The organism is Cutibacterium modestum, from assembly GCF_008326345.1.
Classification (GTDB): Bacteria; Actinomycetota; Actinomycetes; order Propionibacteriales; family Propionibacteriaceae; genus Cutibacterium; species Cutibacterium modestum.
The window spans coordinates 57,672-173,014 of the sequence record NZ_BJEN01000003.1 but is presented as its reverse complement, the minus strand read 5'-3'; the positions used below and the strand labels follow the sequence as shown (position 1 = coordinate 173,014).

The 115,343-nt window shown below is 59.8% G+C and carries 95 protein-coding genes, 6 tRNA genes, 18 pseudogenes and 2 riboswitches (2 of these 121 cut by a window edge); of the genes and pseudogenes, 68 read left to right on the top strand and 51 right to left on the bottom strand.

Annotated features, from left to right (window positions below):
• Together F1563_RS09020 and F1563_RS09015 are read left to right on the top strand one after the other, a co-directional pair.
• Window positions 1-431, top strand: the end of a protein-coding gene (locus F1563_RS09020) for a sensor histidine kinase (RefSeq protein WP_002528123.1). The gene continues 946 nt to the left of window position 1, outside the view; the window shows 431 of its 1,377 coding nt (coding positions 947-1,377); the start codon falls outside the window, past its left edge; the stop codon is at window positions 429-431.
• Window positions 432-581: 150 nt separating this feature from the next.
• On the top strand, window positions 582-1,028 hold the full coding sequence (locus F1563_RS09015) for an isoaspartyl peptidase/L-asparaginase (protein ID WP_002528124.1): 447 nt from the start codon (window positions 582-584) through the stop codon (window positions 1,026-1,028).
• Window positions 1,029-1,034: 6 nt separating this feature from the next.
• On the opposite strand, the gene idi is transcribed toward F1563_RS09015, so the two are convergent.
• Window positions 1,035-1,628, bottom strand: coding sequence for an isopentenyl-diphosphate Delta-isomerase (gene idi, locus F1563_RS09010; RefSeq protein ID WP_002528125.1), 594 nt, complete (start codon window positions 1,626-1,628; stop codon window positions 1,035-1,037).
• Between the two features lie 143 nt (window positions 1,629-1,771).
• Here idi and F1563_RS09005 point away from each other — a divergent pair, with 143 nt between their 5' ends.
• From F1563_RS09005 to F1563_RS13850, 5 genes and pseudogenes are all read left to right on the top strand, one after another.
• The gene (locus tag F1563_RS09005) at window positions 1,772-2,965 is read left to right on the top strand and encodes a MarP family serine protease (protein ID WP_002528126.1); all 1,194 of its coding nucleotides are present in this window, start codon (window positions 1,772-1,774) and stop codon (window positions 2,963-2,965) included.
• Window positions 2,966-3,179: 214 nt separating this feature from the next.
• Window positions 3,180-3,458: a YciI family protein gene (locus F1563_RS09000; protein ID WP_002528127.1), complete on the top strand. Its 279-nt coding sequence runs from the start codon at window positions 3,180-3,182 to the stop codon at window positions 3,456-3,458.
• 71 nt (window positions 3,459-3,529) lie between these two features.
• Window positions 3,530-4,630 carry an NADH:flavin oxidoreductase/NADH oxidase gene (locus F1563_RS08995; protein ID WP_007434176.1) on the top strand — a complete coding sequence of 367 codons (1,101 nt, stop codon included), beginning with the start codon at window positions 3,530-3,532 and terminating at the stop codon, window positions 4,628-4,630.
• A gap of 83 nt (window positions 4,631-4,713) precedes the next feature.
• Window positions 4,714-4,913: pseudogene (locus tag F1563_RS14270) on the top strand (hypothetical protein); the annotation flags it as partial.
• Window positions 4,896-5,556 (top strand): annotated as a pseudogene (locus F1563_RS13850) (MFS transporter). The pseudogenes F1563_RS14270 and F1563_RS13850, both read left to right, overlap by 18 nt.
• A 199-nt stretch (window positions 5,557-5,755) precedes the next feature.
• Here the strand turns inward: F1563_RS13850 and F1563_RS08980 are convergent.
• Complete coding sequence (locus tag F1563_RS08980; RefSeq protein ID WP_002528131.1) at window positions 5,756-6,379, bottom strand: DUF1707 SHOCT-like domain-containing protein; 624 nt, start codon at window positions 6,377-6,379, stop codon at window positions 5,756-5,758.
• 68 nt (window positions 6,380-6,447) lie between these two features.
• A riboswitch (cobalamin riboswitch) is annotated at window positions 6,448-6,641 on the top strand.
• A 112-nt stretch (window positions 6,642-6,753) separates the two neighbouring features.
• Here F1563_RS08980 and F1563_RS08975 point away from each other — a divergent pair.
• From F1563_RS08975 to F1563_RS13655, 7 genes and pseudogenes are all read left to right on the top strand, one after another.
• Window positions 6,754-9,318 (top strand): ribonucleoside-diphosphate reductase subunit alpha, encoded by a 2,565-nt coding sequence (locus F1563_RS08975; protein WP_002528132.1) that lies wholly within the window; start codon window positions 6,754-6,756, stop codon window positions 9,316-9,318.
• 34 nt (window positions 9,319-9,352) lie between these two features.
• Window positions 9,353-10,327: a ribonucleotide-diphosphate reductase subunit beta gene (locus F1563_RS08970; RefSeq protein WP_002528133.1), complete on the top strand. Its 975-nt coding sequence runs from the start codon at window positions 9,353-9,355 to the stop codon at window positions 10,325-10,327.
• Between the two features lie 168 nt (window positions 10,328-10,495).
• Entirely contained in the window at window positions 10,496-10,984 is a 489-nt protein-coding gene (locus F1563_RS14885; RefSeq protein ID WP_371863509.1) for a PH domain-containing protein, read from the top strand.
• An 86-nt stretch (window positions 10,985-11,070) separates the two neighbouring features.
• Window positions 11,071-11,448: pseudogene (locus F1563_RS14655) on the top strand (PH domain-containing protein); the annotation flags it as partial.
• Between the two features lie 144 nt (window positions 11,449-11,592).
• A pseudogene (locus F1563_RS14650) lies at window positions 11,593-12,063 on the top strand (PH domain-containing protein); the annotation flags it as partial.
• A 6-nt stretch (window positions 12,064-12,069) separates the two neighbouring features.
• A pseudogene (gene ppgK, locus F1563_RS08955) lies at window positions 12,070-13,201 on the top strand (polyphosphate--glucose phosphotransferase).
• A 166-nt stretch (window positions 13,202-13,367) separates the two neighbouring features.
• Window positions 13,368-13,539 (top strand): annotated as a pseudogene (locus F1563_RS13655) (RDD family protein); the annotation flags it as partial.
• A 1,180-nt stretch (window positions 13,540-14,719) separates the two neighbouring features.
• On the opposite strand, the gene argS reads toward F1563_RS13655, so the two are convergent.
• Complete coding sequence (gene argS / locus F1563_RS08950) at window positions 14,720-16,468, bottom strand: arginine--tRNA ligase (RefSeq protein ID WP_172623659.1); 1,749 nt, start codon at window positions 16,466-16,468, stop codon at window positions 14,720-14,722.
• A gap of 56 nt (window positions 16,469-16,524) precedes the next feature.
• On the opposite strand from argS, the gene F1563_RS08945 reads away from it, so the two are divergent.
• On the top strand, window positions 16,525-17,346 hold the full coding sequence (locus F1563_RS08945; protein WP_002528141.1) for an aldo/keto reductase: 822 nt from the start codon (window positions 16,525-16,527) through the stop codon (window positions 17,344-17,346).
• Between the two features lie 318 nt (window positions 17,347-17,664).
• Here the strand turns inward: F1563_RS08945 and F1563_RS08940 are convergent.
• From F1563_RS08940 to pgi, 3 genes and pseudogenes are all read right to left on the bottom strand, one after another.
• Window positions 17,665-18,044, bottom strand: a pseudogene (locus tag F1563_RS08940) (SanA/YdcF family protein); the annotation flags it as partial.
• A gap of 106 nt (window positions 18,045-18,150) precedes the next feature.
• A complete protein-coding gene (locus F1563_RS13650) occupies window positions 18,151-18,303 on the bottom strand; it encodes a hypothetical protein (RefSeq protein WP_155522428.1) in 153 nt (50 codons plus the stop codon).
• Between the two features lie 369 nt (window positions 18,304-18,672).
• Window positions 18,673-20,355 carry a glucose-6-phosphate isomerase gene (gene pgi / locus F1563_RS08935; protein WP_007434185.1) on the bottom strand — a complete coding sequence of 561 codons (1,683 nt, stop codon included), beginning with the start codon at window positions 20,353-20,355 and terminating at the stop codon, window positions 18,673-18,675.
• A 236-nt stretch (window positions 20,356-20,591) separates the two neighbouring features.
• Between pgi and F1563_RS08930 the strand changes: the two genes are divergently transcribed.
• Window positions 20,592-21,491, top strand: coding sequence for a hypothetical protein (locus F1563_RS08930; protein WP_172623686.1), 900 nt, complete (start codon window positions 20,592-20,594; stop codon window positions 21,489-21,491).
• A 39-nt stretch (window positions 21,492-21,530) separates the two neighbouring features.
• Here the strand turns inward: F1563_RS08930 and F1563_RS08925 are convergent, their stop codons facing one another.
• Window positions 21,531-22,196 (bottom strand): bifunctional 4-hydroxy-2-oxoglutarate aldolase/2-dehydro-3-deoxy-phosphogluconate aldolase, encoded by a 666-nt coding sequence (locus tag F1563_RS08925; protein ID WP_002528148.1) that lies wholly within the window; start codon window positions 22,194-22,196, stop codon window positions 21,531-21,533.
• A 166-nt stretch (window positions 22,197-22,362) separates the two neighbouring features.
• On the opposite strand from F1563_RS08925, the gene F1563_RS08920 reads away from it, so the two are divergent.
• Window positions 22,363-22,893 (top strand): Dps family protein, encoded by a 531-nt coding sequence (locus tag F1563_RS08920; protein ID WP_002528149.1) that lies wholly within the window; start codon window positions 22,363-22,365, stop codon window positions 22,891-22,893.
• Between the two features lie 153 nt (window positions 22,894-23,046).
• Window positions 23,047-25,638, top strand: coding sequence for a DEAD/DEAH box helicase (locus tag F1563_RS08915; protein ID WP_002528150.1), 2,592 nt, complete (start codon window positions 23,047-23,049; stop codon window positions 25,636-25,638).
• 323 nt (window positions 25,639-25,961) lie between these two features.
• Here the strand turns inward: F1563_RS08915 and nrdG are convergent, their stop codons facing one another.
• Together nrdG and F1563_RS08905 are read right to left on the bottom strand one after the other, a co-directional pair.
• A complete protein-coding gene (gene nrdG, locus F1563_RS08910) occupies window positions 25,962-26,456 on the bottom strand; it encodes an anaerobic ribonucleoside-triphosphate reductase activating protein (RefSeq protein ID WP_002528151.1) in 495 nt (164 codons plus the stop codon).
• Complete coding sequence (locus F1563_RS08905; protein WP_069181735.1) at window positions 26,453-28,795, bottom strand: anaerobic ribonucleoside triphosphate reductase; 2,343 nt, start codon at window positions 28,793-28,795, stop codon at window positions 26,453-26,455. Before F1563_RS08905 ends, nrdG begins: the two co-directional genes overlap by 4 nt.
• Window positions 28,796-28,871: 76 nt before the next feature.
• Window positions 28,872-29,065: riboswitch (cobalamin riboswitch) on the bottom strand.
• A 183-nt stretch (window positions 29,066-29,248) separates the two neighbouring features.
• Between F1563_RS08905 and F1563_RS08900 the strand changes: the two genes are divergently transcribed.
• Together F1563_RS08900 and F1563_RS08895 are read left to right on the top strand one after the other, a co-directional pair.
• On the top strand, window positions 29,249-29,710 hold the full coding sequence (locus F1563_RS08900; RefSeq protein WP_002528153.1) for a YbhB/YbcL family Raf kinase inhibitor-like protein: 462 nt from the start codon (window positions 29,249-29,251) through the stop codon (window positions 29,708-29,710).
• Between the two features lie 237 nt (window positions 29,711-29,947).
• A pseudogene (locus tag F1563_RS08895) lies at window positions 29,948-31,011 on the top strand (cutinase family protein).
• Between the two features lie 5 nt (window positions 31,012-31,016).
• On the opposite strand, the gene F1563_RS08890 reads toward F1563_RS08895, so the two are convergent.
• Window positions 31,017-31,715 carry a hypothetical protein gene (locus F1563_RS08890; protein ID WP_002528156.1) on the bottom strand — a complete coding sequence of 233 codons (699 nt, stop codon included), beginning with the start codon at window positions 31,713-31,715 and terminating at the stop codon, window positions 31,017-31,019.
• A 139-nt stretch (window positions 31,716-31,854) separates the two neighbouring features.
• Between F1563_RS08890 and F1563_RS08885 the strand changes: the two genes are divergently transcribed.
• The 6 genes from F1563_RS08885 to F1563_RS08860 all read left to right on the top strand — a co-directional run bounded on the left by F1563_RS08885 (window position 31,855) and on the right by F1563_RS08860 (window position 37,646).
• Window positions 31,855-31,937: transfer RNA gene (locus F1563_RS08885), tRNA-Leu, on the top strand.
• 329 nt (window positions 31,938-32,266) lie between these two features.
• Window positions 32,267-32,827, top strand: a complete 561-nt coding sequence (locus F1563_RS08880; RefSeq protein WP_002528157.1) for a hypothetical protein — start codon at window positions 32,267-32,269, stop codon at window positions 32,825-32,827.
• A gap of 268 nt (window positions 32,828-33,095) precedes the next feature.
• On the top strand, window positions 33,096-34,220 hold the full coding sequence (locus F1563_RS08875; RefSeq protein ID WP_002528158.1) for an alpha/beta hydrolase: 1,125 nt from the start codon (window positions 33,096-33,098) through the stop codon (window positions 34,218-34,220).
• Between the two features lie 161 nt (window positions 34,221-34,381).
• Window positions 34,382-35,872: a polysaccharide deacetylase family protein gene (locus F1563_RS08870; protein ID WP_036958366.1), complete on the top strand. Its 1,491-nt coding sequence runs from the start codon at window positions 34,382-34,384 to the stop codon at window positions 35,870-35,872.
• The gene (locus F1563_RS08865) at window positions 35,869-36,732 is read left to right on the top strand and encodes a TIGR03943 family putative permease subunit (protein ID WP_002528160.1); all 864 of its coding nucleotides are present in this window, start codon (window positions 35,869-35,871) and stop codon (window positions 36,730-36,732) included. Before F1563_RS08870 ends, F1563_RS08865 begins: the two co-directional genes overlap by 4 nt.
• Window positions 36,729-37,646, top strand: coding sequence for a permease (locus F1563_RS08860; protein WP_002528161.1), 918 nt, complete (start codon window positions 36,729-36,731; stop codon window positions 37,644-37,646). The genes F1563_RS08865 and F1563_RS08860 overlap by 4 nt, the downstream gene beginning before the upstream one ends.
• A 233-nt stretch (window positions 37,647-37,879) precedes the next feature.
• On the opposite strand, the gene F1563_RS08855 is transcribed toward F1563_RS08860, so the two are convergent.
• Window positions 37,880-38,059, bottom strand: coding sequence for a hypothetical protein (locus F1563_RS08855; RefSeq protein ID WP_002528162.1), 180 nt, complete (start codon window positions 38,057-38,059; stop codon window positions 37,880-37,882).
• Here F1563_RS08855 and F1563_RS08850 point away from each other — a divergent pair.
• The gene (locus F1563_RS08850; protein ID WP_308479243.1) at window positions 37,974-39,359 is read left to right on the top strand and encodes a polysaccharide deacetylase family protein; all 1,386 of its coding nucleotides are present in this window, start codon (window positions 37,974-37,976) and stop codon (window positions 39,357-39,359) included. The genes F1563_RS08855 and F1563_RS08850 overlap by 86 nt on opposite strands.
• A gap of 53 nt (window positions 39,360-39,412) precedes the next feature.
• On the opposite strand, the gene murJ is transcribed toward F1563_RS08850, so the two are convergent.
• Window positions 39,413-41,293: a murein biosynthesis integral membrane protein MurJ gene (gene murJ / locus F1563_RS08845; protein WP_002528164.1), complete on the bottom strand. Its 1,881-nt coding sequence runs from the start codon at window positions 41,291-41,293 to the stop codon at window positions 39,413-39,415.
• On the bottom strand, window positions 41,250-42,524 hold the full coding sequence (locus F1563_RS08840) for an aspartate kinase (RefSeq protein WP_002528165.1): 1,275 nt from the start codon (window positions 42,522-42,524) through the stop codon (window positions 41,250-41,252). Before F1563_RS08840 ends, murJ begins: the two co-directional genes overlap by 44 nt.
• 196 nt (window positions 42,525-42,720) lie before the next feature.
• On the opposite strand from F1563_RS08840, the pseudogene F1563_RS08835 reads away from it, so the two are divergent.
• The 9 genes and pseudogenes from F1563_RS08835 (at window position 42,721) to F1563_RS08795 (ending at window position 53,319) form a co-directional block, all read left to right on the top strand.
• Window positions 42,721-45,230 (top strand): annotated as a pseudogene (locus F1563_RS08835) (transglycosylase domain-containing protein).
• 1 nt (window position 45,231) lies between these two features.
• Complete coding sequence (locus tag F1563_RS08830; protein WP_172623658.1) at window positions 45,232-46,146, top strand: metallophosphoesterase; 915 nt, start codon at window positions 45,232-45,234, stop codon at window positions 46,144-46,146.
• Window positions 46,147-46,226: 80 nt separating this feature from the next.
• A tRNA-Pro gene (locus F1563_RS08825) sits at window positions 46,227-46,303 on the top strand.
• 447 nt (window positions 46,304-46,750) lie between these two features.
• The gene (locus F1563_RS08820) at window positions 46,751-47,290 is read left to right on the top strand and encodes a type 1 glutamine amidotransferase domain-containing protein (RefSeq protein ID WP_002528168.1); all 540 of its coding nucleotides are present in this window, start codon (window positions 46,751-46,753) and stop codon (window positions 47,288-47,290) included.
• Window positions 47,291-47,599: 309 nt separating this feature from the next.
• A pseudogene (locus F1563_RS08815) lies at window positions 47,600-49,266 on the top strand (peptide ABC transporter substrate-binding protein).
• A 71-nt stretch (window positions 49,267-49,337) separates the two neighbouring features.
• Window positions 49,338-50,261: an ABC transporter permease gene (locus tag F1563_RS08810; RefSeq protein ID WP_002528172.1), complete on the top strand. Its 924-nt coding sequence runs from the start codon at window positions 49,338-49,340 to the stop codon at window positions 50,259-50,261.
• Between the two features lie 46 nt (window positions 50,262-50,307).
• A complete protein-coding gene (locus tag F1563_RS08805) occupies window positions 50,308-51,225 on the top strand; it encodes an ABC transporter permease (protein ID WP_172623684.1) in 918 nt (305 codons plus the stop codon).
• Window positions 51,226-51,305: 80 nt separating this feature from the next.
• Entirely contained in the window at window positions 51,306-52,268 is a 963-nt protein-coding gene (locus F1563_RS08800) for an ABC transporter ATP-binding protein (RefSeq protein WP_308479368.1), read from the top strand.
• Window positions 52,258-53,319 (top strand): ABC transporter ATP-binding protein, encoded by a 1,062-nt coding sequence (locus F1563_RS08795; RefSeq protein WP_002528175.1) that lies wholly within the window; start codon window positions 52,258-52,260, stop codon window positions 53,317-53,319. Before F1563_RS08800 ends, F1563_RS08795 begins: the two co-directional genes overlap by 11 nt.
• A gap of 250 nt (window positions 53,320-53,569) precedes the next feature.
• Here F1563_RS08795 and F1563_RS14880 read toward each other — a convergent pair.
• Window positions 53,570-53,683, bottom strand: a pseudogene (locus F1563_RS14880) (RNHCP domain-containing protein); the annotation flags it as partial.
• A 60-nt stretch (window positions 53,684-53,743) separates the two neighbouring features.
• Between F1563_RS14880 and F1563_RS08785 the strand changes: the two are divergent.
• On the top strand, window positions 53,744-54,508 hold the full coding sequence (locus F1563_RS08785) for a YaaA family protein (RefSeq protein ID WP_002528177.1): 765 nt from the start codon (window positions 53,744-53,746) through the stop codon (window positions 54,506-54,508).
• Between the two features lie 240 nt (window positions 54,509-54,748).
• On the opposite strand, the gene F1563_RS08780 is transcribed toward F1563_RS08785, so the two are convergent.
• On the bottom strand, window positions 54,749-54,994 hold the full coding sequence (locus F1563_RS08780; RefSeq protein WP_002528178.1) for a type B 50S ribosomal protein L31: 246 nt from the start codon (window positions 54,992-54,994) through the stop codon (window positions 54,749-54,751).
• Between the two features lie 95 nt (window positions 54,995-55,089).
• On the opposite strand from F1563_RS08780, the gene rpmB reads away from it, so the two are divergent.
• The 13 genes from rpmB to F1563_RS08705 all read left to right on the top strand — a co-directional run bounded on the left by rpmB (window position 55,090) and on the right by F1563_RS08705 (window position 67,856).
• Entirely contained in the window at window positions 55,090-55,326 is a 237-nt protein-coding gene (rpmB, locus tag F1563_RS08775) for a 50S ribosomal protein L28 (RefSeq protein WP_036958368.1), read from the top strand.
• Entirely contained in the window at window positions 55,326-55,496 is a 171-nt protein-coding gene (gene rpmG, locus F1563_RS08770; RefSeq protein WP_002528180.1) for a 50S ribosomal protein L33, read from the top strand. The genes rpmB and rpmG overlap by 1 nt, the downstream gene beginning before the upstream one ends.
• Window positions 55,496-55,801, top strand: coding sequence for a 30S ribosomal protein S14 (gene rpsN, locus F1563_RS08765; RefSeq protein ID WP_002528181.1), 306 nt, complete (start codon window positions 55,496-55,498; stop codon window positions 55,799-55,801). Before rpmG ends, rpsN begins: the two co-directional genes overlap by 1 nt.
• 4 nt (window positions 55,802-55,805) lie before the next feature.
• Window positions 55,806-55,976, top strand: a complete 171-nt coding sequence (gene rpmF / locus F1563_RS08760) for a 50S ribosomal protein L32 (RefSeq protein ID WP_002514596.1) — start codon at window positions 55,806-55,808, stop codon at window positions 55,974-55,976.
• 69 nt (window positions 55,977-56,045) lie between these two features.
• Window positions 56,046-56,411: an FKBP-type peptidyl-prolyl cis-trans isomerase gene (locus F1563_RS08755; RefSeq protein WP_002528182.1), complete on the top strand. Its 366-nt coding sequence runs from the start codon at window positions 56,046-56,048 to the stop codon at window positions 56,409-56,411.
• 405 nt (window positions 56,412-56,816) lie between these two features.
• Window positions 56,817-58,823, top strand: coding sequence for a urocanate hydratase (gene hutU / locus F1563_RS08745; RefSeq protein ID WP_036958372.1), 2,007 nt, complete (start codon window positions 56,817-56,819; stop codon window positions 58,821-58,823).
• Entirely contained in the window at window positions 58,820-60,019 is a 1,200-nt protein-coding gene (locus tag F1563_RS08740) for an allantoate amidohydrolase (RefSeq protein ID WP_002528185.1), read from the top strand. The genes hutU and F1563_RS08740 overlap by 4 nt, the downstream gene beginning before the upstream one ends.
• Complete coding sequence (locus F1563_RS08735) at window positions 60,016-61,356, top strand: formimidoylglutamate deiminase (RefSeq protein WP_002528186.1); 1,341 nt, start codon at window positions 60,016-60,018, stop codon at window positions 61,354-61,356. The genes F1563_RS08740 and F1563_RS08735 overlap by 4 nt, the downstream gene beginning before the upstream one ends.
• Window positions 61,353-62,543: an imidazolonepropionase gene (gene hutI, locus F1563_RS08730; protein ID WP_002528187.1), complete on the top strand. Its 1,191-nt coding sequence runs from the start codon at window positions 61,353-61,355 to the stop codon at window positions 62,541-62,543. Before F1563_RS08735 ends, hutI begins: the two co-directional genes overlap by 4 nt.
• Window positions 62,544-62,669: 126 nt before the next feature.
• Window positions 62,670-64,205 (top strand): histidine ammonia-lyase, encoded by a 1,536-nt coding sequence (hutH, locus tag F1563_RS08725; RefSeq protein WP_002528188.1) that lies wholly within the window; start codon window positions 62,670-62,672, stop codon window positions 64,203-64,205.
• Window positions 64,206-64,371: 166 nt separating this feature from the next.
• Window positions 64,372-64,725, top strand: a complete 354-nt coding sequence (locus F1563_RS08720) for an SdpI family protein (RefSeq protein ID WP_002528189.1) — start codon at window positions 64,372-64,374, stop codon at window positions 64,723-64,725.
• 1,066 nt (window positions 64,726-65,791) lie between these two features.
• Window positions 65,792-66,499, top strand: a complete 708-nt coding sequence (locus F1563_RS08710; protein WP_002546609.1) for a DUF929 family protein — start codon at window positions 65,792-65,794, stop codon at window positions 66,497-66,499.
• Between the two features lie 994 nt (window positions 66,500-67,493).
• On the top strand, window positions 67,494-67,856 hold the full coding sequence (locus F1563_RS08705; RefSeq protein ID WP_002528194.1) for a hypothetical protein: 363 nt from the start codon (window positions 67,494-67,496) through the stop codon (window positions 67,854-67,856).
• A gap of 73 nt (window positions 67,857-67,929) precedes the next feature.
• On the opposite strand, the gene F1563_RS14250 is transcribed toward F1563_RS08705, so the two are convergent.
• From F1563_RS14250 to F1563_RS08675, 6 genes are all read right to left on the bottom strand, one after another.
• Entirely contained in the window at window positions 67,930-68,355 is a 426-nt protein-coding gene (locus F1563_RS14250) for a hypothetical protein (RefSeq protein ID WP_002528195.1), read from the bottom strand.
• A 512-nt stretch (window positions 68,356-68,867) separates the two neighbouring features.
• Complete coding sequence (locus tag F1563_RS08690) at window positions 68,868-69,452, bottom strand: NAD-dependent protein deacylase (protein ID WP_250637248.1); 585 nt, start codon at window positions 69,450-69,452, stop codon at window positions 68,868-68,870.
• A complete protein-coding gene (locus F1563_RS14995) occupies window positions 69,431-69,538 on the bottom strand; it encodes a Sir2 family NAD-dependent protein deacetylase (protein WP_250637252.1) in 108 nt (35 codons plus the stop codon). The genes F1563_RS08690 and F1563_RS14995 overlap by 22 nt, the downstream gene beginning before the upstream one ends.
• A gap of 65 nt (window positions 69,539-69,603) precedes the next feature.
• A complete protein-coding gene (locus tag F1563_RS08685) occupies window positions 69,604-70,329 on the bottom strand; it encodes a hypothetical protein (RefSeq protein ID WP_002528200.1) in 726 nt (241 codons plus the stop codon).
• Window positions 70,326-71,024 carry a sugar O-acetyltransferase gene (locus F1563_RS08680; RefSeq protein WP_002528201.1) on the bottom strand — a complete coding sequence of 233 codons (699 nt, stop codon included), beginning with the start codon at window positions 71,022-71,024 and terminating at the stop codon, window positions 70,326-70,328. Before F1563_RS08680 ends, F1563_RS08685 begins: the two co-directional genes overlap by 4 nt.
• Before the next feature lie 46 nt (window positions 71,025-71,070).
• Window positions 71,071-72,318, bottom strand: a complete 1,248-nt coding sequence (locus tag F1563_RS08675) for an alpha/beta fold hydrolase (protein WP_002528202.1) — start codon at window positions 72,316-72,318, stop codon at window positions 71,071-71,073.
• A gap of 183 nt (window positions 72,319-72,501) precedes the next feature.
• Here F1563_RS08675 and F1563_RS08670 point away from each other — a divergent pair, with 183 nt between their 5' ends.
• Both F1563_RS08670 and F1563_RS08665 read left to right on the top strand, forming a co-directional pair.
• Complete coding sequence (locus tag F1563_RS08670; protein ID WP_002528203.1) at window positions 72,502-72,873, top strand: cupin domain-containing protein; 372 nt, start codon at window positions 72,502-72,504, stop codon at window positions 72,871-72,873.
• 213 nt (window positions 72,874-73,086) lie between these two features.
• Window positions 73,087-74,172, top strand: coding sequence for a septal ring lytic transglycosylase RlpA family protein (locus F1563_RS08665; protein ID WP_002528204.1), 1,086 nt, complete (start codon window positions 73,087-73,089; stop codon window positions 74,170-74,172).
• Window positions 74,173-74,252: 80 nt separating this feature from the next.
• On the opposite strand, the gene F1563_RS08660 is transcribed toward F1563_RS08665, so the two are convergent.
• The 3 genes from F1563_RS08660 to F1563_RS08650 form a co-directional block, all read right to left on the bottom strand.
• Entirely contained in the window at window positions 74,253-75,086 is an 834-nt protein-coding gene (locus F1563_RS08660; RefSeq protein ID WP_002528205.1) for a hypothetical protein, read from the bottom strand.
• A gap of 154 nt (window positions 75,087-75,240) precedes the next feature.
• The gene (locus tag F1563_RS08655; RefSeq protein ID WP_002528206.1) at window positions 75,241-76,008 is read right to left on the bottom strand and encodes an aminotransferase class I/II-fold pyridoxal phosphate-dependent enzyme; all 768 of its coding nucleotides are present in this window, start codon (window positions 76,006-76,008) and stop codon (window positions 75,241-75,243) included.
• Entirely contained in the window at window positions 75,999-76,436 is a 438-nt protein-coding gene (locus tag F1563_RS08650) for a beta C-S lyase family protein (RefSeq protein WP_002528207.1), read from the bottom strand. Before F1563_RS08650 ends, F1563_RS08655 begins: the two co-directional genes overlap by 10 nt.
• Before the next feature lie 126 nt (window positions 76,437-76,562).
• Here F1563_RS08650 and F1563_RS08645 point away from each other — a divergent pair, with 126 nt between their 5' ends.
• Together F1563_RS08645 and F1563_RS08640 are read left to right on the top strand one after the other, a co-directional pair.
• A complete protein-coding gene (locus F1563_RS08645; protein WP_002528208.1) occupies window positions 76,563-76,874 on the top strand; it encodes a type II toxin-antitoxin system VapB family antitoxin in 312 nt (103 codons plus the stop codon).
• Entirely contained in the window at window positions 76,861-77,415 is a 555-nt protein-coding gene (locus tag F1563_RS08640) for a LytR C-terminal domain-containing protein (RefSeq protein WP_007434202.1), read from the top strand. The genes F1563_RS08645 and F1563_RS08640 overlap by 14 nt, the downstream gene beginning before the upstream one ends.
• Before the next feature lie 25 nt (window positions 77,416-77,440).
• On the opposite strand, the gene F1563_RS08635 is transcribed toward F1563_RS08640, so the two are convergent.
• The 5 genes from F1563_RS08635 to F1563_RS08615 all read right to left on the bottom strand — a co-directional run bounded on the left by F1563_RS08635 (window position 77,441) and on the right by F1563_RS08615 (window position 81,789).
• Window positions 77,441-78,955, bottom strand: a complete 1,515-nt coding sequence (locus F1563_RS08635) for a potassium/proton antiporter (protein ID WP_172623683.1) — start codon at window positions 78,953-78,955, stop codon at window positions 77,441-77,443.
• A 144-nt stretch (window positions 78,956-79,099) separates the two neighbouring features.
• Window positions 79,100-79,184, bottom strand: a tRNA-Ser gene (locus tag F1563_RS08630).
• A 68-nt stretch (window positions 79,185-79,252) separates the two neighbouring features.
• Entirely contained in the window at window positions 79,253-80,662 is a 1,410-nt protein-coding gene (locus tag F1563_RS08625) for a lipopolysaccharide biosynthesis protein (RefSeq protein ID WP_007434204.1), read from the bottom strand.
• Complete coding sequence (locus F1563_RS08620; protein ID WP_172623682.1) at window positions 80,659-81,108, bottom strand: nucleoside deaminase; 450 nt, start codon at window positions 81,106-81,108, stop codon at window positions 80,659-80,661. The genes F1563_RS08625 and F1563_RS08620 overlap by 4 nt, the downstream gene beginning before the upstream one ends.
• Before the next feature lie 36 nt (window positions 81,109-81,144).
• The gene (locus tag F1563_RS08615) at window positions 81,145-81,789 is read right to left on the bottom strand and encodes a tRNA adenosine deaminase-associated protein (RefSeq protein WP_002528213.1); all 645 of its coding nucleotides are present in this window, start codon (window positions 81,787-81,789) and stop codon (window positions 81,145-81,147) included.
• Between the two features lie 300 nt (window positions 81,790-82,089).
• Here F1563_RS08615 and upp point away from each other — a divergent pair, with 300 nt between their 5' ends.
• Complete coding sequence (gene upp, locus F1563_RS08610; protein ID WP_007434207.1) at window positions 82,090-82,731, top strand: uracil phosphoribosyltransferase; 642 nt, start codon at window positions 82,090-82,092, stop codon at window positions 82,729-82,731.
• Complete coding sequence (locus F1563_RS08605; protein WP_002528215.1) at window positions 82,728-83,486, top strand: MaoC/PaaZ C-terminal domain-containing protein; 759 nt, start codon at window positions 82,728-82,730, stop codon at window positions 83,484-83,486. The genes upp and F1563_RS08605 overlap by 4 nt, the downstream gene beginning before the upstream one ends.
• Here F1563_RS08605 and F1563_RS08600 read toward each other — a convergent pair.
• Window positions 83,483-84,085, bottom strand: coding sequence for a YbaK/EbsC family protein (locus F1563_RS08600; RefSeq protein ID WP_007434208.1), 603 nt, complete (start codon window positions 84,083-84,085; stop codon window positions 83,483-83,485). The genes F1563_RS08605 and F1563_RS08600 overlap by 4 nt on opposite strands.
• 50 nt (window positions 84,086-84,135) lie before the next feature.
• On the opposite strand from F1563_RS08600, the gene F1563_RS14640 reads away from it, so the two are divergent.
• The 3 genes from F1563_RS14640 (at window position 84,136) to F1563_RS08590 (ending at window position 86,858) form a co-directional block, all read left to right on the top strand.
• Window positions 84,136-84,270, top strand: a complete 135-nt coding sequence (locus tag F1563_RS14640; protein ID WP_002546604.1) for a hypothetical protein — start codon at window positions 84,136-84,138, stop codon at window positions 84,268-84,270.
• A 334-nt stretch (window positions 84,271-84,604) separates the two neighbouring features.
• Window positions 84,605-84,766 carry a hypothetical protein gene (locus F1563_RS13645; protein WP_002528218.1) on the top strand — a complete coding sequence of 54 codons (162 nt, stop codon included), beginning with the start codon at window positions 84,605-84,607 and terminating at the stop codon, window positions 84,764-84,766.
• Window positions 84,767-84,977: 211 nt separating this feature from the next.
• A complete protein-coding gene (locus tag F1563_RS08590) occupies window positions 84,978-86,858 on the top strand; it encodes a potassium transporter Kup (protein ID WP_002528219.1) in 1,881 nt (626 codons plus the stop codon).
• A gap of 32 nt (window positions 86,859-86,890) precedes the next feature.
• Here the strand turns inward: F1563_RS08590 and F1563_RS08585 are convergent.
• Window positions 86,891-87,612, bottom strand: a pseudogene (locus tag F1563_RS08585) (type 1 glutamine amidotransferase).
• Between the two features lie 37 nt (window positions 87,613-87,649).
• Window positions 87,650-87,826: pseudogene (locus F1563_RS14245) on the bottom strand (hypothetical protein); the annotation flags it as partial.
• Window positions 87,827-88,034: 208 nt separating this feature from the next.
• Here F1563_RS14245 and F1563_RS08575 point away from each other — a divergent pair.
• On the top strand, window positions 88,035-88,235 hold the full coding sequence (locus F1563_RS08575; protein WP_002528223.1) for a PLD nuclease N-terminal domain-containing protein: 201 nt from the start codon (window positions 88,035-88,037) through the stop codon (window positions 88,233-88,235).
• A gap of 49 nt (window positions 88,236-88,284) precedes the next feature.
• Here F1563_RS08575 and F1563_RS08570 read toward each other — a convergent pair.
• Window positions 88,285-88,357: transfer RNA gene (locus F1563_RS08570), tRNA-Arg, on the bottom strand.
• A 235-nt stretch (window positions 88,358-88,592) separates the two neighbouring features.
• Window positions 88,593-88,682 (bottom strand) — tRNA-Ser (locus tag F1563_RS08565).
• Window positions 88,683-88,906: 224 nt separating this feature from the next.
• Here F1563_RS08565 and F1563_RS08560 point away from each other — a divergent pair.
• The gene (locus F1563_RS08560) at window positions 88,907-90,760 is read left to right on the top strand and encodes an LCP family glycopolymer transferase (protein ID WP_308479196.1); all 1,854 of its coding nucleotides are present in this window, start codon (window positions 88,907-88,909) and stop codon (window positions 90,758-90,760) included.
• Window positions 90,761-90,806: 46 nt separating this feature from the next.
• On the opposite strand, the gene F1563_RS08555 is transcribed toward F1563_RS08560, so the two are convergent.
• The gene (locus F1563_RS08555) at window positions 90,807-91,778 is read right to left on the bottom strand and encodes a LacI family DNA-binding transcriptional regulator (protein ID WP_002528225.1); all 972 of its coding nucleotides are present in this window, start codon (window positions 91,776-91,778) and stop codon (window positions 90,807-90,809) included.
• Window positions 91,779-91,915: 137 nt separating this feature from the next.
• Entirely contained in the window at window positions 91,916-93,151 is a 1,236-nt protein-coding gene (gene galK, locus F1563_RS08550) for a galactokinase (RefSeq protein ID WP_149302649.1), read from the bottom strand.
• Between the two features lie 229 nt (window positions 93,152-93,380).
• Here galK and F1563_RS08540 point away from each other — a divergent pair, with 229 nt between their 5' ends.
• Both F1563_RS08540 and F1563_RS08535 read left to right on the top strand, forming a co-directional pair.
• On the top strand, window positions 93,381-95,090 hold the full coding sequence (locus F1563_RS08540) for a sodium:solute symporter family protein (protein ID WP_002546603.1): 1,710 nt from the start codon (window positions 93,381-93,383) through the stop codon (window positions 95,088-95,090).
• A gap of 64 nt (window positions 95,091-95,154) precedes the next feature.
• Window positions 95,155-95,373, top strand: a complete 219-nt coding sequence (locus F1563_RS08535) for a hypothetical protein (RefSeq protein ID WP_002528228.1) — start codon at window positions 95,155-95,157, stop codon at window positions 95,371-95,373.
• Window positions 95,374-95,514: 141 nt separating this feature from the next.
• Here the strand turns inward: F1563_RS08535 and F1563_RS08530 are convergent, their stop codons facing one another.
• The 4 genes and pseudogenes from F1563_RS08530 to F1563_RS14775 all read right to left on the bottom strand — a co-directional run bounded on the left by F1563_RS08530 (window position 95,515) and on the right by F1563_RS14775 (window position 97,862).
• Window positions 95,515-96,006, bottom strand: coding sequence for a hypothetical protein (locus F1563_RS08530; RefSeq protein ID WP_002528229.1), 492 nt, complete (start codon window positions 96,004-96,006; stop codon window positions 95,515-95,517).
• Between the two features lie 70 nt (window positions 96,007-96,076).
• Window positions 96,077-96,162 (bottom strand) — tRNA-Ser (locus tag F1563_RS08525).
• A gap of 194 nt (window positions 96,163-96,356) precedes the next feature.
• A pseudogene (locus F1563_RS08520) lies at window positions 96,357-96,855 on the bottom strand (hypothetical protein).
• 410 nt (window positions 96,856-97,265) lie between these two features.
• The gene (locus tag F1563_RS14775; protein WP_002528231.1) at window positions 97,266-97,862 is read right to left on the bottom strand and encodes a hypothetical protein; all 597 of its coding nucleotides are present in this window, start codon (window positions 97,860-97,862) and stop codon (window positions 97,266-97,268) included.
• Between the two features lie 211 nt (window positions 97,863-98,073).
• On the opposite strand from F1563_RS14775, the gene F1563_RS08510 reads away from it, so the two are divergent.
• Both F1563_RS08510 and argG read left to right on the top strand, forming a co-directional pair.
• Window positions 98,074-99,072, top strand: coding sequence for an NAD(P)H-quinone oxidoreductase (locus tag F1563_RS08510; protein WP_002528232.1), 999 nt, complete (start codon window positions 98,074-98,076; stop codon window positions 99,070-99,072).
• A 221-nt stretch (window positions 99,073-99,293) separates the two neighbouring features.
• Window positions 99,294-100,721: an argininosuccinate synthase gene (argG, locus tag F1563_RS08505; RefSeq protein WP_172623680.1), complete on the top strand. Its 1,428-nt coding sequence runs from the start codon at window positions 99,294-99,296 to the stop codon at window positions 100,719-100,721.
• Between the two features lie 445 nt (window positions 100,722-101,166).
• Here argG and F1563_RS13640 read toward each other — a convergent pair whose 3' ends face one another.
• Complete coding sequence (locus tag F1563_RS13640) at window positions 101,167-101,337, bottom strand: hypothetical protein (RefSeq protein WP_172623657.1); 171 nt, start codon at window positions 101,335-101,337, stop codon at window positions 101,167-101,169.
• 26 nt (window positions 101,338-101,363) lie between these two features.
• Between F1563_RS13640 and F1563_RS08490 the strand changes: the two are divergent.
• Window positions 101,364-102,577 (top strand): annotated as a pseudogene (locus F1563_RS08490) (MFS transporter).
• A gap of 45 nt (window positions 102,578-102,622) precedes the next feature.
• Here F1563_RS08490 and F1563_RS08485 read toward each other — a convergent pair.
• Window positions 102,623-104,777 (bottom strand): annotated as a pseudogene (locus F1563_RS08485) (cation:proton antiporter).
• Window positions 104,778-105,142: 365 nt separating this feature from the next.
• On the opposite strand from F1563_RS08485, the gene F1563_RS08480 reads away from it, so the two are divergent.
• On the top strand, window positions 105,143-105,709 hold the full coding sequence (locus tag F1563_RS08480; protein ID WP_002528238.1) for a WhiB family transcriptional regulator: 567 nt from the start codon (window positions 105,143-105,145) through the stop codon (window positions 105,707-105,709).
• A 73-nt stretch (window positions 105,710-105,782) separates the two neighbouring features.
• The gene (locus tag F1563_RS08475) at window positions 105,783-106,541 is read left to right on the top strand and encodes an HAD family hydrolase (RefSeq protein ID WP_002528239.1); all 759 of its coding nucleotides are present in this window, start codon (window positions 105,783-105,785) and stop codon (window positions 106,539-106,541) included.
• 155 nt (window positions 106,542-106,696) lie between these two features.
• Here the strand turns inward: F1563_RS08475 and F1563_RS08470 are convergent, their stop codons facing one another.
• The 9 genes and pseudogenes from F1563_RS08470 to F1563_RS14635 form a co-directional block, all read right to left on the bottom strand.
• On the bottom strand, window positions 106,697-108,169 hold the full coding sequence (locus F1563_RS08470) for a purine-cytosine permease family protein (RefSeq protein WP_007434214.1): 1,473 nt from the start codon (window positions 108,167-108,169) through the stop codon (window positions 106,697-106,699).
• Between the two features lie 58 nt (window positions 108,170-108,227).
• The gene (locus F1563_RS08465) at window positions 108,228-108,533 is read right to left on the bottom strand and encodes a ferredoxin family protein (RefSeq protein ID WP_002533827.1); all 306 of its coding nucleotides are present in this window, start codon (window positions 108,531-108,533) and stop codon (window positions 108,228-108,230) included.
• Entirely contained in the window at window positions 108,530-109,903 is a 1,374-nt protein-coding gene (locus tag F1563_RS08460) for an FAD-dependent oxidoreductase (RefSeq protein ID WP_002528242.1), read from the bottom strand. Before F1563_RS08460 ends, F1563_RS08465 begins: the two co-directional genes overlap by 4 nt.
• A complete protein-coding gene (locus F1563_RS08455) occupies window positions 109,903-110,733 on the bottom strand; it encodes an electron transfer flavoprotein subunit alpha/FixB family protein (RefSeq protein ID WP_172623677.1) in 831 nt (276 codons plus the stop codon). The genes F1563_RS08460 and F1563_RS08455 overlap by 1 nt, the downstream gene beginning before the upstream one ends.
• A gap of 78 nt (window positions 110,734-110,811) precedes the next feature.
• Window positions 110,812-111,572: pseudogene (locus F1563_RS08450) on the bottom strand (electron transfer flavoprotein subunit beta/FixA family protein).
• A gap of 129 nt (window positions 111,573-111,701) precedes the next feature.
• Entirely contained in the window at window positions 111,702-112,847 is a 1,146-nt protein-coding gene (locus tag F1563_RS08445; RefSeq protein ID WP_172623676.1) for a CaiB/BaiF CoA transferase family protein, read from the bottom strand.
• Between the two features lie 37 nt (window positions 112,848-112,884).
• Window positions 112,885-114,033 (bottom strand): acyl-CoA dehydrogenase family protein, encoded by a 1,149-nt coding sequence (locus tag F1563_RS08440; protein ID WP_172623675.1) that lies wholly within the window; start codon window positions 114,031-114,033, stop codon window positions 112,885-112,887.
• A gap of 223 nt (window positions 114,034-114,256) precedes the next feature.
• A complete protein-coding gene (locus F1563_RS08435) occupies window positions 114,257-115,015 on the bottom strand; it encodes an IclR family transcriptional regulator (RefSeq protein WP_002546597.1) in 759 nt (252 codons plus the stop codon).
• Between the two features lie 186 nt (window positions 115,016-115,201).
• Window positions 115,202-115,343 (bottom strand): annotated as a pseudogene (locus F1563_RS14635) (DUF4921 family protein); its annotated part runs 695 nt beyond the window's last position; the annotation flags it as partial.

Genomic DNA, 115,343 nt, shown 5'->3' with positions numbered 1-115,343 from the left:
CCAAAGCCGTCGAGAGGGGACGACGGCGCGGCCCGAACCTGGAATTCGACGTCCATTTGGAACCCCATCTGGTGCTTGGCGACGAGGCCACCTTGGAGCGAGCTGTCACCAACTTGCTCGATAATGCGGTGAAGTTCTCCCCTGCCGGCGGCACCGTGACGGTGACTATGGAGGGCGACACCGTCGTCGTCAGTGACGAGGGACCTGGCATCGCGGAAGCCGATCTGCCTCACATCTTCGACCGGTTCTACCGCTCTGACCGCGCCCGCAACACTCCCGGAACCGGCCTCGGTCTATCGATTGTGGCGCACACCGTCACCAGCCATCAGGGCTGGATCAAAGCGTCACGCGCCCCCAGCGGCGGCGCCATGTTCACAATGTCCTTGCCGCGGGCAGAACCTCCGACGGAAGAACCGCCGGCGTCCTCATGATCGCGACCACGGTTGGCGAGTTTTCCACAAAAAGCCTGTGGAAAACCAGTGTGGCTGGGGAAAACACATTGATGTCGTTCCCACAGGCGGAGCCAGCACCGGTGGACACATCTTTCATGACGTCAAACCGTGAGCTTTTACGATCTAGGTATGACCAGTCACATCGTCGACCAGATCGACCCTGCCTTCGTCATCCACGGTGGGGCTGGAAACGTCCCATCACGCACCGGAGAGGAAGCTGCGAAGTCCCGCTGCTCCCTGCGTCAGGCTTTTCCCGCCGGGCAGCAAGCCCTCGTCGTTAGTGCTTGTAACACCGCCATCGCAGCCGCCATGACGATGGAGGATGACCCGCTGTTCAACGTCAGGCGAGGTGGGGTCCTCACCGCAAACGAGACCGTCGAAACCGATTCCGCCATCATGACCGGAGACGGGCCCGTCGGGGCGGTTGTCCGGGATCGTCATGGGCACCTGGCGGCAGCCAGCTCAATCAGTGGTCTCATCGACGTAAACTCTTCTGGACAACTGGTGGTCTGCCACATGTCAGCGTCAATGCCGGTTGCCTGGCCAGATCATGACGACATCCTCACCTCGGTGTAGCGACGATCAGCGCGGAAGATAGGGCCCAAACTCCAATATCTGTTCAACAGCCCGGGGGCTCAGCAAGGCCGGTACCGCCTGGGCCAAGTCGTACATGTCCTGCCAACCAACCCAGGTGACCTCTTCCACCTCGTCAGGATCTGGGTTGAGCTCGACGAGCTCTTCTGGCAGGAACAACCGGGCAACAACCACCGGGCAGAACTCATCTTCAACAATGCCTCCGGCATCGGTGGCGCGGTAGGAGAAATCCGGCAGCACGACGCGCATTCGACGCGGATCAAGGTCGAGTCCGAGCTCCTGATGGGTGCGGCGCACAGCGGCATCAATGGTCGTCTCTCCCACGCGCGGATGCCCACAACAGGTGTTGGTCCACACTCCTGGCCAAGCCACCTTCGTCAAGGCTCGCCGGGTCAAAAGTACCCGGCCTCCAGCGTCAAGGACGTGGCATGAGAAGGCGAGGTGCCTCGGAGTATGTTGGCTATGGACGGTCGCCCAGGGAGCGGTTCCGATGTGGTTGCCGTCGTCATCGAGCAGAATGACGAGATCGTCGTGGAAGGAATCCGCGTTCATGTCATTATTCTCGCCACCGTGCTGACCCATGACGTCAAGCTACCAATAACCGCGAGTTCCGAGAAGTCGAATGCGTTTTGGTCTCACAGGCGAGTTCAACATTGGCTCAACGCCGCCTCACGGGCACCATTGAGATGCTGTCGATTCATCCACCCACCCCTGATGGGAGAGCCATGGCGCACACCCTCGACATCATCCTCGCGGTGATCCTCATCCTCCGTGCCTTATGCGGATGGGCCCGGGGCGCGATTGTCGGGCTCGTCAGCCTCCTCGGTTTGATTGGCGGAGTCTGGGTGGGGCTGTGGGCATCGGGAGAAATCGTGCCCCGGATCACCAGCGAGTCATCGTCATGGTTTGCCACCGGAGCCCTGCGCATCGGTGTTGTCCTCGTCATCGCAGAAATTCTTCATGGCTTCTGTGTTGGACTCGCCCGCCGAATACGCCATGCCTCTGAGGCAGCAGGGTTAGGGACCCTTGACCGGATTGGCGGCGCGTTGCTGTCTGCGGCCGCTACCGCCCTGGTAGTGACGGTGGGAGCGACGGCTTTAGCCCCAATCCTGCCTCCCCGATGGACCCAGGCCATCGACGAATCAGCTGTCATTAACACCGCCAACCGCGCGGTTCCACCCCAGATCAACCGCGGAGCGGCACGGCTTGTCGGTCAGGTGGCCGATACCTTCCCGAAAGTCTTTACCGGCCAGGATCCCCGCCTTCCCGGCGATGTCCCTGACGATTCCGCGACGAGTAGCTCTGGAGTACGGCAAGCGGCAAGGTCCATCGTCAAGGTGAGGTCACTGGCGCGCCAATGCGATCGGGCCTCCGAGGGCACCGGATGGGTTAGCTCACGACACCGCGTTGTCACCAACGCCCATGTCGTCGCCGGGTCTGGCCAAGTGACGGTGCAGGTTGGTGGCGACGGAGCCCGCCTACAAGCGCGTGTCGTCGCCTACGACCCTAACCTCGATCTAGCCGTGCTCGCTGTCCCCAATCTCAACGCCCCTTCCCTGACTATGGCCTCATCGGTAGGCACCGGGGACTCAACAGTCATCGCCGGATTTCCACTCGACGGGCCATACACGACCGAAGCTGCGCGAGTGCGCGGGACAATAACCGCTCGTGGCGAGAACATTTACGGCGACAGCGACGTCGTTCGCGAGATTCTGTCTTTGCGCGGCACTGTGCAGCCAGGCAACTCAGGCGGTCCACTACTGACCACCGACGGAAAGGTAACAGGGACGATCTTCGCTCGGTCCACCTCGCAACCACAGACCGGCTATGCCCTCACCAACCGAGAGACTCGACAGCTCATCAAGTCGGGCATCTACGATTCCACTCCGGCATCGACTGGACGGTGCAGTATCGGCTGAACCCGAAAAAACCTTGGCCACCCAACCACCCAGAACGCACCTTGGCGTTACGCACGCTTGCCCCCATCGTCACCCCAAAGTAACTCTGACAAGGCCTTTCACCAGTGTAGCAATCTGGTTCACAACTGTTAGCCATGTAACGTACGGTGGCACATCACCTCAGGGGCAACACATCCACCACGACACGCTCTCTGGACGCGATTAGGATGCCTACATGGCTGTTTTCATTGTCGAAACCCATTACGATCCCGCCCATTCCGAGGAGCGCATGGCCGCGCGCCCGGCCCATCTCGAGAATCTTGACGTCATGCGCGAGCGTGGCCAGCTCGTCAATGCCGGCCCGTTGGCCGACGGCAGCGGAGCGGTGCTCATTTACACTGTGCCTGACCGTGACGCCCTCGACCGCTTGCTGGAGGCTGACCCTTATCCCAAGGCGGCCGTCCATGTGACCTCCGTGCGCGAGTGGAAGCCGAATTACCACCACCACGCCTGAGGCTGAGCACCATCTGAGGCCGACGATCACCCATTAGGGGTCGAGGTTGAAACGCGTGATGTCATGGAGTCATGACATCACCTCTGCTGTTCCAACCCCTCACCCTCCGTGGATTAACGGTTCGCAACCGCGCCTGGCTACCGCCGATGTGCCAGTACGCCGTGGACTCTCGCGACGGGATTCCTGGCACCTGGCACCTTGTTCACTACGGGTCCTTCGCTGTCGGTGGCTTCGGCCTCATCGTCGCCGAGGCCACCGCGGTAAGCCCGGAAGGCCGCATCAGCCCCTGTGATACTGGGCTATGGAGTGACGACCAGGTGGCAGCCTGGTGCACCATCACCGATGCTGTCCATGAGCTCGGTGGCAGGATCGCTATCCAGTTAGGCCACGCCGGCCGGAAAGCCTCCACAGAGAAATGGTGGCCCGGTTTCCATGGCGGGGTGGTTCCTCCCGACAAGGGCGGCTGGATTCCCGTCGGACCAACTACCGCACCTGCCGACGGCGAGCAGTATGCCGGGTTGCCCGTCACTGCCCTTGATGAGGACGGCATCTCGAAGGTTATTGACGACTTCCGGACTGCAGCATCGCGTGCCGTGGCGGCCGGATTCGACGCCGTCGAGATTCATAGCGCCCACGGCTATTTGCTACATCAGTTCTACTCGCCGCTATCCAATACCCGTGCCGACAGCTGGGGAGGCGACTATGACGGACGAGTTCGTCTGCCGCTGTCGGTAGCCGAAGCGGTACGCGGGGCCCTTCCCGACGACATGCCGCTACTGGCCCGTCTCTCGGTCACTGACTGGCGTGACGATGGCTGGACGGTCGAGGACTCGATTGAGCTGTCGCGCCGGTTCGCCTCGGTTGGCGTCGACCTTGTGGATGCCTCCTCGGGTGGCAATTCGTCCGCCCCTATCCCGGTGGCGCCAGGATACCAGGCCGATTTGGCGGCTCGAGTGCGCGCCGAAGCCAGCATTCCCACCTCCACCGTCGGGATGATTTGGACCAGCGAGTTGGCTGAGGAGCTGCTCACTAGGGGGTGCGCGGACGCCATCATGGTGGGCCGGGCCGCACTGCGTGACACCAACTGGCCGCTACGCGCCGCCCATGAGCTCGGCGTCCCCAACGAGGATGCCCCGTGGCATCCGGCACGGTTCCGTGGCGCTTGGCGGTGACGACCGGTTTCAAACCAGTGCGTCCACGAGTTAGCCCATCCTTGGCCCCAAACGCACATACAGCGCTTAAATCGGTGTAGTCGATGACGACTTCACGCCTATTGGCCGTGTCCGTCGGAGACTACTGCAACCATGCTCCCCGGCGAGTTGATACGGTCCCGCAATGCCGGGGGACGACATGTTGGACACACATAGCGCCAGGTCAGCATCGGTACGCAACGAAACGGACATGTCCCGTGCAGTGTGGAACACTGCCAAGGGGTCGATGGGCAACCTCGTCGAGTGGTTCGACGTCTACACGTATACAACGTTTGCGGCCTACTTTAAGGACCAATTCTTCTCACCCGACGACCCGCACAGGAGCATCTACACCTACGCGATTTTCTAGGCGACGTTCATCATGAGACCCTTCGGGTCGTGCTCTTCGGCCGCTGGGCCGACCACCATGGCGGTGACGATTATGGCCGCGGGATCTCTGGTGACCTCGGTCCTACCAACCCGCAACGTCATCGGGGCGTGGGCACCGATCCTGTTGCTCTTGTGCCACATCGTGCAGGGCTTCGCCACCGGAGGTGAACACGGCACCTCGGCCACCTATATGCCAGAGGCCTCCGCTAAGGGACACCGCGGCTTCTTCTCCTCCTTCCAGCACTTCACTGGGGTATACCTCAATCTCGGCTGTCGTGGAGTCCGACTTGCTTGTTCCCCGCCGATATGCGCGCCCTTGGTGTGGGCATGGCCCACAGTTTTGCGAACTCGCTGTTCGGCGGCACGGCTCCACTCATCTATGTGTGGGCGAAGCAGGGTGACGCGATCCCCGCCTTATCGGCTACGTGACGGCGCTATCGGCAATTACCTTCCTCACCATCCTCTTCGGGATGGCGAAGCGCACGACGTCGCACCTGGACGCACCGACAGCCTCGTGAGCGCCATCATCGATGTGGGCGACTACCACGAGTGTTCTCCTCTAAGCGCCCATTTCAACACTCCGAAAGCGTTAGTACCATGGCGTCAATCCCGCCTGCGACAGTATCGAAAGCTGCGACGAGAGCATCGATACCTCTTATCACTCAGTGAAGAAACGCAGTATCCGACATGCTTCCGCGGCGCCTGAAGATAACGGTCTCAGCGATTCCACTCATCCTTGTACTTGGCGAACTTCTTCGAACCAGGTCCATGGACGACGACGTCACTGAGGATGTTAATTCCGCGCAAGGTGAGGACCGGAGCATCGCGGCCAGGCTGGGACAGTCCACGCACCTTGACATCGCCAAGGATCCGCAAAATCGAGTCCTCGACACGCACCCCATCGGGCACCAAGATGGAGGCGCCGCACATGAAGAGCATGAGGTAGATAGTGATGTGACGACTCGCCCACGGCATAGACGTGAGGTCGAAGCGCGGATCTCCCATGATCCCGGTGACGGTGGTGCGTCTGGCCATCGTGCGTCCCGATGCCCAAGTGGTATCGCTCATGATACAGGTCATACGGTCGGCGTCCGGGCCGGGAACGATGCGTACAACCTCACCGTGATTTCGAGGATCTGGGGACACGACGTTCTCTACTGTTGTTCCCAAGTCGGTTACCAAGACGCCTAAGTCACCATAGGTGCGCGCCGTCAGAGCGGCTTCCACACGCTCGTCGTGCTCCGTCCTGGTCAGCTTTCCGACGACCCAGGCCTCATCAAGGATGCTTGTAACCCGCGCTCGCTCAGCATCCCCAACACGCCAGTCGTTCGATATCGTCATGACGCCAGTGCAGGGAACGCCACCCGGCCCCCAACACCTTCCGTTGACTCCCCTTGCTCGCCCTTCATATAGTGACGAATGCACATGGTTCCCGTGTTCGCACGGGCCAAGAGGGAATCCGGTGCGAATCCGGAGCTGCCCCGCAGCGGTATACGAGAACGACCGCCGTCATCACGCACTGTGCTTCGGCATGGGAAGCGACGGCCAGTAGGCAATACAAGTGCTCGTGAGCCCGAAGACCTGCCAGGTGTGGTCCCGCAACCGCGGGGCCCGGTTCGCGATCTCGCGGGAAGTATCGCAGCGTTCAGGGGGACCATTGTCCCTGCCGCATTCCGCCCGGTCGCGTGCCAACGGCATCGCACGGAGGAATTGCAATGAGCGCCGACCCCATCTCGACCATCCGCGTCCGCAAGCGTGACGGGTCTTTAGCCCCTTACGACGGCAATGAAGTCGCCGCCTCGATCATTGACTCAGCCCGCGGGCTGGATGACGCCGTCGCCCGGGCAACCCTGCTGCAAGCAGAGGTGGAAATAACCCTCTTCGACGGCATTACCACTGACGCCCTCGACGAGGCCGTCATTCAGGTGGCTTTGGGCAACGCCAAGGACGATCCTGCCTTTGACACCATCGCCAGCCGAATTGCCGTCAAGAAACTCTACAAAGAGGTTTTCGGCAACACCCATGATAGTCTAGGTGACGTCGACCCGGAGCAGGTACACGACCTGCACCGTAGCTATTTCCCACGAACGATCGCCAAACTCGTCGCTGACGGTTACCTTGACGAGCGTCTGGAGCGAATTTTCAATCTCGAAGCACTTGCAGCCGCCCTTGACCCCACTCGAGATGACCTCATCGGGTTCACCGGCGTGCGCACTATGATCAACCGTTATCTCCTACGCACTCCCGACAAGAAGGCCTTGGAGGTGCCGCAGTACTTCTGGATGCGCGTAGCAATGGGGCTGAGCATTACTGAGGACGACCCGACCTCCTCGGCGCTGACCCTCTACAACTCGATGAGCAATCTGCGCCATCTGGCGGCTGGATCCACCCTCGTCAATGCGGGGACGCCGTCGGCCCAGCTCTCTAACTGCTTCGTCATGCGCACCGAAGATGATCTGGAACACATCGCCCAGACGATCCGCGACGTCATGTGGATCACCAAGGGCACCGGCGGCATCGGACTGTCGATGTCGGACCTGCGCTGCGAGGGATCCCCGATCCGCTCGGACAACACCGCATCGACCGGACCAATCCCCTTCATCCACACCATTGACTCCACCCTGCGCGCGGTCTCCCGGGGTGGCAAAAAACTCGGTGCCTTGTGCTTCTACTTGGAGAACTGGCACCTGGACTTCCCGCAGTTCCTCGACCTGCGGCAGAACTCCGGTGACCCGTACCGACGCACCCGCACCGCTGACACCGCGGTGTGGATTTCCGACGAGTTCATGAAGCGCGTTGCGAAGGATGAGGACTGGTACCTCTTCGATCCGGCGGAAACTCCAGATCTCACCGAGCTCACGGGAGCGGCTTTCTCTAAGCGTTACGCCTACTACGTGGCGCAGGCCCAAGCTGGCAAGATTAAGCGCTTCCGGCGCACCACTGCTCGTGAGCAATTCCGCACCATCTTAGTGAGCCTGCAGACGACGTCGCACCCGTGGCTGACATGGAAGGACAGCGTCAATACCCGCGCGTTGAACAACAACACCGGAACGATCCACTCGTCGAATCTGTGCACCGAGATCTGCTTGCCCCAGGACCGCGACCACACCTCGGTGTGCAACCTCGCCTCGGTGAATCTGGCGGCGCACCTCGTCGGCCCGCGTGGCAAGCGTCGTCTGAACTGGGATCAGTTGGCCGCCACCACTCGGCTGGCGGTGCGCCACCTTGACAATCTTGTCGACATCACCGCATCCGCAGTGCCACAGGCTCAGCGCTCCAACGAGGAGAACCGCGCAATCGGTCTGGGGGTTATGGGTCTGACGGATATGCTTGAGCAGATTCGAGTCCCCTACGACTCTCCAGAAGCTTGCGAGATCGTTGATCGGGTCGTCGAGTTCATCAGCTGGCATGCCATCGACACCTCGTCCGACCTGGCCACCGAGCGTGGGTCTTACCCGATGTTCGAAGGGTCAGGGTGGTCACGTGGGATGGTTCCGGTGGACACTTTGGCCGTCCTTGAGCGCGACCGTGGCATCCCCGTCGACGTCGACCGGACGACGCGGATGGACTGGGACGCGCTGCGCGCCAAGGTGCGCACCGGGATACGTAATGCCACCCTGATGGCCATCGCTCCGACGGCGTCGATCGGTTTCATCGCGGGCACGACGCCAGGCCTGGATCCGCAGTTTTCCCAAATGTTCTCCCGAGCGACCTCGGCCGGGAAGTTCCTTGAGGTTAATCGCAACCTCGTGGCCGATCTCAAGGATTTGGGCCTGTGGGACTCGACCCGCGAGGAATTGTTGCGCCGTCAGGGTGATCCCAGCGAGATCGACGCTATTCCGGCATCCTTGCGACACCTGTACCGCACCTCCTTCACCCTGGACCCGATCGCCTACCTCAACGTGGCGGCCCGGGCGCAGAAATGGGTGGATCAGGCCATTAGCCGCAATATCTACTTGGCCTCGCGGTCAGTCGGCGATATGGAGGATCTCTACACTGCGGCATGGCGGATGGGCGTCAAGACGACGTACTACTTGCACATGCTGCCTCGCCACACCGCCGAGCAGTCGACGGTGGCCGTCAACAAGGCCGCGGGGCGCCGGAATGGCCCACGTCGGGGATTCGCCACCACAGTGCGTCGGTCGTCACGCACCGCGACGATCGAGAAACCAGTCATCGAGGAATTCGATGAGGTCAAGCCAGTCTCCCTCAACCTCATTGACGGCACCACCTGCCCGGTTGATCCGCAGGAACGTCAACAGTGCGAGTCCTGCCAGTGACTAACCACACCGCCCACTGAAAGCGAGAGCACCTATGATCCTTGGTTCCGGAATCCAGGAGGGGCTGCTACTCAAGCCCGTCACCTACCCCTGGGCCTATGACCTTTACAACCAGGCTGTGGCAAACACGTGGTTCCCCAACGAGGTCCAGCTCGATGAAGACCTCGCCGACTTCGCCCGGATGACCCCGGACGAACACCATGCCCTGACCCACCTCATGAGCTACTTCAATCCCAATGAGCTACTCGTCAACAAAGCGCTGGCCTTTGGCGTCTATCCCTACGTCAATGCTGCCGAGTGCCACCTGTACCTGGCAAAGCAGATGTGGGAAGAGGCCAACCACTGCATGGCTTTCGAGTACGTCCTCGAGACCTTCCCGATTGACCGCGACGAAGCCTACCGATCTCACATCCACGTCCCCTCTATGGCTCGCAAAGAGGCCTTCGAGGTGGAGTTCATCAAACGGGTGACCGAGCAGACCCTCGATATCACTACCGTCGAGGGTAAGCAGGACTTCGTACGCAACCTGATTGCCTACAACATCATCCTCGAAGGGATTTGGTTCTACTCCGGATTCATGGTCGCGTTGTCGTTCCGCCAGCGGAATTTACTGCGTAATTTTGGCTCTCTCATCGATTGGGTGGTCCGTGACGAATCTTTACACCTGAAATTCGGAATGAATCTCATCCTGACAGTTCTGGAGGAAAATCCCGATATCGCCACCGATGAATTCGCGGTCGAGATCCACGACATGATCCTCAAAGGGGTCGAGATGGAGGCACAGTACAACCGCGACATGCTCCCTCGGGGCATCCCCGGAATGAACGCCGACTACGTCAAATACTTGGCAGATCGTCGTCTCGAGGAGCTCGGACTCGAGCCAGAATATCACGTAGCTAACCCGGCCAAATGGATGGCCACAGCCAATGACACCTTGCAGCTTGTGAATTTCTTCGAGACCACCAACACCTCATATGAGGTCAATGCCCACGCCACCGGGGGTCGGTGAGATCGGGAGCGGACCCCGATCCCCGATGACGGCGAGCCCCTGTATTCGGGGACTCGCCGTCAACCCCGTGTGGTGAACGTGCATGAATGTCGCCACAGCATGCACGCTGACATGCCGGCCCCACGTAATGTCTTGGGGCCGGCATTGTCCCTTGTTAGGGTCGATGCCGTGGACGAACTCTTTAGCCCTCCCGGATGCGAGTGGCATCCAGTCTCCAAAAGCTTCGTAACCGTCAAGAGGCTCATGGTCTGTCTGACCTGGGGCATCTTAACGATCATCCTCGCCGTCGTGCTGGGAGTTTTCGTCACCTGGTGGACGGGCATCATCGCGGCCGTTGTCGGTCTAGCCTTCACCGGGTGGAGGTACTCCCGAATGCCCGCCATCGTCGCGGCGATGGGGTGGTGTGAACGCGAGAGCGACTTGTGCATCCGCTCAGGGCCGTGGTTTCGTCAAATGGTCATCGTCCCCTATGGCCGTATGCAGGCGGTGGAGATCAATGCTGGCCCTATCGACCGGCATTGGGGAGTGGCATCAGTCCAGCTCGTTACTGCCGCCACGGCCACCGATGCCTCCATCGACGGTCTGCCCGCCGAGGAGGCCCGTGCGCTGCGCGACCGCATTACTGAAATGGCCGAGGAGAAGGACGCGGCGCTGTGATCGAACAGAGGGCCAGCGAGACGAGGGACGTCGAAGAGGTCGTCGAGCAGCGTCCCCACTGGGCGACTCCACTCGTGCGCGGCTGGATGATCATTGCAGCCGCCGCAGTCATCGTACTGCGAGAAATACTCGAGAATGCCAACGACTTCCACTCGATATCATTTCGAAATCTGGGGGTCGCAGGCGGCATCGTCGTCGTAGTCGCCATCCTGCAAATCATTGTCGGAACCTTCGTCTGGCTGACTACGAGGTTCCGAATTGACGAAGATGAAGTGCGCATTGAACACCGGTTCATCATCCACAAATCCGACCGGCTGTCCTTGTCCAAGGTTCAGGGAGTTGACGTCGTCCAGCCTTTCGCCGCAAGAATCGTCGGACTGGCAAGCCTGAATATCGACGTCGGGGCATCCGATTCCAAAAAGATCGAGTTCCTCACGCGTCGCGTCGCCTACGAGCTACGCGACCTGCTCATTTCGCGAGCCCATCATGAGGCAGCCGAGCGCCCAGAAGGCGACGGAATCGGATCCCAATGGTGGGATCGGCGCCGCGACGAACATGAAATCGTAAGCATCACTGCGCGCCGCGCCCTCATCGCGGGTTTCCTGTCGATGACGTTCGTGGTTCAGGTGTTAGCTCTAATCGCCTCGATTGTTATCAGTGTCATCGCCGATCAGCCTATTGGCATCGCCGCCATCCTTGCCTTACTTTTGAGTATGATTGGTGTGGTTTGGAAACAGTTGGATGCAGCATGGAAATTCGCCCTACTGCGCTCGCCGGGGGCGCTCAAGGCGGTCCACGGACTCACCAGCCTAACGACGCGCACAGTTCCGGTACGACGAGTGCAAGCCGTCGAGGTGTCCAAGCCCCTGCTGTGGCGGCCGCTCGGAATGTCCCGCATCACCATGACGGTGCTCGGCGGAGCCAAGCTCTCCGACGTCGAGCAGTCGACAGTGCTGTTGCCGATCGGTGACGATGAGCAGGTGCGCACGGCTCTTGACGCCCTGTGGCCCGGATTCCAGCTGGACGCAGTACACCTCCTTGGGATTCCAAAGCGAGCGCGATGGTTTCGCTGGTTTGACCAGAAGATCATCGGCTGGGGATTCGACGAGAAAGTTGTCGTGACACGCAAGGGGCTGTTCACCCGGACCTTCAGTGTCGTTCCTCATGCTCGATCGCAGTCGGTAGGACTGTCCCAAGGACCGTTACAGCGCAAACTTGGTTTGGCTGATGTCGACGTGCATATCTCGTCTGGTCCGGTGACGGTCTCCTGCCCCAACCTTGACGCCGCGCACGCCCGGGCCTTTGTCGTTGGTCAGATGGATCGCACCCGTGCATCCCGTGCCCGGGAACTATCCCATGAGTCTCTCTTAGACCAGCCATCTACCGTTACGCTTGTCCATCATGAGCAAGGTGCTGGGAATTGACGTTGGTGGTTCCGGAATCAAAGGAGCCCCGGTTGACCTCGAAATCGGGGACTTCGCCGAACCGAGGCTTCGCATTCTCACCCCGGAGAAGTCGTCGCCCAAGAATGTTGTCGCCGTACTGCGTGAGATCGTCGACAATTTCACCCCCACCATCGGCGACGGGCCGGTCGGTATCTCCTTTCCCGCCCCGGCACGCCACGGCGTCATCCCTTTCATCGCCAACCTCGATCAAGGTTGGGCCGGTTTGCACGCGGAGGACTACATCAGTGACGCTCTGGGCCGCCCGGTAACCGTCCTTAACGACGCCGACGCCGCAGGTGTGGGCGAGGTCCACTACGGGGCCGCGAAGGGGGTGCCGGGTGTTGTCATTCTCACCACTCTGGGCACCGGCATCGGCTCTGCGGTCATCAACAACGGCATCCTGTTGCCAAACACCGAGCTCGGGCATCTAGAGATCGACGGCCACGATGCTGAAAGGCGCGCCGCCTCCTCAGTCAAGGACCGCAAGAACATGTCCTACAAGGACTGGGCCACCAAGCGTTTGCAGCGCTACTATGAGGTCGTCGAGATGCTCTTTTCCCCCGATCTCTTTGTCGTCGGTGGCGGTGTTTCCAAGGACCATAACAAGTTCTTCAAGTACCTTAATCTGGAGACGCCGATGGTCCCGGCGAAGCTGCTAAACCGTGCTGGCATCATTGGTGCCGCCTGGCAAGCTCGGTGGCGCCTTGACCACCCCGACGTACCCGAGGAGCAGATCGTCGAGGCAGCCAAGAAGGCGGAGGACGCAGACTGACCCACATTGATCGCCCGTCCAAGCGGACGGGCGATCGTCATGTCTGCGAGTTTGACCAGTTACGCACTCAAACCCACGTATCACTCGGTTGTCGTACCGCGGGACGATGTGCGACGGCCCTTCACCACGGCAGGGTCACTGCCATAGCCGCACATGAAAAAAACTCATGACCAAGCAAGAGTTCATCCTGACCCTCATTTCGGCCGCAATCGTTCTGGTTTCCCTCGTTCCGACACTCATCTACAAGGTCCGCAAGGAGCGGAACTTCCCTACTTGCGAGCCGGCACCTATGACTCAAGGGGCAACAATTCATGGCCTTGCTGAGTGATGCCATTTGGAGGCGAGGAGCTTCTTTGATCTGCTCCCAGCCGTTTTTCCGTGTTGCGGGCGGGTTCAAGCTACGTTGCCGACATCGTGAACGTAGGTGCGCAAGTTGAGATCGTCGACGAGAGCGGTGGATCGACCGTAGACAAAAGAGTCCAGGCGAAAAGAGCCTACTGAGACCGCATCATTCCCGCGTCCACGGCAATAGCTACCACACCATCGGTCCTCAGGGGCCGATATGCAGCCGTGCTTCGTACCGTGTTCGTTTCGTGGGCTTACCCTGACAACGGGCTTCCTCACCCTGTCAGCTATCTCTCCAATGGCGGGATGCATACTCAGTTCGCTAACGGCTAGCTGCCTCCATAGGCCGTCCGTCTCTTTCATGAGACCATTGAATGATATATTATCAGCCCCTTCCATATCTCAAAGACCTAACAGTGAACTGATTTCTAAACTGGCATCAGATCTACTGAATTAAGCAGGTTTCTTCTCTATCCTTCCCCGAACCTCTTTCTCTACCTCTGGATCAGGATGATACTTTAAATCGATCACACATTTACCACTTCTCTTTAGCGTATTAGATTTAATCGTGAGAGACTTTGTAAGGTGATTTGGAGGATTTCTATCCTCTGTTACAGCCTTTATCGCAGCGTCTGGTACACGGACGGTGATAGGGCTGCCGTCCGAGGAGACCATGGAATCATCTCCGATAAAAAGAGCTTATTTCCTCTTGCCTCCGAACCGTTAGGAGCTTCCTTTGAACTGTCGGCGTCGCCACCGAAATCACAAGCTGATACAGAAAGAGGAAAAAGAGCAAAAGTCATCAAAAAGGAATACTGCGTTGGCTGATCAGGGTAATCCAATCCACTCGTTCCAACCGTTCTGCATCTCAGTCCCGTGGGCAACTTGACCAGGCAATTACGTAGGCCCCATCCAGCCCACTGCATACCTTCGCGATATGGCCCACCAGCTTGGCCGGCACGGGTAGGCAATCATCATCAACCTCACTGGACTGACCACCCTCGCTGGCGACCCGAGCCGTAATCCCGGGATCAAACACGGCCTCACCAGCCGCAGATGAAGTCTGCAGCTGGTCGATGCAAGGAGCATCAAGACCCCACCTTGCTGACCGAGAGCCCTATCGAAGAGGGCACCGCCTCTAAGGCAGAGGCGGTCGGCGAGCACAGGCTCGCATCACATCCGGTCGGGGGCGTCGATACCCAGCAGATCAAGGCCCCGGCCAAGTACCCGCCGAGTCGCCGCGCACAAGGCCAAACGCGATCCGCGTACCTCTCCGGTGCTACGCAACACCGGGCACTGCTCATAGAACACCGAGTAGGCACCGGCCAGCTCGTACAGGTAGGTGCACAGCTTGTGCGGGGTCAGGTCCTGGGCCACCAGCTCGACGACCTCACCGAACTGCGAGAGCAACAGGGCCAACTGCTGCTCGGCGGGCTCGTCAAGAACGCTAATGCGACCCCAAACCATTGCATCCAGGTCAGCCTCGGGGTCAACGTCCGGGTTGGCCTCGGCGGCTGCCTTGCGCAGGATCTGTGAAACGCGGGCGTGGGCGTACTGCAGGTACGGGCCGGTGTCGCCGGTGGTCTGGACCATCCGCTCAGCGTCGAAGACGTAGTCCTTCTGCAGGCCGGTGGACAGGTCGGCGTATTTAATGGCGGCCAGGGCGATGTTCGGTGCGGCGTGGGTCTCGGCCTCGTCGAGTAGACTCCACAACGACACCGTACCGCCCTCACGAGTTTTGAAGGGGCGGCCATCCGGGCCAAGCACCATGCCGTAACCAACGTGCTGAGTCTCGACGTCGTCGGGCAGGAATCCGGCCATCCGTGCCACTTGGAAAAGCACCTCGAAATGGTGGCTCTGGCGCACGTCGGTGACATAGATGATGCGGTCAGCCTTGAGCTTGCCAACGCGACGACGAATAGCGGCGAGATCGGTGGCGTCATATCCGAAACCGCCATCCCTCTTACGCACGATCATTGGAGCATCCTGCCCCTCGACGAAAACACACAACGCACCATTGTCCTCAACGGCCAGACCATCGGCCTCGAGCTCGTCCACAACACGGGGAAGGTCGTCGTTGTACGTGGACTCCCCGGCGACGTCGTCGTCGGTTAGCAGCACTGACAGCCGGGCATATACCGCATTGAACCCCTCCAACGAGACATCGATGAGGGTCCGCCAGATCCGCAGAGTCTCCTCGTCGCCGCCCTGCAGCTTGACGACACGGCGACGCGCACGATCGGCGAACTCGGGATCGGCATCAAAGGTTTTCTTGGCGTCCTTGTAGAGCTGTTCAACGCCGGGAAGATCAAACTCGGAAAGATCCATCCGGTTTTCGACGATGTACTCGACGAGCATGCCGAACTGGGTACCCCAGTCGCCGAGATGGTTCTGCGGGATGACGGTATGGCCTTGAGCACTAAGCACCCGGTTGAAGCAGTCGCCGATAATCGTCGAGCGCAGATGGCCGACGTGCATCTGTTTGGCAACATTGGGGGCCGAATAGTCAATGACGACCCGCTGAGGCTCTTCTACTTGGGTAATCCCGATATTGGGGTCGGTGATGAGGTCGGAGGCAACGCGGGCCAACACATCGGAACGTAGCCGCAGATTGATAAAACCCGGGCCAGCGATGTCAGGGGTCTCGCACAGGTCCTCGACGTCCAGCTTGGCAACGATGTCGGCGGCGACGTCACGCGGCGGGCGTTTCTCCTCCTTAGCCAGGCGCAGGGCAACGTTGGACTGGAAATGCCCGAACTGTGGTTTAGTAGCCGGGCGCAACTGCGGATCAATCCCGGTAACGGACTCGATCCGGGCAGCAAGCTGAGAAGGAAGTGACGACATGGCGGCATTCTCCCACGAGCGGGGCAACTCGTCACAGTTGGAGGCGTCACAGGCGCTGTGGTGACGTTTTTGGAACAAACACCAGCGCGGATACGTTCACTTTGACGATAGCGACGTTTCGACAGGGAGGATTTATGAGCGTTCCCACTACCACTCTTAACGACGGAGTTGTCATCCCCCAGCTCGGTTTCGGCACCTGGCAAGTTCCTGCCGACGAGGCTGAGAAAGCCGTCAGTGCCGCTTTGGAGGCGGGTTTCCGCCATATCGACACCGCAGCTATCTACGATAATGAAGAGGGGGTTGGCCGTGCGCTCGCTGCCTCTGGCCTGGACCGTAAAGACCTCTTCATCACCACCAAGCTATGGAACGACGCCCATCATGCCAACGATGCCCGCAAAGCGATCGAGACCAGCCTGTCCAAGCTGGGCCTTGACCACATCGACCTCTACCTCATCCACTGGCCGGCTCCTGTCAAGTATGGCGATGCCTACATCGAGGCATGGAACGCCCTGCAGGACTTCAAGTCAGAGGGCTTGACGCGCTCCATTGGTGTGTCGAACTTCAAGACCGAGCATCTGGACGCCATCGAAGGGGTCACCCCGAGTGTCGACCAGATCGAGATGCACCCGACCTTCAACCAGGCGACCTTCCGAGCAGAGCTGGCCAAGCGCGGCATCACCCCGGAAGCTTGGAGCCCGCTGGGCCAGTCGAAGGACCTCGACAACCCGGTCCTCGCCGACATTGCTAAGGCGACCGGCAAGACGCCTGCCCAGGTGGTCATCCGCTGGCATCTGCAGATCGGCAACGTGGTATTCCCCAAGTCGGTGACACCGTCACGAATTGCCGAGAACTTCGACGTATTCGGTTTCGAGCTGTCTGACGAGCAGATTGCCGCCATCGACGGCCTCGACCACGGCAACAGGCTTGGCGGCGACCCAGCTACCGCTGATTTCTGATTCCGAAGACATAACCGTTGCCGGGTCCATATCTCAGCCCCGGCAACGCGTTTGCGGGCGACAATCGTCCGCACGCCATCACGAGTTGAGGGCCTTGTGGACTCCGTCGACAGTCTGTCCCAGAGTCGGTTTTCACCAGCTGACGACGTCCCAGATCATCTTGAGCCGGAACCCGAACTCGCGGTGCCAGCCATACCACCAGACGTCATCGCGAGGCTGACCGCGATCCGGGACGCCGACGGCAGCAAGGCCGTTCTCTAACACGTCGCAAATGCCCGCGACTCCTAATAGCACTGCGTATGGCTGACTGAACGTCAAAATGCGACGGGCCCGCAACACGTGTCATAGGTGCCATATCCGGCTCGGTCCGGCACGATTTTGGACGCCGGGATACCTTTAACATATACCAGGTATTTCTTCATAGCGCAGCGCTCATCATGATAACGTGTCCGGTTGTCCCCAGAAACAGGGATGATCTTAGTGCGACCAGACGAGTACAGCGCAGCGGCGACGTCAAGGCGCCCCTTCAGATATGCCGACGGCTATCCAGACGACAGCACCTGTACCCCGAAGACGATAGTGACATCGCGAGTTGGAGCGGAATCGACGTCGTGAACCTTGCCGTATGACAGTACCCCAGCCAGCACCCAGACCCCCAACAGCGCAACGAGGGCAGTAATGCATGTCGACACGATCACGGTGCGAATTGGGTGTCGGCGGCGCGAACTCACACTCCCACTGTATAACCCGTGTTTCACTTGCGGTCTCCAGCGACTGCAATGGTGCGTGGGAGCACAAAAGAGGTCACCACCACACCATGCCGCCTACCCCAAAAAACTCCGTCGCTAACCCAACGCTTCTCGCCATGCTTATCGCCACTAGGAGACCAATAATGACCGCAAGAATAACGACCGCGACAATCAGCATCGAGATAACCCACGACTCACTCGACATCAATAATACATCCACGCGCTAGACTTCCCATTCAGCTAGCAACCCAGCAGTAATACTCATAAAACTATTTCAAACTAGTCAGTCTATAAACTTAGCCGTTGCGTTAAAGTCCTTTACAAAGAGATCCAGGAACCTTGATCTAGAAAACAAACCAGCATAACCAGTAAGGGTACCTCCAAACTTCACGTGAGAACATTGATGACTACCTTTCGTACCATTAACTCTTCATCGAATGCTTCCCCATTGAAGGTATGCAAGAGCATATTATCATGGCACAGATCGAACGAAATGTTCACGACCTATACGAAAGTACAGCTTTTCTTAGGGTGGTGTTTGACGGCATCACTGCCGCCAAACACCACCCCACAGTGATCACCGCCGATGCTCGCGATACCACGTCACCAGACCCTGGGTGGACGGGTCCTGGGTGGCCAGGGCCTCGTCGTCACCGCTGACCGCCGGGGCAATCTGCAGGGCGAGCCTCTTGCCGAGCTCGACACCCCACTGGTCGAAGGAATCGATACCCCACACGGCACCCTGCACGAAGGTGATGTGCTCGTACAAGGCGATGAGTTCTCCGAGGACCTTTGGGGAGAGTTCGTCGGCCATGATCGACGTCGTCGGACGGTCCCCGGGGAAGACCCGTGCTGGCACAATGGCCTCGTCGGTGCCCTCGGCGCGCACCTCGTCAGCGGTCTTGCCGAACGCCAACGCAGCGGTCTGGGCGAAGAAGTTGCTGAGGAACAGCTGGTGGACATCGGTCTCGCCGTCCCTGGTCGGGTGAGCCGGGTTGGCCACCGCGATGAAGTCGGCGGGAATGAGGCGAGTGCCCTGGTGGATGAGCTGATAGAAGGCGTGCTGGCCGTTGGTTCCCGGCTCACCCCAGAAGATCTCGCCAGTATCTGTGGTCACCGCCGAGCCGTCCCAGCGCACCGACTTGCCGTTGGACTCCATGGTCAGCTGCTGCAAGTACGCCGGAAAGCGGTGCAGGTACTGGGCGTACGGCAGCACGGCGTGCGAGTGGGCCTTCCAGAAGTTGACGTACCAGATGTTCAACATGCCCATGAGCAGCGGGACGTTCTGCTCCGGTGCGGCAGTGGCGAAGTGCTCGTCGACGGCGCGGAATCCGGCTAAGAAGTCCTCGAAGCCCTTCGGCCCGATAGCCACGGCCAGCGAGGTGCCGACGGCGGAATCCACCGAATAGCGTCCGCCCACCCAGCTCCAGAAGCCGAAGGCGTTGACCGGGTCAATGCCGAACTCCTCGACTTTGTCCAGGGCCGTCGAAACAGCGACGAAGTGCTTAGCGACGGCTCCGCGACGGGCCTCCTCGGTGTCCTCGATGGCACCGGCGGCGACCAAACCATCAAGCAGCCAGGCACGCACGCACCGGGCGTTGGTCAGGGTCTCGAGGGTGGTGAAGGTCTTGGAGGCGATGATGACCAGGGTGGTCTCGGGGTCGAGATCAGCGGTCTTGACGGCGGCATCCGTCGGGTCGATGTTGGAGATGAAACGGCACTCCAGACCCTCCTTGACGTAGGGCTTGAGAGCCTCATACGCCATCACGGGGCCAAGATCGGAACCACCGATACCAACGTTGATGACAGTACGAATCGGCTTGCCGGTGACTCCCCTCCACTCGCCCGAACGCACCTTGCCCGCAAAAGCGTAAATCTTGTCAAGCACCTCATGGACATCGGCGACAGCATCCTGACCATCGACGACAAGGGAATCCGTAGCGGGTCGACGCAAAGCGGTGTGAAGGACGGCGCGGTCCTCGGTGACGTTGATGTGTTCACCGGCGTACATCGCATCACGACGCTCGGTGACGTGCGTTTGTTCGGCAAGCTCGAGGAGGGCGTCCCGGATCTCGTCGGTGAGAAGATTCTTCGACACATCGACGTGCAGGTCGGCAACGTCGAGGGTGTAGCGCTCAGCACGCTGGGAGTCAACGTCAAACAAGCGGCGCAGCTTGTGCGGCCCGTCAACGAAGTGGGATTTCAGATCGGAGAGCTTTCCCCATGCGGGGGTGGACGTAGCGTCGATGGGAGTCTGCATAACTCAAGCCTAGGAGATGCGGCGGCAATCGTGTCATCAACGCCCACCGCACTTATCATGTTCGGGATCGACTATATGGAGGACACGTGAGCGCGAGACACCGCCTGGCCCTGACGTCGCTTCTCGCCGTCTCGATGTTGATCCTGACCCCGCCAATGCCCGTTACGTCGACGCCGTGGGCGGTATCGACGGCCCATGCCGTACCTCCGGGGGCGACGCCGCCCGGAGACCTGTCGATGAGCGCATCCCTCGACCGGTTGGGCACCGTGCAGGTCAAGGGGGCATTACGAACCCAAAACGGGCAACCGGTCTCAGGAGCCCTCATCAACCTGGCGGTAGACGGAAAACCCTTCACTGCGGGCGTGACGCATGGCGACGGATCGTGGTCCAGCACCCTTCGGTTGCCTCCCGGTATGCAAGCTGGCTCCCACGAGTTGTCTGCCACCTTCGACGGCATCGAGGGCGTCGGAGCCGCGTCGGCAAGCGGCAGTTTCTCGATCGCTCCCCTGCCGACTGGCATCTCAGTAGCCGTGAAACCGATGGCCACCACGCCCGGGACGCTGCTCAACGTTCATGGCCAAGTGATCCTTTCCAACCATCGTCCAGTCACCGACGGCCAAGTGGCGATAGTGCTCGGTACTGACGGTCAGGCGGCGTTGACGACTCCCACCGACTCCCAGGGCTATTACCAAGCCGCAATCCAGGTTCCGCTCGATGCTCCAAGCGGGCCTCTCACGGTGACGGTCAAACTGCTCGACTCCCGATACGGAGTCTCGCAGCGGACGTCAACGGTGCAGGTGAAGTCGGCCAGTCCAAGTCCCACCCCGACTCCTACTCCGACCACCGTGACCCCTACGACGCCGACACCACCGACCGCTACCAATGATGGTGTGGGCTCCCCGGACGGCCGGATCCCTACGACGTCATCCCGTCCTGCTCCAGCCGCGCACCTCAGCGTCCTGGACTCTTTCGGCGGCCGCAAGCCGGTTCTCATCCTCGCGGGAGTCGTCGGGGTTCTACTGCTCGGTGTCCTGCTCGGCTCAGTGACCCGTCGCCGCGGTGGCAAGAGCCGTTCTGGTGACGAGGGGGACGGCAATTCCCTCTTCGACGACTGGGGTGGCCCGGACCAGCGTTGAAGACGTCGTCGGTGACGCACCCATCGAGTTCAGGCGCGATCAGGCGTTCGCATCTGCAATCACCTGCAGTACCGAACGGCAACGCTCGCGCAGGGCCGAGACGATACCGTCCTCACAAGCATCCCCGACGAGAACGTCGTCAAGACAGACGGCAAGGGCACCTGCGGCTAGCCAGCGTCGCAGCGCGTAGGAACCGACTCCACCGCGCGGGATGAGGGCAGTCCCGGGAGCCATGCGGGTGAGGATGTCGCCGTAGCTAGCCGACCCCATGTCGGCCGGGACAACTTGGACGGCGTCGGCACCGGCATCCCAGGCAGCCCGTACCTCGGTGGGAGTCAGAGCGTCCGGAGCAGCGGGAATGCCAGCTTGGCGTAAGGAGTCGAGAACCTCACGGTTTGCGGCCACCGGGAGGGCAAAGGCAACCCTGTCGTCGACAAGCCCCTGGACGTCCTCGACACACATCACCCCGTAGACACCAATAACGGAGCGGCGTCGGTAGATCTTAAGTACGGCGCGACGACGCTCAACATCGGCGACTGGGAGGGTAAAAGCGCGTACCTTCTCCTGGATCATCGCCTCAATGGGGGCCATGAGATCAGCTCCGGGAACGTCGGGGAGTACCGCAATGATCTTCGTCGCCACCACTTCGTCGGGAAAGGCCAATCGACCGTCAGTGCGGCTCGAATCGTCAACCTCTGCGCTCATAGGTCACATCATGCCCCATGAGGGCATCTCGCCGATGCAGGAGACTCCAACACTTGACATCCCGAATCTTTCGTGCTCGCAACGGAATAAAACACTTTCGGCTCCTGTTTCCCTATATGTACGCCGGTGGCCGGCACTTGACCACCACGAACGAAGGAGATGTCGAATGGCTAATACCGTGAATGTTCCGAATCCTGCTGGACAGACCATTACCAAGCTGGAAAATGCTGAGTCTGGTTTCAAGGCTTCCGAGACCCTCGCTGCAAACCTTCAAAAGGTTCTCGTCGACTTTATCGCCCTGGAGTTGGTAGGCAAGCATGCCCACTGGAATATCGTCGGCCCCAACTTCCGTGACCTCCACCTCAATCTTGACGAGGTCGTCGCGATTGCCCGCGAGGGCGCTGACGAGATTGCCGAACGTATGCGCGCCCTGCATGCCTCCCCGGACGGCCGTCCCGCGGTTGTGGCTGCCACTAACACCCTGCCAGAGTCCCCTCAGGGCGAGGTGCTGACCCACGACGCCATCAAGGTCATCACCGAGTCGATCGAGGCTGTCACCGGCACTATGCGCGAGGTCCACAATCAGATTGACGAGGAAGACCCCACCTCCGCTGACATCCTGCACGGATTCATTCAGCAACTTGAGCAGCAGGCGTGGTTCATCAGCGCCGAAACTCGTACCCCGACTGCTTGCTGATTCACCGGTTCAGACGCAGTCCATCCTTCAAGTCACTGCGGGCCCCGAGGCGCCTCGGGGCCCGCAGTGTGTATTCAAGACCACCAACCTCGTCGGAAGCCACCATTATATTGGACACAAACCTCTCGAACCGCCCGACCCCAAGGAGACACCGTGCGACTGGCCGAAGCCCTTGACGACATGGTCGACGGTTACGTCCCTGTTACCACCGACCGCGCGGAGCGTCGACCGGGTTGGGACTCCCCCGGTGCCCGTCCCCTCAATGCCGGCATGGCACTGGACCACCTCGAACGCGCCGTCGCTGCCGACGGTATCTCAATGTATGAGCACCAAGAAGAGGCAATCCTCGAAATCCTGTCGGGAAACCACGTCATCGTCACCACCCCAACCGGATCCGGGAAATCCCTCATCGCCACCGCCGCCCACTTCGCGTGCGTCGCAGCCGGCGGACGCTCCTACTACACCGCCCCCATCAAGGCTCTCGTCAGCGAAAAGTTCTTCAACCTCTGCGAGATCTTCGGGGCCACCAACGTCGGTATGGTCACCGGGGACGCCTCGGTCAACGCCGACGCCCCCATCATCTGCTGCACCGCCGAGATCCTCGCGAACATTGCTCTACGCGATGGCCGTCACGCCAGCATCGACCAGGTCGTCATGGACGAATTTCACTTCATCGGCGACCCTGACCGCGGCTGGGCCTGGCAAGTGCCACTGTCCGAGCTTCCCCAGGCCCAACAGATCATTATGAGCGCCACGCTTGGTGACGTCTCTGACCTCTCCGCTGGCCTGACAGCTGCCACAGGGCGCCCCACCGGCGTCATCACTGGGGTCGTCCGACCCGTCCCGCTGGAATATTCGTGGTCTATGAAGCCCGATCACGAGACCATCGAGGAACTTGTAGCCGATCAGAAGGCCCCGGTCTACATCGTCCACCCCTCCCAGAAGCAGGCCTTGGAACGTGCCCAGTCCATGACGTCGACGAAGCTGGTGACCACCGAGGAACGCCACGACATCGCCGCTGAGATCGCCGATTTTCGCTTCGCGAAAGGGTTCGGATCGACGGTGCGCAAGTTCATCACCGCCGGGATCGGCGTGCATCACGCGGGGATGCTGCCAAAGTACCGCCGCCTCGTCGAGACTCTCGCCCAGCAGGGCAAACTCAAGGTCATCTGCGGCACCGACACTCTCGGCGTCGGGATTAATGTGCCGATCCGCACCGTCATGTTCACGTCTCTGACGAAGTTTGACGGTCGACGCACCCGCGTCCTCAAGTCTCGGGAGTTCCACCAGATCGCCGGGAGAGCCGGACGTGCCGGATTCGATACCCTCGGTTACGTCGTTGCGCAAGCACCCGAGCACGTCATCGCTAACCAGAAAGCTCTTGCCAAGGCAGGTGATGACCCCAAGAAGCGTCGCAAGGTACAACGTCACAAACCGCCAGAGGGATTCGTCAACTACTCCGAGGAAACTTTCACCAAGCTTATCGAGTCCGCCCCGGAAACCCTCCATGCCCGCATGAAGATCACCGAGGCGATGCTACTCAACTTGTTGCAGCGCGACGAAGACACCGCCCAGGCCGTCCAGCACCTCGTCGAGGCCGCCACCTCGGTCGTTGCCGAACGACGCCGCCTCTACCGCCGGGCCGTCCAGATCGGGATATCCCTGTTGCACTCCGACGTCATCCACCGCCTCGACGAGCCCACCCCCGGCGGCCGCAAATTCGCCATGAACGAGGCCCTGCAGGACGATTTCGCACTCAACCAACCGCTGTCTGCCTTCGCCAGCGAGGCCGTCGCCACCCTCGACCCGGATTCCCCCAGTCACGCCCTTGACGTCGTCAGTGTCATCGAAGCCACCCTCGACAACCCGATGACCATCCTCATCGCCCAACAGCACTCCGCCCGCGGTGAGGCCATCGCGCGGATGAAGGAGGAAGGCTACGACTACGAGGACCGGATGGCGGCCGTCGAGGAGATCGAATGGCCCCGCCCCCTCGAAGACATCCTGGACGCCCTGTTCGAGATCTTCGCCCCGAGTCACCCGTGGATCCCGGCGGACGCCCTGCAGCCCAAGTCGGTAGTGCGCGACATGTACGAACGCGCTATGACTTTCGGTGAATTCTGCGCCCACTACAAAGTGCAACGCAGTGAGGGGTTGGTGTTGCGCTATCTCACTGACGCCTACCGAGCACTGCGCCAAACGGTGCCGGAAACCGAGCGCACCGACGAACTGTCCGACGTCATCTCGTGGCTAGGCGAGGTCGTGCGCTCCATCGATTCCTCCCTCATCGACGAGTGGGAGGAGCTCACCCATCCCGTCGACGAGGGGCCCGAGGAAGTCCGTCCGGTGCGGACTTTCACCGCTAACCAGCGTGCTTTCACCGTCATGGTGCGCAATGCGATGTTCCGCAAGGTCATCCTGGCCGCCGACGACGACTTCAAGGCCTTAGGAGCCGCCGAGCCCGAAGGATCGGCCATGACGACCGCCGCCTGGGAGGACACCCTTGGCGACTACTGGGATGAACACGACGAGATCAATGACGGGCCCGACGCCCGCACCTCCGGTTTGTTCATGATCGAGCAGGAGTCAGGGCGACACGACAGCCGGATCTGGCTAGTTCGTCAGATCATCGACGATCCAGCCGGCAACCACGACTGGGCAATCACCGCAACCGTCGACCTTGACGAGTGTGACGAAGCCGACGACCTGGTGCTGCGGACCAGAGCGTTCACCCGGCTGGACTGAGCTCGCCGCTCCTCACGACACGCGGCGCCCCATCCGCAGCCCGTCATCTCTGGCTGCAATGACTGCGTCCACGGCTGATGTGCCCCGACATGACGTAACCCCGGCGATATGGAAACCAGTGATCGTTCCGGGGTCCTCGTCTCGAGGGTAACAGATCGGAGTCCTCAGTCTCTACACCATCTCAGCGGCAAGAAAAGATCCCTTTGATCGATTTACTCGCCCTTACCTGTGACCACTACAGAGGGTTCCTGGTCGGAGGCGCTGGCTCTTTATGGCTGGAACATTCAGGCCGAACCCTCCAACCACTCAAAAAACACCCGAGCTCACAGGGTTTCCACGGCCCGTCCGACTCGCAGAGTGGCAGGGACGTCGATTATTCGCTGGTTACTACTTCCCCGCCACGGCAGGGTGAGGGTGCGATGGGTGAGCTGGAAGGGGCCGTCAACCAGGACGTCGATCTGGTCCAGCATGTCGGCCAAGTCAGCGTCACGACGCGCCTGCCTTATCAACGCCTCGACGGTATACCCGGACCACGCCCACACGTCCCATTCCATCTCGTGGGCGGCACGGGCCAACCGCGCACAATCACCAGGCTGACGACTCGCCTCACCCCCGGACAAGGTCAGGCCGTTGGCCAGGACCGACGACCTCATGGCAGCAATGATCTCCTTGACGTCAACCTCCCGCCCACCGCAAGGGTCCCAGGTGCCCGGGTTGTGGCACCCTGAGCACTGCAATGGGCACCCCTGCGCAAAGACCGCGAAGCGGATGCCGGGGCCATCGACGATCGACTCCGGCTCAATCCCGGCAATCCTCATCCGTGCTTGACGCGATCTCTGACCTCGGCGCGCTTGGCGTCGTTGAAACGATCCAACGTGCCCACGAGATATCCAGTGATGCGCCGGATCCGGTCAAAGGGGCCAGATTCTTCAGTCCGTCCGCACCTGGGGCATTCGTCATCAATAATCCCCGTATATCCACACTGTGGGTCCCGGTCGACAGGATGGTTGATAGATCCGTATCCGATGCCACTGACCGCCATGTGTCGCACAATCGCCACGAAAGCGTCGACGTTGCGTGCTGGATCCCCTGATAACTCGACGTAGGAGATATGGCCTCCATTGGTCAAAGCGTGATAGGGAGCCTCGATGGCGATCTTGTCGGCGGCACCAATGTGGTGCCAGACCGGCACATGGAAGCTGTTCGTGTAGTACTCGCGGTCGGTGACGCCGGGGATGGACCCGTAGCGCTGCCGGTCGATTCGGACGAACCGCCCCGACAACCCTTCGGCCGGGGTGGCCAAGGCCGAGAAGTTCAGGCCGGTGCGTTCAGCAGCCTCATCCATGCGTTCACGCAAATGCCCAACGATCCGCAAGCCGAGTTGTTGCGCCTCTTCCGACTCCCCGTGGTGGACGCCGATCAACGCCGTAAGCGTCTCGGCCAGCCCTATGAATCCCACCGACAGCGTCCCGTGTTTGAGCATCTCGGCGACGGAATCGTCAGCAGACAGCCTTTCGGAGTCGATCCATACCCCTTGGCCCATGAGGAAGGGAAAATTGCGCACCAGTTTGCGGGACTGGATCTTGAGACGGTCGAGCAACTGATCGATGACCAGATCGATCATCCGGTCGTAAGAGGCAAAGAAAGCTTCGACGTCGTGATGGGTCTCGATAGCCAGTCTCGGCAGGTTGATCGATGTGAACGATAGGTTTCCCCGTCCCCATGTCTGGGCTCTTGACGGGTCATGGACGTTCGACATCACACGCGTACGGCAACCCATGTACGCGATTTCGGTCTCGGGGCGGCCGGGACGGTAGTACTCGGCGTTGAAGGGGGCGTCCTGGAAGGAGAAGTTCGGGAACAGCCGCTTGGCGCTCACCCGGCAGGCCAAGCGGAATAGGTCGTAGTTGGGATCGCCCGGGTTGAGGTTGACTCCCGCCTGCACCCGGAAGATCTGGATGGGGAAAATTGCGGTCTCCCCGCCACCCAGACCGGCCTCGGTAGCCTCCAACAGACACCGCATCACCATCCGCGCCTCAGGGCTGGTGTCGGTGCCGTAATTGATCGACGAGAATGGCGTCTGTGCGCCGGCCCGTGAGTTCATGGTGTTGAGGTTGGCGATAAGGGCCTCCATGGCCTGATAGGTCTGACGTCGGGTCTCTTCAATGGCCTGGCGACGAATCCGCTTGGCGAGGCGATTGGTGTCGTCAATGAGTCCCGCGAAGAGCCGCCGAGCCTGCTCTCGCTCGGCTGCAAGACCAGCCTCATCAGGTTCCAACGTCCATACGGACGCTGCCTTCCGCACCTCGTCAAGCTTGCCTTCATCACCCCCGAGAACTTCGAAAGCCCTCGTCAGACTGGTCTGGACGGCGCGACTAAAGGTCTTAGCGACACCCGATGCCATATCTCGATCGAAGTTCGGCACCGCCTGACCGCCATGCTGGTCGTTCTGGTTGGATTGAATAGCGATGCAGGCTAGGGCTGCGTAAGACCCGATGGACTGCGGGGCACGCAGCACACCATGGCCGGTGGAGAATCCGTGTTCGAACAAGTCGGTGAGGTTGATCTGGCAGCAGGTGGTCGTCAGAGTGAGGAAGTCGAGGTCGTGGATGTGGATATCCCCGTCTCGGTGCGCTGCGGCGTGGGCAGGGTCCAACACCTCGAGCAAGTTGAACTGCTTGGCCGACTCGGTGCCATAGCGCAGCATCGATCCCATAGCGGAGTTGCCGTCAACGTTGGCGTTCTCCCGCTTGGCGTCAGCCTCCTCAGCAGACGCGAAGGTGATCTCCCGCAGGGTGCGCATCAAGGCCGACTGCTGGTCGCGAGCGACAGTGCGGCGCTGCCGGTACAGGATGTACGCCTTTGCGACGTCGTCATGTCCTTGGTTCATGAGCGTCTTCTCGACGAGGTCCTGGATGGCCTCAACATCGGGGGTCTCCTCGCCCATCTCGCTCAGTCGGGACATCACCTCGAGGGCAACCTCAGCCGCATGCCGTTCGGTGGTGTCAATCCCACAGGCGACAAATGCCTTGCGGACAGCCTCGACGATCTTCGTCGAGTCAAAGCGGATCACCCTGCCGTCACGTTTGCGGATGGACGTCGGTACTACGCGATGTTGAATAGTGGTCTGGTCGTCTGTCTGAACGATCGTCGACATGCTCACTCCTCGAAGCAGCGCACGGGTGGAGCATGGATCGCCCCGGGTCGTCCCGCGCGCCCGTTGTCGTACCGGGTCGCCGACCCGGGTACTGGCAGGTATTCGGACTTCAGGGCTTTCCGTCATCAGACGGGTTCCTACCGAGCGATGCTTCCCAGCCGGAAGGCCAGTGCGTGGTGTCGCCGTCGTTCCCTATTACCGCTGCGGGGCAGTTCCGGTCTCCCACCGGATTCCCTCTTACCTCCCATCACCACCACACGAAGGATTAACCCCTACATCTGGTATCTGGAGATGGGAACCAGCACAAGATGAAGTATATACGCCGCTGGTGGCAATCCTGTACGCGACTCTTCAAGTTGCCATAAAGCAGCACACAATCGCGCTTTGCCATCCTTCTTGTGGCGGCAGAGATGGCTGGCATGATGGACACACGCTTAGGGAAAGGACACGACCATGGAGATCACCAGTACATCCATTACCGAGGGGCAGCCAATAGAGTTGGCCCACGCCCATGCCGATGCGGGCGGCAAGAACGTCAGCCCTCAGCTCAGTTGGACACCCGGCCCGAAGGGCACCAAGTCGTACGCAATCACCATCTACGATCCCGACGCTCCCACCGGATCAGGTTTCTGGCACTGGATCCTCGCCGATATTCCAGCCAACGTCACCTCCATTGACGAGGGAGGCCCGCTGCCCGACGGGGTGCGCGAATGGACCAATGACTACCAGGAGGATGGGTACTCCGGCGCCTGTCCGCCTCCCGGCCCCGCTCACCGTTACATCCACACTGTCCACGCCATGCCAAATGAGCACCTGGACATCCCCGACGACGCCGCTAACGTCCAGGTGCGCTTCGCCATCCACACCACTGAGTTGGGCTCCGCCTCGATCACCGGAACGTTCCAGCAGTCCTGAGCTATCTGAGCAGGTGTCACGAGTGTCCGCGGCACCTGCTTGACTAAGGTTGTGAGGTTTCGGCAGGCACTTCTCATCTTCCTCGCCCTCTTTGGCCTGATTCCCCGTGGTCTGTTTTCGGTGCCCCTTTCTGCCAGCGCCGCACCACTAAACCCCACCCCGACAACTACCAGCACCGCGTACGCCAGTGAGGCTCCGACCCCACTACCATCAGCCGAGGTGACCCCAGGAGCGGGGATGGGCTGGGACTCTGCCCCGGTGTCCTCTGACATGGCCTCGAAAATGGACTGCGCCTCGGTCATGTTCGTAGGCGTACGAGGATCAGGAGAGACCCCACCTTACGGGGACACGATTACGTCAGTCCGTGACGCCCTAGCCCAAAAGTGGCGCGGCAGGGGAACCGTTCGTCAGGTGTATTTGGACTATCCAGCAGCGGACCCCCACACCCTGCAGAAGGCACCCATGAGTGGCCTGCTTTTCGACGCCCAGATGCCTTCTGCAGAATACTTCGACTCTGCCGCCCTGGGAGCCAAAAAACTCACCGTCTTACTTAACGCCGAGAAGAAACAATGCCCCAAGGAATGGGTGGTCCTCGCAGGTTTTCCCAAGGGGTCCAAGCCATCACTCAAGCCCTCGCCCAGACCGACACGCCGCAGCGGTTAGCAGGCGCCATCCTGGCCGGAAACCCCGACCTTTACCCCGGTCAGAATGTCCAGGAGGCCAGCGGGAACGCGGGCCGGTCAGCAATTGGAATGGCCGCCATCCTCTACTACCTGCGTGAACGCGCGAATGCCACCCCGGGCGCCAACCGTGACGCCCAGATGCGGGCCATCATTGAGGCGACGCTTGGGCTAAGCCAAAACTCCATCAACCAGGACGCCCTCGATGCCGACATGGCGAAGGCAGGGGCTGCGATTCCAGCAGAGGCATATCCGGAAACGTATTCGGTGTGCATGAAGGGCGATCCGGTCTGCGATACCGCTCCGGCCCTCACACGCATCCTCACTTTGCAGTCGACTTGGCAGGACGAACTCAATCAAGGCCGTCCGATCCATATGGGCTACACCCGCACAGTCATGGAAGGGTCGTTGGACCGCATTGCTCAGCGTATTAACGCCATCAGTGCCGCTGAGGCCGAGGGGACGCCCCTGCCTCACGGGTCGACGATAACAGTGACGACTCGCAACTGGGGACCGCTTCAAATAGGGGTGGCTGTTGGTGCCGGTGTTGCTGGGCTAGGGGCGGGCTGGCTCTTGGGGCGTACCGGTCGGCGTTGTCAGCGTCGCCGCCGTTGGCGCTAAACGGGTTAGATCTCGAAGAACCACTGCCCCGTAAGCACGACGCCAGTAGCATCGGCCAGCAGAACAACACCAAAAGCAGCCAGCAAAGCTGAAATACCGCGATGGACCGCCACTGCGTGATCCTCTCGGATACTCGCCACCATGCGAGCGACGCGATCTGGTCCGCCAATGAGATACGCGATCACCAGGACGATCAGCAAACTATGGCTACAAACGACCCAGATCAGCGATTCGACGACCGCCCAGCTCTGATGCGGAAGATGGGCAGCATGCACAATCATCGCCCAGAACGCCGGGTCGATGAGGGACGACAGCCCTACCAGAAGACCGCTGACGGCCAGGGCTCCCGGTGCCGTCGAGCGTGGCGCTGCAGACGTGTCCCCCTCGAAGTCCTTCGTTGCTGTCTCTGGACGCAATCGCCATGCCGCCCAAGCAACAAACACGACACCAAGGATGGCCACTAGGCACACCCAAACCAGGTGGGGAACGTGGAACCCATGGATACCCAACCGGGTAAGCAGGACCCCCAGGCCAAGCGCCCCGGCAATTCCGAAGACGACGGAGGTCCCTACCGAGGCTATGAGAAGAGTGACCACGCCGCGTCGTCTGACCCCGAGCCCAAGTGCTGCCAACAGCACGAAGGATCCCAACGGATCGAAGCCAGCGACACCGAGGGCGAAGGCCGCAGCGAGGAAAGACAGCACGGGGAAAGGTTACTCGGTAGCCACCTGACAGATAATACGCACCGACTCGGTGTCGCGCTGCAGACGAAATCCGTCGATTTCACTTCCGTGTTATCTCCGTGCTACCGTCTCTGAGTTGGGTTTGTCAGGCGAGCCCGATGCGCGAGTGGCGGAATGGCAGACGCGCTGGCTTCAGGTGCCAGTGTCCCTTGGGACGTGGAGGTTCAACTCCTCTCTCGCGCACAACGAATGGAGAGCCTCGAGTCGGCGGTTTGATTCGGGGCTTTAATCGTTGTGATCACAGTTGTCAAGTGTGAGTGCATCCGCTCCTGTGATCCATCAGCGAGAGACCGCGGTCGTTCACCGCAGATCTTGTGCGATTCTCCAAAGTCACTAGGCCATACTCTCGGCCCACCATAATAGCCATTCGGCCCTTTTAAGCAGACGAAAGTACAGTAACCCGCTTGCCAGGTGGACCCGTTAGAACTCGGCTTCCTACTTATCTACGTCAGCTGGACACAGCCGGCACGAGCACCCCACCAGGTGCCGAGTACCACAAGAGAGGACATCTCATGATCAAGAATCGTCTCGTCGCCGCTGGTACAGTTGCCGCTCTCGCAACTGGTACTGCCCTCATTGCCGCCCCGGCCTACGCTGCCGATCCCGCTCCTGCTCCCATTTCCTCCACTAAGTCGAGCATCGACAAGTCGAAGCTCCCGATCCATATCGACTTCGACTGCCTCAAGCGCAATGCCCAGGAGCGTCACCAGATTGAGGCCAAGATCGCCAAGATCCTGCTCAAGGATGGGGTCACCAAGGCCAAGACCGTCGCCGTGAAGTCCGCCAAGGACGTCGTTGAGGCTGTCCTCAAGGATCCGTCCTTGCTGGTCCACCAGGGCGCCCTCATCGCCAAGATCATCAAGATCGTCACCGACAACGTCCGTGAAGCATTCGGCGATACTTCCGCCCTTGACGATCTCAAACCGCTCGCCCAGGACATCGTCAACAACCTTAAGGCCGCCAAGGCCTGCTTCATTATCAACCGGCCGGGCCAGCCCCCGAAGATCCAGCATGTCGGCCAGCTTGGCGATCTCCAGTCCGCTGCTTGGCTTCCTGCCAGCCAGGTTCACTGAGCCTTCCACTTCAACAACCGACCCAACCGGACAACCGCCTGCATTGATCCAGTTCCGGTGGGGCTGCGGAATCTCCCGCGGCCCCACCGCTGCAGTTACTTGGTTATCCACGACCTGAGCACGGTTGTGCGTAGAGCATTGGTAGATCACGCACATTTGGTCGAATTCGAACATGCACACGCTTTCAGCTCAGCTACATGGACCCGAATGCGCTTAATCTTGCGGCACAGCCACAAGGCGAGCCACCTCACAGCAAAGGAGCTTGGACATGACTTTCACAAAGAAAATGAGTGCGCTGGCCATCGCCGGGACCATGGCCATCACGGGAGCTTCTATGGCGGCTGCTCCCGCCTTGGCCACTAATAGTTCCTCGGCGCCGGTTGCCACCGTCTCCGCTCAACCGAAGCTGATCACTGGCTACGTCACGAGCACCGACCACTGGGACACGAAGCTCTTCTTCCGCAAGAACATCATCCCGAACGCCAAAGGGGCCGTCGTCATCGTCCACGGTGCGGCGGAGCATTCCGGGCGTTACGACTATCTAGCCAAGCGACTCAATGACGCCGGCTACTCCACCTACCGCTTCGACCACCGTGGACACGGACGCAGTGCCCGTCCGTATGTCGACAACGACATCCCGCGCGGCAACATCGACGACTGGCACAACCTCGTCAATGACGTCCACCAGTTTGTGCAGATCGCCCACAACGAGAACCAAGGTAAGAAGGTCTTTCTCTTCGGGCACTCCATGGGGAGCTTCGCGGTCCAGTCCTACGGCGTCAAGTACCCGGGAACCGTTAATGGCATCGTCAGCAATGGCGGCGGCATCGCTATCAACCCGTGGGGCCGCGACACCGAGGGTCCGGAGAAGATCACCGCCCATGACCTCACCGATGCCGAGAAGAATGCCAAGCCCACCATCAGCCAGAAGCTGCCGATGGACAAGCTCACCAGTTTCAACGGCATTCTGCTTACCCAGGCCATACACAACCCAAAGGCGATCCACCTGCCCTCGACCATCGTCGAGGCTTTCATCCAGTTCAAGAATCCACTGGCGAACGGCGTCTGCACCGACCCGGCCGTCATTGAGGACTACAAGAAGGATCCCCTCAACAATAAGTACATGAGCCTCGGCATGGTCAAGCAGATGGGCGTCGGACAGGTGTACAACATCTTTAACGCTCCGTCCTTCACCGAACCGACCCTCATCATGCACGGCGCCAACGACGGCATTGTCCCAGCGTACTTCGACGTCAACTGGTACAACGCGATTGGCTCTAAGGACAAAAAGATCATCGAGTGGGAAGGTCTGATGCACGAAACCATCAACGAGCCCGTCAAAGATCAGGTTGACGACACGATCATCAACTGGATCAACGCTCACAACAAGTGAGCACTATTCAACGGTGTCCTGATAGCGGCTGAGCCCAAATATTCCTTGGGTTCAGCCGCTACCGTTATGCGATCATTAGGTAAGTGACAAATCACCATCAGTCACCACGACCCGCTCATCATTGTTTCGGTGAGTCAAACATACGAGGTAAGGTCTCCCTCATGTTGCTGAAACCTAACCTTCCTCTGCGGGTCACAGCCGTCGCACTCACGGCCTGCCTAGCGCTCAGCGCCTGCTCCTCCCATGGCGATGCGAAGAATCCCAGTCAGTCTGGCGGTTCCTCCACTTCTGGTGCACCACACGCCACTTTGGCGAAGATTTCAGCCGCTCAAGCCGGGGCAACGGACATCACCTTTAATGCCCGCCCCGAGAGAGTCAAAGCCACCTTCCCACGCTTCGCGAAGGCACGGAACCTCAGCACCGCAGTGGAGGTCATCAAAGGGCGCATGCTGCGCGACTCCTGGCAGCAGAACGCTTCTGACGTTAACGTCACCTCCCAGATCATTGCGTCCAGTGACGCAGCCTTGGGCGTGCTAGTAACGAACACCACCACCATTGGCGGTAAAAAACAGACGATCCCGGCAACCGTCTGGTACTCCGCCGCCGCCAAGCAGTCCTACTCTTCCCCCGCCCTCATCAACGCTGACCAGTGGGCCAACCTGACGACGGCGCTGCAGGATGCCGGCAAAAATCAATCTCTCGATGGCGGCAAAATCGCCGCGGCCACCAAGGCGAAGTCAGCCCCGTACGGCAACGGCCCCGCCCTAGGCTTTGACCACAACGGTGACATTGTAGCCAGCTTTGCATCCGGGGTCGTCACCGATAACCCCGTCACCCTCGTCGTCCCCAGTGACAAGGCGAAGGGAATGCTCAGCACCTTCGGCACCCAGGCCCAGAAAGCCTCAATGGCCCCCGGTAAGTTCACTGGAACTACCTCCCAGCCCGCAGACAAATCCCTCAAAACAGCCACAACTGCCCGCCCGTCGACGGCCGTCGGCCCAGATTGTCGGGTGCTGCATTGCGTCGCCGTCACCTATGACGATGGCCCCAGCGCCATGACCCCACAACTGCTCAGCACCATCAAGAAATTCAAGTTGTCCATCACCTTCTTCGAGATGGGCAACAGCATCACAGCCTTCCCGAACACAGCCCAGAAGGTGGCTGCCGCCGGTATGGAGATCGGCAACCACACCGTCACCCATCCAAATCTTCCGGTGAAGACTCCAAACCGCATCCATCATGAGCTGGAGCACAACTCGCAACTCATCAAGGATTTCACCGGGGCCACTCCGCTGTTGTTCCGTCCACCCTACGGTGCTCACAACGGCATCGTCGACGAAATCGCCAAAGAAAACGGCATGGCGATTATACAATGGCAGATTGACAGTGAGGACTGGAAAAACCGCAACCCCGGAATGACGTACAAGAACGTCATGACTGCGCTGCCGTATACCGCACCCATCGTCCTTGAACACGACATCCAGAAGGCATCCATCGATGCTGCCCCTCAGATCTATAAAGATCTTGAGGCCAAGGGCAAGACGATCGTCAGCGTCAGTGAAATCTCCCTCAACACCGGGGGCTACCAGGCCGGTCACGCTTACTGCAATGGAACGGTCAAGCCCCAAAACGGCTACAACTGCAAGGGATGAGCATCAAACCGGGAGTGCGCACAGCCATGGAAGGCTTCGCACTGCTGGCCTGTGCCGCACTTGGATTCCAACTGCTGCTCAGCGGCCGGGTGCATCTGTTCGTCGGCAGCATTATCACGACCCTGCTGTGGATTACGTCCCCGGTCCTGACGGCCATGGGCCTGTGGACCCTGGCCCGCGCATTCCATCACCCGAACATTATGGGGCACCATCGTGCCCGAATCGGGCTGCTCATCGTCGCCCCCGTAACCCTCGGGTTATTCGTCCCGCTGGAGCCACTAACCCTGCTCGGTGCGGCGAGCTATCGTCCTGCAGTACGAGGGACCAGGCCGTCAGGGTCGGCGACCACGAGCTCGTGGAATGACGGTGTACCAAAGGCCCCCACGTCGGTACCCCCGGTAGCCGTCGATCCCAAGACCGGAAAAACCGTCGGCGGGTATGACAACGGCGGCGACAACGTCGGGTCTGACCGCAACGGCCCAATGGGACCACCGCCTGCTCAATGGCCTGCTCTCAAGGGCAATCCGGCCGAACTCACCGTCTACGGCTACGTGCAACGGGCCGACGATCCCCGCGGCATCGCCACGCTCAAGGGCAGAAAGCTGACGATGATCGGCTTTGCCAGTGCCGCCCCGGAAGACCCAAACCACGCCTGGGTGCTGGCCCGACTCAAGATGTGGTGCTGCGTGGCCGACGCACTGCCCTTCATGACGACGATGGTGGGAGCCCCGTCTCGTCCCGCCGGCGGCTCATGGATCCGCGTCACCGGGACGTACCTGCCGAGTTCCCCCAACGGCGACACTCGATTCAAGGTGAATCGCATCGACACGATCCCGGCCCCGGAGAACCCATACATATGAGCGAACTGCCGCCCCAAGTCAATGCCTGGCTCGTGATCTTCATCGGCATATGGCTACAGGCCGTGCCTTTTCTGCTCCTCGGGACGATCATTTCGTCGACCCTGACAGCCTTCCTCAAACCGCAGACTCTGGCCCGTTTCCTGCCGCGTCGCACCGCCTTGGCCGTAGCGGTCGCGGGGCTTGCTGGCATTGCTCTTCCCGCATGCGAGTGTGCCTCGGTGCCCACGACCAGGTCTCTGGTCAGGGCCGGCGTGCCGACAGCCGCGGCTCTCACCTTCATGGTGGCTTCCCCGGCCATCAACCCGGTCGTCATTACAGCCACCGCGATCGCTTATACCGTCAATCCTCGGATGGCGGTAGCGCGGTTCATAGCGGGATTATTAGCGGCCATCCTTATTGGTTTGGGATGGATCTGGCTCGGCCGTCCTCTCCGTGGAGTTGATGATGCAGAATCTGTCTGCGGAGAGGCCTGCGGACTGCACGACCACCAGCCGCGCACTATGTCCGCGATGGCCGAGACCTTCCGCAACGAACTGACTCACGATTTCATCCAATCCTGCGGCTTTCTCGTCATTGGCGCAGCTATCGCTGCCACTGTCAAGGTTTGTGTTCCGATTGCCTGGATGCAGGCTTTGACGGCCAACGTCTTAGTGGAGGCAGCAGTACTGAGCCTGTTGGCCGTCATCGTCGCGCTGTGCTCGGAAGCTGACGCCTTCATGGCCGTCTCCTTGACGAGCTTCTCTCCCACCGCTCAGCTAGCCTTCCTGGCAATCGGACCGGTCATCGACGTCAAACTTTTGGCTATGGAGGGCGGGGCCTTCGGTGCGGGATTCCTCAAGCGGTTCGTCCCGTTGGCGGTGTGCTGCTGCTTCATCTCAGCAATCTTTATCGGCACTCTCATCTTTCCCTCGTAATTAATCTGCACTGATGACCACCGCCGAGACCCGCCAATGGCAGCATGCGCACCCACGGCGCCGGTCATCTGAGAATCCGAAGAACTCTCCCAGAATGTTGCCGACAACCGGCGTTGTAATTCTTCCTTGCTTGAAGAGGGCCTTAATCTATGAACCGTGAGTGCCTCCCCGCGTCGCTCGATTCGAGCCCTGGCTATCGCTTTAATCGCCCTGCTCCCACTTGGAGCCTGCTCTCACGACGACGGGAACCCCGACTCCTCACCCTCGGACACCCGCTCAACCACGAAGTCAACGTCCGTGGCCACCGACAACGTCTCGGGGGCGTCGATGACATCGACTTCCTTCCAAAAACCGTCAGACATCTCAATCAAGGTGCCGACCGTCACCACCGCCCGCAATCTCAGCCAGGCCATTGAAGTGGTTCGGGAGCGCACCTTGCGCAGCGCTGCATGGGATTCAGCGACGAAGGTCACTATGACCGGTCATTTCACTTCCTCAACGACTGACCTGCTTGGAGTCGAGTTACAAACTGAAGTGAAGAAGGGCAACACAGCCTCCAAGTCCACGACGACACTGTGGTACGACGCCACGATGAAGCAGACCCTGTCGGCGAATGCCCTCATTTCGTGGCCCAGTTGGCCGAAGTTCAGCCAGGAAGTTGTTAAGTCTGCCAATGACGATGGCTTAAACGGCAGGAAAGCCGAGGCAGCCCTCCAGCAACCGCAAGCCCCCTACGGCACCGGGCCCGCGCTGTCATTTGACTCCAAGGGAGACCTACTTGTGAGGTTTCCAGCGGGAGCCATCGATAGCGTTCAACGCACTGTTCTCATCGATTCCAAGGCCGTCTCTCCGATGCTCAGTGGGCTTGGCCAGAAGGCCCTCGGTGCCTCGCTACACCCGACGTCTTTCACCGGTACCCCGTCAACGGATACGACATGGTTTACCAAACTCAAGGCGAGCCCGAAGCCAGCAGATTCCCCAAACTCCAAACCGCTCCCGGACGATCCGGCCATCAAGACAAGCGGTACACCGGCTCACCCCTCGACGGCAATTGGTGTCGATTGCATCGTCGAACACTGTGTAGCCCTAACCTATGACGACGGACCCGCTGATACGACTCTGAAAGTTATTGACGGTTTTACTCACGCGAAGGCCGCTGCGACCTTCTTCCAGCTCGGCACCAACGTCGACAACCACCCCGACACCACCACATTGCTGGCCGGCTCTGGTTTCGAGGTTGGCAGCCACTCGGCCAGTAACCAAACCCTGACGAAGCTCGGGCCCCAAGGCCGCACAACCGAGATCACCAATGCCGTCAATGCCCTAAGCAAGCTCACCGGACGTCCGACGATGCTCTTCCGTCCGCCGTATGGTGCACACAACGAGCGGGTCGATGTCGCGATGGCAAAACAGAATCTGGCGATGGTCAACTGGGCAGCCGATTCCAACGACTGGCAGAGCCGTGACGCTGGCAAGATCACCAAGGCGGTGACGCAGTACGCCACCACCTACACCCAGCCAATCATCGTGCTGCACGACACCTATTCGTCAACGGCTGACGCGACCAGCGGGTTGATCGAGGCGCTCCGCCACAAGGGCATCACCCTCGTCACCGTCTCCGAGCTGACCGTCAATACTGGTGGCCTCGAAGCCGGCAAGGTTTACTGCCGTGGCACTGCCGTCAACCAGAGTGGATTCGGCTGTCACAACTGATCACAGCGCATCACCCACGTGCATACCGTGACCACGGTTTCGGCAACCATGCCTCAGTTCCGACGCGCCACCTTACGTAGTATGGGCCTCAGCAAATCCAGAACCTCGTCGATGCGCAGCACCTTCGCCAGGACGAGGAATAAGGCGACGAATAGCACCCCGCCAATAAAGGTTCCGCCAGCATGACCAACCCACGCCCCATGTCCGGCAGCGTCGATTCCGTGGGCAACGAGATAGGTCGGAACCGCAGCAACGATCGAAGCCACAGCGAGCTTCATCCATAGCCGGTTGACTTCCCCCATGCCGATACCGTCGAGTTGACGGGAAGCCACCACGAGCCACGCCGTCGCACCGACCAGGCTGGCAATGGTCTGGGCAGCCGCCACGACGAGAAGGGCATGCTGAGGCGGGAAGACGAACATCGTTACCAAGATGACGAGCTGGGTGCCCGTGGTAGCCGTCTGCATGATGAGGTTGAGCTTGCCGTCCTCACGGGCGAAGCAATAGCGCTGCTGCAGGGTGGTGATGCCGAAAGGCAGCAGACCCACCCCCATGATCGCCACAGCTCCCGCCAACGACCCAACCTGACCAGGTTCCAGCGAGAACACCGTCTGCACACCAGGGCGGGCCAGTACGACCATTGCCAGAGAGCACGGAATGATCGCTAGCGCTGGCATCTCCAATCCCTGACGCAGCAGCTTCTTCATGGTGGAATTGTTGCCGTCGGCATTGGCACGGCTCATCCGGGGGAAGATCGCAGTAAGAATCGATGTCGTAATGAAGCTCTGCGGCAACATGAAGATCAAGAAGGCGTTGTCATAGGCGCTAATCGACGACGAGACCTCCGGATGCACCAGGCGCACGTGGGATAGCATCTTCTTCATGATGATGCCGGCCAGCTGAGCGATGACCAGTGCGGTGAACGTCCACACGGTGATGCGGGCGGCTGCTCCTAAACCATAGCCGCGAATTCCCCAGCGGGGGCGCCACCGGAACCCGCCACGATGCAAGGGGATGATGAGAAACAAGCCCTGGATGACGATGCCCAGGGTCGTCGTCCCAGCCAATACCCACACCATCTGAGGGGTCCAGGTAGCGGGGTCGGGGTGGGCTCCGAATTGCACCAGGAACCATACTAAGCCGGCGATCTGGATCACATTCGCCAGCACCGGACTCCACATGAAAGCGGCAAATTGGTTGCGAGCGTTGAGAACCTGGCCGAGGATCGCGTAAAGGCCGTAGAAAAAGATCTGCGGCATACAAATAAATCCGAAGAAGACGGTGAGGTGACGAGTCGCCCCGCTCGACGAGAAATAGAGATCCAAGAGCCATGGAGAGGCTAACGTCGCCACAACGGTAACGACAAGCACTGCCGCGAACGACACCGTTAGCAACCGATCGACGAACTCTTGGCCACCGTCGGACTGCTTCATTGCCTTGGTGATCTGCGGGATCAGGATGGCGTTTAGGACTCCCGCACTAAGCAGAATGAACACCACATTTGGCAGTGTGTTGGCAGCCTGGAAAGAGTCGAGAGCCAGTGAAGTACCAGCCGCAATGACGGTGAGCAGGTAAGTACGGACAAACCCCAGAATTCTCGACACCATCGTACCGGCAGCCATGACGATGCTGGCGCGACGCAACGACCCCTCAACAGGTACCTCGGGAACCGCCGACGTTGGTGGTGGGCGGACTTCTGTACCGGGGATAACTCGGGTGTGATCGAAATCCTCGTCAGGGCCGAGCCGCGTCAGGCTGCGGCGAGAAGCATCGGCGCCGAAGGTGATGGCGTCAATGTCGAGGCTATCGTAGACGTCGACTGGCGGAGCTGCCTCCGGGAGACGGAGGAGATCGTAAATGTCGTCATCATGGGAATCAGGCATGGTCGCCTCAGCGGCCGGTCCCGGCGTAGACGACGGCCTCGCCCTCGGCATCGAGTCCGAAGGCAGTGTGGGCAACACGAACGGCCTCGTCAACTTGGTCGGCGTCTACAACCACCGAAATGCGAATCTCGGAAGTCGAGATCATTTGCAAGTTGATACCGGAGCTAGCCAACGCGCGGAAGAACGTCGACGTGACCCCGGGATGGGTCCTCATGCCCACACCAACCACTGAAACTTTGCCGATCTGGTCGTTATACAGGATCTGTTCGTAGCCCAACTCGTCCTTGACGGCAGTCAAGGCGCGCACTGCCGTGGGTCCATCACTCATCGGCAGGGTAAAGGAGAGGTCAGTACGACCGTTCATAACCCGGGATGCGTTCTGCACAATCATGTCGATGTTGATGTCAGCATGGGCGATGATGTCGAAGATCTGGGCAGCGCGACCCACCGCGTCTGGGATCCCAGCGACGGTGATCTTCGCCTCCGAGCGGTCGTGGGCCACGCCCGAGATAATGGCCTCTTCCATGTCAGATCCCTTCGTAATGTCAGTAACGTCCTTGACCCAAGTACCGGGTTTGTCAGAGAACGAGGAGCGCACGTGCACTGGCACGTCCTCGCGGCGGGCGTACTCGACGCAACGCAGATGGAGGATCTTCGCACCGCAGGCAGCCATTTCGAGCATCTCCTCGTAGGAGATTTCAGGAATACGTCGAGCTCCTTTGACGATACGTGGATCAGCGGTGAAGACACCGTCAACGTCAGAGTAAATCTCACAAAAATCAGCACCCAAGGAGCTAGCCAGGGCGACCGCAGTGGTGTCAGATGCTCCTCGCCCCAGGGTGGTGACGTCTTTGGTCGTCTGGGAGACGCCCTGGAACCCCGCGACAATGACGAGGTCTCCCGCCTCCAAGGACTTCTCGATCCGCCCGGGGGTGATGTCGATGATACGGGCATTACCGTGGGCAGCAGTCGTAATAACTCCGGCCTGGGAACCGGTATAAGAACGTGCCGGGATGCCCACGTCAGACAGGGCCATCGCGAGGAGAGCGGCAGACTGCCGCTCACCCGTTGTCAGGAGCATGTCGAGTTCTCGTGGAGCGGGCTGTGGAGAAACCTCTAGGGCAAGGTCCATAAGGTCGTCAGTGGTGTCACCCATAGCTGAAATGACGACGACAATGTCATTGCCCGCCTGCTTTGTAGCAGCAATACGGCGCGCTACGCGCTTAATCGATGCAGCGTCGGCCACTGAGGACCCGCCGAACTTCTGGACGACTCGCGTCATCAACCCTCCTGCCAGGTTCGGACACCAAAGTCTAACCGGCGTCAGTATGGCGTTCCCGCCGTGGTTTGGACGGGAGCGCCGCAGTCACTTGCGCTACGCCATGAACGAGACCATGGCCGTCAAGCGCGCCTATTACGATAGTAGGAACATGGAATAAATCCATGAAAGACTTGCCTACGACCCGGGTAACTCGGGTATGTCTGAACCCTCACGTATTCTTGGAACATGCGCTCAGACAGGCACGGTAAGCTCTACCCCTTAGCCATGTTCGGAATCGTCAGCATCCTGACCGGACTGCTAGCGGTCGGATTCGTCGTGCCCGTCGCAGCTTTGGCCGGTGGAACCGCCAAGATGGTTGCCAACAGCATGGAAGACTTGCCACCCGAGTTGACAAGCACACCGCAGGCTCAAAAGTCCCACATCCTCATGGCCGATGGATCAGTACTAGCCACTTTCTACGACGAGAACCGCGAATACGTCCCGTTGTCAAAGATCTCCAAGCAGATGCAAACTGCCCAAGTCGCTATCGAGGACAACCGGTTTTTTTCTCACGGAGCGGTCGACCTCAAGGGCACCGCGCGCGCCCTAGTGGCAAACGTCGCCGGATCAGCCCGGCAGGGCGGATCAACCCTCACCCAGCAGTATGTCAAGCAGATCCGCATCGAGGCCGCCGTAGCCGCAGGTAATGAGGAGGGCGTGCAGGCCGCCCAAGAGCCGACGGTCACCCGAAAATTGCAAGAGCTACGCTATGCGGTGGCGATGGAGAAGAAGCTTTCCAAACAGCAGATCCTGGAGCGCTACCTCAATATCGCTTACTTTGGCGACGGTGCCTACGGCGTCGAGTCCGCGGCCCGTCACTACTTTGGGACGACGGCCGCCAAACTTGATCTCGCCCAGTCGGCGATGCTGGCTGGGCTAGTGCAAAACCCGGTCGCCTACGATCCGGTGAACCACCCCGAGGCAGCCTTGAACCGCCGCAATATCGTGCTGGCACGTATGGCTCAACTCAACCTCATTAGCACCGACCAAGCCCGAAAGGCCGAGGCAGTCGTCTTCGACAAATCGAAGGTCTTCTATCCGAAGAACGGCTGTATTTCCTCGAAGTACCCGTTCATCTGTGACTACGCATATCGCAGCTTGTTGCAGATGCCGAGCCTGGGCAAGAACCCCGACGAACGGGCCAAATTAGTCAAGCGTGGTGGACTAACGATCCAGACGAATATTGACCCCAAGGTTCAGGATGCCGCCCAGAGGGCTGTCTCGGACGTCGTTGGACCCAGGGATCCGGTTCTTGCCGGAACGGCCATCATTCAGCCAGGCACCGGTTTGCTTATGGCGATGGCGCAGTCTCGACCTGTCATGGGCAAAAAGCCCGGGCAGACCTACTACAACTACATGGCACCAGGCTCGATGGGCGGGGCCACCGGTTTCCAGGCCGGATCGACTTTTAAGGCCTTCACGATAGCTGCGGCCATCGCCAAAGGCATACCCATGAGCAAGCACTACACCGCGTCTTCTCCCATGGACTTCACCGGTGAAAAGTTCACCAACTGTACGGGAAGTTTTAAGTCGGGGCCGTTCCGGGTGCATAACTCAGCGGGACACTCGTGGAACATTGGTTTGCGTGAGGCAGCCGCATGGTCGGTTAACACCTACTTTGTCCAGCTAGAGCAGGACGTCGGCATGTGTGACGTCACCAAGATGGCTCAGAGCACCGGCGTGCAACTTTCTAGCGATAAGGACATCGTCAAGACCTTCCAGAACGTGCCGTCGTTCACCCTCGGTACTGCGTATGTGTCCCCGATGTCCATGGCTTCGGCCTACGCGACCTTCGCCTCACGTGGCATTCAGTGTGACCCCATCATTCTCAAGTCGGTCAAGAATCGGAATGGTTCACCTATCAAGGTCCCGACCGGCAACTGCAAGCGAGTCATGCCACAGAAGGTTGCTGACGGCGTCAACTCGGTGCTTTCGGGCGTCATGGATGCCACGGGTATGGCGGCAAAAATCCCGGGTGGTTATCCGCAGGCAGGCAAGACCGGTACCACCGACGCCCATGAGGCTGCCTGGTTCAATGGGTATACCCCGCATGCTGCCGGTGTAGCGATGATCGCCGCCGATGGTAGCAGCCCCTACTTCCGTGGAGACAAGTCCCGCTCGATCAAGGGTATTCGGACCACTCCCGGGGTCTACCTCAACGGTTCTGGTGGTAGCGATGCCGGCAAAATCTACCGTGCAGCGATGGCCGGCGTCCTCCAAGACAAGCCCAAGACAGCCTTCGTGGCTCCCACCGACGAGGTGCGCTACGGCAAACTCATCAAGATCCCAAACACTGACGGAATGACTTATTCCCAGGCCAAAACTGCCATCCACAAGGCGGGATTTCGCACCAACGTGTGGCATGTCTGGGACGACACTGAACCCGGTACCTACCTCGGCACGGCTTCCAAGGGATCAGCCCATTCCGGAACTTCCGTCACCCTCAAAGTATCGAAGGGTCCAAGGCCAGCTCCTGAACCGACCTACTCTCCTCCGCCGTCAGAAGACCAGCCAAACAACCCCGGCGATAAGCAGCCCGATCGCCAACAAAACCCTCCTGATAACCAGACCCAGCCCGGCGACCATAACGGCAATAGTGGGGGTAATAACGGCCACAGCAATGGAGGTGGCCAGCAAAACCCGCCCGGAACGACGAGGCCTCGCTGACATGAGGACCGCTATGAAGACTGGCTTCACAGCGGTGACCGGCACTATTGGTCTCGGCGTTGCAGGACTGACCTATGGGGTGATCGAAGCGCGCCGGTTCGTGGTGCGTCACGTCGAAGTACCGGTACTGAAGCCTGGCACCTCGCCGCTGCGCATACTACATATGTCGGACTTGCACCTGCTAGCCCGCCAGAAGGCGAAGCGAGAGTTCATCCGTCAACTCGCCGCTCTCAAGCCTGATCTTGTCATCAATACCGGCGACAATTTTTGCTCGGCCGATTCGCTCTGGCCCCTTCTTGACGACATATCGGGGCTGCTACAGCGACCTGGGGCATTCGTTTTAGGGTCCAATGACTACCTGGTGCCGGAGTTCAAGAACCCGTTTTCCTACCTCCTTTCGGGACGCTCTCATCAATCCGACAAGCCGGTACTAGAGCTTCCTCATCAAGAACTTCGTCAGGCTTTCACTTCTGCGGGATGGCTGGACCTCAACGACAAGTCCGGAACATTGGAGGTGGCCGGTCGCCGGTTGGCTTTCCGCGGCACTGACGACGCCCATCACGACCGCGATCATTACGAGAAAGTGGCCGGCCCAGCTGACAACGATGCCGACCTCAACATCGGCGTCACCCATGCCCCCTATCTCAAAATTCTCGACGCCATGGTTAGCGACGGCATGGACATCGTCTTCGCGGGCCATACCCATGGCGGACAGGTATGTCTGCCCTTCAAGGGAGCCATCATCACCAACTGTGATTTGGACACTGACCGTGTCAAGGGGCTATCGCAACACACCTGCGGCGAGCGCACCGGGTGGCTGCACGTCTCGGCTGGGTTAGGGTGCTCCCCCTTCGCTCCGTACCGGACATTCTGTCGTCCGGAGGCGACCCTGCTTACCCTTGTTCCCCGGCCCTGACGGAGGTCAGCTTGGCGCTTTCAACCAAGCTGGGTTAAAGTATGCGTCGGTCTTCCCTATGAGGAGGATGACCGTGGTCACGGGGTGTGGCGCAGTTTGGTAGCGCGCTTCGTTCGGGACGAAGAGGTCGCAGGTTCAAATCCTGTCACCCCGACCATCCGGGCCTTCAGCTGGCGGTTTCGTGTGCGACACCAGGACTGGATTGTTCGCTCGGTTTCGCAGGATGAGCCACTAACGTCACCCCTACCCTGCTGTCAACGATGTTGCATCGCACAATTCTGGGACAGCGTCCGTCACAGTCCGCACAACCACCATCACCCCATCCAGATGTGGCAAACCCCAGGTTCGTGTCACCACGCCAGGGGCGTCTTACCATGACGGATCAGGACACCCCGCAGATCAGTCGCCATCGGATTGTGCAGGCAATGACAATGACCTGTAGCACTACCAGAGCCGGGATTCCTACGCCTCTTACCCAGGCAAACTTCGTCGCCACGAAGACCTGCTGTCGCTTTTCCAGGCGATACGGCTGGTCCCGTGGCTTCGGAATACTTTGGCATTGGGCCTTGTTGCACCACTGAACGCGACTGAAGGAGGAACCACCATGGCTGCACGCGCGCTCATCGCCGTCACCGACTTTGGAGTTGAGGAGGCCGAGCTCGTCGAGCCCTTCAACGCCCTCAAGAAGGCCAACATCGAAGTGACAGTCGCTTCCAATAGCGGCGAGACCGTCCAGACCGTCACTGGCGACAAAAATTGGGCGTCCACGGTAAACGCTGATTCCACGCTCGCCGACGCCAAGGCCTCCGATTACGACTTGCTCGTCATCCCCGGTGGCACCGTCAATGCGGACACCTTGCGTACTGACGAGGATGGGCGTCGCCTAGTCAAGGAGTTCGCGGCTGCTGGCAAGCCGGTCGGGGCTATCTGCCACGGACCCTGGGTGCTCATTGACGCCGACGTGGCTAAAGGCAAGACGTTGACCTCCTACATCTCTATTCGTCCCGACCTCGAGAATGCCGGGGCCACCTGGGTCGACAAGGAAGTCTTACGCTGCCCCGGCAACGGATGGGTGCTGCTCACCTCGCGTAATCCCAACGATCTGCCCGCCTTCACTCAGGCTCTGGTCGACGAGATTTCCTGATTCACAGGAATGTCAGAGAAGGGGACTCCCACCTGCGGGTGCGAGTCCCTTTCGCATGTCCGAGGGGTAGGACAATCTGTGTTCCCAACTCCTTCAGGGCTAGCGACGATGCGGTGTACGATCCCAAATATCTCCACATCGTGAGACCGACGTCCACCCAAGCAAGTGACTTTACACATGTTTCAATACGGTCACGATGTTGTTTCAACCCTTCGAAACGGCTGACGAATGCCGCGTCGCGGTGGCATGGTGTCCCGAACAACGTGGGACCGTCGGTTCGACGCCGACGAGACGTGAGAAGGAGACACCATGCGTCGAATGAGGCCACTCATTACGCTGTCCCTCGCAGGCTTGATGGCATTGTCAGCGTGCGGCGAGGATGTCGCAGCCAAGAACGACTCGACTGGCGAGTCGTCGGCCACTGGCGGCAGCAATAACAGCGCCCCCGCCAAGGATGGCGGATCGATCACCGTTCGCGGCTGTACCCCGCAAAATCCGCTTATTCCGTCCAACACCAACGAGACCTGCGGCGGAAACGTCCTCGACGCCGTCACCGCACGCCTCATCCACTACAACCCCGACACCGCCAAGCCAGAGATGGACATCGCCCAGTCCATCGAGACCAAGGACAACCAGAACTTCACCGTTAAAATCAAATCGGGATACAAGTTCTCCGATGGCACCGAGGTCAAGGCTAGAAACTTCGTCGACGGTTGGAACTGGGCCGCCTACGGACCCAACGCCCAGCAGTCCGGCTACTTCTTCGAGCCAATCGAGGGTTACGCCGACGAACAGTGTGGTGACGAGGCTTGTAAGACCAAGCCCAAGGCTAAGTCCATGAGCGGTCTCAAAGTCGTCAACGACCACACTTTCACCATCAAGACCACCGAAAAGGTCTCTAACCTCGAGGTACGTCTGGGCTACACCGCCTTCGCCCCGCTGCCGGATGCCTTCCTCAAGGATCCGATAACAAGAAGTGGGAGAAGATGCCGATCGGCGCCGGGCCATATAAGGTCACCGACAACACCGCCACCGTCATCACCACCGCCAAGAATGAGAACTACACCGGAGCGTACAAGGGCCACGTCGATAAGGTCACCTTCAAGATTTACAACGACGCTAGCCCAGCCTACAACGACACCGTCGCCAACAACCTTGACATCAACGACCTCATCCCGACCGACCAGCTCACCAACGACCAGTGGAAGAACGACCTCTCTGGCCGCTGGGGCATCCGTCAGTCGGGCATCAACCAGACGCTGACCTACTCCAGCAAGGACAAACAGCTAGCCGGCAATAAGGACCTGGTCAAGGCCCTCGGCATGGACATCGACCGGGCAACAATCACGAAACAGATCTTCGCTGGTTCCCGGACCCCCGCTGATGGCTGGGTCTCCCCCGTCGTCGACGGATACAAGAAGGACCAGTGCGGCGAGATGTGCAAGTACGACAAGGACAAAGCCGTCGAGCTGTACAAGAGGTCCGGTGGGTATAAGGGCACCCTGACCATTGCGGTCAACGGTGACGGCGACCACAAGGCGTGGTCTCAGGCCATCTGCAACGGTTGGAAGAACGATCTTGGCCTCAAGTGCCAGCTCAAGGTCACCCCGGACTTCAAGACCCTGCGCGACATGATCAACAAGCGTCAGCTCCAAGGCTTCTTCCGCACCGGATGGCAAATGGACTACCCCTCCATCGAGAACTTCCTGACCCCGCTATACGCCACCGGCGCCTCCAGCAACGACAACGACTACTCGGACAAGGCCTTCGACGCCAAGCTCAAGGAGGCTGCTGCCGCCACCGACACCACACAGGCCAATACGCTGTACCAGGAGGCCGAGAAGATACTGCTGAAGAACCCACCCAACATCCCGCTGTGGACAACCTCGACCCCGTTCGCGTGGTCGAACAAGGTCGCCAATGTCAAACTCACGCCGTTCGGCACGATCGATTTCCAGTCGGTCAGCGTGAAGTGATCCATCCTTGATGACGCACCTGTGGGTCCGCCGAACACTCTCGGCGGACCGACAGCGTCGTGAGGAACACCATGTTCAGATACATCGTCAGACGCATCCTTCAGATGATCCCAGTGCTCATCGGGACGACGTTCATCATCTTCTGCTTGGTCTTCGCCCTGCCCGGCGACCCGACGGCCGGACGATGCGGTGAACGTCCTTGTCCGCCTGCCTACGTAGCGGCATTCCGGGCCGAGTACAACCTCGACAAGCCCCTACTCGTTCAATACGGCCTGTACTTAGAGAAACTGTTGCACGGCAACCTCGGCGTTGACTATTACGGCAACACCGTCGTCTCAGAGCTCGGTGCCCGCTATCCAGTGACAATCAAGCTGGCCGTTCTCGCCCTGCTCGTTGAGATCATCATCGGCATCCTCGCCGGCGTGTGGGCGGGCGTGCAGCGCGGCACGTTCATCGACTACTTCGTCCTAGTGTCCTCCCTCACCGTCATCTCAATCCCGATCTTCGTCATTGGTTCGCTCGCACAGCTTGTCTTCGGTTTGCGGCTGGGCTGGTTCCCGGTGACAGCCGGTGACGGCTCATGGGGAGCACTCATCCTGCCAGGACTCGTGCTGGGAGCGTTGTCGGTCGCCTACGTCGCTCGTCTGACGAGGTCGAACCTGCTGGAGAACCAGCGGGCCGATTACGTACGCACTGCCAAAGCTAAGGGCATGTCGCCGTCACGGATCGTCACTGTGCATACCTTGCACAACTCCCTCATCCCCGTCATCACCTTCATCGGGTACGACTTCGGTGCCCTCATGGGTGGTGCCATCGTCACCGAGCGCATCTTCAACATTAACGGGATCGGCAACTACGTTTATCGGTCGATCAACCAGCGCGACGGTGTCTCGGTGGTTGGTGCGGTGACCTGTCTGGTGTTGGTGTATCTGCTCGCAAACCTCCTCGTCGACCTGCTGTACGGGGTGCTCGACCCGAGGATCAGCCATGACTGAACCACGTATGAACCTTTCCTCGCTCGACGCCAGTGGTCTTGAAGTGATAGCCGATCCCATGCCCGGCGAGAACGATGTGCTAGAAAACTCCAAACCGCGCTCAGTGTGGAATGACGCCTGGGACTCCCTCAAACGCAATCCGCTGTTTTGGATATCGGTGACTCTCATCGTCATCTTCCTCGTCATGGCGGGCGCCCCAGCAATCTTCACTTCGAAGGACCCCACCGACTGCAACCTGTCGGCGGCACGGCATATCCCCTCGGCCGTACACTGGTTCGGCACCGACATTCAGGGGTGCGACGTGTATTCCCGGACAGTGCACGGGGCTAGGTCATCGATTCTCGTCGGCGTCCTTGCTACCTTAGGAACGACCATTCTCGGTGCCTTCATTGGCCTGGTTGCAGGTTTTCACGGTGGCTGGCTCGACACCCTGTTGAGCCGAACCGGCGACGTTTTTTACGCCATCCCGCTGCTGCTCGGCGGCATCATCATCCTGTACACCTTCCCCAACGAGCCGGGCACCCCGTACCTCGTCATGGTGCTCAACGTGGTAGGCGCGATCATCATCCTCGGCTGGCCGTCCATCGCACGACTGATGAGGTCGTCGGTGCTGCAGGTGCTACCGCACGACTACGTTCAGGCGGCTCGGGCGCTCGGGGCGTCGTCGTGGCGGATTATCCGCTCCCATATCCTGCCCAACGCCGTCGCCCCAGTCATCGTAGTGGCCACCATCAACCTGGGCGCCTACATCGCCATCGAGGCAACGCTGAGTTACCTAGGCATCGGCTTGCAGGAACCAGCCATCTCGTGGGGCGTGTCGATTTCTGACGCTTCCGGGTTGGGATACGTCCGGTCGGCACCGTTCATGCTGCTGTTTCCGTCACTATTCCTGTCTCTGGCGGTGCTGGCGTTCATCTTCCTCGGCGAGGCGGCACAGGACGCCTTCGACCCCAAACAGCACTGAGGTCTCGACATGGCACGAAAGACACTCACTAGCGCTCGTCCTCACATGGCACCGGTCGACGGCTCCTTAAGGTTGACGACCTGCACGTGGAGTTCCGCACTCGTGACGGGGTGGCCAAGGCCATCAACGGGACGAGCTTCACCTTGTCTGAACGCGAGACCCTCGCCATTCTCGGCGAGTCGGGATCGGGCAAGTCTGTGACAGCGCAGGCAATTATGGGGATCCTCGACTCCCCTCCGGCCCAGATCACTGGTGGGCAGATCGAGTACTGCGGGGTCGACCTGCTGAGGATGCCGGAGAAAAAGCGTCGTCAGATTCGTGGCGAGCACATCTCGATGATTTTCCAAGACGCGTTGTCGTCGCTAAATCCGGTCTTTCCAGTCGGATGGCAGATCGCCGAAATGTTCCGGGTTCACCGCGGTATGAACCGCTCTGATTCGATGTCCGAGGCGATTCGCCTCATGGAGAGGGTGCATATTCCGGCAGCCAAGGAGCGTGCCAACAATTACCCGCACCAGTTCTCTGGCGGTATGCGTCAGCGCATCATGATTGCAATGGCGATTGCGCTCAACCCCTGGGTGCTCATCGCCGACGAACCGACGACGGCTCTCGACGTCACCGTTCAAGCCCAGATCATGACCCTGCTCAAAGAGCTCCAGGAGGAGTCCGGCATGGGTTTGATCCTCATCACCCACGACCTTGGGGTGGTGGCTGACGTAGCCGACGATATCGCGGTCATGTACTGCGGACGATTCGTCGAACATGCCGACGTCCACCGTCTCTACGATAACCCCAGCCACCCATATACCGTCGGTCTGCTGAATTCCATTCCGCGCCTAGACCAAAAGGGCAACGAGCTGTACGCCATCGGCGGCTTGCCGCCATCTCTGACGAATTTGCCGTCAGGTTGCTCTTTCCACCCGCGCTGCCGCTGGGCCACCGAGGAATGCCGTGTCGGCGGTGCTCCCACGTTCGTCAAGGTCGAACCCGGACGCTCGGCTGCCTGCCACCATACCGAGGAGGTCCTCCATCATGACCGCTAAGACCACCACTGCCGGGAAACCTCGACCCATCCTGTCGGTGCGTGATCTCGCCAAGCATTACCCGCTCAAATCCGGGGTAGTGCGTCACACCGTCGGCCACGTCAAAGCCGTCGACGGGGTCAGCTTCGACCTCTATCCCGGCGAGACGCTCGGTGTCGTCGGAGAGTCCGGGTACGGCAAGTCCACGCTAGGACGTCTGCTGGTGAACCTCGAGCCACCCACATCGGGGAAGATCACCTTTGAGGGGCGTGACGTCACAGATCTCAAGGGGTCGGCGATGCGCAAACTACGACGTGATATCCAGATCGTCTTCCAAGATCCCTACACCTCGTTGGATCCGCGTATGACGGTCGGCGACATCGTCGGTGAGCCGTTTCGGATCCACCCCGATGCTGTACCGCGCGGCAAGCGAACCGAGCGAGTCAAGGAGTTGCTCGACCTCGTCGGGCTCAACCCAGAGCACATCAACCGCTACCCGCACGAGTTCTCTGGTGGCCAGCGTCAGCGCATCGGGATCGCCCGCGGCATTGCCCTGAACCCCAAGCTGCTGGTGTGCGACGAGTCGGTGTCGGCGCTAGACGTTTCGGTGCAGGCTCAGGTCGTCAACTTGTTACAGAAATTGCAGCGGGAACTGGGGATGGCGTACATCTTCATCGCTCACGATCTGTCGGTGGTACGCCACATCTCCGATCGAGTGGCTGTGATGTATCTCGGCAGGATCATGGAGATCGGCGATGAGAACCAGATCTACGAGCACTCTACTCACCCTTATGCCCAAGCCCTGCTCTCGGCAGTGCCGGTACCCGACCCCTCGGTGCGAGGTACACGTCACCAGATCCTGCTGCACGGCGATGTGCCCTCCCCGGCAAATCCGCCCTCCGGGTGTCGCTTCCACACCAGGTGCTGGCGGGCGCAACCGCTGTGCTCGGAACAGGAAACTACCCTGAGGTTGCACGCTGATGGCCAAGGCGAGCACGCGTGCCGATGCCATTTCGCAGAGATCTTCGAGAAGGCTTCAGACGACATCAGCCCCAGCGACCTCACCGACTGATGGGACGATGGACCCCATTGGTCGACACCGCTGGGCCCATAGTTGATGATCGCTTACATGTCCACGTCGATAAGCAGCCGTACTCCAATTAGCGGCTGAGGAAAGTCGTCGCCTTCTTGGCAATATCCAACATGGTGTCAAAGCTGACATTGTGAGCGGAATGTACTTTCCGCTACGCGCCGCATTTGCGGTATTTGCAATGCACCTTGCTGGGCTAACCGAATTCCACTTGGACTGGCTCCAACGGGCCTCAAGACAAATTTGCTCGGTCGCCGGGGAAGTTGTCGACATGCACTGACCACAAACTGTGAGGGCAATGGTCGGTGTATCCGTTGCTCCAAACCTGCCGTCCACAGTGATCGCATACAACATTGTCTTGGTGCCGTTAAAATTTTGGTGTCTTCATACCAGATAGGCTGGCCGTGTGTTGACCCTCATCTCCCCAGCCAAGTCACTGGACCTCGAGAGCCCCACGCCCGCGCACCACGCCATCGTGCCCCGCCTACTTGACCAGACCGCCAAACTCGCCGAGATTATGTCCAGCAAGTCGGTGACAGAGCTACGCAAGCTCATGAACGTCTCCGAGGAAATCGCCACCCTCAACGTAGAGCGATACCGCGACTTCCAACCCGGCACCCCTGTCAACGCCCGACCAGCCGGCGTGACCTTCGACGGAGCCGTCTACCGAGGCATGGATCCGCAGTCCTTTACAACCCGCGACTGGACCGAGGCGCAGAAGACCTTACGCATCCTGTCCGGCCTGTACGGCGTTCTGCGGCCCCTCGACCGCATCCAGCCCTACCGCTTGGAGATGGGTACCGCCTTGCACACAGACCGGGGCACCACCGTGGCGAGTTGGTGGGGCAATCGCATCGTCAACCTCGTCGAAACCGACCTCGAGGAGTCTCCAGGACCACAGGTCGTCGTGAACCTTGCCTCGGCGGAATACTTCCAGGCCGTCGAAGGCATCGACGCCAAGGTCATCTCGCCGCGATTTGAGTCGCGGGATCGTCAGGGCCGCTGGAAGGTCATCTCCTTCACCGCCAAGACCGCCCGTGGTCTGATGGCCAGATGGATGATCCGCAACCGGGTGCGCACCGTCAAGGCACTCGCCGAGTTCAACGACGGCTGGGCATATTGCAAGGAGGTCTCCTGCGACCAGATCCCCGTCTTTCGCAAGGAGGACTGAACCGGGAAAACGGTGGGGACGCCATCAGGCACCCCTACATCTCGCGAGAACACACGTGGCACCCGCCATGGCGGGTGCCACGTCCAGGGACCGGACGATGCCAGGGATCAGTCGGCATACCGATCGACAACGGCACACTCTTCATTGTCGGTCGGGTCCAGGTCTTCCTGCGTCATCACCGCGTCAATAAATCACCTCCAGCCGGTCGTACCAGGGATGCCAATACGCCATCCCGACGTCTCATTTCTTGCCGTAACGCTGGTTGAATTTCTCGACTCGTCCGGCGGCGTCGACGATCTTGGCCTTGCCGGTGTAGAAGGGGTGGCTGGCCGAGGAAATATCGACGTCAATGATTGGGTAGGTGTTGCCGTCCTCCCACTCGATCTCGGTGGAGCTAGTAACCGTTGACCTCGTCAGAAAGGCTATGCCTGCCGAAATGTCCCTGAAGACCACCGGGTGGTAGTCGGGATGGATGCCTTGCTTCATCGGTTTCCTTCCGCCCCGTGCGTATGACGAGTTCGAATCTCGTCGTCGCCAGTATATGATAATGATTCCCATGCGCAACCACGGTAGGGGTATCCGTGTCACGACACTGTCAGGTCCGCGGCACCAAGCCAGGATTCGGCAACAACGTCTCGCATTCCCAACGCCGCACCAAGCGTCGCTGGAACCCAAACATCCAGAAGAAGCGTTACTGGGTGCCGTCCTTGGGCAAGAAAGTCACCCTGGCCCTGACCCTCAAAGCGATGAAGGAAATCGATCGCTGCGGCGTCGACACTGTCGTCGCCAGAATGCTCGCTCGAGGAGAGAGAATCTGATGGCCAAGAAGTCCACACAGCTGCGCCCCATCATCAAGCTGCGGTCGACGGCTGGAACTGGTTACACCTACGTCACCCGCAAGAACCGACGCAACACCCCGGATCGTCTCGTCCTCAAAAAATTCGATCCCATCGTGCGTCGCCACGTTGAGTTCAAGGAGACCCGCTGATGGCCAAAAAGTCCAAGATTGCCGCCCAGAAGAAACGCGAAAAATTGGTGGCGCAGTACGCCGAAAAGCGCGTCGAGCTCAAAGCCATCATCAAATCCCCGGCAGCCCCATTAGACGAACGCATGGAGGCATCGCGTAGACTATCTGCTCTGCCGCGCGATTCCTCCCCCGTGCGGTTGCGTAACCGTGACCAAGTCGACGGACGTCCCCGTGGCTATGTTGGCAAGGCCGGTGTGTCCCGTATCCGTTTCCGTGAGATGGCCCACCGCGGCGAACTCCCCGGAATCACGAAGTCAAGCTGGTGAGACCATGGCAGTACCAAAGCGAAAGAAGTCCCGTTCGACCACGCGTCATAGGCGGGCCCAGTGGAAGACCACACCAACACAGCTGGTTGAGATCCGCGTTGAGGGCAAGGTCCTGCGGGTCCCGCGGAACCTGGTCAAGGCCTACCACTCTGGGCTGATCGACGTCGAGGACTGACCCCTTGAAGCCTGAGCGGTCATGCGCAGGCCCATTGTCGCAACGCCTCGATCCCGTAGGGTTGTCGTCATGAGCAAGCCCGGAGTGATCCTGCCCGATTCCGCCCCCGACGACCTCGTCATCGAGGAGATCACCATCGGCGACGGCCCTGAAGCTTCCGCCGGCAACCTCGTCGAAGTGCATTACGTCGGAGTGGCCTTGAGCAATGGCCGTGAATTCGATTCTTCGTGGAATCGCGGTGAGCCGCTGACCTTCCAACTCGGAGTTGGCCAGGTGATCCCCGGATGGGATGACGGCGTCCAGGGCATGAAGGTCGGTGGACGACGCAAACTCGTCATCCCCCACCACCTCGCTTACGGTCCGCAAGGAATCCCCGGCGTGATTGCTGGTGGTGAAACGCTGGTCTTCGTCTGTGACCTTATCAACGTCATCTGACGTGACCCCGGATCAAGCTGTCGCTCTGACCCAGGCCCCTCGTCGGCTGCTGTGGGGGTATCGCCTCGAGCTGAGACCGAACATCTTCCGCAGCAGCTCGCGACGGCGGGAGGACCGATGCCGGGAACGCTCCAGCCACGGTGACCATAACGATGCGTCTCTTCACGGTATCTCTCCTCATGTCATGCTCTCATCTGGAATTGTGCCAACGGCTGAAACTGACCAGCCTAAGCAGATCGGTTCACATCTCCACCCGTAGTGATACGGTCAATGGTGTCTCTGAGGAGGCGACCCACGGCGATCACACTGAGGCGATTCGCCCATGACAATTGTGTGTGCGACCTCGCCAGGATTGTCATCCCACAACGACACCACATCGAGAACGCATTTGGGGGGAACCAAACGATGTATGACAACAGCAGCACTGCCGCAGCCATGACGATCAAACTCGACACCGAGTTCCCTCCAGACCCGGTTTTCGAACCCGGTATCCGACGAGCGCCGTCACGTGGATTCCACCTCACCCCCGATCAGACCAAGATCGCGCTACGCAATGCTCTGCGCTACCTGCCCCCAGAATTGCACGAGAAGGCCGCCCCGGAGTTCCTCGAGGAATTGCGCACATATGGCCGCATCTACGCCTACCGGTGGCGTCCGGCTGGGCACATCAAGGGACGCCCAATCGATGAGTACAAAGGTCGCTGCACCGAGGGCAAAGCCTTCCAGGTACAAATCGACAACAACCTGGACTTCGACGTCGCCCTGTACCCCTACGAACTCGTCACCTATGGAGAGACCGGCAGTGTCTGCCAGAACTGGCTGCAGTACCGGCTCATCAAGAAGTATCTCTCCCAGCTCACCGACGACACTACCTTGGTCGTCATGAGCGGTCACCCGCTGGGGCTCTTCCCGTCGAGCCCGGAATCCCCGCGCATCATCATCACCAACTCCCTCATGATCGGCCATTTCGACAACCAAAAGGACTGGGAGATTTGTGAAGAGATGGGGGTAGCCAACTACGGCCAAATGACCGCTGGCGGATGGATGTACATCGGCCCGCAGGGCATCGTGCACGGCACCTTCAACACTATTCTCAACGCTGGAAGAATCCGGCTAGGAATCCTCGCCGACGGGGATCTCTCTGGGGTGCTTTTCGTCTCGTCGGGTCTGGGGGGCATGTCCGGGGCCCAGCCCAAGGCCGCCGAGATCGCCCACGCTGTCGGGATCATTGCCGAAGTCGATATGTCGCGCATCCAGACCCGGCTGGACCAAGGCTGGGTGGGTCACGTCTCCGACAACCTCGACGAGATCTTTGCGTTGGCCAAGAAGCACATCGACGAGCGCACCCCCATCTCCATCGCTTACCACGGCAATATCGTCGATCTGCTGCAGTACGCCGTCGATAACAACATCGACATCCCGCTGCTATCGGACCAGACTTCCTGTCACGCGGCCTACGATGGCGGATACTGCCCGCAGGGTCTGACCTTCGAGCAGCGCACCGAGCTGTTGGCCCGCGACCGTGACGAATACGCCCGTCGCGTCAACAAAACCTTGCGCAAGCACTATGAACTCATCCGCACCCTCACCAACCGCGGCACCTATTTCTTCGACTACGGCAACGCCTTCATGGCCACCGTTTTCGAGTCCGGAGTGACCGAAATCGCCATGGATGGCGATGCCCGCAACGGATTCATTTGGCCGTCCTACGTCGAGGACATCATGGGCCCGGAACTCTTCGACTACGGTTACGGGCCGTTCCGGTGGGTATGCCTATCCGGCAAGCACGAGGACCTCATTGCCACCGATCATGCCGCGATGGACTGCATCGACCCGAATCGCCGTGGCCAGGACCGCGACAACTACACTTGGATCCGCGACGCCGAGGCCAACAACCTCGTCGTGGGAACCCAGGCGCGCATCCTCTATCAGGACGCCAAGGGCCGCATGGACATCGCCTTGCGATTCAACGAGATGGTCCGCAATGGCGAGATCGGACCGGTCATGCTGGGTCGCGACCATCACGACGTCTCGGGTACCGACTCCCCCTTCCGCGAAACCGCCAACATTAAGGACGGCTCCAACGTCATGGCCGACATGGCCACCCAATGCTTCGCCGGCAATGCCGCGCGGGGTATGAGCCTAGTGACCTTGCACAACGGCGGCGGAACCGGCATTGGCAACGCCATCAACGGTGGGTTCGGACTCGTCCTAGACGGCTCTGAGCGAGTCGACAGAATCATCCGCAGTGGGCTGCTGTGGGACGTCATGTGCGGGGTGGCGCGACGCGGCTGGGCTCGCAACGACCACTCCATCGAGACGGCCACCGAATTCAACCGGGAACACGATGACGCCCAAATCACCCTCCCTTACCTGGTCGATGACGCCCTCATTGATGGATTGGTGAAGTGACGACGACTTGGACTGCCGCCAGTCTGCTAGCTGAGACCGCCGAGATCGGACGCAATGAGGACGGCTCCTATTCGCGGTTTTGTCTTCGTCCCGAGGAGGTGGCACTGCGGGAATGGTTCGTGGCAAAGGCCACTGAGTTGGGACTAGCGATCGTCACGGACATGAACGCCAACATTTGGGTGTGGTGGGGAACGCCGGGCCCCAATGCCGTCCTGACAGGGTCCCACCTGGACTCCGTGCCCGGCGGTGGAGCCTATGACGGGCCTCTCGGCGTCGTCTCGTCATTGGTGGCCGTGGCCAAGATGCAACAATCCGGGGTGATGCCGTCGAAACCCTTCGCCGTCATCGCAATGGCCGACGAGGAGGGCGCCCGGTTCGGGATGCCCTGCCTAGGGTCGCGGTTGGCGTCGGGCAAGCTCAGTAAAGCTGACGCCCACGCGCTCGTCGCTCGAGACGGACAGTCCTTGCCAGACGCGTGGCGAGAAGCCGGTTTGGATCCCGATCTCATTGAGCCCGATGACGTCCTGCTCCAGGCGGCCTGCTTCATTGAATTGCACGTTGAGCAGGGGCGCGGTCTGGCGGACCTGGGGCACCAGGTCGCCATTGCCACCGCGGTACGACCGCATGGCCGATGGCGTGCCGAATTCACCGGCCAGGGAAACCACGCAGGAACGACTCTCATCCCTGATCGTCACGATCCCGTCATCCCGGTAGCGCAGACCGTGCTGGCCGCCCGCGAGGCAGCAGAGCGGGAGGGTTGCGTGGCGACGGTCGGGCGGATCAACGTCGAGCCGGGTGGCACCAACGTCATTGCCTCAGTCGCGACGATGTGGCTGGACTGTCGAGCCGAGGAGTCTCAGACCGTCACCAAGGTCGTCGAGGGCATCCAGCAAACCTCACAGGCTGCCGCTGACAAGCACGGATGCCAGGTTGTCTGGACCCGCGAGTCGTGGACCGATCGCACCGCATTCGACCTGTGCGCACGGATGCTGGAGATCCTTGGCACCGACACCCCACAGTTATCTACTGGGGCCGGCCACGACGCGGCAACGTTAGCGACGACGATGCCTACCGGCATGCTCTTCGTCCGCAATCCTACCGGCGCTTCTCACTGCCCTGCGGAGTCGGCGAGTGACGCCGACTGCGACGCCGGGGTTGAGGCACTACAAGCCGTGCTAGAGGAGCTCGTCCAATGAACGAATGGTTTTTCCCGAAGGCCCTAGTAAAGGGGCAGATTGCCCACAACGTGCGCGTCGAGAGCCAAGACGGAATCATCACGGCAGTGACGACGGACACCAAACCTCATCGACACACCTTCAACGGAATCGCCGTTCCTGGATTCGCCAATACTCACTCCCACGTTTTCCACCGCGGACTGCGTGGGGCCGGGGAGGGCGAGGATTTCTGGTCCTGGCGTACCGAAATGTATCGACTAGCTAACCGTCTCAACCCGGATTCTTACTACCGGCTGGCACGAGCTGCCTTCGCTGAGATGGTAGCGGCCGGGTACACCAGCGTGGGCGAGTTCCACTACGTCCATCACCGGCCTGACGGGACGCCCTATCGCGATCATGCAATGGAATTAGCCCTAGTCAACGCCGCCATCGACGCCGGGATCCGTATCACTGTCCTCGACACTTGCTACCTGCACGCCGGGCCGGGGGCACCCCTTGATGCAGACCAGGCAAGGTTCGGTGACGGTAGCGTCGAGGGATGGTTGGAGCGGTGGCACGCGCTGCGCAATGCCCTGCCCGATTCCCCCTTAGCAACGATGGGAGCGGCCTTGCATTCGGTGAGGGCCGTCAGTCCCGACGAGATGGCCACAGCGGTGAGCGAATTACCGGAGCGCGTACCCATTCACATCCACGTCTCCGAACAGCCCCGCGAGAACGCCGAATGCCTGGCAGCACATGGCCTTACGCCAACCGCGGTACTGGCCCGCGCCGGGGTGCTCTCCGACCGCACCACTGTCGTCCATGCTACCCATCTGAGCGACGAAGACATCGCCATGATCGCGGCTTCGAACACCGTCGTCTCACTGTGCCCAACCACCGAGGCCGATCTGGGTGACGGCATCGCGCGGATCGGGGACCTGCAGGAGGCTGGGGTGCGCATGGCGATTGGCACTGACGAGGACGTCGTCACCGATCCTTTTGCCGAGTTGCGGATGCTGGAATCCACCGCTCGCTTGGCCACCGGAACCCGAGGTGTCGTCGGTTGTGAGGCGCTGTGGAAAATCGGTACCCGAAACGGGGTGGAGAGTCTCCGTCCGGCAGCGGAGCCGCTTCCACGCCAGACTTCCACACCCGGGCCTGGATCCGCTGGGCTGGCCACCGGGGACCCCGCCGATATTGTCGTCGTCGAGCCGTCATCAGCACGCCTGGCCGGGGTGGACCCGACGCGCTGGCCCCTAGTAGCAACGGCCAATGACGTCACAGCTACCATCGTTGCTGGGGAGTGGAATCGGCGTGATGCCACGGTCGGTGAGGACCTGCGCCACGTGCTGGACAGCCTGAGAGGCCGTGACTCGTGAGCATCGTTATCAATAACATCGGCCTGCTCGTCACCAACGATCCATCCGTCGATACGGACGAACTCGGGCAGATCCGCAATGCCGCCGTCATCATCTCTGGGGACCGGATTGCCTGGGTAGGCCCATCAGCAAAAGCTCCGGCAGCCGACCACCAGTCCGATTTGGCCGGCGCCTGCGTCATCCCAGGCTTCGTCGACTCTCACAGTCACCCCGTCTTCGCCGGCGACCGCAGCGACGAGTTCGACGCACGAATGAACGGGCAGAAATACCAGGCCGGCGGGATCCTGCGCACTGTTCGGCGCACTCGCAAAGCTCCGATGGGTTTTCTCGACGCCGTCATGACTGGGATCCTCGACGAAATGGCGCGTAACGGAACGACGACCGTTGAGGCCAAGACGGGGTACGGGCTCAACGTCGAGACGGAGGTCAAGCTGGCGCGAGTGGCCAGTTCCCATACCGACGAGGTCACCTTCCTGGGCGCCCACGTCGTCGCACCCGACTGTCAGCCTGACGAGTACGTCCGTCTGGTGTGCGGCGAGATGCTACACGCCGTGCGTCCGTACGTGCGCTGGATCGATGTGTTCTGCGAGACGGGTGCCTTCGACCCCGACCAGACCCTCGAGATTTTGCGCGCTGGCAAGGATGCTGGGCTGGGCCTTCGCCTGCATGCAGCCCAGCTGGGGCCCTCTGAGGTTATCCCACGAGCTTGTGAGTTGGGTCTGACCTCCGTTGACCACTGCACGTTTTTAGCCGATGAGGACATTGACGCCCTGAAGGCCACCAGTACCGTGGCTACCCTGCTTCCGGCTGCCGAGTTTAGTACTAAACAGCCTTACCCTAACGCCCGACGCATCCTTGACGCCGGGGTGACGGTCGCGTTGGCCACCGACTGCAATCCCGGCACTGCGTTCACCTCGTCGATGCCATTCTGCCTTGCCATCGCGGTACGCGAGATGGGGATGACACCTGAGCAGGCCCTGTGGTCGGCGACTGCAGGCGGTGCCGCGGCCCTTCACCGCGACAACGTGGGCGTGGTGAAGCCTGGTGCCCGCGCCGATCTGGTGAGCCTGGCCGCCCCGTCGTGGCTGCACCTCATGTACCGCCCGGGTGTGTCCCTCATCGACCGGGTCTACCAAGGGGGCCGGTTTCTCAGACTGAGCCAACCAAGGCTGCGACTCGACGGCTGACACCAGAATCGCCACTCGCCCCGACTCGCGCCGTTTGGTAGCGAATCGGCAACGTTAGTGGTTGCATCACAGAGTGGAACGTCACAGAAACAATTGCCACGGCGACGTGGCCAAGGAAGGACGATCATGAACCCCACCATTGTTGATATTGGTGCCCCACTCACTCCCCACGACGTCGTCACAGTCGCCCGGCTGGGAACCCCGGTAACGGTCGGAGAGCAGGCAATGGAGCGGGTGAAACAAGCCTCTGACCTCGTCGAGAGCCTGGCCGACGACCCCAACCCGCATTACGGCATCTCCACCGGCTTCGGTGCCCTAGCCTCCACCCGAGTGCCCCGTGATCACCGCGTTGCTCTGCAGCGCTCCCTCATCCGTTCCCACGCAGCCTCAACCGGGCCACGGGTCGAGACCGAGGTCATCCGCGCCATGATGATCCTGCGCCTTAAGACGATGGCATCTGGCCACACCGGAGTGCGTCCAGAGGTCGTCACTGCATATGCTGACTTGCTCAACTCCGGGCTCGTCCCAGTCGTGGGGGAATATGGGTCTCTTGGCTGTTCAGGCGACCTCGCCCCGCTAGCCCACTGTGCCCTCGTCCTGACCGGTGAGGGAACCGTCCTCACCTCTGACGGCGACGAGGTTGATGCGGCCACCGGCCTGGCCCAGGCCGGGCTGAAGCCTGTCTCCCTGCGCGAGAAGGAGGGGCTAGCACTCATCAACGGTACTGACGGCATGCTCGGCCAGCTCATCATGGCCCTAGCTGACCTCGGCGTTCTCGTTCCGACGGCTGATCTGGCGACCGCAATGACCGTCCAGGCGCTGTGCGGCATTGATCGAGTCTTCGCCCCTGACCTTCAGGCCCTGCGGCCCCACCCGGGCCCGGCCGCTTCGGCTGCCAACATCCTCGCCTTACTAGAAGGTTCTGACCTTATCCAAGCCGGTCGCGAAGGTGCCGCCAAGCGGGTCCAGGACGCGTACTCTCTGCGCTGTGCCCCACAGGTGCACGGTGCAGTCCGCGACACAATGGCCCACGCCTTGCAGGTAGCGAAGGTCGAGCTGGATTCGGCAGTCGATAATCCGGTGATTACCGACGACATGAGGGTAGAGTCCAACGGCAACTTCCACGGCGCGCCGGTGGCATATGTGCTCGACTTCTTGGCGATTGCTGCAGCCGACCTCGCGTCGATGAGTGAGCGCCGCACCGACCGCATGCTCGACCCGGCCCGCAACCGCGATCTACACCCCTTCCTGGCCGACGATCCCGGCGTCGACTCCGGGCATATGATCGCTCAGTACACTCAGGCCGGCATTGTCTCGGACATGAAGCGACTGGCCGTACCGGCCTCAGTGGACTCCATCCCAACCTCAGCCATGCAGGAAGATCATGTCTCGATGGGATGGTCGGCTGCCCGCAAACTGCGCCGCGCCATCGACGGTATGGGAGCAGTCATTGGTATCGAGATCCTGACCGCCGCCAACGCCATCCAAATGCGCGGTTTGGAGCCCTCGAAGCCGGTAGCTGACGTCATTGCACGGATGCGCCAGACCATCCCCGGCCCCGGACCAGACCGCTTCCTTGCCCCCGAAATCGACGAAGCGCACCGCCTGGTAGCTTCCGGTGAGCTCCTCGAGGTGGTGCGTCAGCAGGTGGAGGTAAGTTGACCACGCACGATTCGTGTACATGGCTCCTGTAGCGTGGGGTGTGCTCTGCTCATGCAGAGGTGAGCCGTTGTTCGGTTATGTGACGCCCGTACCTGGGTCGTCTTCCCCGCCAGCGCGGGAAGCCATCCGCATTCAAAAGATGTCTAGCTTAAAGGAGTGAAAGAAAATGACTGGGTTGCCCATCATTGTGGCGGCGGTCAACATCTTGACGGGCTTGGCGTTTTGGGGCACGACCTATGCTGCCGCACGTGGGAGGTTGAAATTGAACAGTTGGTCGGGGATACGCACCAGCGAAACAATGGCTTCTCCCGCCGCATGGCAGACGGCCCACAGCGCCGCGTTACCGTGGGCCACTATAGCGCTGTGTGTGGGTCTTGTGGCTGCCGTGATTACCGGAGTTCTCGTCCTCAACGGCGCAAGTAACCGTTGGGCGATGATCGTGGCCTGTGCAGGCTTGGTTGCGATCACCGTCGTGGCGCTCCTTATGTTATGTGTTGCGGTGGAAACGGTACGAGGGTGAGGTGCAGGGATGCCGGTGACATCTGATGATGTCCCCACGCCATTCCCCAAGCTTTCCGACACGATCTACAGATGCGACTACGTGGCTCGCCAAATCGCTGTCAAACGAAATACCAACTATGGGGTCACCGGCGCAGAGAAGACCGCCATGACACGGGTGTCGAGCCGCTGACCAGCCCAGATCCTCCCGACAGGAACCACACGATGAAACAGCCCCTGGACCCCCAGCACAGCTCCTCTGGCCTCCAGGTACACCCGCTTCATGGCTATGGGTGCGGTTCGTAGGGTGTAGACCCATGGTCGGGTCGTTGGAGGCCCATGGGCGGTCAGGCATCCACACTTGTTCCCTCCCTGCCCCTACTCTTCTCCGCGGGGAACGGAAGTTATCCATGGAGCCAAGGTCACCGTGTTTCATGCGATGGTGGCACGCAAGCGGTACACCGAGGCGATCTAGAGGGGAGGATTGGTATGCCGGAGATGGATGCTCGTGATGAGGGGCCGCAGAGGATTTCGAGCGTGGTTGGTCACCAGAGCGGATCGCTGCGGCGCGGCGCGCGTGGGGTCCTGCGATGTCTGACGGGTTGCCGGTGTGGCTGAACAGGCAGTTGGCTGAACGGGCTCATGCCGAAGGGCGTACTGAGTTAGGGATCATCCAGGAAGCGCTCACCCGCTACCTAGTCGACATCGAACAAGGTGGGCTCCCTTAACCCTTCCCTCGATCTACCGCGTCCGCTGAAAGCGGGCGCGGTAGACGAGTTGTTTGGCTGTTGACTCAGCGATTCTGTAGTGGTTAGCAGTTTGCGGCTAGGTATGACCTTGATCGTCGTGATAGGCCCGAATCACCTCGCGTCGCTATGCTTGGTCGCGGAGATACCGCTCTCGAGTTCGAGAGATCCAGCTGGGTATACGGAAGTCGATGTTAGTTCTATTAGCCTTTATTGAGAGGTGAGTTAGCGAGCCGGAGAGAAGAGTTAAGCCATAGGTTGGAGCGAGATCTTGTATCAAGGAAAAGAAAGAGGATAGTTGCAGTAGCGGTGGCTGTACTGGTGATAGCTATAACTGCTACGGTGACGACTGTTGCGCTATATCAGCACCAGGAGAAATCAAAAGTACCTCTTTCGCATGGAGAGTTATCGGATTCTCTGACAAGTGTGCCGCTTGATGTCTACAATCAAGTAGGTGCAGGGTCGGCTAGCTTACAGATTCAGGCGACAGGTGAGAAGTCGGATGGGTCGACAAAAGCTAACTTCCTCTATATTGGAGCTGAGTTTTGTCCGTTCTGTGCGATGGAAAGGCTTTCTCTGACGGCGGCCTTGTCTAGATTTGGGAAGTTCGAAAATCTTCATGATACAATTTCCGGTTCTGCTGAAGGTAAACTCTCCAATATCCCGACTGTCACCTATAAAAACTATGCATACAAAAGTAACTATGTCAATTTCAAGGCTTTTGAGATAGGCGATAGAGAAGGTCGTGAAATAGCAGATATTCCGAAATTAGAGAAACAAATATTTGCTATATATAGCCCCAATGGAGGCATTCCGCTTACCTACTGGGGCGATATAGTTACCTTCGGTCCAGATAGTGGTACACTGCTTGCTGGAATTAAGGGGGCAGCTGTTGCGTCTGCTCTCACTAATCCTAATTCAAAGGAAGCTCAAAGTACCATTGGTGGTGCGAATTTATTTTCGGCTGAAATATGTTCGAAAACTGGCGGAAAACCTGAGAATGTATGCTCCTCTTCAGGTGTCAGATCTGCGGCCAAAAGAATAAGGTAAAAACTTGAGATTCTGATTCGGTAGAGAAAATATACTGCGAGTCCATCCCTGCTCGATCTCGATGTTCGTCGGCTTAGAGTCATGTTTAGCTTCGACATCGAATAGGGTAGGACCGTTTATCGCCATTAAGGCAGTTGGTCCAGCTGCTGTCAAGAGAGGCGTGGCTGGGCTTGCGGCATCACTGCGACAGCAGATACTTGGTGCGCCTCCCCCTCCTCCTCCCCACTAGGCGCGATAGATAAGGGATGCTAAATGTTTGAAGTTTACGATTCCTTCAGATACGCGGAATCTTGGAAAGTTCTGCGTCAGGAATTTTTCTAATACCACGATTGAGGAGTACTCTAACCAGTCTATTTTTGTGATTTATGCGAGTCTGCGCCGGATCTCAGCATGGGCGATGTCGCCAAAGACATATCGCGCTATTTACTAGCGAAGGGTTTTCGCTGCGTTGATCCTGGAAGAGATTAAGTAGTGGCGAACGCAACACAATAGATAGTGTCTGCAGCTCGGGTCGAGTGGTGCAGGTGGAGTCGCAGCTTTCGGACTTGCGGGCGCGTCCAGTCGAGTCCCATAAGCAGCGAGATGCGACGTAGCCCTCCCGGTTTTCCGTCGATGGGGCAGGGCCCTGCCTTTACGGTCGCGATACGGCTGGGCCCAGAGTTAGATGTTGCTCTGACAGCTCGCCAACACGAGAGTGGAAAATCCACCTCAGAACCCATCCAGGAAATCTTAGCACCTACCTCGCCGCCTAACCGCCATCGAACTCTGTCTTCGGTCCCTTGCGCCCCGCTGGACCGAAGATGTGCTGGCCAGCCGGGAGCGGCTTATAGCGTTGCAGAAGATGTCGTTGCGGAGGTGCGGGGCGGCATGGTGATAGGTGAGAGGCGAGGAGGGGATACGCCATGACTGGGTTGATTCTGCTGCCTACAGATAGGTTGCCGTCCCCCCACCCCGAGGCTCCCCCCTGGCGTGGACCAGGCCGCGACACTGCTTTATGTGGCCGCTTTCGGGATGCTTGCTGTGGGGCTGGGTGCGGCTGTGGTGGCAGGTCTCGTGGCGCGTCAACACTTTCGTCAAGGGCAGGAACGGGGAGCGACTGCGGTGGGCGGTCTGGGAGTTTTGCTCAGATGAGGCGGTAGAGGAGGACGCCGGCGATGATGGCTGCGATGGAGGGGATGAGCCCGACAAGGGGGTTCTTCTGTTCTATGCCGTAGTCGTGGTTTTTGCGTCTGACATGGGAGCTGGCTATAGCTGCGATCCCCCTAGTGCTCCGCTGACGATGAGGAAGATGGCGAAGTGGGCGATGAGAATGGTCACGGGGGTACTCCTGTGTCTATACGTTACGGTTTCGTGGTAGATGAGAGGGCCGGGCCCCGGTCCGGCCCCGGGGTGTGTGCTGGGTCGGCCAACAGGCCCAGCACACAAGTCTGTCATGGTGCGGTGGTCCGTTGTGGCCGGCCTGCCTTGGGCTGGCGTGTCCGTGCCCACTGCTCGGCTGCGGCTTTGGGAAACAGCGGGCCTTGCGTGGTTTCGATGACAGGTACAGGGAACCCGGCGGTGCCGGCGAGCTGACGGATACGCTGACGCGAGACCCCCGCAGCCTCGGCAATCTCAGCATACCCAACCACAGGCGGGAACAGCGGCCGGTCAAGACCTGCGAAGAACTCTCCTTCCTGACGGGCCTCAAGGCCGGTCACGGTGACATCGCCGCACACCTCGACGACGGCCGTGTGGGCAGCCGGAGGAGAGACAGTCGCCCCAGTGGAACCCCGCCTACGCGGGGGTGAGCCGGGCCGTCGACAGCGGACCACCGCGCAGGCCTGTTCCTCGGTGGCGTGCCTGTCGTGGGCGTCCATTGACTCAGAACCCGGATGGCCACAAGGTTCACCTCGCCCGCGTCGCAGCCCCGAGAGGGTTAGGACCTCTTGGAATCGTAGGAAAAAACTCAAGCACTCTTGACGTCCTCGTCCAGGAGCTTCCGACATCGAGCCGCCAGCTCCTCGTGGCGTTTCTCCTTGGTGACCATATCCTGCTAGACCTCACCATTCTGCTCGATCAACATCTGATAATCCCTGTACATGTTCTCGTCCACCAGATCGATGGGGGTCGGTACATCCCAGCGATCACCTCCTCGCGCGCCACGTTCATCGCCTGCTGGATCCGTCCGATCTTGGGAGCCCACAGCACCCCAAACATCGTTGGCACCTTTTGTTGCCACGTGATCCGCACCAACTGGACCAGGCCCGCCACCTTGTCGGGAGTTTTCCCACTCCTGCGTCTCGTCCACCTCGGCCATGAGAAAACACCCTCCCAAAATCAGCCAAGCCCACCGCCTAGCAACCTTCAGCGGACTCCACAAAGTCACCTGTCAGGGCATCACGGCACGCTGAACCGCAGACAACGTCTTACCTAAACCATCATGGATGACAAGGTCGGCGGCCCGGTCGTAGCCGGTAGCCTCACGGTTAATAAGAGCCAGGTGTCGACCACGGAAAAACCTCAGCAGAGCTGCAGCCGGGTACACGTTGAGCGAGGTTCCTCCGACGATGAGCAGGTCGGCGGCACTGATCGCAGTAATCGCGTCGTTAAGGTCCTGACGTCGCAGAGATTCCTCATAAAGAACAACCTTGGGACGTACCATCCCACCACATGAGCACCGCGGGATTCCGGGAGCGTCCATGATCACCGAAAGTGGATGGTCCCGCCCACAATCCAGGCAGCGGTTGCGGTTGCGGTGCACCGACCCATGCAACTCAATGACCTGACGGGACCCCGCCTCCTGGTGCAGGCCGTCAATATTCTGGGTAATGATCGTCGAAAGTTCCCCAGCCTGCTCCAAAGTAACCAACGCACGATGACCGGCATTGGGCCTGGCCTCAGGATGGACAAGGTAGGTGCGATAGAAATCGAAGAATTCCCTCGGATGCTCAACTAGACAGCCGTGGCTGAGCATGTACTCAGCAGCAAAGGCAGATTGTGCTGGGTGGCATAAAGCCCGCCAGCCGAGCGAAAATCCGGGATGCCCGACTCGGTGGACATTCCGGCGCCGCCAAAAAACACCGTCGACGTCGACTCCTCGATCCACCGTGCAAGTTGTTCCCCAGTCATTGTCGGGCTTGCCTCAGCAGGGTTCGGACGAGATCAGGCTCACTAGCCACGTCGAGGCTGGAGAAAACGTTGGAGACGTCAACCTCAGGGCGCTGCCATCCGATGGTCGCAGCGTGGGCAGCCAGGGCGACGCAGATTTCCTGGCAGCCGTCAATAAGCCATTCGGGGTCGACGTCAGGGTTAACGTACCGGGAGAACTCGGCGGCGTCATGACGCTGAGCTGCCAGGATCGCCGACAGACCGCTGCGTAGCTGCTCGACGGCCTCCTCCCCCATAGTGGAGACGACGACTGGGTCAGCAAGGTCACGACGTACCCGCTCGACGAGCAACCCGGGAACGTCCGCTGCGGTGAGGTTGTCGTGGTCAAAAAGCCAATCGGGTAGGTAAACCTCAACTGCGTCGTCGTCAACCTGCTCAACCCGCTTGACAGCAGCCTCCAGCAGGCTAACGCCGAGCATGACGGCGCCTTCGAGCTGGCACAGCGGGGTCAGGACAATAGTGATCGCGGCCCGTCCGGACTCCAACGGATCGAGCTGTTCACCTCGCTCTTGGGCTCTCAATTCCTCCTCACTGGCGCGACGCAGCACCTCGAAGGACTCTGCGGGCGGGATCTGCACGGTCTGCAGGTCGGCCTCCACCTCGTCAGTCTCGGGGAGCGAAGCACCAACCGCGTCGGGGTCGCACCAGGCGGTAGATGTCTCCGGGATGTCATTCATGGTCATTCACCCTTCCTGTCGTAGACCGATCCGGTGACACATGCCGGATTGCCAACAGCGATGGATCCGGCTGGAATGTCCTTGGTGACGACGGCGCCAGCTCCAATGACGCTGTCGTTGCCGATGGTGACGCCGGGGCAGACGATCGCTCCCCCGCCCAGCCACGCGTTGTTGCCGATGGTGATGGGTTCGGCGGCCTCGAGACGGTCTCGGCGCAGATCTGGAGCGATGGGGTGTGTAGGGGTGAGCAGCTGGACGTTGGGGCCGATCTGGCAGTCGGTACCGACCCGGATCTCAGCAACGTCGCGGGCCGTCAAGTTGTAGTTGACAAAGCTGCGGGCACCGAGGTGGATGTTCTCGCCGTAGTCGACGTAGAGCGGGGGCTTGATCACGGCGCCCTCACCGAGCTCACCGAGAAGGTCGGCCAGCAGGGGTCGGGCACTGGCCGGATCATTGAGGAAGGCCCGGTGGTAGGCGTCGGCCAGCCTGGCCCCGCGGTCAGCGATGCGGGCATTCTCCGGATCGTTGGCGATGTAGAGGTCCCCGGCGAGCATCCGCTCCCAGTTGGTGCGGGGGTCGCCTGCGAAGTGGTCGGTCATGGAGCCAACGGTATCGGGAGGCGACTCCGAAATAGCCGACTCGGGCCAGGTGAGTGACCCCACCGCTTCGGGGGTGCCCACGCCATCGGTGCTCGGGTCCATGTCCAGTTCACCGCCGAATCCACCATCCCAACCCGATCACTCGGTCTCACCTAACGATCTCGTCCTTCGCGAGCTTGATAAGGCGGTCAAGCACCGCTCCGCCCGAGGCGTTCGACCCGTTGTGCTCGTATTCGGTCGTCACCCAGGCGTGCATCTGCGGCAACAGGGACGCCGTCTCGAGGGAGAACTCGCGCGGCACATAGGCGTCGTCGTGGTACACCGCGGCAGCGCACGGCACCTCGACAGACCGAAGCACATCGGGGTCGTATAGCTTCGGCCACGGGTGGTTCGCAATGAGGTTAGCGACCTCCTTCCAAGGGCGTAACTCCTGGTCGGTATCAAACCACTCCGGCATGACGTGTTCACCCGTCAACAAGGTCGGTTCTTTCCGGAAGTCTTCAGGCAGCATCCGGGCAGCCGACCAATCGGTAACCACACCATCGGCATAAGAAGACTCATGGATGACGGTATACAACGGGTTACGTCCGCCATACGGCAACAGCTCGACCAAATCATGACGAAACGCCCGCGAGGTGTGCGGGTACTCCAACAGGTAGTGCAGCTTCTCGGCCCCACCTGAAGCACCCAATAGATGCCCTAGAGACCGCAGCCGCGACGGACATACCACATCTCCGCTCGGCGTGGTGATTTCGCCCTTCTTCGCAAACGCCGCCAACTCGGCGAACCGCTCCCGATCCCCCGGAAAGCGCTTGTAATACTCAAGCGACTTGGCGCGCAACTGCTCGTAGCAGGCAGCGTAAATATCGTCAGCGGATCGCCCGACTGCCGACAAACCACCCGTGAAGTACCCAGCCGACAACGACTCCGAGTAGGTAGACAAGTACCTCAGCAAGGTGAACCCACCGAAAGACTGGCCCAGGGCCGCCCACTTCTGAATGCCGAGGTGTCGTCGAATATCTTCGCAGTCCTCAACGATCTCGTCGGCGCGAAGATGGGTGAGGTACTCGGCCTGGCTGGCAGCATCCCCCACCGGCTCACTCACCGGAGAGGACAACCCCGTGCCGCGCTGATCGAGCAGAACAAGCTGGTAGTCCTCCAGCGCGCGCGACAACCAACCGGGGAATCCGGGGTCGCGCAGAGTCGGGCGGGGAGACTCACACCCTGGGCCGCCTTGCAGGAAGATCAGGTAGGGCTTGTCGGTGCCGTCGAGGGTGGCCACTCGACGCGCATACACTTCAATAGTGCGCACGTCGTCAGGGTTGCTGTGATCTAGCGGGACTCTGAGGCGGACGTCGTCGGTCAGCAAGCCAGGAATGTTGCGATTCCACGTCATGGGATCAGCCTATGAGGTCTCGACGCCCTCAGGGTGGCCACGGTAGTCATTCCCTCCCTGTGTTAGCCCAGGTTCGGACCACCTACAGACGGGTGTAATTTTTTGATGGCTGATTCACCACAATCAGCCGTCGGTCACCCAGAAAGGCACACCATGTCCGCAACCTTCGTCACTTAGTCTCTCGTGCGCTCCGGTGTCCATGCTGATCTTCCCTTCGCCACCGACGCCGTACGCAACAGCGTTCTGATCAACAATGACCTTGTCCGGACCATCTCCTTTGCCCTCGACGCCAACCAAACCCTTGACGAACACGCCTCCCCCAAGATTGTCATCGTCACCGTCATGACCGGCGAAATGATCTTCCACCTTGACGGTCAGCCGCATCATCTCGTCGCGGGTGACGTCGTCTACCTGGCACCGGGCCAGCGCCATGGCCTGACAACGACCGCCCCGACCCGGATGCAGTTGACCATGGTCGAGACTGAGGGAACCCAGTGGGCCAAAGGGGAAGAGTCATCTCCCGCCGCAGCTGCCGTCGCAGAGTCTGAGAGGTAAGAGCAACCCCTCAGCTTTTTCTCAGATTTTCGTTGGCCACAGGCCTGATTCGACTACCGTCGCACCTTGTCACAGGGCACCCAGAGGCGCCTTCACCGGAAGCTGTCAGATGGTAACCGCTCATCTACTCTGAACATATTTTGAGAATCTCTCAGGAACACGTACAGTTCAACACGCCCTCGAACCTGCGGCAACGCTCGGAAGGAACATCACATGACCAACACCTCGACCAACGCCGGGACGACTCTCAAGCGGACCGTCGCCCTGGCCGCTGCGGCGAGTCTCGCCGTCATGGGCACCATCGCCGAGGAGGCTCACGCCGCCCCTGCCGGCAACCCTGGGGCTCATGCCGAGAAGGCTCCCGCCCAGCAAACCAAGAAGGCCCCGGCTAAACAAGCCAAACGCGCCACAACGTACACCGCTCAATTCGCGCTTTCTCGCGTCCACCTCAACGTCCGCTCTGGACACAGCACCGACTACAAGCGCTACGGGCTCATCCATCCCGGCGACAAACTCCTCATCCTCGGCGAGGATGCCCACGGCTGGACTCCTGTCAACTATCGCGGCAAGGCCGCCTGGGTGGCCACCCGTTACATCACTAAGGTGAACCGACCAATCGGCATCTATGCCCAGCGCGGTGATCACAATGCCCGCTCGAAGGTCGTCCAGCGCGACCTATCGACCCTCAACTATTTCCCGGCCAAGTGGGTCGGACTGCCCTATGGCCCGGCCACCACCAACGCCGTCAAGGTGTTCCAGAGGGCCAACGCTCTCAAGCAGACTGGCGTGACCGACGCTGTCACCCAGAGCCTGCTCAAGTCGAAGGCTAACTACCAGCGCCAGCGCGCCGCATCGGCCGAGAAGGCCGCCCAGGAGAAAGCCTCTGATCGTGAGGCCGCCAGCGAGACAAATCCCACGCAGAGGCAGTCTGCGGAACGTCACTCCGAGCACTCCTCAAGTACCTCCCGCTCGGCCACCCGTTCGATCCGGAGCACGTCCTCTGACATTTCCACGAGCGGTATCGCCGGAAGCTGCGAGGCCTCCTTCTACACCGACGGCCAGACCGCTTCCGGTGAGTCCTTCGACTCATCGGCCCTGACGGCTGCTTCCAAGACCTACTCTTTCGGCACCCGTCTTAAGGTCACCAACAAGGCCAATGGACAGTCCGTCGTAGTGCGCATCAATGACCGTGGACCCTATATTTCTGGCCGCTGTCTTGACCTCTCCCCGGCCGCCTTCTCCCAGATCTCGTCACCCAGCGCTGGTGTCGCCGATGTGACCTATGAGAAGGTCTCCTGACCGGGTCACCGCATAGATCGTGACGTCGTTGGCCCCCGATCCACCAAGGATCGGGGGCCAACGTCAGCAGTTCTAAGACATCATCCTGCCGGAGCCTCCGGACCGTCGTTAAACCACCAGGTAGCTTGACCCGGAACTCCAGCCTTCTTAGCTTCCTCGGGCGCCTCGACCTTGTCGAAGTCGTGGATATTGCCCTCCGAGTCCTCCCAGCACACCACCTCACGGCGCACCGGAATCTGCACGGTCACCAGGTCAGTGACAACGTAGCGACGCAGTTTGGCACCAGCGGGCAACCCCATGGTCGGGACGGGGCGAACCCCCTCGTCAGAGTTGTCATCGCTGAGCACTTTGGGACGGTTTTCCTCGCCCTCATCCGCGTCCTCAGTAACCGGAACGATCTCGTCAGAGGTGGTTTCGGGGACGCCGATCGGGGTGATGATGGTGTCCTGACCGACCTCGTCGTCAGCCGAACTGGCAGCATCCTGATCAGGGACCACATCGGCGTCGGCAATACCAGGCTCACTGACGGCACCACGACCAGGCTGGGCGGTGGCTATGCCGTCATCGTCGTCGTTAATCTCTAAACCAGAACGACGAGCAGGCTCCATCCCGTAGTGTCCATAGACCTCGGCCTCACGGTCGCGCGAGAGGTCGTCTTCCTCGGAAGCTTCGGGAGCGGTCTCGATGAGGTCTCGGCTGAACGGGACATTGACCTGACTGGTGGAGTACTCGGCACCTCGCACGGGAACGAAGTACTCATGCCCCTCCGACAACACGGTCACAAAGGTCGCTGCTCCAGTGACCTCGTCGGCAAAGATCTGCTGGATCGTCCCGACCTTCTCACCGTCCGGTCCGACGACCTTGGCGTCGAACAGTCCAGGGATGTCCTTGGGACCCATGGCGCTGATGTCCATGTATCGACCTCTCGCTAGGGAGCTGGAACATACACGCATACGCGTACTCTTTACTCAGCTTGTCATACCGCGCCTGGCAACTGACGCAACGACGCCGGGCGCGTCTTGAAGTGAGTACGCCCGGCGACCAATGTGCCTTGTTTAAGGTCCACAATCAGCGCGCGTTGATCGCGCTGACCATTCTGTCGACGGCTTCTTCAAGGAGGTAGCGCGGGGTAGCAAGGTTGATCCGCGCATGCCCCTCGCCGCCAGGGCCAAAGGTAGGCCCATCATTGAGGCGGATACGGGCGTGACGCAGGAGCCACTCCCCCGGTGAGGTCGGCAGCTCGTAGGCGCTGAAATCGAGCCATCCCAGATAGGTGCCTTCAGGTATCCGATAGGACACCCCCGGCAGCTGATCAGCCAGGACCTGCGACAGCCACACCGCATTGTCGTGGATGTAGCAGTTCGCTGCATTGAGCCATTCCTGGCCAGAGTCAAAGGCGGCTTTGTTGGCCGCCATGCCGATCGTGGTGACGCCCTCAGCATCCAGTGGGTGGACCTTCTCATCCCACACTTTGGCCTGCTCGTCGGTAAAGAGGGTGACGAAAGCAGTCATAAGCCCGGGTAAGTTAAACGACTTCGACGCCGATGACACCAGCACTGAGTGGGAGGATGCCAGCTCGCTAATACTGGCGTAGGGCACCGAAGCCTTGCGGCTCTCTCCGGCGGGTACGAGGGGCCCGTGGATCTCGTCGGAGACGACGAAGCCGTGGTGGCGATCGACGACCTCGGCCAGGCCACGCAGTTCATCGATGGTGAAGACGCGACCAAGCGGGTTGTAGGGCTGACACAGGATGATCGACTCGGCTCCCTTGGCGAAGGCATCGCTAATGCCGTCAAGGTCGAGGGTCCAGCCAAAACCGGAGTCAATTATTGGCACCGAGATCCGGAGTCAATTATTGGCACCGAGATGATGTCGCGCCCCTCCAGCCCCGGCACCTCCCAGAAAGGCATGTAGGCCGGGGACGGCAAGACGACTGGGCTCCCGGGGCTGCTGTAGGTGCGAATAGCCAACTGCACGCCGGAGAGAACGTTGCGTAGGTAGCGCACTTTCAGCGGGTCAATCGTCAAACCCTGCACCTTATTCACCCATCCCGCCCAGGAGTGGCGCAGGCCATTGTCGCGCGGGTATCCATATGCGTGGCTCGCGACAGCGGCCTCGATGGCCTGCTGTACCGGTGGGGCAACCTGGAAGTCCATCTCGGCCACCCATAGTGGAATGACCCCCTCAGCGACGTCGTGCCATCTAGCCGTACCGCGTGACCGCAACCACTCGACCGTGGGGCTGTCAAAGTCAAAACCAGTCACTGCCGCTGCCGTCCTTCATCTTCCTCGCCCGACGCGCTGTCCAATGGATGCCTTTCTCCCAGCCTGTCACATGCGCCCAGGGCCCGTCTGCCGAGATCGCAAGATGGAAGCTTGTAGGATCGTTCCGTGATCTTCAAACGTGTCGGTGACTCTCGTCCATACCCTGACCACGGGTACACGCAGAAGCAGTGGTCCCAATTGGCGCCCGTCCAGGTGCGTTTGGACCAACTCGTCACGACGAAGAGCACTCTTGACCTGGCGAATCTCCTCGAAGATGACTCCACCTTCTATGGGGACCTCTTCGCCCACGTCGTGGCTTGGCATGGCGACCTCTACCTAGAGGACGGCCTGCACCGTGCTCTGCGTGCCGCACTGCAACAGCGTCAGACCCTCCACGCCCGTGTCCTCGACCTGGACGGCCATCATGACTTCCGATGAGCGTCGCCATTATCTGCGGATGGCAGGGACCCCGTTGACCTTGCTGGCCCTCATCCTTCTCATCGCGGTGGCCATCCGCGCTGGCTGGAAGGCCGTGAGTGCCCCCATCCCGCCGCCACCTGTAACCCCCTGCGTTAATCAGGACGTCAAGGGTGAGTTGACGAGCCAGGACGTCACAGTTTCGGTATACAACTCAGGGCACACCAGGGGGCTGGCCGGCAGCGTGTCCAAGCAGCTCGCCAACGTGGGTTTCGTCATTGACTCGGTGTCTAACCGCGATCAGAGCGTCAAAAAAGTCACCATCATCGGACAAAACGCCAACAACCCCGAGGTGAAGCTGGTTGCCGAGTATTTTCCGGGGGCGGTGGTGAAATCGGATCCCAAGCGGGTCGACCATGAGGTCGAAGTGGTACTCGGTGACCGCGACCCGAACTTCAAGACGAATGCGCCGAAGTCTGTGAAGGTCAACGGGCTGGTGTGCCTGCCATCTCCTTCCCCGACGCCATCCATGCTCGCGACGCCGGGGCAACAGCCCTCCTAAAGTGTGCCAGATCTCTTGCCGCGGCTCAGTCAGCAGACTGCACCCGTAGGCCATGCCAGCGCGCCAGACGCCCTCCCCGACCAATCTCGGTAAGCCTCTCAACGACGGTCCGACGCTGTCCCTGGGCCACGACGATCAGCAGCTCATCACCTTGTTCCAGCATTGTTCCGGCGTGCGGGGTGAAGGATCGATCACCGCGGATAATGAGGGAAACGACGCAATTACGTGGAAGTCTCAGCTCGCGGAGTGTCACCCCAGCCAGATGTGACCCCTTAGGTACGTCGGCCTGGAGCAAATCAGCAGCGATCTCGTCAAGGGGTGCAACCTCGATGGAGACATCTTTAGCCATCTGGGGATCGATGACGCCGAGAATATTCGCTGCGGATGGCAGAGTCGGGGCTTGGATGCAGGTGAAAACAACGACAAGCACCAGGATGACGTCGAAGAACTCGTCGGCACGATCCATATTCGACGCCATCGGGATGGTCGCCAAGATGATGGGCACAGCACCGCGCAGGCCAGCCCACGACATGAAGAGCCGTTCGTTGCGTTCGAACCCGAACCATGTCGTGCAGGCAGCCACTGCCACTGGACGCGCGACGAAAGTAAGAAGCAGACCAGCAGCGACGCCCACCCCCACTGAGGCCCAGGTAAGGCGATCGGGATTAGCCAACAGTCCTAGCATGACGAATAGACCGATCTGGCAAATCCAGGCGATGCCCTCTGAGAAGGACCTGGTGGTGTGTTGGTAGGGGAGATCGCCGTTGCCGATAACCACGGCGGCGACATAGACGGCCGAAAACCCAGAAACGCCAATCCACACGCCCGTCCCGTAAGCGGTGACCGCCCACGCCATGGCGGCGATGGCGTACAGGTTGCCCGATGGCAGGGTGATGCGCCGACTGACCTTAACGGCCACCCACCCCACGAGCAGACCCACAAGGATACCGCCGATAAGCTGGAGGGCAATCGATCCGAGTAGGGGAAGAAGGCCGGCGCTCGATTCCCCGGTGGCCACCCCCGTTAGAGCGATGACGACGAGAACGGTCGGAGCGTCATTGAGGCCCGACTCGGTCTCTAACACAGACCTCAGGTGATCCGGCAGCGAAACTCCGCGTAACACGGAAAAGACTGCGGCGGAGTCAGTGGGCGCGGTGGCTGCACCGAGCAGGGCGGCCACGCTCCAATGCAGACCGAGTACATAGTGACCGAGCAACGTCATGACACCGAAACAGACCCCAACGCCCAAGGTTGCGAGCAGAGCTGCCGGGGCCAAGGCTGGTTGGATGTCCTTCCAGTTCGTCGAGAGTCCGCCTTCAGCGAGGATGAGCACGAGTGCGGCAAAGCCAATGGCGTGTGCAGCGGCCAAGTCGTTGAAGTCGATACCGAATCCGATTGGACCAAGCAGCATTCCGACCAGCAAGAACAGTAATAGTGCCGGTAACCCGAGACGGGTGCCGATCCGAGCCGCGAAGGCGGCCAGCAAGACGACGACGACGCCGAGGAATAGGGCGAGGTCGGCTGGCTGCATGACCCCTATTATTGCAACCGAGCAAACCAGCTCTTCGTAACTGAGACTGGAGATCGGTGATCGGAGTCCGGGGTGACGGGGCCGGAGCGCGCCGACGATGGGGGCACCAAATAAGCAGGTCCTGGGGATGTCGCATCCCCAGGACCTGCGCGGCGGTGACGGAGGGATTTGAACCCTCGGTAGCTCTCGCTACACCCGCTTTCGAGGCGGGCACTTTCGGCCGCTCAGACACGTCACCGTAAACCAGGGTAGCGAATCCGTCACCACACACAAAAATCAGAGTGTCAGGAACACGTCGTGTAGGCGTCAGGCACGGCCACTCTCGTCTTTGCTAGTGACCTCGGCCTCTTGTGCGACCTCGACCTCGTCGTCCAACGTCACATTCTTTCGGTCGAATCTCTTCGCCACCGCGAGGGCCAGCCCGATGTAGAACACCAGTAGCCCGGCCATGATGAAGGACATCTGATAGATCGTCCCGACGATTGACAGATTGCTGAGGTTCAAGTAAGTCAGCGGGACCACCGCGTAGATGATCGCGAAAACCAGCGCGATGCCGTTGTTTCGGGTCACGATGAACATGTTCGAGATCGGCGAGGTGACGAAATTGACGAACAGCCACGGCACCAGAGCCACCGCAATGTCCGCCGATTGGTGAAACTTCGCACCCAGCAGCCACGGAAGCACCGGCGGGATGAGCAAGTACAGCAGCCCGAATGGCACGATGCCGATAAGGAAGGATCTCACCACCGACTTTTTGACGGTTCCGTAGAACCTCCCGGCATCAGAGACCGACAATTTCTGGAAGAACACCTGGGATAGTGCCTGGTTGATGACGGACGCCGGCATCTGCATAAGGGTCCACGCGATCGAGAACCGTCCATATCCCGATGTCGAAAACTTCACCATGATGATCATGTTGACGCCCTGCTGACGAATGGCATCGACAATGACATTGGGCGCTGTCAACAGCGGCAGCTGGCGATATTTGTGCATTAGGGTGCGCAGCGGAACCTCTGCCTCCTTGACGCTACGCAGGTCCGATCCCATCCGACGCCGGAAGTTGTTGAGAGCCAGGCACTTGCCGAGGAACGTAGCGATGACCTGACCAAAAGCCCCCAGGGAGACCGCACAGGACCCGATTCGACCCACCGCTGTCGTCGACTGGCACCACAATGCGTTGGTCCCGATGACGCCGAAGTGCTTGCGTCGGTTGGCCCAGTAGTTCACGACGTTCGCCTGGGCATATGTAAAGACAATCGGGCCCACCGCCAACAGCCACCATCGAGCCTGAGGCTTACCCAACAGGCCACTGAGGTAGGGGCCGAGCGGAACCATCGTGAGCATCGCGACCACGGAGACGATGGCATTGATGCGGGTGGCCAGTCGGAACACCCGCTTGGCCTCTGAGTCGTCACGCGGCAGCACAATGGCCATGTCGTAGCGCAGTGCGGCAGCGGGGATGACGAACTGGGAAACCGCCATGATAGCGCCGTAAATACCCCAGTCAGACGGGTCAATGTGGTGGGTGACGTAGAGGGTGGCAAGGGCAGCAATCAACTGAGCCATGCCAGTGCCACCAATAACCTTTGTTACTGAAGCGAGGAACTCATGGCGCTGAATGTATGCGTGAGCGCGCGGGAACCGCACCCGTTTCTCACCGGAGGCTGATGTCGCCCCGGATGCCGCTGGTGTCGGTTCCGTCGTCGTGTTGGTCACCCGTCCACGGTACAGGCCCGATGTCCGTCAAAGAATTCGCGCAACAGGGCGGACGACTCCTCAACCATCACCCCAGTAACGACTTCGGTCCGATGTGGCAACCTCGGATCGCGCATGACGTCGAAAAGGGAACTGACGGCACCGGCCTTCGGATCAAAAGCCCCAAAGACCACTCTCGGGATCCTCGCAGCAACGATGGCTCCAGCACACATGGTGCACGGTTCTAAGGTGACGATGAGGGTGCAATCGCCGAGCCGCCAGCCGTCACGAGCCTCAGCGGCACGGCGAATGGCAAGCACCTCCGCGTGGGCCGTCGGGTCACCGGTAAGCTCACGTTCGTTGCCAGCTTCCGAGAGGACATCACCGTCAGAACCGAGGACCACGGCACCGATGGGGACGTCACCCCACGCGGCGGCGCGGCGCGCTACGTCAAGAGCCTGGGTCATGGCCTGACGCCAACCCGGCATCGGGCCGGCCACAGGTCAGCGCACCGAGGTGTTAGCGGCCCGCTCGAACTGCGGCCCAAAGTGAACCCGGGCAGCAATGTCGGACAGGATCTCGTCAGAGTCCTCGTCGGCGTCGGCGAAAGCCTCCATGTCGAACTCCCCCAACCCGGCATCAGCAAGCATGTCGCCGTCGCCCATGGTCTCGGGATCGTCATCAGGATCGGGAATGTCCTCACCGAGAAAATCGGCGACATCACGGGCTATCGGCCAATCGTTGGCCTGGGTGGCGTCGGACAGGAAGACCTGCACATTTCGGCCTCGCACTCTGACGATGACGTAGAACTGGTGGTCGATGGAGACCATGCCGACGGCTCCAGCATCACCGGGCAGACGCCTCAGCTGAGTGACGAGCTCATCGAAGTCATTGGCGAGCATCGGTTCCATAGGAACTGCCACACGTTCGCCATCATCGTTATAGAGGGCTACGACAAGGTCAATCTCGTCCTCGCTGGCATCCTCGAGATCGTCGTCGTAATCGTTGTCATCCTCATCGTCGTAGTCGTCCTCGTCATCGGATAACTCGTCGTAATCTTCGAGATCGTCGTAGTCATCGACGTCATCGGCGTCGAAGGACTTGACGTCATCGTCGGGGACAAACTCGTCATTGCTGAACCGGGACATGACGACCTCCTTGGGGTGGCGAACGTCTCCATCGTTGCAGACATCCGGCCGGGGAAACAGTCGCAAAGCCGATTTACCCGCCACATTCTCGGGGAGCACCACGCTCTCCTACTCGACCTCTACTGTCCGTTCTTGTCAAAAACTGCGATGGCAACGTTACCATCAGGTATTCGGGCAATTTTTGGCAAGAACGGACAGTACCTCAAACTGATCCTGCCATCCCAGCACCTCCCGCCCCTACTCGAGCCAGACGGGGAGCCGAACACTACTAACCCTCCCCTATGTGCCAAGGTTAGACTTGTGGAACTCAACGTCATGGATCATCCGCTCGTCTCCCACAAGTTGACCTTGTTGCGCTCGGTAGACACCCCTAGTCCGGTTTTCCGCCAGCTTGTCGAGGAACTTGTCACCCTGATGGCCTACGAGGGCACCCGCGAAGTGCGCATCGAGCCGACTACCGTCACTACCCCGCTCACCACCACCGAGGGAGTTGCCCTAACCCGCCCTAAGCCCCTCGTGGTTCCGATTCTGCGCGCCGGCCTGGGAATGCTCGAGGGCATGATGCGTCTCATCCCTTCAGCTGAGGTCGGCTTCGTGGGCATGGCCCGCGATGAGGAAACCCTCCAACCGATGACCTACGCTGAGCGTCTCCCAAAGGATCTCTCGGGCCGGCAGTGCTACGTCCTCGACCCGATGCTGGCTACCGGCGGTTCTCTAGGCGGCACTGTCGAGTTCCTGGTCCGCCGCGGCGCCGACCACATCACCTGCCTGTGCATCCTGGCTGCCCCCGAGGGCATTGAGAATTTCCGCAAGCTCGTCAGGGACCTTGACGTCCCCTGTCACCTCATCGTCGCGGGCCTTGACGATCACCTCGACGAGCACGGCTACATCGTCCCTGGCCTGGGTGACGCCGGCGACCGTCTGTACGGCCTGGCGGAATGACTATCCTACGCCCCGCCGACCTGCGTGGCTTAGCGGCTTTACTTGGCTCCCAAGAACCCCGCGAGGTCGTCCCGCCGTGCTGGCATTGGGTACTCCTCCTTGACCCAGTCGTCCCCGCCGACCTCGACGAGGACGGGTACGTAGTCGGCTCACCGATCACCCCAGGGCCAGGCATGACGAGGATGTTTGCGGGCGGACGAGTGCGTACCATCTTCCCGCTCGCTCTCAACAGCGACACCTCTCGCACTACCGAAGTAGCCTTGGTTACCGACAAAGAGGGCCGCCGCAGCCCACTCCACTTCGTGACTATGAGGTCCACGTGGTCCCAGAACGGTCAAGACTGCCTCGTCGACGAGCAGGACTATGTGTTCCTACCGACACGCTCCGCCGATCCATCGCCCGAGGGTGCCGGTCACACCGACGGCGACGGCTTCCTAGCGACCGAGCCCCTGCTAGTGACCTTCTCGGCCCTGACGGCGAACCCGTACCGCATCCACTGGGACCGCGATTTCTGCCGCCGCGCCGGACATGATGGCCTGGTGGTCCACGGACCGTTGCAGGCCCTGCTCATGGCTCAAGCGTTCGAGGACATGGGCGCGGATTTCATTGGTAAGCAGTTCTGCTACCGGTTCAGCGCCCCAGTGACGGCCCCGACCCGACTCGTCGTCGGCATCGAAAAGGGTGAGGCCAAGGTCCGTCGCACCGACGGCACCGTGACCGCTACTGCAACCTTGCAGAGGGTCACTACAGGTTAGAGGGGAGGCACATCAACACCTGCCGACCTCAGTTCGCCAACCCCCTCGACGACCTCAGCACCAGGCAGGGAGACCAAGTCGGCGCCACTAACGATGAGCTTGGAACTGCGCAACCCTGATCCAATGCACAAGGCCTCAGCCTCGGCTACTCGCGGATCGATCCAGATCGGCCATTCGGCAGGCAGCCCCACCGGGGTGATACCGCCGTATTCCATCCCGGACATACTGACAGCCTCGTCCATCAGCGCGAAGGATGCCTTACGGACGTCGAGCTTCTTGCGCACCACCTTGTTGACGTCGACCCTTGTCGTCGCCAAAACCAGACATGCAACGTACTTCTCGACGCCACCACGCTTCCCCTTGACGATGACGCAGTTAGCGCAGGTCTCGAGACCCTCACCGAACGCCTCACACAGCGCACCGGTGTCGGCGATCTCAGGGTCAATGCTGAAGACGACTGCCGACGGCAACTCGGCGGCTCGACCGGTGACCGTCGCGGCCAACAGCTCGGGATGGTCGGCAGCGGGCAGGTGTTCTACGGAGTCGTACATGTGGCCCACCGTAGCCACGGTCGTTCCATAGACGAGACTACTTCTCACACCTCGGATAAATACCGTTGACGGCAGTTGTTTCGACGATAAGGAGAACGATGACCGACGACACGACCACAGTCCGCGGCAGCTACCTCCCGAATGCCGATGATCCCATCCCGACTACGCCGATCGCGCCATGCGCATGGGCGTCTCTCCCCCCATCGACGGTGGCGCTGCGTTCCGCAGTGTAGGCCCCGCACGCCGAGGCCGTCGTCGTCACCGAAACTTTCGATGACCGGGCAGCTCAGCCGACGGGTGACAACGACGACGAAAAGGTCCACTCAGCGAAATTCCAGCGTGTCAGCGAAGACAACGGTTACTGGTACGGCCAGGCTGCCGGGGCGAAGAAGGCCACGCCAAAGGCCTCGCGGGCCAGAACGTCGAGACTTTGCACCTGCACCCAGACAGTCACGTCTACGTCTTCCACCGCTGGGCTGACGGCGGTCCGTATGACGACGACGTGGTGACGATGAACCTCGACTCTAAGATCTGGAGCGACTGCGCCGTTGGCATGCCGGTTGCTGGGTGTCGAAGTTCAACTCCAACGCGAAGGTGTACTCAGATGTCTTCGACGGGGTGGACGTCCCAGAGTGGTTCGACGCCGTCGAGGACGACTATGACGGCCAACCGGCCTCCGTGACCCTCGCCTTGCCGCCCTACAGCGCTGTCATTGTGTCACGAGCGTAAGGGCGTCATCGCCTCTGAGGCGAGACGAAAGAAGCATCACCGAGGCGAGGAAGCCACGGTAGCTTCCCAAGCCCCAGGATGCGTCAGATCCCTCGGTCAATTTGCAGTTAAGACTAAGGGGTCCATACTTTCTTGAGTGAGTCGCAGCTATAGACGGCAAGCAGTGGCCAAGGCCACCCAGCCGATCGCTGATCCTGAACCAATCCGATCCATGAAGCCAGGGCTGGCCCTAGCCGCGTTAGGAGTCGTCTTCGGCGATATCGGCACCTCAGTCCTTTATTCCTTGCAAACGGTGTTCTCAATGGAGAACCATGCCGTACGCCCAACCCCCGAAGACGTCATGGGGATCATCTCGATGATCTTCTGGTCGATCCTGCTCGTGGTATGCGTCAAGTATGTCATCTTCGTCATGCGTGCTGACAACGACGGCGAAGGGGGCATCCTCGCCCTGATGGCCTTGGTGCGTCGTCTCATGACTAGTCACAAAGGCACTGGCATGACGGCCCTCCTCCTCGGCATCATCGGCGCTGGCCTGTTCTACGGCGATTCTTTTATCACCCCGGCGATCTCGGTGATGAGCTCAGTGGAGGGCATCACGGTGGCCAACCCGGCCGCCGAGAAGATCGTCCTACCGGCTTCCATCGTCATCCTCACTGTCCTGTTCATCGTGCAGAGACGGGGAACGTCGGCCATCGGCAAGGCCTTCGGTCCGGTGATGGGGATCTGGTTCCTCACCTTGGCAGCCATCGGCATCCCATGGATCATCCGTCATCCCGTCATCATCACGGCCCTGCTCCCACACTGGGCAATCCTCTTCGCCGTCGAACGCCCCGGCATGGCATTCATCGCGATGGGTGCCGTCGTCTTGACGATCACCGGTGCCGAGGCGCTGTACGCCGACATGGGCCACGTCGGGGCCTCGTCAATCCGGCTGGCGTGGTTCGCCCTCGTGCTGCCCTGTCTGCTCATCAACTACCTGGGCCAGGGTGCGATGATCCTGCTTCATCCCGACTGGATCGACAATCCGTTCTTCCGGTTGGCCCCAGACTGGGCAACCGTCCCACTGGTCGTCATCGCGACGACGGCCACCGTCATCGCCTCCCAAGCGGTCATCTCGGGGGCGTTCTCGATGAGTTCAGAGGCCGCCCGCCTGGGGTTGCTGCCGCGCCTGGGTGTGCGTCATACCTCAAAGTCCGAAGGCGGCCAGATCTACATCCCGGAAATCAACTGGATCCTCTTTGCCGGTGTGCTAGCCCTTATCCTCATCTTCCAAACTTCGTCGAAGTTAGCCACGGCTTATGGCCTGGCCGTCACCGGCACCTTCCTGCTGACGACGAGTCTGTTCCTAGTGTTGGCTCACCGGGCATGGCATTGGCCGATGTGGGCTCTTATCCTCTTTGGTGTCATTGTCGGTGGCGTCGAGTTATCGATTTTTTCTGCCAACCTGCTAAAGATCGCCTTTGGCGGCTGGATTCCGTTGATGTTTGCAACCATCGTCGTCATCATCATGACGACGTGGCGACGCGGTACCGCCTACATCGCCAAGCAGCGACAAGACGATGAGGGACCGCTGGACGATTTCCTCGACTGGATGCACGAGTCCAAGCCAACCCGCGTCCCCGGCCTGGCTATTTACCCGCATCCTGGGCGGGCCACAACCCCGCTGGCCCTGCTTAACAACCTCAGGTTTAACCACGTGTTGCACGAGCACAACGTCATCATCTCGATAGTGGTGGAAAACGTGCCACACGTGCGGCACGTCAACCGGATTGAGAAGGTGGACCTCGGCAGACCTACCGACGGCATCACGTACATCGCGTGTCATGTCGGGTTTACCGATTCCCAGGACGTCCCCAAGGCACTAGCTTTGGCGGCCGCTAAGTGTCCTAGTCTCAAGCATCATCTCGACGAGGCGATCTACTACCTTTCCCTAGTAGATGTGAAGCGGGACGAACCACAGCAGGGTGCGCACATGGCCGGCTGGCGCAAGATGCTTTACATCGCCATGTCGCGCAACCAAGCCGATCGCACTCGGGTCTTCCGGATACCTCGTACTCGCGCGGTGGTTATGGGTGAGGCCGTCGATTTGTGACGATCCGCTAAAACTGCCATGGTTCCCGAGACTTAGCGAGGTCTCGGGAACCATCTTTTCTCAGGGCCCACAAGTTCCAGGAATTGCGCAGCGAAGGCCCCATCAGCATTGACGACGTCGACGTCGCGACGCACTGTCTCTGCCGCGACAATGGCTTCTGACCAGGGAAGACGTTGTTTCCATTCTTTCTCGGTGTGGCCAATGGTCCAACTGTCAAAGGTGCACTCGGGATGGAACTGGACCCCCATGCGCGCTCGGCGAACCGGACGGCCTCAACCTGACCGGTGGGATCGCGCGCCAGCAGGACGGCGCCCTCGGGGAGGACGACCGCAACATCGTTGTTGAAGTGAATACCGCGGTGTCCGTCGTAGACCGACAGCAGTGGATCCTTCTCCCCGTCCGGGGTGAGGTGCATTTCGACCGGCCCGAGGCAGAGGTGGTCGGAGGTGCAGACCCGTCCTCCCAGTGCGACAGTGGCAAGCTGGTGACCCAGGCAGACGCCAAGGAAGGGCGTTCCTGCCTTCACCGTCCGGGAGATGAGCTGGCGGGTGGAAGCCAGCCACGGTGCCTCAGCGTCGTCCTGACAGCCCATGGAGCCACCCAGCACCACGAGCGCGTCGGCGTCCACAATCGGCGGCACCGGTTGGTTCCAGGCACTGACCTCGACGACGTCTGCCCCGGCGTCGCGCCACACTTGCCCGAGCCTGCCTGGACTGCAAGAGGACTCGTGAACGATGACCAAGATCCGCGTCATGGCGGAAACACTACGGATTTTCTGTAACTGTCGTGTGTCAGAGCTGTTGCAGCTGAGTGCAGTCTCGCCCGACAGGAGGCGGATTGTCGCTGGTGAGTGCCGGGTAAGCAGGGCTGCTGTCAATTTTCTCCCATGACTTGCTGGACGGTGGCGGGTCATTCCTGATCACGACATCGACGTCAATGGCACGGGCAACGGCGTCATCGTGACAAACGACAACGTTGCCGTCGTCGGCAAGTTGGACGTCGAGCTCGACGCCGTCTCAAGGTCTAGCGGCGTTGTAGCAGGAGGGAAGGGTATTTTCCAGGAATCGCACATTCGAACCACGATGGACCCACACGGTGGCCATGGGCCACTGACACTGATCGGATCGACGGCGTCAGTACTCCGAGGCACATGATTCTTTTGCCATCCTGTCGGCCTTGGCCATCGTCGTGCCGGTCATCATGTTCGTCTTTGCCTTGCTGTCGATTCTCAGGTCGAACCATCTGACGGATGTGGGCAAGGTGATCTGGATCGTCGTCTGTCTCTGCTTCCCGGTTGTTGGGCCAATCGTGTGGCTTATCGCAGGTAGAAACACAGCGTTGAGGCGAGAGCGGGTATCTAGCCCGCTTCCGCAGTGAGCCGCCTCGAGGCGACGAAACCCCGCTGCACTAGCGGAGTTTCGCTCTGCGCGCCCGGAGGGATTCGAACCCCCAACCTTCTGATCCGTAGTCAGATGCTCTATCCGTTGAGCCACGGGCGCTTTGCGCTGTGCGCGTTGTTAAACGCTACAGCTCTCGGGCTTGCAATGCAAACTCGGGCAAATCAATTCCGGACGATCCGCCTGGTAAGCGGGTTTCCGGAACACCATCTGTGGGACACCAACCCACCGATGACCCCAGGTCCAGAACCTCCCACTAGGGCACAACCAACCCGGCTACCGACCCTACAATGCACAACGCCCGGCGCCCCTTACGTAGGAGCTACCGGGCATCCGGCGGAGGTGGCGGGATTTGAACCCGCGATGGGATTACCTCCCAAACCCGCTTAGCAGGCGGGCGCCATAGACCTGACTAGGCGACACCTCCAACACGCCGTGTCAGCCTACCCTCTCAACCCCCAACCCTCCAATTCCAGAGCTCGACAACGTGCCATATCGGCTCTGGCACGCCTTCCTGACAAGGGGCATCTGTCTGTACAGACACCGAGCGCCAGTCACACTTGCTATTGACCAGCCAGGCGCTACCGCCCCGCATTGGGGGTAGAGGTTAACATGGGGTCCGCCCCATCGATTTTGTGGAAAGGGATGAGCATGGCTGACGCGTCGTACGGCGCTAACTCACCGTCTCCACGTCACGCCGCTCAACCGGACTGGACGAACGACCCGGAAGCCAACGAGGACACGCATGTCCTGCGGCGGGCGGATCTCGAGGCTGCTGTTCGGCAGCCGGCACCCTTCCCGCGTCCACGCCGCTCTGCAGCTGAACCCCCGGTCAATGCCCCGCAACCTCCCAGCGAGCCAAAATCGCGTCCCACCCCAGCCCGACGGGCTGCAACCGCGACGGCTTCGCCGGCTGGCCGCAGCCGCCGCATGCCGTCGAGGTGGAACGAGGAGGCCAAACGCAACCACGCCTTCCGCGCCTGCCTGGGATGGACCGTTCTCGGGGCCATCGTCCCCGGTCTGACTCTGTCTCGCAGTCGCGCTCCGCGTCGCCGTGTCACAGGCCTGACGATCATCGGTCTCCTCCTCATCGGGCTAACTATTGCCGTTTTCTTCGTCCTGGCTAACCCGTCAGTTGCGGCATCGATCGTCGTACGTCCCAAGTTGCTCACCGCTTTGAGCTGGGGCTTGCCGATTCTTGCCGTCGCCTTGGTGGCACTGCTGACCTTCTCTCATCTGGACCTTCGGCCTCAGGGCATCACCCACGGGCAACGCTGGGTCTCGACCATCCTTGTCACCGCGCTGTGTACCACCGTCGCGACCCCACTAGCCGTCGCTGGCCGGTATGCCTACGACGAGGCACACATGCTCGGTCGAATCTTCACCGATAAGCGATCCGGTACCCGCCCATCCATCAATTACAATCAGGACGTCAAGGCGATTTGGGCAGCCAAGCCACGAGTCAACATTCTGCTCGTCGGCGCCGACGACAGTAAGGTGCGTAATTATCGCGCCGAGAACTCCATGAACACCGATACGATCATGGTGGCGTCGATCAACACCTCCAACGGTGATACCTCGATCTTCCAGATCCCTCGCAACACCGCACGGATGCCATTTCCACCTGATTCGCCGCTTCACAGGGACTTTCCCAACGGGTTCGTCGGGAAAGATGGTAACGGTGACAATCCTGACTACATGGCTAACGAGATCTGGTCGACGGTATCAGCCCGTTACGTCGACCGCATGGGCGCGACCGACTACCCCGGAGCCGACGCTCTCAAGCTGGCTACCGGCGAGGCCCTCGGCCTCAAGATTGACTACTTCGTCATGCTTGACATCGACGGCCTTCAGAAACTCATTGATGCCCTCGGCGGAGTGTCTGTGAACATCAACGAACGCCTGCCCATCGCCGGTAACACTGAAGGTAAGAAGCCGGACGGTTACCTCGAGACTGGCCCCAACCAACACCTCGACGGCTACCATGCCATGTGGTACGCGAGGTCGCGCTCAGAGAGCACCGATTACGACCGGATGGGACGCCAGTCTTGCCTTATTAAGGCCGTTCTTGACCAAACCAGCCCGCAGACCGTATTGACTCGCTTCGAATCGATTGCTGACGCTTCCGGACAGATGGTGGTCTCCGACATCCCGCAGGGAATGCTGCCGGCCTTCGTCGACCTCGCCATCAACATGCGCGACGCCAACATCAATCGCGTCGTCTTCACCAATGGCAAGGATGGATTCATCTCTTCCCATCCGAATTATGGTCTCGTCCGCAAACAGGTACAGGCCGCTATTCATAGCGTCTCCGAGTCGAAGAACAAGAACAAGCCGGTGACGGGGGCCACGGCTGCCAAAACTCACAACACCGCCACGTCGAAGCCGATCCACAGTACGTCAAAGAAGTCCCCGCACGGCCCTACTCCACATCCGTCACCCAACAATCACGATGTCTCCCAGTCTGTGACTGACGCCTGCGCCTACAACCCGCAGCAGCCCTGACGCCCAGCCTGGTCTGCGCCAGCAGTGTACGGTTCGTCGTTCGGGATCAGTGCTGCGGAGGTGCGGTACTTCCCCGAACCACCAGCGGAGCCGGCACCATCACCGACTTCTTCGGGACTCCCTGCAACTGGGCTAGGAGTTCTTCAGCGAGACGTTGCCCAATTGCCGTGAAGTCCTGACGCACTGCCGTCATCGTCGGCCACACCACACTACCCAGGACATCATCGAATCCCACCACGGACATATCGTCAGGGACCCTGACACCCATATCGAACAGACCGACGATAACACCTGCCGCCATCTCATCGTTGCTGGCTAGCACGGCCGTCGCCCCAGCGGCCCTGAGGTAACGCGCGGCATTGCGTCCGGACGAGGCTGTCCAGTCCCCCTTGATGACATCGGGGATCTCGCAGCCGTTGGCTTCCACGCACTCTTGCCAGGCCCGACGGCGCACCGCAGCCTGGCGGGAATTGTCCGGGCCGCTAACGAAGTGAACAGTACGATGCCCCAACGCCACGAGATAGTTGACGGCGGCACGCACGCCGGGGTCTTGGTCGCACCCGACGGTCGAGAAACGGCTGCATGGAGGGCCAGCCATCACGACGGGAATACCCGGCGGTGCATCGAGTTCCTCGGGGTGGTCAAGCTCAAGCCCTTCGATGATGAAGCCGTCGACCCGCCCCGCCATGCGCTTCATCGCGTGCCGGTAAGCCCCGACGAGGTCGTCAGTGGGCTCGAGGCGATCAAGGACGACGGCGAACTCGCTGCGACGGGTAGCATCAACAATGGCTTGGACGGTCCGCAGCTCTCCGGTGCGTGAAAGGTCCGTAGCAAGGACGCCGATGGCACTCGTGCGGCCCGAGCGCAAACTCCGAGCCGCCACATTGGGCGAGTAGCCGACTTCAGCCATGGCCTTGAGGACCTTGTCAACAGTTTTCTTGCGAACGGCGTTGGAATTGTTGACGACCCGCGAGACGGTCTGCTGGGACACCCCGGCGGCCGCGGCGACGTCACCCATTGAGGGTCGAGATGACCCTCGACGCTGCTGCTCGGTCATAACTACACACTCCGCATAAGCACGTCAGCAGCCCACTTCCGGCTCCACGCATCGCCCACTTTCAGACGGCCAAGGAACGGGCGAATTCTGCCCCACAATCATTGCACCCGTAGGGCAGCCGGACCGGGGGTAACGACGTAGAACTCGGGGTGGGCGAAACCGGCTTCACGGAAGGAGCTCACGACCTGCGTGGCAACCTCGTTGCGAACGTCGCGATCAACCAGAGCAATAGCGCAACCACCGAACCCGCCGCCAGTCATCCGTGCGCCGAGAGCACCAGCATCACGAGCCGCGTCGACGGCGGTGTCCAGTTCGGGGCAGGTGACCTCGTAGTCGTCACGGAGGGAGTTATGGGAGGCGTCCATAAGCGGTCCCACTTCGCGGACCCGGCCGGTGTCGAGGAGCTTGACAAACTGGGTGACGCGGTCGTTCTCAGTGACGACGTGACGAACCCGGCTGGCCAGCTCTTCATCATCGAGAGCAGCTACAGCGGCCCCCAAGTCACCGACGTCACGCAGGCTACCGACGCCGAGGATGCGGGCAGCATTTTCGCAGGCTCGACGTCGTGCCTCGTATTGGCCGTCGACCAGCCTGTGGGGGGCGCGGGTGTCGATGACAAGCAGTTCCAAGCCGACCGCATCTAGGTCGAAGGGGACCTGACGAACCGACCAGTCGTTACAGTCGAGGAGGAGGGCGTGGCCTTCGGTAGTGCGCAGTGAAGCGGTCTGATCAAGACCTCCAGTGGGAGCCTCGGCAACATTGTTCTCCGCAGTACGGGCAGCATTAACGAGATCGGTACGGCGGGCGTCGGAGTCGGTGAGGCCAAGGTCGTAGAGGTCGGCAAGGACCAGACCGACGCCACATTCGACGGCTGCCGATGACGACAGTCCCGCGCCCAGAGGAACGCACGTGACCAGTGCAGCCTCGAATCCACTGAGGTCATGTCCGGCCTGACGCAGCGCCCAGGCGACACCACCGGTGTAGGCCTTCCAGCCGGCAACCGACCCGGGAGCGATCTCTTCAAGGGTTTCCTCCCACGTCAGGACGCTGTCGTCAAGCTGGGAGACAAGGATGACCTTGTCGTCATCGCGGCGACGAGCAGCAACGTAGGTACGGTGGGGAAGGGCAATTGGCAGACACAAACCGTTGTTGTAGTCGGTGTGCTCACCGATGATATTGACGCGACCGGGGGCCGCCCAGACGCCGTCAGGACTGCCACCAATGTGCTCGGTGAAGAGGTGATGCGCGCGAGTGGCGCCCTCCTCGGTCGACCAGGCTGTGCCGATCGTAGGGGTCTGACGATCCGCCGCCACGGCGTGGGGTACCTGCGACATGAATGGCTCCTTTGCCGGTCGAAATCCTTTGTCAACGGAGTTGAGCGTACGACGATGGCGACAGCGACGCTGGTGCTGTCTCCACTTCACTCACTCAAAATGTTTACGTACTCAAAACTACCGGGTGCGAGTGCGTTCGTGCCACACTGGGGGTCTATGGTTCCCCCCGGGGGCGACGCCAACGAGGCCGTTCTCCTCCGCACCAACCGAAAGGACCGCCCCACACACAATGCCGTTGGAGACACTCATCAACGCAGGGTTCGTTGACTATTTGATCCTGCTCATCTATTTCGTGTTCGTCCTCGGGATCGGACTGGCCGCCAGGCATCAGGTGTCCGATTCCCTCGACTTCTTCTTGTCCGGGCGCAGTCTGCCCGGATGGGTAACGGGGCTGGCATTCGTGTCAGCCAACCTTGGCGCCGTCGAGATCATGGGAATGTCGGCTAACGGAGCTCAGATCGGCATTCCGACAGTCCACTACTTTTGGATCGGCGCTATCCCCGCGATGGTGTTTCTTGGCATCGTCATGATGCCCTTCTACTACGGCTCCGGTGTGCGCTCGGTGCCAGAATTCATGCTTAACCGCTTCGGCCCCGCAGCGCACCTCGTCAACGCAATTTCCTTCGCGCTGGCCCAGCTACTTATCGCCGGTATCAACCTGTACCTACTCGGGACTATCGTCCATGCCCTGCTGGGATGGCCGCTGTGGGTCGCCCTCATTGTCGCTGCGGTGATCGTGCTCGCTTACATCAGCCTTGGTGGCTTGTCGGCAGCTATCTATAACGAGGTGCTGCAGTTCTTCGTCATCGTTGCTTCCCTGCTACCCCTTGTCATCATCGGTTTACATCGAGTTGGCGGCTGGAGTGGCCTCAAGACCAAGATCATGGCTGCTGCCAAGGCTCATCCTGGCGTCGTGACGCCGGCTGCCCAGCAGCTTCATTCCTGGCCTGGTCAGGCATTATCCGGGTTCGACAGCCCGGTGACGTCTGTCATTGGTATCACGCTCGGACTCGGATTCGTGCTGTCCTTCGGCTACTGGACGACGAATTTTGTCGAGGTGCAACGGGCGATGGCATCTGATTCTCTGTCATCTGCACGCAAGACGCCGATTATCGGGGCTTTCCCGAAGATGCTCGTGCCCTTCCTCACCGTTTTGCCAGGCATGCTCGCTGCAGTGCTTGTTCCTGAAATTGCCCGCATGAAGGCTGGCGAAAAGGTTGTTGGTGGCGCGTCAGGTGGCTTCGTCCAGTACAACGACTCAGTGCTGTTCCTCATCCGTAATCTGCTGCCAACCGGTCTGACGGGCGTGGCGATTACGGGCCTATTGGCTGCCTTCATGGCTGGTATGGCGGCGAATATTTCGGCGTTCAACACTGTCTTCAGCGTGGATATTTGGCAGCACTACATCGTCAAGGACAAGTCCGACGACTACTACGTCAAGGTGGGACGCATTGCCACGGTCATGGCGACCGTTGTCGCCATCGGAACAGCGTTCATGGCGTCCGGGTTCTCCAACATCATGGACTACTTGCAGACGTTGTTCGGATTCTTCAACGCCCCCCTGTTTGCAACGTTTATCCTCGGTATGTTCTGGAAGCGCTCAACCCCGCATGCGGGTTGGTCGGGCCTAGTCGTCGGCACACTGAGTGCCGTAACGGTGTGGGTTATGAGCCTGACGGGAACGTTTACCTTGCCAGGTCAGGGGGTGGCGTTCCTCGCTGCCACAGCCGGATTCGTTGCGGACATCATCGTCAGCATCGTGGTGTCGCTGTTTACCGAACCTAAGCCTGCGGCAGAACTGGTCAGGTTGGTGTACTCGGAGACCCCGAAGGAGCATCTCGTCGATCCGCAGGAAAAGGAGCTCCCGTGGTATCGCCGCACGGTTCCGCTCGGCATGACCGTGCTCGCCATCACCATCATTCTCAACATCATCTTCTGAGGAGCTTGTCATGTCGAACAGAACTGCTACAGCTCGCCACAATCGCCGTAAAGCCGCTCGCGCGATGGATATTCGGACCGTCATTGGTGAACTGCTCGGACTCTACGGGATTATCTTGACGATCACTGGGCTAGCGAAAGGATCTGACGCTCACGCCGACCTGTTGTCTGGGATCTGCTTGCTTGCCGCTGGGGCGGCGTTTCTGGTGTGGGTGAGACTCCGCCCAGTCAAGGTGCCGGAGGTAGTCGAGGAGGCTGACGGGTCGGCTGCAGAGAAGAAGTGAAACGACGGGCGCAGACCCGCTTCAAGCACTAGCTAACCGCTAGCTGACACCGCGTGGGCTATCCTGCACGCGAAAACCCAAGGCAGTGGCGTTCCAGAGCATCTCTGGAACGCCACTGCCTTGTTAGTCGTTATCGACGTCTCAGATGTCTTGGCAGTATCCGCGTGACTTGTCGAGGCGATGTGCGACGTCGACAGCGAGGTCGTCCATCTCTTTGGGGTCCCCGACGCCAGGACGCACGATGTGGGTACGTCCAACTTGGCCGTGGTAGAGAGTGAGACGAGAGCGTGACTCGGTGAGCGCGGCCTTCGTGACCTTGTCCCAGGTTCCGCAGCGATCCTGTCCAGCGCCATGGATGTGGTAACCCTTGTCGTCCAAATCGACGTAAAGCTTCATGTGAACCATGGACCATGCTGCAGTGACAGCCAGGGCGATACCGCAGGCGAGGACAGCGATAAAGATGATGGTCACCATCTCATGCCAGCTCTTGGCGATGCTGATAATCATGAGGACAACGCCAACAATGGACAAGATGCCAGCGATGATGAAACCACGAATAGGAGGTTCCGGCGACATGATGTGCCGAGTCGTGCCAGGTGGAAGATCCGTCACGTCCGTCCTGGGCATCCCCATCTCCCATCACTGCAAGGCTGATATGTAAAGGGCCTGGCCCTCGGGCGCTACACCTGAAGGCCAGGCTCTGTGGCGGCGAGAGTGGGATTCGAACCCACGGAGGTTGCCCTCGGCCGCTTTCAAGGCGGCTGCACTCGTCCACTATGCGATCTCGCCAACCGGGCACGTCCCGGTAATCACATCTTAGCCATGATTCATCGATCATAATTCATCGTCTCGGACGCGCACACGCTCATACATCGCCCGAACGTTGACGAGTCCGGGCGTGGGCATCGTCTAGTGGCCCTCGTTTCCAGCGCCTGGGCGACGGTAACTACGATTTGCCTCGCCCTGAAACCAGCTGCCGGCCATCATCGTCTTCCGGGTTTTGTGAGCACGCCGATGAGTTCTTTAACCGTCAGCGGCTTAGCGGATGACCTCCTTGTGATAGTCGTGCCAGACTGATCGCCTGAACGCCATTCCACGCGACACCTCGGTCATGCGTACGGTGTAGTTTCCTGGGTGCTGGTAAATATAGCCGCAATCTGGAGACTGTGCTCGCGGATCGGCATTTTCCGGGCGCGGAGTTGAATGAGCGCAGTGGATGGTTTTCTCACCAGTGTCGTAGACGGTCTCGACTCGTTTGATGTCGAGGGAAACGATGATTCCGTGCGAAGAATCACTGGAGGTGTGACGTCCTGACCCTGGATTGTGGAACCACAACGGTTGCCCCACCGCAGTGATGTTCCACTTGTTGACTGTAGGTTGCGGCTCAATGTCGACGACCGGCTTAGCAAGGTGAATACTCGTCGCAAGATTGATAGACCAGTCTCGGATTTCTTCCCGAGTTGGACCAGCAGACTCCGCAATCGCGGGACCGGGCGCCCTCTGAGAGTGGGATTTCTTAGGCCTCAAAGCCGAGGGTAGGTCATGGTGCCCTGGCCAATAGGGAACCCAGCTAGGAGACATCATCATCGAATCGCGGTACGCCTCGGTCACCGTAGGTTCGTACCGCCTCTCAAGCGCTCGAGAACGTGGTGTCTCAGACTTTCCCGGCTTGTGACTTCGATGCTTATGATAAGAGCCGCTGTATCCGAGCGTGCTATGCTTGACATTTTCCCGAATTTTAATCCGGGGCTTGTGATGGGAACCTTCATTCCGGTACCTGACCGTCACATTCCCCGTGTTTTCCATGTCCGTGATATCGATACCTTGCTCCACAAGAGCCAGCGTCGACATGAGACCGGCATGAATCGCGATAACCCCCAAGAACAAACAGATCACCCGACGCATCTATCTACACCTCTCGAGCTAGCAGCAACAGTCACAAGCGATCCATTTTCTCTAGCCATTGACATAGTGATCTGGCGTAAATTACCTCTAGACACTTCTTCACCTGACTTATCCACAAATACCCACTGGCGTTGATCTACACACGATATAAGCGTTATTAAATATGGGGGTTCTGTCTTAACACGAGACAGGGTTATATCCCCGAATCCAGCAGACTGAGGACTCACATGATGCCCTCGCCTCCTCACTTTAGCGTAGTATTCTTCGAGAATATTTTCCCACGGCCCACCTACTGTTTTCCCGAGACCTAAAGGTAAAGATTTACCCCCACCTTCCTGCTCAAAAAGCAGAGTCTGTTCCAGATACGTCTCATAAACCTTCTTCGCCTCCAAGAACAACGCATCCTGTTTCGTACCCGGGACAGGTCTTGCCGACACCTTCAAAAACTTCGGCGCCTCCGCTCTAGGCATCGGAGTCAAACTTTGTGCCGGGGCCACGCTTGCAACTGGAGTTACGCCACTCGACGAATTCCCGCCAGCTCCACACGCAATCGCCCCTAAACCGACCATGACAAGGGATGCCAAGGTCGCTATACGCCGTCGACAACATCCCGCGCTTTCACCATTCATCACCATGGCGACAATCCTGGGGGTCTGCGAAACCAGTGAGAACCCCCAGATTCAAAATCTGTGGATAAGCCCCAAAATCTGTGGACGCAACTTCCCCCTCACGTGAAATCTTTTGGGAACGCGAGGTCCTAGGCAACCTACTTACCCGCCGTGGCAGGCTTGATACATGCATGCAATCACCGTTCGCCCAACCAACAAAACCGACTCCAAGGGCCGTCATCGCCCCGGCCCCGAGTGCATCGAATGGACTGAAGTACCTACGCCCCAACCAGGCCCAGGAGAGGTCCTCGTCAAAGTTACGGCAGCCGGTATCAACCGTGGTGACCTGCTGCAGCGCCAGGGCCTTTACCCGCCGCCGAAGGGCGTCTCGGAAACCATAGGCCTTGAGGTCACCGGCACCATCTCCGCCATCGGTCCGGACGTCAGTTGGTCTGAGGGTGACAGGGTCGTTGCTCTACTCGCCGGTGGCGGCTACGCCGAATACGTCATCGTCCCCGCTGGCCAACTCCTCCCGATCCCCGAGAGCATCGACCCAGTCACAGCGTCGACCCTCATTGAGGTGGCTGCCACCGTCATCTCCAACATGGATCACGTCGGCCTAGCCAAGGGTGAGACCTTCCTCGTGCATGGCGGTGCCGGCGGCATCGGTCAGTTCGCTATCCAATACGCCAAGTCGCTCGGATGCACGGTCATCACCACCTGTGGCACCGCCGAGAAACAGGAGTTCTGTCGCAGTCTGGGCGCCGACGTGGCCCTCGACTATCACGACGACTGGGTCACCGGCGTCACGGAGGCCACCGAAGGTCGTGGCGCCGACGTTATCCTCGACGTCATGGGCGCTAAGTACCTCGGCCTCAACATCGATGCTCTCGCCACCGGCGGACGTCTCGACATCATCGGTATGCAGGGCGGCATCAAGGGAGAGCTCAACATTGGAAAACTCCTCAGCAAGCGCGCTCTCGTCACCGCTACTAGCCTGCGCCCGCGGCCCCTCGACGAAAAGGCCAAGATTTGCCAGCGGGTTCGTGAGGTCGCGTGGCCGCTGTATGCCAACGGCAGCGTTAAACCCGCCCCAGTCGAGTCCTTCCCTATGCCCGAAGCAGGCAAGGCCCACGAACGACTCGAATCCGGAGAGGTGCTCGGCAAGGTCGCGCTAACCCTCTGACCAGCCAAGAACCAGCAACTGCCCCCCCAAAAAAGCCGGCGACGGCCTGCCACGGCCCAGGTCATGGCAGGCCGTCTGGTATCCCCGAGTCCCCTAGGCATTCTGGCCCGCTTCTAACAACCTGCGTTTCGCCTGGCCATTCCTTACCTCAGCATCCCAGCCATCCCTCCACCTCAACCGACCGCATATCCATTTGGATGGTTGCATATATATGCGCTAAACTGATCGACGTGTCCAAGGTCATTACTCAGCTTCCCGTTAGCGAGCGCGTCGGCATCGCATTCTCCGGAGGTCTCGACACCTCCGTCGCCGTTGCGTGGATGCGCGAAAACGGCGCGGTCCCGTGCACCTACACTGCCGACATCGGTCAGTACGACGAACCCGACATTGCGTCAGTGCCGGGACGCGCCCTTGACTACGGCGCCGAGATCTCTCGACTGGTCGACTGCAAGGCAGCGCTCGTCGAGGAGGGCCTGAGCGCTATCGCGTGCGGCGCGTTCAACGTTCGCTCCGCCGGACGCCCTTATTTCAACACCACTCCAATCGGCCGCGCTGTCACCGGCACTCTGTTGGTGCGCGCCATGCATACCGACGGCGTCTCCATTTGGGGCGACGGCTCCACCTACAAGGGCAACGACATCGAGCGGTTCTACCGCTACGGCCTACTCGCCAACCCACAGCTGCGCATCTATAAACCGTGGCTCGACGAGAACTTCGTCGCTGAACTCGGCGGTCGTGACGAGATGAGCGGCTGGCTCACCACCCACAACCTGCCCTACCGCGACTCGAAGGAAAAAGCCTACTCCACCGATGCCAATATCTGGGGTGCCACCCACGAGGCCAAGAAACTCGAATCCCTACACATATCCATCGAGTCCGTTGACCCGATCATGGGCGTCAAGTTCTGGGACCCAGACGTCAAGATTGACACCGAGGAAGTGACCGTCTCCTTCGAGCAGGGCTTGCCCGTCGCTATCAACAACAAGGAATACGACGACAAGGTCGCCCTCGTTTTAGAGGCCAATGCCATCGCTGGTCGTCACGGCCTCGGCATGAGCGACCAGATTGAAAACCGCATCATTGAGGCTAAATCCCGCGGCATCTATGAGGCCCCAGGTATGGCATTGCTCCACATCGCCTACGAACGTCTCGTCAACGCCATCCACAATGAGGACACCCTAGCGACCTACCACAATGAGGGACGTCGTCTCGGACGGCTGCTCTACGAGGGGCGCTGGCTCGACCCGCAGTCCCTCATGATCCGTGAATCCTTGACACACTGGGTCGCCAGCGCCATCACCGGGTCGGTCACGCTGAAACTACGTCGTGGCTGGGACTACTCCATCCTCGACACCACCGGACCGAGCTTCTCATACCACTCCGAGAAGTTGTCGATGGAGCGCGTCGAGGGAGCCGCCTTCGGTCCGACCGATCGCATCGGCCAGCTCACCATGCGCAACCTCGACATCGCTGATACTCGCGAGAAGCTCGAGCTCTACTCGGCGCAAGGCCAGCTCACCAGCCACGCAGACCTTGTCGGGCAACTTGAAGCCGGAGGCGCAGCAGCCATCGCGTCCAACGACGGCGACGATGACGATGACAGCCAGAAAGCCCTCGACGCTGCCGCAATGGAATTTGGCGTTGACTGATCGATCACCTCGCGTTCGGGTCGTCCGGAATACCTGGGCGGCCCGAACGGGGCTCGTGAACCACCTCCCACTGTTAGGAATGCGACACCTTCCATAGGCACACCATCAAGTGACACACCGCTGCCATACGTAATAACCCGACGCCTCCCAACGGTTGGGATAACCAGGGCAATAACTCGCAGAACCAGCAACCGTACTCCCAGTCTTTTCAGCCGAGCTATCCCTACCGGCCGGGAGGATCCAGCCGGCGATGACCAGAAGGGGTTCTTCGGGTCCCTTTTTGACATACCCTTCGGCATACTATGTGACCCCAAAGGCCCTAATATATCCTTTTCGCCATTTTCGCTGTCGCCTTATGAGCTGGTTTCAGTATTGCTTCGTTCGCATCCGACGACAAAAGCAGCGCCTCGCTTACTGTAATGGCGATCATTTCAAGTGGGATTCGTCATTCCTCTTCATCGTCATGACGAGGACGCAGATCAAATTTGTCATCGCGCTCATCATGACCAGCGAGAACTCGTTTTCCATTCGCAAAAAGCTGCGCTAACAAGCGCAGCTGAGTGGGGGCTGTGTACCGCTTGCGCAGCCCTACCCCTGACGTAGATGACGAGCTCATACGCGGAATCGTTATAGAGTGCTTAGATGCATGGTTACCGGGATGTCATCGCCATTCGGGAGGTGTGGACGACCCTCCTGTTGTCAGCCTTTATCCGGATTCCGATTTTCAGCCTCGGAATCGTCATGAGCGTCCATGTCGTGAGCTCGCTGCACCTCGATTACGTGCGCGCCGGAGTAGTAACGACTGTAGTCACCATAGCGACCATGATTTCTGGACCCTGGCGCGGCAGTATGGTCGACCGCCACGGGTTGCGACGCACGATGTTTCCCTCACTCATCATCACGACCATCACGTGGGGCTCTGTCCTTGGCTAGGGTATTTCCCTCTTCTCGTGCTGTGCGCAATCGGCGGGCTATGGAATTACCCGATCTTCACCATCCCGCGTCAGGTTCTTATGGCAGCTGTGCCCGCATCACGGCGTCGCGCTGCATTGTCGCTCGACTCTGTGAGCGTGGAGATCTGCTACATGATCGGCCCGACCGCTTCCGTCATCGCAGCAACGACGATCGGAACCCGGAGCACCATCACGGCGTGCGGATTCATTGCCGCCATTGGAGCCGCCGGGTTGATGGTCGTCAACCCCGCGACGACAGAGCCTTCCCAGGACAATCCCGTCCCGTCTGCTGCCCGAACCCCAACCTCAGCTGCGTCAGTCGTCCAAGCGCCTCATAACCGCAAGATGGCGTGGCTGTCTCCACAGTCAGCATCGATCCTCTTCGCAGTCGTTGCCGCCGGGTTCTGCCTTGGGGGTATTGAGTTGACGACGGTCGCCGCAATGAGGTCGATGGGGCACCCCGAAATGATTGGTTGGGTGCTAGCCGCATCCGGGTTCGGGTCAGCCATCGGCGGTGTGTTGTACGGGGCCTTGCCTCGAGGTGCGTCAACTGCGCTTCTCCTCGTATTCCTGGGCACACTGACCGCCCTACCAGCCTTATCGAGCGGCCCAGCGTCAACAGCCATCTTGTTATTTGTGGGCGGGGTATTCTGCGCTCCGACGATTACGTCCTCCGTGGATGCACTGACGGATCTGGTGCCTGCGGACTCACGGGGCACCATCATCGGATGGCAGGGATCATGCCTCAACGGTGGGACGGCCATGGCAGCCCCGCTCATCGGCGCCGTTATGGACGCCAATGGCTGGCAGTGGGGTTTTCTCGTCGCCGGAATCGCAAGCGCCATTATTGGAGCCACCATATGGACGATGGGGTGGGTGATCCGGAAGCGCCAGCCCGCCTGAGCAGAGATTGAGGAAGGCATCAGGAGGCGTTTCCCCAAGCTCCCCTCACCACTCGCTCGGTGAGTCGGCAGAAATTGGCGACGACCTCCCCGCGCTCGGCTCACCGGATTGTGACCGAACTGGCTCCTTTCTCACTAGTCTCCGCAGCCTGCTCAGACTTGTGGCTCTTTTCACTATGGTCAATCGTGGCGCCAACCGGATCACTAGCAGCCCCGTTACCGGCCATTTTGTCCTTCTCCTCAGCTGCTTTCCGGTCGGCGTCAATGCGATCTCGCACCGCCGCTTCCGACGATGGGACCGATATCGTCTGTCGATTCGACTTTTCCTCCTGAGCAGCAACGGGCTCCGGAGTGTCTTTCCACTCGTCACCCAAGTAAATGATGGTGTCGTCCTCTTTGGGAGCGCTCATCTCGTTGGTGGCAACGTTCACCGAAGAAGACTTAACGACAAACATCACCACGGCGTCCGGCATGACTGCCCGGAACCCTTCCCAGTTGCGGTTCTCGTCCAGCTTGACCCGGCGTACCCGTTTGCTATTGCGCCACATTTTGTCCATCGCCGAGTGCGAAGCCGGCGGGTCAAATGCCGTCCTTGCTTTGAGGATCTGCGCGGTGCCGGTAGTGGCGTCACCGTCATTTCTTTCATCCATACGTTCTAGTTGGAAGACGTTCGCCCGTCCCAACGCACGCCGATAATGCACGGACGCAATTGAGTTGGTGTCATCGTCCGGCGTACACGCCACCATTGAGGCGATTCCTGCAAGATCCATATCTTCAGTCGCGTATTCAGATAAGAAGTCCGCAGCCTCGCATCTCAGACCGGCTTTGCGCGCCGCATACAGGTCATACGCACGTCGGGTGACGATGAGGGTCGGCACATCGAGGTCACGCAAAGTCTTGGCGGTATCAATGGCCCAGGCAGGCGAGCCCGCGAACATCACTCCTCGCGGACTCGTGGAAGCTAGCCCAAGTTTCTCGGCGAGCCTTCCGATACCCAGACCGTAAATGGCGACAGTACAAACGATCACAAGGAAGACCAACGGCACGAGCCGGTCGACCTGGCTAGCCATACCAGCGATCTGGTTAGCAAAGGAGAGCAACTGCTTGGAACGCTCAGGATCAGATCCAGCGATCTGCTTCGCCTGCTCCCGCACGTGGTTGGCGGACTCGTTGAACTGCATGGCAAAAATCGACGCCACCGACGCCGCTACGATTCCTCGCGGAGCCATGAATGACATTAGAGTGCGTTCTTGGCGAGTCGTCTCGGTACCGACCAACCCCAACAGCACCGAAGCGGGCCGGATGACGAGCACAAGCAGCGCAACGAAAATCAGGCCGGTGGGCAGGATGTTGAGGATCTGAGACGGGGTCACGCGTCCCGCAAGCATAATGAACAGCACGCCAACGAGGAGCACCTGCAAGTGCTCCTTGAATTCAATCACAGGTTCAAGCTCGAGGTTGCGCTGGTTGGCCAGGTAGATGCCGAGCATCGTAACGGCGACCAGCCCCGACTCCTCCCGAAGGACGTTAGCGCCAACGCACGTTCCAACGGCGACCCCGACGAAAATTACACCTTGTAGGAAGTCCGGGATGAGGTGCCGTCTCATCATCGCGGTGACAATCCACCCGATGGGGCCAGCGAAGAGCAGTCCGACCAACAAAGTGAACCCCAAGTCCAAGACGCCTTTTCCGATGGAGGATCCGTCGATGCTCGTAATGGCCTGGTACACCAGCAGTGCCAGGATCGCACCGAGTGGATCGACAACGATTCCTTCCCATCTCAATAGAGCACTCACTCGCCGAGTGGGGCGCAACTGGCGCAAAATAGGGTTAATAACCGTTGGTCCAGTGACGATGAGGATCGCCCCCAACAGCAGGGACACGCGGCCATCAAATCCCAACATCATCGCCGTGGCGGTAATGAGAACCCACGCCAACCCTGCGGTAACGGTGCATAACCGAAATATCGGACGCCCAAGGTCACGGACCTCGCGAAGCTTGAGTCCAAGTGACCCCTCGAAGAGGATAATCGCCACTGAGAGGTTGACACCATCGAATAGTAAGTTTCTCCCGAAGATCTCATCAGGAGTGACCCACTGCCCGAGAGCGAAACCGATCACGAGGAGGAACAGCAGCGCGGGCAGGCGTAACCGCCATCCGAGCCACTGGGCACCGACCGCGAGTACCAGTACGAGCGCCATGTATGTTGCTGCATCCACCTGGGCACTCTAACCGGGATAGCGCCAGTTTTCCCACGCAAGATTCGCGCAGAGACAAGCGGGGGGATCCACTGAAGGTGTGGACATCGTAGGCATATAGACGAAAGTCGAATGGATACGTAGCGCGCTGTCCAATAGTACAGATCCAGCTGCTCTGAAAATCAGCCCTCCTATTCGCCTCAGCTACGAAAACCCCCGAACTAAATACGTATACATCGGCCTGACAAGCACTTTTAGACGTCCAATTTGATCACCGTCAACGTCAGATGAACTTCTGAAAAGCACTTGTAACATCACTGCTAGTTGACGTCGAACACGCCGCCTTGGCCCATTAGAAAGGAGCCATCGTGAACCGGACGAACGATCGCACTCTCCCGTCCTGCGCCAACCTCAGAGCAGTGTTCCAGCATCCCCTGCTCGAAGGTGACAGCACTGCCGCTACACCTGACGAACAGCGCCTGGAACGCACTCTGCAGGCCCGCGCTCGTGCTGCCTGCTCTACGTGCCCTCTCTTTGAACAGTGCCTCCAAAACGCCATTCTCGATCACGACGTCGCTGGATTCGCCGCTGGCACAACGCCGCGTCAACGTTCCCGCATCCGGTCCTACCTCGGCGTCAGGGTGCGTCCCGACGATTTGGAGTCCTTCGCTGGAGTTATCGCTAGCGGCCACCAGGTTGTTACCCAGGACGTCATTAGGCTTCGCCAGGCTCATCCCGACCAGCCACTGAGTTTCATCGCAGACCGTCTCGGCTGCTCGCTGTCCACCGTGAAGCGGCACCTGCGTCGGGCTCGCGACGCCTCGTCGACTCCACGTCGTAAGGCGCCTTCAAAGGTCCCAACGACTCGTCTGGCTGCCGCCTACGAGTCAGTAACTGGCCGTCCCCACCCGAGCCGTGCACGGTTGGTTGCCTGAAAAACGTCACGTGTTATTCACCGCTTGATCATCCCGTGGTGGCAAGCTGGCTGACATGACATTCACTCCCCGCATGGTGGCCCTCGATATCGACGGGACCCTCGTGGATCATCAGGGGAAACTTCCGGACGTAGTCCGAGAGGCGGTCGCCAAGGTTGACGTTCCCGTCGTCCTGGCGACCGGGCGAGGGTTGTTCGGTACGGTTCCCATCCACAAGACTCTCGGACTACAAGGCGGACACGCGGTGGTATCTAATGGTGCCGTCACCGCAACAATGTCCCCACTCAAGGTTCAAACTGAGATCACCTTTGACCCGCGTCCAATCATTGACCACGTCATGGACGTCTATCCCCAGGCGCTCATCGCCGTCGAAGACGTTGGCGTCGGGTATCGACTCAACCAGCTCTTCCCAGTCGGGGAGTTGCAGGGCGAGCTCCACATCGAGACGATTGAAAAGTTGGCATCGCGGCCCGCCCCACGGGTCATCATCCGTGATCCGAACGGTTACGCCGGCTCCTTCCGCGATCTGGCATGCAGCCTCGACTTGCACAGCGTCTCCTATGTCATCGGCTGGTCAGCTTGGCTCGACATCACCCCTGAGGGCGTGACGAAGGCTTCCGCTCTCGACGACCTGTGCCGCCTCAAAGGGATCAACCCGAAAGACGTTCTGGCCATTGGTGACGGCTACAACGACATGGAGATGCTGCAGTGGGCTGGACGCGGTGTGGCCATCGGAGATGCCCCAGACTCAGTCAAAGCAGCAGCCGACAATGTCGCGCCATGCTTTGAGGACGGCGGCACCGCGGTTGAGTTGGGGCGGTGGTTTACCTGACATTTACACCAGTGCAACTTTGGGCGACCCATCGCGACGGCGCCAGTTGGACTCCGCTGGGGTGGCCCCCACTGTGCCAAAACATGCAAAGCACCACGAGCCCGCGCGGAAACAGCAACCCCAAGTCGACCTTCACTGCTCGACCCTATTACTACTCACCGACCAATGATATTGGGATCCAACACAACACCCGGTGGATAAATCATCCGACCAGGGTAGTCAAACGCACGCCTGCCTAGCGGGTAGTATACGAGTGCCGTAACGGCAAGGCCGACGATCCAAGAAATATCTGCACCGTCCATCGCTTGCGCTCCTGGCCCAACATAGAACGCTTGGGACATAAACGGGATTTGCACGGCGACACCGAGCAGATAGACAACCAGCGTCGACCAATGGAGTTTTCCATAGCGACCCTTCGAAGTATACAGTGCGGGAATATCGATATGGCGATGGGCTATGATGTAATAGTTTAAAAGATTGATCGCTGACCATGGCAAAAAGAACATCAGCAAAGTCAAAATGAAAGACTTGAAGACATCCAGGAAGTCCGATGATGCCGCGAGTGCCGTCAAAACCACCACAACATTGAAGCCAATTACAAATCCAGAACGAACCTTTGAAGAGACACTACTCCTACCAGTAAAACCCGAAATCCCAGTCGACAACGCCATGACACCGCCATATGCATTTAAGGTGTTGATGGTGAGCTTGCCAATCACAATAGAAATGAAAACTAAGATCGCCAGGACACGGTTTTGGGCAAGGTCTCCCATGAAGCCAACCTGGTCGCCGATGAAGGTCTCACCCCCGGCTGCAGCAATGAACACACCGAGTGTCATGGAAATCGTAGCCCCGAGCACTGATCCCGCAAACGGGCCCCACCAAGCACGTCCGAGTTTCGTATCTCGCGGGAGATACCTCGAATAGTCGCCAGCGTATGGCGCATAGGTTAGCTGCCATCCAGCAGCCAAGGAGGTCGACAGAAGGAAGGGGACAATCGAAAAGCGCGAATCGGCCAACTTCGGCCCAAACGATCCTACTTGGAACAAGCGAATCGCAACATAAATTAAACCAAGAAGACCGATAGTCGATGATACCTTACCTAGCTTATGGATCAGATCATATCCAAACATGGCAATAATCGCCGTCAGAGCAGCGAAAATTAAGATACCTATCCACCTAGAATGAACGCCAAGCGCATTGTTGACAGCCTGCCCAGCCAAGACCGTCCCTGTAGCAGCAAAACCGAAGTAGAGAAGCAGTGGCAACGCGGCTCCATGAACACCGAACTGCGCCCGAGAACTGATCATCTGAGGTAGTCCGAGCGCAGGACCTTGGGCTGAATGGAGCGCCATGATGGCGCCGCCGATGATCTGCCCGATGAAAAGGCCAATGATTGCCCATACCACATCGGCTCCGAAAACCACCGCCAACGCACCATTCACGACCGCCGTAATCTGCATATTGGCTCCGAACCACAAAGTGAACTGGCTCTTCGGTGTACCGTGTCTTTCACTATCGGGCACCATGTCAATTGTTCGTTTCTCAACGCCGCGGGTTGTCCGCGCCATGACTGAGGATGAGTTCCCCCCACAGGCTTCATCCCTACCGCTTTTTTGTGTAACCATCGCAATATCTCCCATCGGGTGCCGTCTATATCGCTCCACAGCCATCCGGAAAGGTCTGTCAACCTTCTCTGAATGAAATTCCCGCCGCACCTATGGGGTAGTGCCATTCCAGCGATCCTGGAGCAGCGACTGCCAGGCACGTGCCACATTCCAGACATGCTGCATACTCCACGGAAATCGTGCCGTCCGGCTCCTCTGAGTACACGTGTGCCGGGCACACCCGCACCAAAAGTTTCCCCGTCCCCGTTCTTCGTGCAATGTCTTGGTCGATATGGATGTGGGAGTTCTCCTCGTCCACGTCATAATGATTTCTTGCAAGACGCTCAGTCACGGATCCGAGCCCATCGCCTTCTGTCGCCATCATAATGCCCTCACTGCTCTAAGCCCGATCGAAATGAGCTGAGGAAAACTCAGCTTCGATGACTTCATCGCAGAGAGCATCGTTGGTAGAAGATGTTTTCGCGGCGTCATGTCAAGGTCATAAATACGATACAAAATATCCGCAGCGAGCCTGCCAATGTCTCCGTACATCTCTGGGGATTTCAAGAATATCGGAGCATTCCGGTACGTACTCATATCGCGACCAACGAAACTGTCGTTACAGTTGGAGACATAACCATCCAAGATTCCTCGCCCGACGTCTTGACTGCGTAGGGCCAAATCAACCACTTTCGCGGCTGCTAGCGCCGAACCTGTGGCCAGATCCATCCCTCGAACCGTGAATCCAGTGTTCAACGTGAAGCCGGCGGCGTCACCAATGACCAGGAGCCCGGGTCGAACCAAGTCGTGCTGCATTCTCACCCCGCCTTCGGCAATAAGATGGCAGCCGTACTCCATCAGCTCACCGCCAGCGAGGAAGGGCGCAATGGTCGGGTGGGTCAAGAAGTGATCGTGCAGCTGTGAACTCGAAGCACCGCTCCTTTCCAAATCATCCAACCGCAGAACGACTCCAGCCGAAACGCTGTCTATATTCGTGTACAGGAATCCCCCTCCAGCAACCCCCCTCGTGCAATCACCAACGACTGCATACGCGGCGCCTTCACCACCGTTGACTCGAAACCGCTCCTCGATAACACCGGCATCGAGGCCGATCACTGACTTCACGCCCACCGCGAGGTTGTCCTTGGGCTCTGGACCCCGAAGGCCTGCATCACGACTCAAGAATGAGTTCACGCCATCGGCAGCAATGACCACGCGTGAATACAGTTCTTCATCACCCGATCGGACCCCGACGAACTGCCCGTCACGCTCGATCAAGGAATCAACACGGACGCCCGGCATGACCGTTGCGCCAGCCTCTTCGCATTTCCCCGACAGCCACGGATCGAGCTTCGCTCGGAGGACCGTCACAGCGTTGACCGGGTCCGCGAGTCGTGCGTCGCGGTAATCAAGGGCGACAGATGAGTCTCCGTTCAAGAGCATCAGCTGGTTGCGTGTGATCTTGCGCTCGACCGGGGCATCCTGCAGAAAGTCTGGAAATATTTCTTGAAGAACTCGGCAATAGAGAACGCCCCCCGAGAGGTTCTTGCTCCCAGGCTCTTGGCCACGCTCGATGAGAAGCACGTCGTGCCCTGCCCTAGAAAGCTGATACGCCGCAACAGTACCCGCCACGCCACCACCGATGATGATGACGTCGAAGTCAGGCTCGACGCCTGGGACCTCCCACATCGGCTGCGGGACCGACTTGGCCGGTTTGAGGCTCGACTCACGCAGTATGTCTGCAATCCCATTCATCACGCCAACGCCTTCGTCAGCTCGGGAAGCACTTCATAGAGGTCCCCAACGATCCCATAATCAGCCTGTTCAAAAATCGGCGCACCTGGATCGGAATTGATGGCCACGACGATCTGCGAGCCATTCATTCCCACAACGTGCTGCAGCTGACCGGAAATCCCCACCGCAGCGTAGAGCTCAGGGGAAACCTGTGCCCCTGAGATTCCGACATAGAGTTCTCTCTCAAACCAGCCCAACCCCTCTGCCAGCGGCCGCGAGCAAGCTAGATCCGCACCAATCTGATCGGCGAAGTCGTGCGCAATCCGAAGGTCTGTCCTGTCACGGAAACCACGGCCGCAGGCCACGATACGTTTCGACGCAGTCAAGTTCACGGTCTGGCCGTCAGTTTTGTCCTCTGAGACGACGGTGACTCCATCTACGGTAGTGTTCACGTGAGTGCTCTCGGCACATACTCCCTCAGTCGGCGCGCCCGGTTCACAGACGAAAACCATTGGTGTGGAAAGCGAAAGCGTCAACTCCAGCACACCGCCAAATTGCAAGACTGTGGCCTTGTCGGGTTCCAGTCCTTGTAACCCACGAAAGATAGGAACATCAAGCTGGACGGCTACCGCTGCAGCCAAGACGCGGTCTACCGGCGACGTACCAGACAAGATCACATCACCAGGCTCCGCAGCAACCTGCTCCGCTGCCGATCCCGCCACTGCTTCAGCGGGCACCGAGGCTGGAACCTCAACCTCGACGACTCGATCGACACCCGAAAAATGCTCAGCGGTAACCCCAACCGCCACCACAACGACGCTGTCGCCTCTTTGTTCGGCCAACGCCAGCAACTGCGAAATGTTTGGCTGCGCGGTGACAATCCAACTTGTCGACATCTGGAAAGCTCCTTTATACCTTAATGATTTTCGTCAAATGACACACGCATCTCGGAGGGCGGAAACAAGCTGGCCAGCAGCATCATCCCCCGTGAAAACCCGGTGTTTCCGCCCCCTTACCGGTGCTGGCCCACGTGAAACGACATGCACGGTCGCCCGAGAGATGTCCAACTCGGAGCATTCCACGTCTTCCATTGGCTTCTTCGCCGCCTTGAGGATGTCTTTCATCCCAGGCGCTCTCGGAGTCGTCGCATCCGGCGTCACGGCAACAACCGCCGCACCGTCCGTACGAATGACGCGGCTGCCACCATCGTGGTTTTGAGTGATTTGCCAGCCTGCGTCACAAGGCTCGACGTGTGTGACTTCCAAAAAGGTGGGCCATCCGAGACGAGCCCCAACAAGCGCAGACATCAATTGGGCGCCCTCATCGACGGATGCGTCGCCAGCAACAACCAGCTCAACACCCTCAATACGTTGGGCCAAAGCCGCGAGCGCACTCGCAACCTGGACACTTGACCATTCACTGGTCTCATCGTCGCCCAAGGTCACGACTCGGTCCACGCCTCGAGCCAAGACACTTTTTTCTCCCTGGCAGCAGTCGCGGCGACCGTGCCAACGCTGACACCGACGACCTCATCCCCACAGGCATTACCCAACTCCCTAGCCACTTGAATCGCTGCAGGGTCATACTCACTGATCCCTAATTTCGCGCGGGACCAGTCTATTTTTCCATCCGCTCCAACACGTGAATCTTGAGGATTGGCAGCTACTTTATATGCAACGGCAATCGTCATTGCTTTTCCCTTCTGAAACAGCTGATCTCTTCGACTCAGAAACTTCGACTATTAATCAATTGCCGGACAGCAAACGGAGGTCCGCAAACTTTGCGAACGCAGCGCCGGCATCCAGCCATCACCTTTCGGTCATCCCCATTCCGCGGCGATGGTCTCCGCGGTCTGTTCCCCCAAACGCGGTGGCGGCGCCGAGGACACCTCCGCCTCGCCGGACCCGAAATCTACGGGGAACCGGATGTACGGCATCTTCCCAAGCCCCGGATGAGTGAAGTGGCCGAGTGAGTGGCGTGCAACCACGTGTTCGCTTTCAAGTGCATCTTCGAGGTTCCAAACGGGTGCAGCGGGTATACCGGCCTCCTCTGCTTTCCTCAGAAGTTCGGTGACAGTCATCGTCCGTGTCCACCCAGACACCAGTTTCGTGATTTCGTCTCTTCTGTCCGCACGATTCATGTCACCGAGATACGCCTCGTTAATGCCGAGGTCTGGTCGCTCCATGAGGTCGACCAAGCGCCCCCAAATTCGATCGTTTGCCACCGCTAAAGCAACTAGCCCATCCATAGCTGGATAGGTGTCAAACGGCACAGACACCGGATGACGATTGCCGATTCGCCCCGGCAGCTCGCCATCAGCAAGAAGAAGACTCAGATTGGTCACCTGCAACGCAATCAGGGAATCAAACATCGAGACATCGATAGTGCGGCCAGTCCCAGTACGCTCGCGCTCGTAAAGGGCAGCGCTGATCGCCCATCCGGCGAAAACGCCCGAAACGACATCGCCCAGCGATTCACCAACGCGTGTCGGTTGTCCTCCCTTCGGGCCCGTGGCGGCCATGATCCCGCTCATCGCCTGCACGATCAGGTCATATGCCGGGCGGTTTCGAAACGGCCCTTCCTGGCCGAACCCCGAAATACTGGCGTATACCACCCGCGGGTTGACCTCGTGCACGCTTTGAGCATCCACTCCCAAACGTTTCGTTACCCCCGGGCGGAAATTCTCTAGCACCACGTCCGCGTGTTCGACAAGTTTCATGAAACGTTCGTGGTCCTCGGGATTCTTGAAGTTCAGGACGATACTTCGCTTACCACGGTTCAACTCGGCAAAATACACGCTTTCATCGTCTTTGAATGGCCCTAAGTGACGCGCATCATCCCCGATCGGAGCTTCGACCTTGACGACATCTGCACCCAGATCCGAGAGGAATGCGCCGCAGTATGGACCTGCCAGAACACGCGAAAGATCCAGGACCCTGACTCCCCCAAGCACACCTTTAGACACGATCAAATACCCTTTCTTCCCCTCCAAACGAATGACGTCAGCGACACTTGCCGAAGGGTTGGCGCGCGATAACGATCCGCTGGATCTGATTCGTACCCTCGTATATCTGTGTGACCTTGGCGTCACGAAACATCCGCTCAACTGCGGACTCCTTCGAATAGCCGATACCACCGAGCAGTTGGACTGCGTCGGTACAGACCGACATCGCCGTATCCGAGGCGAAGCATTTGGCTGCCGCACCGAAATAGCTCACGTCATCGGTCTGGCGCCCGCTGCGGTCAGCTGCGGAGTACGTGAGCGCACGCGCCGCCTCTAACCGCATGGCCATGTCCGCGAGCATGAATTGAATTCCTTCAAAGTTGGACAGCGGCTGGCCAAATTGCCTACGCTTCTGAACGTAATCCGTGGCAGTGTCCAAGGCCCCTTGCGCAATCCCCACTGCCTGCGCTGCGATCGAGACACGTGAGTTGTCAAGCGTACCCAGGGCAACACTCAACCCGTGACCACGGCGGCCAATCACTCGCTCCTTGGGGATACGCGTATCTTTGAAAATGACTTCCCTAGTAACCGACCCCCGTATCCCCATCTTGTGTTCCGGGGCCCCATAACTGATGCCGGGATCGTCGGCGTGGACCATCAAGGCGCTGATCCTGTGACGTGAATCACTTGGGTCGGTAACCGCGAACACGACCAAGTACTTGGCCTCTCCAGCCTCCGTCACCCACGCCTTGACGCCATTCAGGACGAAACTGTCACCATCCTCGTCCGCTCGACACTTGAGAGCAGCTGGATCCGACCCTGCATCAGCTTCTGAAAGAGCATAGCCGAAAAGCGCCTTCCCCGATGCAACCTCGGAAAGGTAACGGCTTCTCTGCTCCTCACTACCGTATTTGAGAAGGGGAACGGCGCCAAGCTCATTGGAGGAGATAACGGTGGACGATGACGCACAAACTCGGGCGACTTCTTCCATGATTATTGCTGCAGCGATTTCATCCGAACCGTCGCCACCATATCGCTCCGGAATACCAGGCGCTGCAAATCCTGCCTCCACGAGGGAATCGTACTGCTGCTGAGCGAAAACACCTTTTTCATCAACCTCCGCCGCATTGGGCGCAAGCTTTGACTCAGCGAATTCGCGGACAAACTGCCGCAGCATCTCATGCTCATCCGACAGGTGATAACACATCGCAACCCCAATCATTGTCGATTACGCTTGTGGCCTCATTGACTTCAGCGTCCTATCTACGAGACCGGACGTTAGTTGGTGATTTTGGCGCAACGCAATGTGGACACGCCACTTGGTGTTTCATATGAGAAACAGCAGATACCGCATGTGAAACGACGGAATATCGTAGCCACTACTCACCAAAATTTCTCTTGGGTTCTCGCTTTATTCAAATCTTTTTAAGTCAATGCATATTCAGTCGACGCTGGATTACTTGCGCGGCTTTGAAGAGATGGTCGAGGAGGGCTTTCTCGAACCTTCTACTCTCTAGCGCCGTCTTGTACGTCGTGGCAATCGAAGCCACCGGATAACCTGACACATCCACAACCGGGACAGCCAAGGTCGACCATCCAACCGTCACAGAATCAATCTCGCGTGCCCATCCCCGCCGCCGTATTTCGGCAAGCATCATGTGCAGCTCTGCGGTCGAGGTTGGTGAGTTCGAATGACCGGCCGACAACTCAGCTGAACTCGGGTAAAGCGCATCTACTTGCGTCCATGATAGGCAAGACAACATCGACCTTCCGGTCGCGGTGATCTCAGCCGGAAGTCTGACCCCCACCTCGGTGATGAGCGATGGGGTATGAGTACTTCGCTGTTCCACAATGTATATGACGTCTGATCCTCGGAGCAGTGCAAGATGAGCGCTTGAATGGGTTTCGTCCACAAGACGGTCAATGACGGGGAGGCTCACCCGGCGTAACGGTTCCTGCCGCTCATAGGCAGCCGACAACTCGTATGCTGCCGGACCAAGTGAATATCTCCCCAATTCCGAATCATGGATGACGTACCCCTTAATCACCAGCGCAGCAAGAATCCTGTACGTCGTAGTTCTCGGAATCCCCAGTCGCCGAGCCAAAGTGCTTGCGTACTGTGGCTCAACGCAATTGGACAAAGCACCCAACACCTCGAGTGTCGTCAGTGCTGATCGACTAGGCTCCATTAATAGAGTCTAACTTTTCCAGGCCAACTTCGTTCTATCTTGGCATGACGACGTGTCATCGGCACCATTTGGCCGCTCGGTAGTATACCGTCCCTATGTACCCGGTTCGTGACCGCGCCCACGTCGGGACACCGAACCGCCGTCACCCGCACTTGAGCCCTTCTCCTCGCCCCGCGTGCGTAGCAGCAAGCACTGCCTTGGGGATCCGCACTCGTCCCCCAGGCCCATTGCAGCGATTCGTCCGGCTGCCCTAGCTTCCTGCAGTTTCGGCAACAGCTGGGCAGCGAGGGAGGCCGGGGAGATGGTGTTGACGTAAATCTTCGTGCCT

Bases quoted from the DNA above. Each gene is read 5' to 3' on its own strand.
- F1563_RS09015 (WP_002528124.1), top strand. From the start codon at position 582: ATGACCAGTCACATCGTCGACCAGATCGACCCTGCCTTCGTCATCCAC.
- idi (WP_002528125.1), bottom strand. From the start codon at position 1,628: ATGGGTCAGCACGGTGGCGAGAATAATGACATGAACGCGGATTCCTTC.
- F1563_RS09005 (WP_002528126.1), top strand. From the start codon at position 1,772: ATGGCGCACACCCTCGACATCATCCTCGCGGTGATCCTCATCCTCCGT.
- F1563_RS09000 (WP_002528127.1), top strand. From the start codon at position 3,180: ATGGCTGTTTTCATTGTCGAAACCCATTACGATCCCGCCCATTCCGAG.
- F1563_RS08995 (WP_007434176.1), top strand. From the start codon at position 3,530: ATGACATCACCTCTGCTGTTCCAACCCCTCACCCTCCGTGGATTAACG.
- F1563_RS08980 (WP_002528131.1), bottom strand. From the start codon at position 6,379: ATGACGATATCGAACGACTGGCGTGTTGGGGATGCTGAGCGAGCGCGG.
- F1563_RS08975 (WP_002528132.1), top strand. From the start codon at position 6,754: ATGAGCGCCGACCCCATCTCGACCATCCGCGTCCGCAAGCGTGACGGG.
- F1563_RS08970 (WP_002528133.1), top strand. From the start codon at position 9,353: ATGATCCTTGGTTCCGGAATCCAGGAGGGGCTGCTACTCAAGCCCGTC.
- F1563_RS08945 (WP_002528141.1), top strand. From the start codon at position 16,525: ATGAGCGTTCCCACTACCACTCTTAACGACGGAGTTGTCATCCCCCAG.
- pgi (WP_007434185.1), bottom strand. From the start codon at position 20,355: ATGCAGACTCCCATCGACGCTACGTCCACCCCCGCATGGGGAAAGCTC.
- F1563_RS08930 (WP_172623686.1), top strand. From the start codon at position 20,592: ATGAGCGCATCCCTCGACCGGTTGGGCACCGTGCAGGTCAAGGGGGCA.
- F1563_RS08925 (WP_002528148.1), bottom strand. From the start codon at position 22,196: ATGAGCGCAGAGGTTGACGATTCGAGCCGCACTGACGGTCGATTGGCC.
- F1563_RS08920 (WP_002528149.1), top strand. From the start codon at position 22,363: ATGGCTAATACCGTGAATGTTCCGAATCCTGCTGGACAGACCATTACC.
- nrdG (WP_002528151.1), bottom strand. From the start codon at position 26,456: ATGAGGATTGCCGGGATTGAGCCGGAGTCGATCGTCGATGGCCCCGGC.
- F1563_RS08905 (WP_069181735.1), bottom strand. From the start codon at position 28,795: ATGTCGACGATCGTTCAGACAGACGACCAGACCACTATTCAACATCGC.
- F1563_RS08900 (WP_002528153.1), top strand. From the start codon at position 29,249: ATGGAGATCACCAGTACATCCATTACCGAGGGGCAGCCAATAGAGTTG.
- F1563_RS08880 (WP_002528157.1), top strand. From the start codon at position 32,267: ATGATCAAGAATCGTCTCGTCGCCGCTGGTACAGTTGCCGCTCTCGCA.
- F1563_RS08875 (WP_002528158.1), top strand. From the start codon at position 33,096: ATGACTTTCACAAAGAAAATGAGTGCGCTGGCCATCGCCGGGACCATG.
- F1563_RS08870 (WP_036958366.1), top strand. From the start codon at position 34,382: ATGTTGCTGAAACCTAACCTTCCTCTGCGGGTCACAGCCGTCGCACTC.
- F1563_RS08865 (WP_002528160.1), top strand. From the start codon at position 35,869: ATGAGCATCAAACCGGGAGTGCGCACAGCCATGGAAGGCTTCGCACTG.
- F1563_RS08860 (WP_002528161.1), top strand. From the start codon at position 36,729: ATGAGCGAACTGCCGCCCCAAGTCAATGCCTGGCTCGTGATCTTCATC.
- F1563_RS08850 (WP_308479243.1), top strand. From the start codon at position 37,974: ATGACATCGACTTCCTTCCAAAAACCGTCAGACATCTCAATCAAGGTG.
- F1563_RS08855 (WP_002528162.1), bottom strand. From the start codon at position 38,059: ATGGCCTGGCTGAGATTGCGGGCGGTGGTGACGGTCGGCACCTTGATT.
- murJ (WP_002528164.1), bottom strand. From the start codon at position 41,293: ATGCCGAGGGCGAGGCCGTCGTCTACGCCGGGACCGGCCGCTGAGGCG.
- F1563_RS08840 (WP_002528165.1), bottom strand. From the start codon at position 42,524: ATGACGCGAGTCGTCCAGAAGTTCGGCGGGTCCTCAGTGGCCGACGCT.
- F1563_RS08830 (WP_172623658.1), top strand. From the start codon at position 45,232: ATGAGGACCGCTATGAAGACTGGCTTCACAGCGGTGACCGGCACTATT.
- F1563_RS08820 (WP_002528168.1), top strand. From the start codon at position 46,751: ATGGCTGCACGCGCGCTCATCGCCGTCACCGACTTTGGAGTTGAGGAG.
- F1563_RS08810 (WP_002528172.1), top strand. From the start codon at position 49,338: ATGTTCAGATACATCGTCAGACGCATCCTTCAGATGATCCCAGTGCTC.
- F1563_RS08795 (WP_002528175.1), top strand. From the start codon at position 52,258: ATGACCGCTAAGACCACCACTGCCGGGAAACCTCGACCCATCCTGTCG.
- F1563_RS08780 (WP_002528178.1), bottom strand. From the start codon at position 54,994: ATGAAGCAAGGCATCCATCCCGACTACCACCCGGTGGTCTTCAGGGAC.
- rpmG (WP_002528180.1), top strand. From the start codon at position 55,326: ATGGCCAAGAAGTCCACACAGCTGCGCCCCATCATCAAGCTGCGGTCG.
- rpsN (WP_002528181.1), top strand. From the start codon at position 55,496: ATGGCCAAAAAGTCCAAGATTGCCGCCCAGAAGAAACGCGAAAAATTG.
- rpmF (WP_002514596.1), top strand. From the start codon at position 55,806: ATGGCAGTACCAAAGCGAAAGAAGTCCCGTTCGACCACGCGTCATAGG.
- F1563_RS08755 (WP_002528182.1), top strand. From the start codon at position 56,046: ATGAGCAAGCCCGGAGTGATCCTGCCCGATTCCGCCCCCGACGACCTC.
- hutU (WP_036958372.1), top strand. From the start codon at position 56,817: ATGTATGACAACAGCAGCACTGCCGCAGCCATGACGATCAAACTCGAC.
- F1563_RS08735 (WP_002528186.1), top strand. From the start codon at position 60,016: ATGAACGAATGGTTTTTCCCGAAGGCCCTAGTAAAGGGGCAGATTGCC.
- hutH (WP_002528188.1), top strand. From the start codon at position 62,670: ATGAACCCCACCATTGTTGATATTGGTGCCCCACTCACTCCCCACGAC.
- F1563_RS08720 (WP_002528189.1), top strand. From the start codon at position 64,372: ATGACTGGGTTGCCCATCATTGTGGCGGCGGTCAACATCTTGACGGGC.
- F1563_RS08705 (WP_002528194.1), top strand. From the start codon at position 67,494: ATGTGGCCGCTTTCGGGATGCTTGCTGTGGGGCTGGGTGCGGCTGTGG.
- F1563_RS14250 (WP_002528195.1), bottom strand. From the start codon at position 68,355: ATGGACGCCCACGACAGGCACGCCACCGAGGAACAGGCCTGCGCGGTG.
- F1563_RS08690 (WP_250637248.1), bottom strand. From the start codon at position 69,452: ATGCTCAGCCACGGCTGTCTAGTTGAGCATCCGAGGGAATTCTTCGAT.
- F1563_RS14995 (WP_250637252.1), bottom strand. From the start codon at position 69,538: ATGTCCACCGAGTCGGGCATCCCGGATTTTCGCTCGGCTGGCGGGCTT.
- F1563_RS08685 (WP_002528200.1), bottom strand. From the start codon at position 70,329: ATGACCATGAATGACATCCCGGAGACATCTACCGCCTGGTGCGACCCC.
- F1563_RS08680 (WP_002528201.1), bottom strand. From the start codon at position 71,024: ATGGACCCGAGCACCGATGGCGTGGGCACCCCCGAAGCGGTGGGGTCA.
- F1563_RS08675 (WP_002528202.1), bottom strand. From the start codon at position 72,318: ATGACGTGGAATCGCAACATTCCTGGCTTGCTGACCGACGACGTCCGC.
- F1563_RS08665 (WP_002528204.1), top strand. From the start codon at position 73,087: ATGACCAACACCTCGACCAACGCCGGGACGACTCTCAAGCGGACCGTC.
- F1563_RS08660 (WP_002528205.1), bottom strand. From the start codon at position 75,086: ATGGACATCAGCGCCATGGGTCCCAAGGACATCCCTGGACTGTTCGAC.
- F1563_RS08640 (WP_007434202.1), top strand. From the start codon at position 76,861: ATGACTTCCGATGAGCGTCGCCATTATCTGCGGATGGCAGGGACCCCG.
- F1563_RS08620 (WP_172623682.1), bottom strand. From the start codon at position 81,108: ATGACCCAGGCTCTTGACGTAGCGCGCCGCGCCGCCGCGTGGGGTGAC.
- F1563_RS08615 (WP_002528213.1), bottom strand. From the start codon at position 81,789: ATGTCCCGGTTCAGCAATGACGAGTTTGTCCCCGACGATGACGTCAAG.
- F1563_RS08605 (WP_002528215.1), top strand. From the start codon at position 82,728: ATGACTATCCTACGCCCCGCCGACCTGCGTGGCTTAGCGGCTTTACTT.
- F1563_RS14640 (WP_002546604.1), top strand. From the start codon at position 84,136: ATGACCGACGACACGACCACAGTCCGCGGCAGCTACCTCCCGAATGCC.
- F1563_RS08590 (WP_002528219.1), top strand. From the start codon at position 84,978: ATGAAGCCAGGGCTGGCCCTAGCCGCGTTAGGAGTCGTCTTCGGCGAT.
- F1563_RS08560 (WP_308479196.1), top strand. From the start codon at position 88,907: ATGGCTGACGCGTCGTACGGCGCTAACTCACCGTCTCCACGTCACGCC.
- F1563_RS08555 (WP_002528225.1), bottom strand. From the start codon at position 91,778: ATGGGTGACGTCGCCGCGGCCGCCGGGGTGTCCCAGCAGACCGTCTCG.
- galK (WP_149302649.1), bottom strand. From the start codon at position 93,151: ATGTCGCAGGTACCCCACGCCGTGGCGGCGGATCGTCAGACCCCTACG.
- F1563_RS08540 (WP_002546603.1), top strand. From the start codon at position 93,381: ATGCCGTTGGAGACACTCATCAACGCAGGGTTCGTTGACTATTTGATC.
- F1563_RS08535 (WP_002528228.1), top strand. From the start codon at position 95,155: ATGGATATTCGGACCGTCATTGGTGAACTGCTCGGACTCTACGGGATT.
- F1563_RS08530 (WP_002528229.1), bottom strand. From the start codon at position 96,006: ATGGGGATGCCCAGGACGGACGTGACGGATCTTCCACCTGGCACGACT.
- F1563_RS08510 (WP_002528232.1), top strand. From the start codon at position 98,074: ATGCATGCAATCACCGTTCGCCCAACCAACAAAACCGACTCCAAGGGC.
- F1563_RS13640 (WP_172623657.1), bottom strand. From the start codon at position 101,337: ATGAGCTCGTCATCTACGTCAGGGGTAGGGCTGCGCAAGCGGTACACA.
- F1563_RS08475 (WP_002528239.1), top strand. From the start codon at position 105,783: ATGGTGGCCCTCGATATCGACGGGACCCTCGTGGATCATCAGGGGAAA.
- F1563_RS08470 (WP_007434214.1), bottom strand. From the start codon at position 108,169: ATGGTTACACAAAAAAGCGGTAGGGATGAAGCCTGTGGGGGGAACTCA.
- F1563_RS08465 (WP_002533827.1), bottom strand. From the start codon at position 108,533: ATGATGGCGACAGAAGGCGATGGGCTCGGATCCGTGACTGAGCGTCTT.
- F1563_RS08460 (WP_002528242.1), bottom strand. From the start codon at position 109,903: ATGAATGGGATTGCAGACATACTGCGTGAGTCGAGCCTCAAACCGGCC.
- F1563_RS08440 (WP_172623675.1), bottom strand. From the start codon at position 114,033: ATGTGTTATCACCTGTCGGATGAGCATGAGATGCTGCGGCAGTTTGTC.
- F1563_RS08435 (WP_002546597.1), bottom strand. From the start codon at position 115,015: ATGGAGCCTAGTCGATCAGCACTGACGACACTCGAGGTGTTGGGTGCT.